The organism is Microbacterium testaceum (genome assembly GCF_003075375.1).
Classification (GTDB): Bacteria; Actinomycetota; Actinomycetes; order Actinomycetales; family Microbacteriaceae; genus Microbacterium; species Microbacterium testaceum_E.
This window is the reverse complement of record NZ_QDFT01000012.1, coordinates 1-82,580: the sequence shown is the minus strand read 5'-3', so window position 1 is coordinate 82,580 and position 82,580 is coordinate 1. Positions and strand designations below refer to the sequence as shown.

Genomic DNA, 82,580 nt, shown 5'->3' with positions numbered 1-82,580 from the left:
GGAACGGCGAGATCGGTCATGCCGTCACCAGGGCGGGGTGCCAGKTGCCGTCGAGGCGCGCCTCGGGCATCTCGCCGAGCAGGTAGCTGCGGGAGGACTCGGCATCCGCCTTCAGCCGGGCGATGTCGACGCCGACGAGCTCGCCGTCCTTCTTCACGCGGCGCCCCTGCACGAACACGTCGCGCACGAGACCCGGGTGCGCCGAGTAGACGAGGCTGCCGATGGGGTTGTTCAGCGGCGTGAGGGCGAGCGAGCGGTCGTCCAGCACGACGATGTCGGCGGCCTTGCCCACCGCGATCGACCCTGTGGTGCCCGCGAGACCCGCGGCGTGCGCACCGTCGATCGTGGCGAACTGCACGACGTCAGCGCACGTGAGGCTGATGCGCTCGAGCACCTCGCCGGTGTCGACGGACGGCGCGTTGTCGAGCGCGCGCTGCATGCCGATCGCGGTGCGCATCGTGGCGAACATGTCGCCTCCGTTCGAGCTGCACACGTCGATCGAGAAGGTCGGACGGATGCCGGCCCGCAGCAGTCGGCCGGTGGCGGGGAAGCCGTGGCCCATCTGCATCTCGACGTCCGGCGCAACCGAAGCGGTACCGCCGCTGTCGGCGATGAGCTTCAGCTCGTCGTCGCCCAGGGTGCAGCAGTGCACGTACGTGATGCGGTCGGAGAGCAGGCCGTCGGCGTGCATCTTGCGGATCGGGCCCGACTTGCCCCAGTACCCGTCGCCGGCGTGCATCGTGACGCGGAGGTCCAGGTCGGCGGCGAGCCGGAAGTCGGCGACGTTGACCTCGGGGGTGACGAACTGCGGTCCGCGCAGCGCGAGCGCCATCGTGACGAGCCCGCCCTCGGAGGAGAAGTGCTCGTCGCGCACGCGGCGGGCGTCGGCGGGGTGGACGTTGGCCGAGGGTAGGCTCCCCCACTGCTCCGCGCCGCCGCCGTGGGCGAAGACGGCGCGCATCCCGGTGTCCTTGAGGGCGGCGACGGCGGCGTCGGCGTGCTCGGGGGTCGCGAGGTTGTGCGACCAGTCGACGAGCGTCGTGATGCCGGAGTCGAGCGCCTCGAGCGCGCCGAGGTAGTTGCCGGTGTAGGTGTCCTCGGGACGGAAGTGCTTGCTGAGGCCGGTGTGCAGACCCGCGAGGTACTCCGTGAGCGACCAGTCCGACGCGAGGTTGCGGACGACCGACTGCCACGTGTGGCGGTGGGTGTCGACGAAGCCGGGGTGCACGATGCGGCCGTGGACGTCGATGACCTCGGCGTCGGCGGCATCCAGGCCCTGTCCGATGGCCTCGATCGTTCCGTCGGCCCCGATCAGGATGTCGGTGTCGGTGAGGACCTCGCCGGGACGGACGGCCGTGATGACGGTCCCTCCCCGCAGCAGCGTGCGCGTGCTCATGTGGTGGTGACTCCCTCGTCGAACCGGAGCGTCGTCGCGCCGGTGGTGTTCGTTGATTGGATGCTAGAAAGCAGCACTGAACGTGTCAAGTATTTGTTATCACTGTGTTCAGTTCGTCCAGCGCTGCTGAAACTCAGGCGCGCTCGCGGTACAGCGGAATGTCGATCGGCGGCTGCGGGATGAACTGCCCCGCGCCGCCCATGCGGTCGTACAGGTACTCGTGCGAACGCTCGAGGGTCGCGGTCGCGGCCGGGAGGTCGACGTGCGTCAGGACCCCGCCGCGCTTGACGACGCGGCCGTCCACGAAGATCGTGTCGATGCAGCCGGCGTGCGCCTGCGACACCACCGCGCCCGTCGGATCCGCGCGGTTCCAGCCGACCTGGCTGATCCCGGACATGTCCACGAGCACGATGTCGGCACGTTTGCCCACGGTCAACGAGCCGACGAGATGGTCGACGCCGGCCGCCCGCGCGCCGTTCAGCGTGGCCCACCGCAACGCGTCCTTCGTCGTCCAGGCCATCGTCTGCGGAGCCCGCATCGCGGCGTACTCGGGCTCGTCGGCGCGGTAGCGGGTGGCCTGCAGCACGAGGCGGCTGTGCGACACCATGTCGCCGCCGTTGCCCGACACGCAGTCGATGCCGAGGCTCGGCCCCGCGGTGTGCGCGGTGGCCTCGGCGATCGCCGGATAGCCCATGCCCATCTGCATCTCGGTCTCGGCGCAGACCGACACCGTGACCCCGCTGTCGTCCAGCAGATCCCACTCGTGCGGGGTGTTGAACGTGCAGTGCACGAGCAGCAGGTCGTCGGCGAGCAGCCCGTGGGCGTGCAGCACCTCGACGTCCTGGAACAGCTGCCGCACCATGACCTGATTGGCGTGGAACGTGATGCGCGCCCCGAGTTCGCGGGCGAGACGGAACTCCGCGGCCACGTCGGCGACCGGTGCGATCGCCAGCTCCTGCGGGGCAATGCCGAACCGTAGGAGCTGGTCGTCGCTGGAGAAGTACTCCTCCCGGATGCGGCGGGCGAGCACCGCCCGCGTGGCCAGAGCCGCGGGATCGGCTCCTGCCGCGGAGCCCCCGCGCGACTGGCTCCAGGTGTTGGTCGTGATGGGCGTCAGCCCGTGGGCGTAGAGCGCCCGGATGCCGGCATCCCGGAGTCCCGTCACGGCCGCGTGCGCGCCGTCCGGATCGAGGATGTTGTGGCAGTAGTCGACGATCGTCGTGATGCCCGAGTTGAGCGCGTCGAGCGCCCCGACGTAGTTGCCCGCGTACATGTCCTCGGCACGGTAGAGCGGGGCCATGTGCAGCCGGATGCCGCGCAGGTAGTCGGGGATGTTCCCGTCGGCCAGGATGCCGCGCAGCGCGGTCTGCCACGTGTGGCGGTGGGTGTCGACCATGCCCGGGATGGCGATCCTGTCGCGCCCGTCCACGATCTCTCCGTCGAAGGACGCGTCGTCCACGGCGATGTCGGGGCGGATCTCCCGGATGACCCCGTCCTCGATGAGGATGTCGGTCCGGGCGAGATCGCCCAGCTCCGGGTCGACGGTGGCCGCCGCCACGTTGCGGATGAGTGTGCGCATGGTCGCTCCCTCGCGATCCGACCGGGTCATCCTCGACCCGGCGTTGTGCTGAACTACACACGAATGTACAGTCGCTCCCAGATTTGTAAAGTCTCAGCGAACGTTTCGCGGTCAAGGAGGACCCATGTCACGAACGAGCCCCCGCATCGCCGTGCTCGGCACCGGTGCACAGGGAGCCAGCGTCGGCGCCGACCTGCTGCGCGCCGGTCTCGATGTCACCTACATCGAGCAGTGGCCGGCGCACGTCGAGGCCATGCGCGCCCGCGGCATCGAGGTACGCCTCCCCGACGAGACGCACATCACGCCCGTGCACCCGCTGCACCTGTGCGAGGTCGCGACGCTGCGCGAACCGTTCGACATCGTGTTCATCGTCGTCAAGGCGTACGACACGCGCTGGGTCGCCGAACTCATCGCGCCCCATGTCGCCGAGGACGGTCTCGTCGTCGGGCTCCAGAACGGGATGACCCAGGATGCCATCGCCGCCGCCGTGGGCGCGCACCGGACGATGGGGGCGGTGATCGAGGTGGCATCCAACATGTTCGAGCCCGGAATCGTGAACCGCCAGACCCCCGTTGCCGGATCGTGGTTCGCGGTGGGCGCGTACGACGACGCCGCCCGCGGACGAGAGCACGAGGTTCAGGCGGTCCTCTCGCACACGGGTCGCGTCGATGTCTCCCCCGACATCCGCTCGTCCAAGTGGATGAAACTCGTCGCCAACGCCGGCGAACTCGTCCCGTCCGCGATCCTCGACCTCCCCCTGGCCTCCGCCGTCGCGCTCCCCGGCGTCCACGACTTCATGATCGAGTGCGGCAAGGAGGCCGCGCGCGCCGCGCTCGCCGACGGGAGCCGCCTCGTGCCGATCTTCGGCCTCTCCGACGACGCGGTCACCGACCCCGACCGCTACGCCGCCGACCTGCTCGGCGAGGTGCTGGACAGCTTCTCCCTCCCCGACACGAACACGACCGTTCTGCAGGACTGGATGAAGGGGCGCCACGCCGAGTACGCGGAGGTCAACGGGCTCGTCGTCTCGGTACTCGCCGCGGCGGGCCAGGAAGCCCCCTACAACGCCCACACCGTGCGCCTCGCCCAGGAGATCGAGGCCGGACGGATGCCGCGCTCCGCCGCCAACGTCCACGCCCTGCTGGACGTCCCCGGACGCGGGTGAGGCCCGGCTGTGTTCAGGCGCGGCGCACAGGATGTGCGCGAATCGGCCGGTAGCGTGGTCTCGCGAGCGGCGGGGCACCCGTGATCGGGGTCACCGCCTTCGGACGAGGAGGCGCCGACATGACGGACGACATCGGCAGCAGGCTGCGCGGCGCACGGCTCGAGCGCGGCATGAGTTTGCGCAGCGTCGCGAGCGCGCTCGGCGTCTCGGCCAGTCTCATTTCGCAGGTCGAGACGGGCAAGACACAGCCCTCCGTCTCGACCCTCTACGCGATGGTGACGCACCTCGGCATCTCGATCGACGAGTTGCTCGGGGTCTCCCCCGCGTCGCCGATGAGCTCCGCGACTCCCGCGCCCGAGCCCGTTCCCGCCGACCCGACCGTGCAGCGTGCCGCGGACAACGCCGTGCTCGACATGGAGAACGGCGTGCGCTGGGAGCGTCTCGCCGCCGGCGTCGGCCCGGCCGACTCCCTGCTCGTGACGTACCAGCCGGGCGCCTCCAGCTCCGTCGAGGGCAAGATGATGCGGCACGCGGGTGTGGAGTACGCCTACCTCCTCGAGGGCGAGCTGACTCTGCGCCTCGAGTTCGACACCTTCACCCTGCGCGCCGGCGACAGCCTGCACTTCGACTCAGTGCGCCCGCACCTCTACATCAATCAGAGCGACGCGATCGCGCGCGGCATCTGGTTCGTCGTGGGCCGCCGCGAGCAGAACCAGGCGATGCCCTCAGCCGGTAACCAGTTCGGCGCACCGCGCGACTCGATCGGGTCAGCGGTCGACGTCCTCCGGGCGATGGACGACCTCTGAGCCGACCGGCGCCCCGCGGGGCGGGAGCCTCAGGAGTGGCGGGCCACGCGGCGCCGTGATGCCGTCGGGTCGATGATCGTCTTGATCTGCCGGGAACCGCCGCGCGTGAGCGGCTCCAGAGCACCCGCGGCGACCTCGTCGAGCGGCAGCACTTCGTCGGCGACGTCGGCCCAGTCCGCGCGCCCCGCGAGCAGCTCCACGGCGCGCGGCAGGTCGGCCGCGATCGCGTGCGCGACGGTCCCGACGATCGTGTATTCGCGCAGCGTCCAGGAGCCGAGCGGCACCGGGACGTCCTCCCGCTGGATGCCGACGGGGACCAGCACCGCGCCCGGCAGCGCCGCGGCGACGACCTCGTCCCACCCCGCGCGCGAACCGCTCACCTCGAAGAGCACGTCGGCCTCCCGACCGGACGCCGCGAGTTCGGCGGCGACGGACTGCTCCCCCGCGAGGAGCGTCCGCTCGGCACCGAGATCGCGGGCGAGTGCGAGCCGCGCCTCCGACCGGTCGACGGCGAGCACGCGCGCCCCGACGGACGCGGCGGCGTACGTGAGGAAGGCGCCGATCCCGCCGATGCCCAGGACGACGGCATCTTGGCCCGCCGACAGGCCGCTCCGCGCGACCGCGTGCACCGCGATGGCCATGGGCTGCGCGAGGGCGAGAGTGTCGGATGCCAGCCCCCACGCCGTGACGTCGAGCAGGGTCGCGGCGGGCACGCGGACGAACTCCGCGAGCCCGCCGTCGATCTGCAGCCCCGCCGTCCGGTAGCGCCGGCACAGGTTGGTGCGTCCGGCCCGGCACGGTTTGCACTCGCCGCAGGAGATCCCCGCGCCGCAGACGACCTGGGCGCCGAGGGGCAGGTCGACCCCGTCGCCCACCGCCTCGACGGTGCCGGTGAACTCGTGGCCGAGCACCACCGGCAGGTGCGTGAGGACCGGGCCGCGGGAGTACTCCGTGGCGTCCGATCCGCATACCCCGCATCCGCTCACCCGCACGAGCGCCTCGCCCGGACCGGGGGTGGGCACGGGGCGGCTCTCGATGCGCAGGTCGCCGGGACCGTACAGCACCGCCGCGCGCATGCGCGTCACAGCGCGACCCCGTCCGGCACGGCGAGCTGCACGGCTTGGCGCGACTCGATCATCCGCGCGAGGTGCGCGTCGTACACCGCGGCGTGGGCGGGCGAATCGAGGTACGCGGCGAGCGCCTCCTCGTCCGCGACGAGCGCCACCACGGCGTAGTCGGCGGGGCTCGGACGCAGCCGGAGGTTCACGCCGCAGCGATAGCCGCGGAGCATGGGCAGACCGGATGCCATCTCCTCGAGCGCCGCGGTCACCGCTTCCACCTCCTCCGGGCCGACCTCGGGTTTCCAGGTGAACAGTGCCACGTGCAGGATCATGCGGTCCTCTCAGTCGTGGGCGCGGGCGACGACGTGCGCGTCCCCGTCGGTGTAGCGGTACGGGTTCTCGATCTCCTCGTCGACGGGGATCTCGGGGTGCATGCCCTCGGTCCACGCCTTCTCGCCGAGCTTCGACCGCACGTACTCGACGGAGGCGGCGACCTTGTCGCGGACGGGCGCGAGCGGCAGACCGATGCGCTTGCCCTGGTACTTCACGACCTTGCCGTCGACCACGACCGTGTGCACGTCGGCCGTTCCGGCCTGGTACACGACGTGCGCGTAGGGATGCAGGATCGGCGTCATCGCGGGCGACTCGTCGTTCTTGATGAGCACGATGTCGGCGCGCTTGCCCGGCGTGAGCGATCCGATGCGGTCCTCGAGTCCGATCGAGAGCGCGCCGCCCATCGTCGCCATGTGCAGCACGTCCTCGGCCCGCAGGCGGTTCGCGACGATCGTCTCGCCGCGCGCGTGCGCTTCGAGGTGGTCGCGCGAACGGTCGGCGCTGAGGGTGGCGCGCATGGCCGAGAAGAAGTCGGCGCTCCACCACACGCTCGTGTCCATCGAGAGGGATGCCGGGATGCCGTGCTTGCGGATCGCCCAGGTCGAGGGATACCCCTGACCGGCGCTCTGCTCCGACTCCGTTGCGACCGAGACGGTCCCGCCCGTGGCAGCGATCTTCTGGTAGCTCTGCTCGTTGAGGGACGCCGAGTGGACGTACGTGATCTCGGGCGTCATGAATCCCGCGTCGTACATCTGCGTGATCGCCGTGTCGGTCGTCGCGCCCCACACGCCCGCGTGGGTCGTGACGCGCAGGCCCAGTTCACGAGCCGCCTCGAACGCGCCGCGCTCGGGGAAGTCGGACGCTCCGGGGACGTCGAACGCCAGCTGCAGGGTCAGCATGTCGTCGTGCGAGGAGAAGTTCTTCGACACGAAGTCGCGGAACTCGGGGGCGTTGGCCCACTCCCAAGGAGCCCCGAGGTAGTTGCCGTACCCGAGCACGAAGCGGCCCGGGATCTCGCGGAGCGCCTGGAGCGCGGCCTCACCGTACTCGGGAGTGCGTAGGCCGTGCGACCAGTCGAGCGTCGTCGTCACGCCGGTGTCGACGGATTCGAGCGCGCTGAGCAGGTTTCCGGCGTAGACGTCCTCGGGACGGAAGACCTCGCCCCAGTTCAGGTAGTAGAAGACGAAGTACTGGCTGAGCGCCCAGTCGCCGCCGTAGCCGCGGAGCGCGGACTGCCACATGTGGCGATGGGTGTCGACGAAGCCGGGGGTGACGATGCCCCCCGACGCGTCGATCTCGAGCGTGCCCTCGGGCACCTCGAGACGGTGGCCGACCGCGGCGATGTCACGGCCGATCACGAGGACATCGGCATCCTCCAGAACGCCCTGCTGGTCCATAGTGATGACCGTGGCGTTGCGGAAGACGAACGGGCGGTCCGACGAGAACTGCTCGGCGGCGGGTGCGGATTCTGTCATGGCTTTCTCCCCGTTGAGAATGTACGTTCCTGGTTTACACTCTCGATGAGGGCGTGGCAAGAGCCGGGTTTTTCGTTCAGCACAGTTGCATGAACGACCGCATCGACACCCTCCCGTTCGCTGACACTCCAACGAAGGAGCGACATGTCCACCCCCTCCATCGCCGTCCTGGGCGCCGGCGCGAACGGCGCCTCGATCGGCGCGGACCTCTTCGACGCGGGCCTCGATCCGGTCCTCATCGAACAGTGGCCGGCGCACGTGGAGGCGATCCGGCGCGACGGTCTGCGCGTCGAGATGCCCTCCGGCACGCGGCACGTACGACCCCGCACGATGCACCTCTGCGAGGTCGCGACCCTGCGCGAGCCGTTCGACCTCGTGCTGCTCGTGACCAAGGCCTACGACGCCCGATGGGCCGCGGCTCTCATCGAGCCATACCTCGCCCCGGACGGGGCGATCGCCGCAGTGCAGAACGGCATGACGACCCAGACCGTGGCCGACATCGTCGGCGCGGACCGCTGCGTCGGGACCGTGATCGAGATCTCCTCCACCATGACCGACCCCGGCGTCGTGCACCGTCACGTCGACCCCGAGCGCTCCTGGTTCGCGGTGGATGCCACGGCCCCGCGCGGGCGGGACGTCGCCGATGTTCTGTCGCACTCGGGGGAGGTCGCCCGGGTCGACGACATCGCCTCCGCCAAGTGGATGAAGCTCGTCAGCAACGCGTCGGTCCTGGTCCCCACCGCGGCGCTCGGCCTGCCGATGGTCGACGCGATCCGGGTCCCCGGCATGCGGGAGCTCATGCTCGACGCGGGTCGCGAGGCGCTCCGCGTCGCGGGCGAGCACCGCGTGCTCCCGATCTTCGGCCTCACACCCGAGTCGATCGCTAACTCTCCCGACGTCGTCGAAACCATGCTCGACGCGCTCTACGAGCGGTTCACGGTTCCCGGCGCGACGACGACCGTGCTGCAGGACTGGCGCAAGGGCCGCCACAGCGAGGTCGACGACATCAACGGCACCGTGGTGGCCGCGGGCCGGAGGCTCGGCATCCCGACCCCCGTCAACGAAACGATCGTCGAGGTGGGCCACGCCATCGAGCGTGGCGACCTCGAGCCCGCCCTCGCCGCGCTTCAGCGGATGCAGCGCGGCTGAGCGATCAGCCGGCGTTCCGCAGCGTCGACACCTGGTATAGGGCGACGGATGCCGCGATGCCGGCGTTGAGCGATTCGGTCGCCGTCGAGATGGGGATCGACACGACCTGGTCGCACGTCTCGGTCACCAGGCGCGAAAGACCCTTGCCCTCGGAACCGACGACGATGACGACCGGGCGGTCGGCGAGCTCGAGGGCGGGCAACGACACGTCGCCGTCGCCGTCCAGACCGAGCACGAAGACGCCCTGCTTCTTGAACTCCTTGAGCGTCGCCGTCAGATTGGCCGCGAGGGCGACGGGGATGCGAGCGGCCGCGCCGGCACTGGTCTTCCAGGCGGCGGAGTTCACGCTCGCCGAGCGACGCTGCGGGATGATGAGGCCCTGGCCGCCGAACGCGCCCGTGGAGCGGATGATCGCGCCCAGGTTGCGCGGATCGGTCACGCCGTCGAGGGCGACGAGCAGCGGGACCTCGCCGCGGTCGATGATCTGCTCGAGCAGGTCCTGCGGGTGCGCGTAGGCGTAGGGCGGCACCTTGAGCGCGACGCCCTGGTGCACGCCGTCGAAGCCGGCCATGCGATCCAGCTCGGGGCGGGTGACCTCGAGAACGGGGATGCCGCGGTTCGTGGCGATCGACAGCATCTCTTTGACGCGGTCGTCCATCTCGACGCGCTGCGCGATGTACATCGCGGTCGCGGGGATCTTGGCGCGCAAAGCCTCGAGCACGGAGTTGCGACCGGTGACGGTCTCGGTGTCGTCCGCTGCCTTGGGGCTCTTGCGGTTGGCGTTGCCACCGACCGCGCGGACTCCCGGCTTCGCCTTTCCGCCTGCCGCGGCGTACCGCTCCTGGGCGGCCTTGCGCTTTCCGGCGGGGTGCCAGGCGCGGTCCTCGGCCTTGGGCGTGGGGCCGCGACCCTCGAGCGCCTTGCGGGAGTGCCCGCCGGTGCCCTTCAGGGGGCCCTTCTTCTTGCCGGGGTTGCGTGCCCCCGGGCGTCCAGGCTTAGCCATCGATACTCCAATTGGTTCCGGCTGGAGTGTCTTCCAGCGTGATTCCCGCGGCGGCGATCGCGTCTCGGATGCGATCGGCCGCGGCCCAGTCCTTGTCGGCGCGCGCGTGCGCGCGCTGCGTGATCATCGTCTGGACGAGGGCGTCCAGCGCGGCGGTCTCGGCGCTGTTCCCGGTGTCACCCCACTGCGACGAGTGGGGGTTGATGCCCAGGACGAGCGTCATCTGCAGGACGTCCATCACGTCCTGCTTCGCCTCATCGTACTTGCCGGCGTCCAGCAGTGCATTCCCGGAGCGGATGCTCGTGTGGATCGCGGCGAGTGCGCGGGGAACGGCGAGGTCGTCGTCCATAGCCTCGACGAACTCGGTGGGCAGCCCCTCTTCCGCCTCGGTCCACCCGGGTTCGACGACGCGCTTCGCGCGATCGAGGAACGTGCGGATGCGCCCGAGAGCCGTCTCGGCCTCCGCCCACGACGCCTCGCTCAGGTCCAGCGTGGACCGGTAGTGCGCCGACGCGAGGGCGTAGCGCACCACGAGGGGGTCATGTGAATCGAGGATGTCGGACGCGAGGGTGAAATTGCCCAGCGACTTGGACATCTTCTGCCCGTCGACCGTCACGAGGCCGTTGTGCACCCAGTAGCGGGCGAACGCGTCGCCGGCGGCGGTCGATTGCGCGATCTCGTTCTCGTGGTGCGGGAAGCGCAGGTCCAGTCCCCCGCCGTGGATGTCGAACTCCGCCCCCAGGTAGCGCCGCGACATGGCCGAGCACTCGATGTGCCAGCCCGGGCGCCCTGCGCCCCACGGAGACGCCCACGTGGCCGAGTCGGGCTCGCCGGCTTTCGCACCCTTCCACAGGGCGAAGTCGCGCGGGTCGCGCTTGCCGCGCGGATCCGCGTCGGCGGCGGGCTCCGTGGCATCCAGGCTCTGCCGGGTCAGCTCGCCGTAGGCGGGCCACGAACGCACGTCGAAATACACGTCGCCCTCGGCGGCGTAGGCGTGGCCGCGAGCGATCAGCTCGGCGATCAGCTCCTGCATCTGCGTGACCGAGGCGGTCGCGCGAGGCTCGTAGGTGGGCGGGAGGATGCCGACAGCCGCGTACGCGCGCGAGAACTCGAGTTCCATGCGGTACGCCAGCGCCCACCACGGCTCGGTTTCGGTCGCGTTGGCCAGCACCTTGTCGTCGATGTCGGTGACGTTGCGCACGAACGTGACCCGCCCGTAGCGGCGGGCGAGCCAGCGCCGCAGCAGATCGAAGGCCAGGGCCGCGCGCACGTGACCGATGTGGGGTCCGGACTGCACCGTCGGGCCGCACACGTAGACGGTGACGTTCGAAGGATCGAGAGGGACGAACTCGCGCAGTGCCTGCGCTTTCGTGTCATACAGCCGAACGGTCACCTCTTCAGCCTACCGGCCGCCCCTCGGCGCGACCCGTGCCCGTAACATCGCGCGGTTAGCGTGAGGGCATGCCTCTCACCATCCACGTCGACGACCTCACCGGCGACGCCACGCGCGCCCTGGTCGCCGCGCACCTGGCCGGCATGCTCGAGAACACCCCGGCCGAGAGCGTCCACGCGCTCGACGCCGACCGTCTCGCTGCGGACGGTGTGACCGTGTGGTCCGCCTGGGTCGACGACGAGCTCGCGGGGATCGGCGCCTGCAAAGACATCGACCACGATCGCGCCGAGCTGAAATCGATGCGCGTGGTCGAGGCGCACCTCGGGCAGGGCGTCGGACGGGCCATCCTGCGGCACATCATGGAGGACGCGCGGGAGCGCGGCATCCGCAGTCTGTGGCTCGAGACGGGCAGCACCGACGACTTCCTCCCGGCGCGACGCCTCTACGTCAGCGAGGGGTTCGAGGAATGCGCGCCCTTCCCGCCGTACGCCCCGGACCCGCTGTCGACGTTCATGACGCGGGAGCTCTAGGCCGGCACGATCAGCGCCGTCGCGAAGGCGGCGACGCCCTCGGTCCGGCCGGTGAAGCCGAGACCGTCCGTCGTCGTCGCGCTCACCGACACCGGTGCTCCGCCCAGGGCGGCGGACAGGGTCCGCTCGGCCTCGACGCGACGCGCGGCGAAACGCGGACGGTTGGCCTGCACCTGCACCGAGACGTTGCCCACACGCCATCCGGCGGCTCCGAGCAACCCGAGCGTGTGGGTGAGGAAGGCCGCGGCGTGCGCCCCAGCGAACTCGGGCCGGTCGGTTCCGAAGTGCGTGCCGATGTCTCCCAGACCCGCGGCCGCCAGCAGCGCATCGACGATCGCGTGGGCGACCGCGTCTCCGTCCGAGTGCCCCGACAGCGCCGCCTCTCCCGGCCATTCCAGGCCGGCCAGCCACAGGACGCCCTCGCCCCCGAAACCATGGACGTCCGTTCCGAGGCCGACCCGCGGCGTCACGGTCGCGGGGGACGGAACGGCGGCGGGCGGTACCGCCGCAGGGGCCGGCGACGGGGCTGCGCCGACGAGGGCCCGCGCGCGCTCGAGGTCGGGGACCGTCGTGATCTTGAACGCGACGGCATCCCCCTCGACCGTGACCACGTCGTGGCCCGCCGCGGCGACGAGCGCCGCATCGTCGGTGTGGTCCGCATCGGCCGCCGCGAGCGCGGCCTCGAGGACATCGCGACGAAAACCCTGGGGGGTCTGAGCGGCGGCGAGTTCGGAGCGGTCGACCGCCGCGACGACACGGCCCCCGCCGTCGACGCGCTTGATCGTGTCGACCACCGGAACGGCCGGGATCACCGCAGCGGCACCCGCCTCGAGGGCGCCGATCACGCGATCGAACACCGCCGGCGGCGTGAGCGCCCGCGCCGCGTCGTGGACGAGCACCGTCTCGACGTCGGCCCACAGGGCGGACAGGCCCGCGGCGACGGATTCCTGACGCGTGGCTCCGCCCGCCACCACGGTGATGAGCTCAGCGCGGTCCCCGGCCGCGTCGCGTGCGTCGGTCAGCGCGTCGCCGCGCAGCGAGTCGGGGACGACGACCACGACCTGCGCCGGCGGGGCCGCGAAGACCCCGCGCAGCGCGTGATGCAGGATCGACCGCTCGTCGAGTCCGACGAAGGCCTTGGGCGCTCCCCCGTTCAGCCGCGTGCCGGAGCCGGCAGCGACGACGATGACGGCGAGGGTGGGGACGGGGCGCAGAGTCACCCGATCACGCTAGCGCGCGCGGGAACACGAAGACGCGCACCCGAGCGGGTGCGCGTCTTCGTGGGAGTCAGGACGCGAGGACCTCGTCGAGCACGACGCTCGCGCGGTCTTCGTCGGTCTTCTCGGCCAGAGCCAGCTCGGACACGAGGATCTGCCGGGCCTTGGCCAGCATGCGCTTCTCTCCCGCGGACAGGCCGCGGTCCTGATCGCGGCGCCAGAGGTCGCGCACGACCTCGCTCACCTTGATCACATCGCCCGACGCGAGCTTCTCGAGGTTCGCCTTGTAGCGGCGCGACCAGTTGGTCGGCTCCTCGGTGAAGGGTGCACGAAGCACCTCGAACACGCGGTCGAGACCCTCTTTGCCGATCACGTCACGAACGCCGACGAGGTCGACGTTGTCGGCCGGGACCTCGATGACGAGATCCCCCTGCGTGACGTTGAGCTTCAGGTATTTCTTCGTCTCGCCCTTGATGACGCGTTCTTTGACCTCGATGATCGTGGCCGCGCCATGGTGCGGGTAAACGACGGTCTCGCCAACCTCAAAAAGCATGGAGTTATGTCCTTTCGGCAACATCCAGGATACCACAGGCCCGCATGCGCTATTGTTCCGCCCGCCCTCCGCCCGGCCTCGGGCGCACGCGCGGACGCGCCACCGAGAACGGGACCGGCACCGCGAACCCCGTAGGATGGTCGGGATGCCGTCTGTCGATCTTGGAGGATCCGTGAAAACGCGCCTGATCGCGTCCGTCGCCCTGGGTGCCGCTGTTCTGCTCGGAACGACCGGCTGCAACCTCATCGCTCCGCAGGCGACCACCATCGAGTACTCCGCCTCCGACGGCGTGAACGTCCCCGAATCGGCGGGCCCCCTCGCGGTGCGCAACGCCCTCATCGTCGCAAACGGCGACGGCACGGTCGGCAACTTCGTCGCCGCGATCGTGAACAACACCACCTCGTCGCAGACCCTGCGGCTCGAGGTCGGCGAGGGCTCGTCGGCGGTGCAGTCGTCTGTCGTCGTCCCCGCCAGCACCACGCTGAGCCTGGGCGACCTGTCCGACGACGTCGAGCCGCTGCGCCTCGACGACATCGACGCGGTTCCCGGAACGACGGTGCCCGTGTACTTCCAGTCCGGAGACGGCGAGGGCGCACTCATCGAGGTGCCCGTGCTCGACGGCGGCCTCGAGTACCTCGCCCCGCTCGCGCCCACGGCGGAGCCCTCGATCACCATCAAGCCGACGCCGTCGGGAACGTCCGCGGTCACGCCGACGCCCACGGCATCCCCCTCGTCCTGAGCTGCGAACGAAGGCGCCGACGGTTCTCCGTCGGCGCCTTCGTCGTTCCCGGCGGGTCACGCCTCGAAGCGGTACCCCAATCCCCGGACGGTGACGAGCATGCTCGGTTCGCTCGGGTTCCGCTCGATGCGCGAGCGGATGCGCTTGATGTGCACGTCGAGCGTCTTGGTGTCACCGAAATAATCGGTGCCCCACACCCGGTCGATGAGCTGGCCGCGGGTGAGGACGCGCCCCGCGTTGCGCATCAGCACCTCGAGCAGCTCGAACTCCTTCAGCGGGATGTTGATCTCGCCGCCGTCGACCGCGACGGTGTGACGGTCGATGTCGAGGACGACCCGGCCCCCCGACAGCACGCGGTCGTCCAGGTCGCCCTCCTCGGGCGAGCGGCGACGCAGGACCGCGCGCATGCGCGCCAGCAGCTCGCGCGTCGAATAGGGCTTGGTGACGTAGTCGTCCGCGCCCAGCTCGAGGCCCACCACGATGTCGACCTCGGAGTCCTTGGCCGTGAGCATGATGATCGGCACCTGCGAGGTCAGCCGCAGCTGCCGGCACACCTCGGTCCCCGGCATACCGGGGAGCATCAGGTCGAGCAGGATGATGTCCGCCCCGCGTTCGCGGAACGCCGTGAGCGCGAGGGCGCCGTCCTCGGCGATCTCGACCTCGTAGCCTTCGCGGCGCAGCAGGTAGGCGAGCGGGTCTGCGAGATCGGGCTCGTCCTCGACGATCAGAACGCGGGTCATGCGGTGTCTCCCTTCACGGGTACGGGGGTCGTGACAGAGGCCTTGCGGCCCTTGCGACGCGGCTTGGGACGGACGCCCTCCAGGTCGGGCGCCTCGGTGAGCGGGAGGCGGATGGTGAACGTCGACCCGCGATCGGGCTTGGACCACAGACGCACCTCGCCGCCGTGGCGCTGCACGGCGTGCTTGACGATCGACAGACCGAGACCGGTGCCGCCGGTGCGACGCGAGCGCGCCTGGTCGGCCCGGTAGAATCGTTCGAAGACCCGGTGCTGATCGCTCTCGGGGATGCCGATACCGCGATCGGTCACGGCGATCTCGACGACGTCCTCGTCGAGCTTGACCCCGACCCCCACCTTCGATCCCTCGGGCGAGTACGCGATCGCGTTGGCGATGAGGTTGCCCACCGCTTCGGTGAGGATCTGCGGCTCGCCACGCACCCACAGCCCCTTCGTGCCGCCGCGCACGACGGTCACCTGCGCCGAGTCGGCCTGGATGACGTGCGCCTCGACGGCCGCGGTGACGACCTCGTCGATCGAGACGTCGCGGACGTCGCGCAGCTCGTCCGCGGCCTGCAGACGCGAGAGGCTCAGGATGCGGGTGACCAGGGCGCTCAGTCGCGCGACCTCGGCCTGCATGCGCGCGGCGAAATGACGCACCTGCGCCGGGTCGTCGGCCGCCGATTCGATCGCCTCGGCGAGCAGGCTGACCGCGCCGACCGGCGTCTTCAGTTCGTGGCTGGTGTTCGCGACGAAGTCGCGGCGCATCTCTTCGACGCGCTCGCGTTCGGTGATGTCGCGCAGCACCAGCAGGGTGAGCCGCCCCGAGATGGGCGTGGCCCGCACCGCGACGAGGCGGGCCTCGGCGGGCGCCGCTCCGCGGCGCAGGCGCAGGTTCTCGGCGATCCCGGCCCCGGTGTCACGGGCGACGCGGGCGACGCGCTTGAGCTCGTCGCTCGCGATCACCTCGCCCGCCTGCACGCCGAACACCTCGGCGGCGGGCGAGAGCGCCAGCACGGTCGACGACGTGTCGCACACGAAGGCGGGGTCGTCCATCGCCTCCAGCATCGCGTCCACACCCTCGGGGACGTCGACCGAGATCTCCGCCAGCGAACGGTTCCGAAGTCGCAGAGCGCCGACCACGAGGGCGACGATCGCGGCTCCGATGAGGACACCCGCCAGGAGCGCGAGCAGCGCGAGCTGCGTTTGTTCCATGGCTCCAGAGTAGAGGCGCGCATCGGACGTCACCCGCCGTTCACCCGCTCAGCGGCGGTCGCAGACGTTACTATTCACTGTCACAGCACCACTCGTTAACCTTCGCTGGGAAGAATCCCGGAGGTTGCGGGACACACATGTGCCGTGCCGCCGACGAGGAAGGTACCCGCCATGCGCGAAGTATTCCACCAGTCCCTCGAGGACGTCCAAGCCCGCCTGGTCGAGATCGCCGACCTCGTGACCGTGGCCATCGACCGGGCCACCCGCGCCTTCGGCACGAGCGACGTCGCGCTGGCCGAAGAGGTCATCGAGGCCGACGCCATCATCGACGAGAAGGCCTTCGAGCTCGACGAGCTCGCCATCGAGATCCTCGCGCGCCAGCAGCCGGTCGCGCGCGATCTACGCATCGTCGTCACGGCGCTGCGCGTGAGCGCCTCGCTCGAGCGCATGGGCGACATGGCCGAGCACATCGCCCAGCTCGCGCGCTCGCGGTTCCCCGAGCGCGCCGTCCCCAAGGGCCTCAAGACGACGTTCACCCGCATGGGCGAGCTCGACGTCGAGGTGTCGCGCAAGCTCGCCGAGCTGCTGCGCACCCAGGACCTGCGCATCGCCGAGGCGATCCGCGACGCCGACGACGACATCGACGAGCTGCACGTCAGCGTGTTCGAGAAGGTGCTCGGCGACTCGTGGAAGGGCGAGGCCACCGCGACGGTCGACGCCACGCTCGCCAGCCGCTACCACGAGCGCTTCGCCGATCACGCGGTCTCGGTCGCCAAGAAGGTCGTCTATCTCGCGACCGGCGACTGGGCCGGAGCCGACGACGAGGCCGCCCACGAGCCGAGCCCGGTCATCTGATCACGGCCGGAACAGAAGAGGGGGTGGATGCCACGGCATCCACCCCCTCGTCTGTTCGCGGCGTCAGTGCTTGTTGCCCTGCGCGGCGACCGCGGCGGCTCCGGCTGCGGCGGCCTCGGGGTCGAGGTACTCGCCCGGACCGAGCGGCTTGAGGTCGTCGTCGAGACGGTAGACGAGCGGGATGCCGGTGGGGATGTTCAGCTCGGCGATGTCGGCGTCGCTGATGCCCTCGAGGTGCTTGACCAGGCCGCGGAGCGAGTTGCCGTGGGCCGTGACGAGCACGACTTTGCCCGCCTGGAGGTCGGGCACGATGTCGCTGTGCCAGTAGGGCAGCATGCGGTCGATGACGATCGCGAGCGACTCGGTGTCGGGCACCTCGCCGTCGATGCCGGCGTAGCGCGGGTCGCCGACCTGGCTGTACTCGTCGTCGGCGGGCAGCGGCGGCGGCGGAACGTCGAACGAACGGCGCCACAGCATGAACTGCTCGTTGCCGAACTCCTCGAGCGTCTGCGCCTTGTCCTTGCCCTGCAGCGCACCGTAGTGACGCTCGTTCAGGCGCCACGAGCGCTTGACGGGGATCCACAGGCGGTCGGCCGCATCCAGCGCGATGTTCGCCGTCTGGATCGCGCGGCTGAGCACCGAGGTGTGCAGGACGTCGGGGAGCACGCCGGACTCGGCCAGCAGCTCGCCGCCGCGCTTCGCCTCGGCCTTGCCCTGGTCGGTGAGTCGCACGTCGACCCAGCCGGTGAACTGGTTGGTCTTGTTCCACTCGCTCTGCCCGTGGCGGAGGAGGATCAGCGTGTGAGGCATGTCTCCATGCTAGCGACGCCGGGCGCTCGCGCCCGAGCGCATCCTGGCATCATGTCGGAGTGACCCCCTCACCCGTCGGACGCCCCACGCGCGGCACGACCGGGGTCAACCGGCTGCGGCGCATCGACCGCTGGATCGCGCGCCACCCGGTGCTGCGGCGCACCGACGACCCCCTCGTCGTCGACCTGGGCTTCGGTGCGAGCGCCGTCACGCCCCTGGAACTGCGGGCCCGTCTGAGATCGCAGCGTCCGGATGCCGAGGTCCTGGGCCTCGAGATCGATCCCGACCGCGTCGCGCGCGCGCAGAGCCAGGCCGAGGGCATCGAGGGGGTGTCCTTCGCGCGCGGCGGTTTCGAGGTACCCCTCCCCCGGGGACGCCGCCCCGCCGTCATCCGGGCGATGAACGTCCTGCGCCAGTACGACGAGGCCGACGTCGCCGACGCGTGGGGCCGGATGTGCGCGCGACTGCAGCCCGACGGCATCCTGGTCGAAGGCACCTGCGACGAGATCGGGCGCATCGCGACGTGGGTGGAGGTCGGGGCGGATGCCGTCCCCCGCACCCTCACGGTCTCGCTGCGCCTCGCGGGTCTCGACTCCCCCGCCGTCGCGGCCGAGCGCCTGCCGAAGGCGTTGATCCACCGCAACGTCGAGGGGGAACGCGTGCACGGGTTCGTGGCATCCCTCGAAAGGGAGTGGACCCGCGCCGCGGTGGTGGCCCCCTTCGGTCCGGTGCACCGCTGGCGGACGGCGATGCTCGCCCTCGCCGCCGACGGCTGGCCGCTCGTCAGACGCGAACGCTGGCGCCTCGGCGAGGTCGGCGTCGCCTGGGCGGCGGTCGCGCCGGACTGACCCGCCGTTCAGATGCGGGGCAGCAGCGCCCGCGCCTCGGCGGTGGGCATCCCGGCGGCGACCAGCAGGTCGACGGCGAGCGGGCGCAGAGCGGCGACGAGGTTGAGTTCCCCGACGCCCCCGTCGGGCAGCAGGACCGACGGGTCGAGGCGCCGCGTGATCGCGGCGATCGTCTCGCGGGCCACCGGCTCGAGCGAGATGTCGTCGAGACCGTCGCGCACGAGCCCCGCACCCCGGGCGAGCTCGGCGAGCAGACCGGCGGGGACAGGACGAGCCTGTCCGTCGGCGCACAGGTAGGCGGCGCGCCGGGCGACCACGCGCAGGTTGCGGGTGGCGAGGTCGAGGGCCTCGCGCACGCGCTCGTGCCGCTGCAGCTCCGCGCGCTGGCGGCGCAGGAAGGGCGAGATGCGGGCGACCTCGCGGCCTGACTCCAGCGACCCGCTCCACGCGTCGACGTACGTCTGCAGCGACCTCGCGCGCTCGAGGCCGCGGTCGGCCCGGGCGCGGTCGCCCTTGCGCAGCGCGCGGACGATCGTCGAGACGGCGGCGTCAAAGGCGTCGAACAGCTCGTCCGCGTCGCGCAGCTCGGTGCGGCGGAGCGTCCGCGGGATGAGAGCCGTCACGATGAGCGCCGCGACGCCGCCCACCGCCCCGTCGACCAGCCGCAGGAACGGCGCGCCCGACACCAGCACCAGGGCGATCAAGGACTGCACCACAGCGGCCAGGGCGAACCCGGGCTGGGGCGACAGGAACCGCGCCACGATCAGCGTCACCGTCATCGCGAGTGCGATCTGCCACCACCCGGCTCCGGCGATCAGCAGCACCACTTCGGCGATCAGGATGCCGACCAGCATCCCCAGCACGGTCTCGGCGACGCGCCAGGGACGGGCGTCGCGGACCAGGCCGAGACTCGACACCGTCACCGTCGCGGCCAGAAGGGGCACGGGGTGGCCGAGCACGAAATGCGCGAAGGCGAACGCCGCGGTCGCGGCCACGACGATCTGCGCGATCGCCGGCACGGACTCGCGGACGCGATGGACGCGGCGGGCGAAAGTCGTCCGCCAGCGCGGTCGCGACACGACGACCCCGACCGAGGTCGACGACGTCTCGCCGCTCATTCCGCGGCGCGGCGGCGACCGAGTCGCGGCAGACGCGGTACCGACGCCGTGGCACCGGCATCGGCGGGGACGACGGTCTCGGCCGACGCCGCCAGTGGACCGTCCGCGGTGTCCACGATCAGCTCCAGCCCCTCGGGGGCGTTGCGCTTGACCAGGGCCAGGGCGATCGGCCCCTCTTCGTGGTGGACGGCCACCGAGGTGATCGCACCGATCACGTCGTCGCCAGCGCGCACGGCGTCGCCGCGCGCGGGGAGGACGTTGTCGCTGCCGTCCAGCTGCAGCGCGACCACGCGACGCGGCGGGTGACCCAGGTTGTGCACCTTGGCCACCGTCTCCTGCCCGCGGTAGCAGCCCTTCGACAGGTGCACGGCGGTGCGCAGCCAGTCCATCTCGTGCGGCAGCAGACGCTCGTCGGCGTCGATCGCGACCCGGGGCCGCCACGCGGCCACGCGCAGCGCCTCGACGGCGTCGAGACCCGCGAGCTGCTGCTCGCCCCGCGCGGCTTCGTCGAGCAGGTTCTCGTACTCGGCGGCATCCAGGATGACCTCGGCCCAGTCGCGATCGCGCCCCGGGTGCGGGTCGACGCGCGCGTACGCCCATCCGCCCGGTGAGACGTCGGGCCACGGGTCGACCCACACGGGGGCGACGGTGCGGCGCTTCGATACCGCGGCACGGGTGCCACCCACGACGAAGAGCTCGTCGGAACGGTCCCGTACCTCGACACGCAACCGGAAGCGCATACGCGTCAACCACGACGCGAGGGCCTCGGCGTCGGCGGCATCCACGATCAACCAGGTGACCTCGCCGTCGTCGACGACGGATGCCGCGTGCTCGACGCGGCCCTGGGGATCGAGGATGAGCAGCTCGGTCGACACGCCGGGGGCCAGGTGCGTGAGCGCCTGCGACGACAGCGAGTCCAACCAGCTGCGGCGGTCCTCGCCGGCCACCGAGATCACGCGGCGGTCGCCGAGCGGGGCGAGGGCGGTGCCGGATGCCAGGCGGCGCTGCTCCGCGACGGGCGAGCCCACGTGACGCAGGCCCCGCTCGTCGGTCACGGCGCCGGGGATGTCGGTCAGCGCGGTCATGGTCACTCCGCCCGGGCGAGACGCGCCGACGCGTGGGAGCCCAGCTCGCGCCCGAGCGCGGCGATGTCCCACGCCCAGAGCAGGTGGTTGTCGACGAGTCCGTACAGGCGGGTCGCCGCGGTGTAGGGCTTGGCCCCGGCGGTGCGCACGACGGCATCCGTCGCCAGGTCGATCCGCGGGCCCTTGACCTGACCGACGTAGAGCTCGAGCACGCCGTCGGCGTGCGCCAGGCTCACCTCGATGTCGAAACCGCCGTCGGCGTTGCGCAGCGCTTCGACGTCGTCCGCGGTCCGGATCACCGCTTCGGCGGTCGCGGGGAGCAGGGCGGGCCCGGCGTCCGCGTCCGTCACGGGACGAGCCAGACGCCAATAGCCGATCTCAGAAACGAGCGGACGACGCTCGGATCCGTCGATCAGCCAGGCGTCGGCCGAGTAGTTGAGGAAAGACCCGCCGTCGTGGCTGAAGCTCACGCGGTGCGCGAACTCACCCGAGAACGAGCGTCCGGCGGCTTCGTAGTCGATGACTCCGGTTCCCTCCCAGACGCCGACGAGCCACGAGAGGGGGACGAGGTCGGCCGGAAGGTCGGTCGGGATCTCGATCACGGGGCGCTCAGCGCTGGCCGCGGTAGAGGTTCCAGATGACCGTTCCGGACACGAAGGCGATCGCCAGCGAGGCGAGGCCGAGAAGTCCCACGAAGAACAGTTCGAGCGCGAGGAGGTCCATGCCCTCCACCTTATCCCGAGACGAGTGCGGCCAGACCGAAACCCATGGTGATCACGCCGAGCACCACCAGCGCTCCTAGCGTGCTCAACGCCATGCGCTGGATGAAGGCCTGGGAACGGCCGTACCAGAGCTGCACCGCGAACGAGATGATCACGCACCCGCCCAGCGCGACGCTCACCCACTGGGCGCGCCACCCCGCGGGGGCGAACAGGCCGATGAGCACACCCGCGACGGCCGCGAGCACCCACACGGCGACGACGCCGCCGAACGTGCGACGGGGTGCGAGGTCCGGGGTCGACATGTCTTCATCTTCGCCCACGACACCCGCTCGCGCACGCGCATCGCCGAGGAATCGGATCGGCGCGGCGCGTCACCCTAAGATGATCGGGTGCGCGGCCCGCCCGCGCTTGGAGGTCGATGTGGCTCAGCTTCTTGTTCTCAGCTCCGCCCCCGGCGGGGGTGCGGCGCTGCCCGCGCTCGAATTGCTCAGCCACCGGGTACGCCAGATCCCGGCCGAGGCGGCGCAGTTGATCAACGCGCCCAGCGCGGACGTCATCTTCATCGACGCGCGCCTGGACCTCGTCGGGGCGAAGTCGCTGTGCAAGATCATGACGACCACGGGCGTCGAGGCACCCCTCGTGCTGATCGTCACCGAGGGCGGCCTGACCGCGGTGTCCACCGACTGGGGCATCGACGACGTCGTGCTCGTCGGCGCCGGCCCCGCCGAGATCGACGCGCGCATCCGTCTGGCCATGGGACGCCGGGCCGCCGATCAGGTGTCGACCCGCATCCAGACGTCGGGCATCACGATCGACGAGTCCTCGTACTCGGCGAAAGTGCACGGCAAGCCGCTCGATCTCACCTACAAGGAGTTCCAGCTCCTGCACTTCTTCGCCACCCACCCCTCCCGCGTCTTCACGCGCGAGCAGCTGCTCAGCGAGGTGTGGGGCTACGACTACTTCGGCGGCACCCGCACGGTCGACGTCCACGTGCGGCGCCTGCGCGCCAAGCTCGGCGACCTCGAGCAGCTCATCGGCACCGTCCGCAACGTCGGCTACCGCTTCAACGTCTACGAGGACGAGGCGCCGGCTGCGGCATCCACCCCCGCCTGACGACCCGCGCACCGGCCGTTCACGCGCGTGTCACCGACCCCTGCAATGATGTGGGGATGATGGAACACGACGCGCTGGATGCCGGGCTCGGCGACGCCGACGACGACGACTTCGACGAGGCCGTCGAGGCCGAGGACGACCAGCTGCCCGACCACCGCTACCTCGATCGCGAGCTCAGCTGGCTCGCCTTCAACCAGCGGGTGCTCGAGCTGGCCGAGGATCCCGCGGTCCCCGTCCTCGAGCGCGCGAACTTCCTGGCCATCTTCGCCAGCAACCTCGACGAGTTCTTCATGGTGCGCGTCGCCGGCCTCAAGCGCCGCATCGTCACCGGGCTCGCGGTGCCCACCAACGTCGGACGAGCCCCCCTCGACGTCCTGGCCGACATCTCGGCCGAGGCGCACCGCCTGCAGCTGCGCCACGCGGCCGCCTGGACCGAGAAGGTGCGTCCCGCCCTCGCCGAGTCGGGCATCGAGGTCGTGACGTGGGACTCGCTCGACACGGCGACCGCCGAGCGGCTGACCGAGTACTTCCAGCGCAACGTGTTCCCGGTGCTGATGCCGCTGGCGGTCGATCCGGCGCACCCGTTCCCCTACATCTCGGGGCTGTCGCTCAACCTGGCGATCCGCATCCGCAACGCCCGCACCGGTCGGCAGGAGTTCGCGCGCCTCAAGGTGCCCCCGATGCTGCCCCGCTTCGTCGAGGTGCCCGGCGACGGCCCCGGCGTGCGCTACCTGCCGCTCGAGGAGCTCATCTCGAACCACCTCGGCGATCTCTTCCCGGGCATGGAGGTGCTGGACCATCACGCGTTCCGCCTCACCCGTAACGAGGACATGACGATCGAAGAGGATGAGACCGAGAACCTCATCCAGGCCCTCGAGGCCGAGCTGCTGCGCCGCCGCTTCGGCCCGCCCATCCGCCTCGAGATCACCGAGGACATGGATGACGTGACCCGGGCGCTGCTGCTGAGCGAGCTCGACATCACCGAGCAGGAGGTCTACCGCCTGCCGGGGTCGCTCGACCTGCGCGGTCTGTTCGATCTGTCGCGCATCGACCGGCCCGACCTGCACTACCCCCCGCACGTGCCCAAGACGGCGCTGGCGTTCCAGCCGCCCGAGCAGAACGGCCGCGCCGACCTGTTCGGCGCGATCCGCAAGGGCGATGTGCTGGTGCACCACCCGTACGAGTCCTTCGCGACGAGCGTGCAGGCCTTCCTCGAGCAGGCCGCCCGCGACCCGCATGTGCTCGCCATCAAGCAGACGCTGTACCGCACCTCGGGCGACAGCCCGATCGTCCAGGCGCTCATCGACGCCGCCGAGGCCGGCAAGCAGGTGCTCGCCCTCGTCGAGGTCAAGGCGCGCTTCGACGAGGCGAACAACATCGTCTGGGCGCGCAAGCTCGAGAAGGCCGGCGTGCACGTCGTCTACGGCCTGGTGGGGCTGAAGACCCACTGCAAGCTGGCCCTCGTCATCCGTGAAGAAGAGGGGCGCCTGCGCCACTACAGCCACGTGGGCACCGGCAACTACAACCCCAAGACGAGCCGCATCTACGAGGACTTCGGACTCTTCACCGTCGACGACCAGGTGGGCCGCGATCTGACGCGCCTGTTCAACGAGCTGAGCGGCTACGCGATCGAGAAGAAGTTCAAGCGCCTGCTGGTCGCCCCCCTGCACCTGCGCAAGGGGCTGCTGCGTCACATCGACAAGGAGCGTCAGAACGCCCTCGCCGGCAAGCCCTCGGGCGTGCGCATCAAGGTCAACTCCATGGTCGACGAGCAGATCATCGACGCGCTCTACCGGGCCAGCCAGGCGGGCGTCCCCGTCGAGGTGTGGGTGCGCGGGATCTGCTCGATCAAGCCGGGCGTCCCCGGGATGAGCGAGAACATCACGGTGCGTTCGATCCTCGGCCGCTACCTCGAGCACTCGCGCATCTTCACCTTCGTCAACGACGGCGACCCGCAGGTGTTCATCGGCAGCGCCGACATGATGCACCGCAACCTGGACCGCCGCGTCGAGGCGCTCGTGCGCGTGGTCGACGAGAACCAGGTGCGCGAACTCACCTCGCTGTTCGACCTCGCCATGGACGACGCCACGAGCTCGTGGCACCTCGGCTCCGAGGGCGAATGGACCCGGCACAGCGTCGCCGCCGACGGCACGGCCCTGACCGACCTGCAGGATCACACCATGGCGCTGGTGCAACGCAAGCGGCGCGCGCGGGCGGCCCGGTGACCGAGACCGCGGTCTACGCCGCCGGCGGCGTCGTGTGGCGACTCGTCGAGGGCAAGCTGCGCATCCTTCTGATCCACCGCACGAAGTACCGCGACCTGACCCTGCCCAAGGGAAAGGTCGATCCGGGCGAGACGCTCGCCGAGACGGCGGTCCGCGAGATCCGCGAAGAGACCGGCATCCGCGTCGCGCTCGGCGTCCCCGTCGGTGTGTCGCGCTACCGGATGCCGAACGGCCGCACCAAGATCGTGCACTACTGGGCGGCCGAGGCGACGGATGCCGCCGTGCGCACGTCGAGCTTCGTCCCCAACAAAGAGGTCGCCGCGATCGAGTGGGTGAGCCTGAAGAAGGCGCGCAAGCACCTCAGCTACCCCGTCGACATCGAGATCCTCGACGAGTTCTGCCGCGTCGTCGACGAGGGGGCGCTGCCGACCTTCCCCATCGTCGTGCTGCGACACGCCAAGGCGCGAGCGCGCGAGGAGTGGGAGGGGAGCGATACCGCCCGGCCGCTCACCCCCCGCGGACGGCGGCAGGCGCAGGCCATCGTGGGTCCCCTGCTGGCGTTCGGTGTGCGTCGCGTGATCTCGAGCCCCGCCGAGCGGTGCGTGCGCACCGCGACGCCGATCGCCCAGGCCATCGGCCAGAGGGTGCAGTTCTGCGAGTCGATCAGCCAGGACGCCTGGGACGAGGGCCGCGCCGACGCGCGCTCGATCATCGGTCAGCGGGTGCGGTCGCGAAAGCCCGTCATCCTGGCCAGCCACGGCCCGGTGCTGCCCGACATCCTGCACGAGCTCGCCCTGGCGACGGGGACGATGAGCGGCTCGTACCTGGGCAGCGCCTCGGCACTGGATCCCGCCGCCTTCTCGGTCGTGCACGTTCCCGTCGAGCACCCGGGTGCCGGCATCGTCGCCATCGAGACGCACGAGCCGCAGGTGTGAGCGCGCTGCCCCTCGGCATCCGCGTCCTGTGGCGCGAGGTGCCCGCGGGGGCACCGCCCCGCTCCGTCTCGCGCGCTCTGTTGAGCGACGCCCTTCCCGGGGCCCGCTTCGTCTCGCGCTGCCCCGCGTGCGGCGGCGCTCACGGCCGCGTGCGTGTCGAGGGGACGGATGCCGCCGTCTCCGTGTCGTACGCCTCGGGCTGGGCGTTCGTGGCGGTGAACGATCGCGGGGATCGGATCGGGGTGGATGCCGTACCGACCGGCGCGGGCGGGCTCGAGCGGGTGTTGGCGTCAGACGGACGCCGGCTGCCCGGCGACCCCGCGCGCCGCTGGGCGCGGGTCGAGGCGGTGCTCAAGGCCGACGGCCGCGGTCTCGTCGTCGACCCCTCGCGCGTCGAGGTGTCGCTCGACGCGGTCGGATGGCGGGCGCGGATCCGCGGCGAGGACGCCGCCGGAGACTGGCGCGGGTGGGATGTCGAGGGCCCCGCGGGGCTCGTCGTCGCCGTCGCGGCCGGAGCTGAGCGCTGACGCTCAGGACAGAGCAGGAAGCGCCTCGCGGTCGATCCACCGCGACAGCAGGTCGACGGCATCCGCTCCCCCGGCCCGGTCGACGGCCGCGCGGAAGTCGTCGGTCGTGACGAGGGCGTGCCGGTGGGCCGAGGTCCATTCGCGCAGCAGGTCGAAGAACGCGCCGTCGCCCAGCCGCCGACGCAGGGCGTGCAGGGCGAGCGCCCCGCGCTTGTAGACGCGGTCGTCGAACATGTCGTCCGGACCGGGATCGACCAGCAGCAGATCGCGCGGTTTCGCCGCGAGGCGACGATAGTGGTCGGCGGCGCAGGCGTCGACGTCATCGCCGCCGGACTCCTCGGACCACAGCCACTCGGCGTAGCAGGCGAAGCCCTCGTTGAGCCAGATGTCGCTCCAGCGCGCGATCCCGACACTGTTGCCGAACCACTGGTGCGCCAGCTCGTGCGCGACGAGCCGCTGCGCGGCGGGCACCAGGTGATTCATGCCGAACACCGCCAGCCCCTGCGCCTCGAGGGGGATCTCGAGTTCGTCGGCGGTCACGACCAGCGCGCACGCCTCTTGCGGGTAGGCGCCGAAGAGACGGTCGAACAACCGGAGCATGTCGGGAACGCTCGAGAAGGCGCGGTCGGATGCCGCGGCGAGCGCGGGCGGAGCCGTGACGGTCACGGCGGGGACGACGCCCGCGCCGCTCCCGGCCAGAGGCGTCGTGCGGTAGCGCCCCACGTGCACCGCGGCCAGGTAGGTGGCGGTCGGAACGCCCGAGGTGAAGACGGTGGTGACCCGTCCGCCGCGGCGCGTGGTGGCCCCGACCACGCCGGTCGCCGCGACGGTGTAGCCGTCGTCGACGGTGATCTCCATGCGCATGCGCGCACGGTCGTCGGGCCGGTCGTTGCAGGGGAACCACGTCGGCGCGCCGATCGGCTGGCCCGCGACGAGAGAGCCGTCGGTGAGCTCCTCCCACCCCACGGTGCCCCAGCGCGACCGCCGGGGTGCGGGGGCACCCGCGTAGGTCACCTCGACCTCGAAGCGGTCCCCGGCGGCGATCCGCGCGGCCGGCGTCACCCGCAGCACGCGCGGGCCCGCCGCGAAGCGCGCGGCGGCGCCGTCGACGCGCACCCTCGTCGTGCGCAGGCCGACGAGGTCGAGGGCGAACGAGGCGAGGTCGACGCGCGCGACGGCCACGATCGTCGCCGTCCCCTCGAGACGGTTCGTGCGCACCCGGTAGCCGAGCGCGAGGTCGTACGAGTCGACGTCGTACGAGGTGTCACCGCTCTGCGGGGCGTAGGGGTCGGCGGCGCTCACGTCGTCGACTGGTAGGCGCGGACCTTGACGGCACGCCACGGGCCGATGGGATTGCCGCTCCAGCGCGAACCGACCGGTACGGTCTCGCCGCGCATCACGAGCGACGCGGGTCCCACGGTCGCGTGCGCTCCGAGGGTGGATGCCGGCAGCACCACGCTGTGGGGGCCGAGCGTGGCGCCCGGTTCGAGCTCGACCGTGTCCATGCTCATGATTCGATCATGGAAGAGGTGCGTCTGCACGACGCAACCCCGATTGACCGTGGACGCGTCGCCGAGCGTGACGAGATCGGGCTCGGGCAGCCAGTAGCTGTCGCACCACACTCCCCGACCGATCGTCGCGCCGAGGCTGCGCAGCCACACCGCCAGGGCGGGGGTCCCGGCCGCCGCGCGGGCGAACCAGGGCGCCGCGACCATCTCGGTGAACGTGTCGGACACCTCGGTCCGCCACACGAAGCTCGACCACAGGGGCTGCTCACCCGCGCGGATCACCCCCACGATCGTCCATTTCGCGGCCGTCGACACCCCGGCGGCGACGGCGCCCGCGGCCAGCAGCACGATGCCCGACAGCAGCAGCGCCCACACCGGCCCGAGTCCCTCCCACAGCGCGGCCAGGGTCAGCAGCACGCCCAGCCCGATCCCGCACGTCACCACGACCGGGACGAAACGACCGAGCTCCCACAGCGTCCGCGCGAACCGCAGGGCGGCGGTGGGGCGGTACGTGCGCGATTCGTCGCCCTCGGCGGACTGGCGTCGCAGGCGGACGGCCGGAGAGCCCAACCACGACGAGCCCGCCTTGGCCTTGGCGGGAGCAGCCGACAGCACCGCGACCAGGCCGTCGCGCGGGACGCGGTGACCGGGGGCCGCCATCCCCGAATTGCCGAGGAAGGCGCGTTTGCCGATGCGCACCGGACCGAGTCGCAGCCACCCGGCGTGCAGTTCGTAGGACGCGACCATCGTGTCGTCGGCCAGGAAGGCCCCGTCCTCGATGCGGGCCATCGAGGGGATGAGCAGGACCGTCGAGGCCTCGACGTCGCGCCCCACCCGGGCCCCGAGCATCCGCAGCCAGACGGGAGTGAAGAGCGAGGAGTACAGCGGGAACAGAATGGTGCGTGCGGCATCCAGCAGACGCTCGATGGTCCACGCCTGCCAGGCCACCCGGCTGCGCACGGGGTGCGTCCCCTCGGCCAGGCCGATCGAGAGCACCCGCACGAGCAGGACCACGGATGCCGCGAACACCAGGCCCGTGACCGCGACCGCCGGCACGAGCCACGCGAAGGCCGCGCCCGCCGCGGCCGCCAGCGTGCCGCTTCCGCGTATCCCCTGCGCGAGCACGAGACCGCCGACGGTGAAGGACGCCAGGGGCAGGAGGGCCAGGACGACGGCCGAGGCCGCGTAGGCCCACAGCCAACGGGTGGGCGCCGCCGGACGTTCGGCCGGCCAGTCCTTGGCGGTGCCGCCCACGCGCACGGCCGGAGAACCGGCCCACGACTGGTCGGCCTTGACGCGGCCGAAGACGGCCGACCCGGGCGCGATCTCGGCGCGACGGCCGATCCGCGTGCCGGGCGCCAGGGTCGAACGGGCGCCGATGGTCGCCCCCTTGCCGATGCGCACCTCGCCGATGCGCACCAGGTCTCCGTCGATCCAGTACCCGGTCAGATCGACCTCGGGCTCGATCGACGCCCCGTCGCCGATGACGAGGAGTCCCGTGACGGGCGGAAGGGCGTGCAGGTCGACGTTGCGCCCGATGCGCGCGCCCAGCGCCCGCGCGTAGTACGACACCCAGGGCGCACCGGCCAGGCCCACGGCATCCACTTGATCCGCGATCTGCTCGGCCAGCCACAGCCGGAGGTGGACCCACCCTCCACGTGGATAGTCCCCCGCCCGTACCCCCGCGAGCAGAAGGCGAGCGGATGCCACGGCGATCGCCATGCGGCCGAACGGCGTCGCGAAGATCAGCAGCCCCACGACGAGCACGGGCCACGGCACGCCCGGCAGCACGTCGAACCCCGGCGCGAGCTGCAGGATCGCCGACGCGGTCAGCAGGTACAGCAGCCACCGAATGCCCGAGAGGATGAACAGCGGCGCCCCCACCAGCGTCTGCACCCACTGCGTCGACCGCGGCGTGGGAGCGGGCCGATGGAACGTCGACGGGGTCTCGTCGTGCAGCAGCGGACCGAGGGCCTTGGCCATCGCGCCCAGCCGAGGAACGTCGTAGATGTCGGCGACCGAGAACTCCGGCACGCGCGCGCGGATGCGCGAGACCAGCTGCGCCGCCGCCAGGGAGCCGCCTCCGAGGTCGAAGAAGTCCGCCTTGCGGTCGGTGACGGCGAGCCCCAGCACGGCCTGCCACTGCTCGGCGAGCCACGCCTCGTCCGCCGAGAAGTCGGTCGCGACGGGGGCGTCCACCCCGGGCAGGGGCCAGGGCAGCGCCGCGCGGTCGACCTTGCCCGAGGTGCGCACCGGCAGGGCGTCGACGACGCCGAGCAGCGGGATGGTCGCGGCGGGCAGCCGCTCGGCCAGCGCCGCGCGCGCGGCCGCGCGGTCGAGCTCGGCGCCGTCGTCCATGACGAGGTAGCCGACCAGCACGGGCACGCCCGCCTCGGTCGTGCGCACCGCGACGGTCGCGGCGCTCACGTGGTCGAGGTCCTGCAGGGCCGACTCGACCTCGCCGAGCTCGATGCGACGGCCGCCGACCTTGACCTGGTCGTCGGCGCGCCCCTGGAAGACCAGTCCCGCCGACTCGAAGCGCACGAGATCGCCCGAGCGGTAGGCGCGTTCCCAGCCGAGCGTCGGCATCGGCGCGTACTTCTCCGCGTCCTTCGCGGGGTCGAGGTAGCGCGCCAGGCCGACGCCGCCGATGATGAGCTCGCCTACCTCGCCCTCGGCGACCGGCCGGCCCTCGGCATCCACCACCGCCAGCGCCCACCCGTCGAGGGGAAGGCCGATGCGCACGGGCAGCGAGCCGTCGAGGGGGGCGGCGCAGGCGACCACGGTGGCCTCGGTGGGACCGTAGGTGTTCCACACCTCGCGCCCCTCGGCCACCAGACGCGCGGCGAGTTCGGGCGGACAGGCCTCTCCGCCGAAGATCAGCAGGCGCACGTTCTCGATCGAGTCCGCGGGCCACATGGCCGCGAGCGTCGGCACGGTCGAGACGACGGTGATGCCCTGGCGCAGCAGCCACGGCGCCAGATCTTCGCCCGAACGCACCAGGGAACGGGGAGCGGGGACGAGGCACGCGCCGTGTCCCCACGCCAGCCACATCTCTTCGCATGAGGCGTCGAACGCCACCGACAGCCCCGCGAGCACGCGGTCGCCCGGACCGAGCGGCTCGCGCTGCACGAAGAGGCGTCCCTCGGCCTCCACGAAGGCCGCCGCCGAGCGGTGCGACACGGCGACGCCCTTGGGAACGCCCGTCGACCCCGAGGTGAAGATGATCCACGCGTCGTCGTCGACGGTCGGCGGAGCCACCACGGGCAGCGCGTTCGTCCCGGGGTGCGGGGCGTCGCCGTCGTAGAGGCGCACGAGTCCGGCATCCGGATCCGCCGCGACGAACTCGCCGTCCCCGGCGACGATGCCCCGCACTCCCGCTTCGCCGAAGACCAGACGGGCGCGCTCGTCGGGGTCGTCGGCGTCGACCGGCACGTAGGCCGCACCCGCGGCCATCACGGCGAGGATCGACACGTACAGCTCCTTCGAGCCCGAGGGCATGCGCACCCCGACGCGGTCACCGCGTCGCACGCCCGCCTCGTGCAGCGTCGCGGCGGTGCGCCACACCCGCGCGAGCAGCTCGCGGTAGCTCAACGCCCCCGAGCCGTCGTCGATGGCGGATGCCTCGGGATGCCGTGCGGCGACGTCGGTGAGGATGTCGATCAGCGTGCGCGCGGGCGCCGCAGCGGCCAACCGGTCGAGCGGGGCCTGGGCGGCGGAGGCGGAGGTCGTCACGGCACGAAGGGTACAACTCCCAGGGAAACACCCCGGACGGGCCGCCCCGGTTCACCTTCCGTTCACCCGTGCAACGCAGACTCTTAAGAGTCGCTGTTTAGCGTTCCCGTCGAACCCTGCACCGGGTTCCGTCCCCAAACATGCGAAGGATTCACATCGTGAAGCTCTCCCGACTCGCCCAGCTGGGCACCGTGGCCGCCGTGGCCTCCCTGACCCTCGCCGGCTGCGCCGGCCCCTCGGGCTCCGGCGACGCCGCGGGTTCGTCCTCGTCGCCCTCGTCCTCCGACGTGGCGTTCACGATCGACCCCAACCTCTCGGGCACGATCACCGCGGGCGGCTCGAGCGCCCAGTCCAACGCGCAGGCCGCGTGGACCAGCGCCTACAACGCTCAGGCCAAGGGCGTCACGATCAACTACGACAAGTCGCAGGGCTCCGGCGGCGGCGTCACCAACTTCCTCAGCGGCGCGTACGACTTCGCCGGCTCGGACGCCCCCCTGAACGCCGACCAGACCACGCAGTCGGCTGCGCTGTGCACCGAGGGCGGCGTCAACATCCCCGTCTACCTCGACGGCGTCGCGATCATCTTCAACATCCCCGGCGTCACCGAGCTGAAGCTCTCGGGCGAGACGATCGCCAAGATCTTCGCGCTCCAGATCACCGACTGGTCCGACCCGGCCATCACCGCCGACAACGGCACCGCCCTGACCGCCGGTCCCATCACGACCGTCGCGCGCTCGGACGGCTCGGGCACCACGCAGAACCTCACCAACTACCTCGCCGCGACGCAGTCGTCGGTGTGGACCGCCCCCGCGGGCAAGGACTGGCCCATCGAGGGCAACGTCTCGAAGCAGAAGGGCGGCTCCGGTGTCGTCGAGGCCGTCAAGGCCGGCACCGGCACCATCGGCTACGCCGACCACTCGGCCATCGGCGACCTGAACGCCGCCGCGGTCATCCAGGACGGCACCGCCGTCGCGTACAGCCCCGAGGCCGTCACGGCGACCTTCGAGGCCGCGGCCGTCGACGCCAGCAACGGTGTCGCGGGCGACCTGTCGAAGAAGTTCGACTACTCGAAGCTGACCGCCGAGACCTACCCGATCCCGCTCGTGTCCTACGCGATCACCTGCACCACGTTCAAGGACTCCGCGCAGGCCGAGCTGACCAAGTCGTACCTCGGCTTCGTCACCAGCACCCTCGGCCAGCAGGTCGCGGCCAAGAACGCCGGCTCGGCCCCGCTGCCCGACTCGGTCCTCGAGGCCGCCGCCGAGACCCTCTCGGCCATCAAGTAAACATCTCTTCGGACTCGGCCCGACTCGCGCTTCTCGTGCGGGTCGGGCCGGGCTGATCGGAACGGTCGACCCGCGTCGAACGCTCCGCTGAGCCGACATCCTCACAGAACACCCGACCGAGGAGAACCCATGACCCGTGCCGAGCGTGAGGTCCCCCGTGACTGACACCGTCGCTGACACAGAGACCGCCCCGTCCTCACCGACCCCGCCCCGCACGACGATCGTCGGCAAGCGACGCGTCGGCGACACCGTCTTCCTCGGACTGTCGACCACGGCCGCCGTGTCGATCATGATCATCCTCGCCGGTGTGGCGATCTTCCTGATCATCCGCGGTCTGCCCGCCATCACGGGCAACTGGACCGAGGGCGACCTCGCCGGCTACCAGAACGGCTCGTGGTCCAACTTCTGGGAGTACGTCGGACCCCTGCTCTTCGGCAGCGTCTGGGCGGCCCTCATCGCGATGATCATCGGAACGCCGGTCGCCATCGGCATCGCGCTGTTCATCTCGCACTACGCCCCCCGCCGCATCGCCGGCGCGCTGGGCTACATCGTCGACCTGCTCGCCGCGGTGCCGTCGATCGTCTTCGGCCTGTGGGGCATCATCGTCATGCGCCCGCTGCTGCTGCCCGTCGGCGAGTTCCTCAACCAGTACCTGGGCTGGATCCCGCTCTTCCAGGGCCCGGTCTCGAGCACGGGGTCCACCATGCTCACCGGTGGAGTGGTGCTCGCCGTCATGATCCTGCCGATCGTCACCTCGATCACCCGCGAGATCTTCCTGCAGACCCCGCGCCTGCACGAAGAAGCCGCCCTGGCCCTCGGCGCCACGCGATGGGAGATGATCCGCCTGTCGGTCTTCCCGTACGCCCGCAGCGGCATGGTCTCGGCCACCCTGCTGGGCCTCGGCCGCGCCCTCGGCGAGACCATGGCGATCGCGCTCATTATCTCGCCCAGCCTCATCTACTCGGTGCTGCTGCTCACCGACGGCTACAACTCGCAGACGATCGCGGCGAACATCGCGCTGAACTTCCCCATCGCGACCGACCTGCAGCGCTCGGCGCTCATCGGCACCGGTCTGATGCTGTTCGTCATCTCGCTGGCGGTCAACATGTTCGCCCGCTACATCATCGGAGCCACCGGCCCCGGTGCGAAGGGCCGCAAGAAGGGCAAGCGCTCATGACCGTCACCGCTCCCTCCGCCCCCCTCGCCCTCACCAGCGGGCAGCTCCCCCGCTTCATCGAGCCGATGCTGCTCGCGGGCGTCGCGGTCGTCATCGCCGGCGTCCAGCTGCTCATGGGCGGTTTCAACCTCGCCACCTGGCTCATCCTCACGGCGATCGTCTACCTGATCGCGATCGGCGTCGGCTCTTCGATCGTCGAGAACCGCCGCAAGGCCGTCGACCGTGTCGTGCGCGGGCTCGTCACCGCGGCGTTCCTGCTCGCGGTGGCCCCGCTCATCTCGACGCTGTACACCGTGGTGTCCAAGGGCCTCGCGGTCGTGAACCTGCAGTTCATCACGCAGGTCGGCGGCACGCAGTTCGACCCGAACACCCTCGAGGTCGTCGCGACCCCCGGCGCCTGGCAGGCCGTCGCGGGCACGCTCATCATCACGGGTATCGCGGCGCTCATCTCGGTTCCCATCGGCATCCTGGCCGCCGTCTACCTGGTCGAGTACGCTCAGCCCAACAACCCGCTGCGCCGCGCGATCACGTTCCTCGTCGACGTCATGACGGGCATCCCCTCGATCGTCGCCGGTCTGTTCGCGTTCTCGCTGTTCAGCCTGGTCGTCGGACCGAAGGCGTTCAGCGGGTTCTCGGCATCCATCGCCCTGTGCGTGCTGATGATCCCGATCGTGATCCGCTCCACCGAAGAGATGCTGCGCCTGGTCCCGGCCGACCTGCGCGAGGCCTCGCTCGCCCTGGGCGTGCCCCGCTCGGCGACGATCATCAAGGTCGTGCTGCGCACGGCGGCCAGCGGCATCATCACCGGTGTGGTTCTCGCCGTGGCGCGCGTCGTCGGCGAGACCGCCCCGATCTTCATCGCGGCGAGCTTCACCGACAACTTCAACGCCAACCCGTTCGAGGGTCCGATGCAGACCCTCCCCGTCATGGCCTACACCGCGTACAGCTTCCCCGGCCAGGACATCGACGCATCTCAGGCCCAGGCCTGGGGCGCGGCGTTCCTGCTCGTCGTCCTCGTCGTCATCTTCAACCTGATCGCCCGGATCGTGGCGGCGGTGTTCGCGCCCAAGGCGCGCTGACCCCAGAAAGGCACCTCTTCGTGTCCAAGAGCATCGAGGTCCAGGACCTCAACGTCTACTACAGCGATTTCCTCGCGGTCGAGGGCGTCTCGATCGACATCGAGCCCCGGTCGGTCACCGCGTTCATCGGCCCCTCGGGCTGCGGCAAGTCCACGTTCCTGCGCACCCTGAACCGCATGCACGAGGTCATCCCCGGCGGTCACGTCAAGGGCCGCGTGCTCATCGACGGCGACGACCTGTACGGACCCGGGGTCGACCCGGTGCTCGTGCGTCGTCACGTCGGCATGGTCTTCCAGCGCCCCAACCCGTTCCCCACGATGTCGATCCGCGAGAACGTGCTGGCCGGCGCCAAGCTCAACGACAAGCGCATGTCCAAGAGCGACGGCGACGCGCTCGTCGAGAAGTCCCTGCGGGGCGCCAACCTGTGGAACGAGGTCAAGGACCGCCTCGACAAGCCCGGCGGAGGCCTCTCGGGTGGTCAGCAGCAGCGTCTGTGCATCGCCCGCGCGATCGCCGTCTCGCCCGACGTCCTGCTCATGGACGAGCCCTGCTCGGCGCTCGACCCGATCTCGACCTTCGCGATCGAGGAGCTCATCTCGGAGCTCAAGAACGAGTACACGATCGTCATCGTGACGCACAACATGCAGCAGGCCTCGCGCGTCAGCGACAAGACGGCGTTCTTCAACATCGCCGGTACCGGCAAGCCCGGCAAGCTCATCGAGTACAACGACACCTCGGCCATCTTCACGGCGCCCGCCGTGCAGGCCACCGAGGACTACGTCTCGGGCCGCTTCGGATAAGCACACACCCCGCGAAGGCCCCGCTCCGGCGGGGCCTTCGTCGTTCCCGCGTGGGCCCCGCTCAGTCGCGCGGCGAGAGCAGATAGGCGTTGAGCTCGTCCGTCAACGCCCGGTCGATGGCTTTCGCGACGCCGTCGACCGCGGCGATCGGCGCGGCCAGGCGCACGCTCGACAGCAACCACGCGGCATCCGCGTCGACGAGGGTCGCCGTCGGAACGGTCTCGTATGCGGTCTCGACACCGCGCCGCCCGAGGTACGAGAACACGCTGATCTGCGTCGTGCCGTGCAGGATGCCCGCGCTCGGCTCGGGCGTGACGAACCGGTCGCCCAGGCGCAGCAGCACCGTCGCGGTGGGCGCCTCGAGCACGAACCCGTCGCTGGAGACGAACACCGCGTCGTCGGCGCCGCGCCGGTGGGCTTCGCGGATCGCCGCCATGTTGACGGCGTACGACAGCGTCTTGGCCCCGAGCTGCAGCCAGGGAGCGCGCGCCGGGACGTCGAGCGCGTGCCCGCGGTCGAGGGTGACGACGTCGACCCCGTCCCGCCGCGAGCGGGTGTTGTCGGGGGCGGATGCCAGCGTGATCCACGCCGTGGGGATCGGCTGGCCCTCCACTCCCCTGCTGAGCAGCAGTTTCATGACGTTCTCGCCCGCTCCCGCGTGCGCGGCGACCCGGGCGATCGCGGACCGCCACTGTCCGAGATGCGGAGCCGGCAGATCGCACAACCCGGCGGAGTGCGCGAGCCGCTCGAGATGGGGACCGACCTCTTGCGGGTGACCGTCGATCACACCGAGCGACTCGAAGATCCCGTCACCGCGCTGCGCGCTGAGGTCACCGACCCGCAGCGCGGGCTCGTCCGGATCGAAGAAGCGGAACGTCTCGGCGAAGTCCTCTCGAGGATCATCGGATGCCACGGGGTCGATCAGAAGAGCACTGCGCCAAGCCATGCTGCGAGCCTATGTCGTCGACCCGACACGCCCGGGTCTTGTCAACGGGGCCGTCCGAGGGAATGTTCGCGCGGGGCCCTTGTTACACTTCTACAGCCGGGCCGCAGTAACCCCGGGCTCCATCTTCTGCCGCTATGAGCGGCCTTGCGCCGAGAGGCGTTCTGCGGTCCGGCACTTATCTTTTCCGGGCTCTTCTCACGTCAGCGCGTCGCGCCGCCAGAGGGCCGCGGATGCCGCCAGGTCTTCTGCGTAGGTGGCCAGTCGCAGCGCCCGCGTGGTCAGCGCGCTGGCGCGCTCGGACTCGGTGTTCTCATAGTCGTCCGCGAGATGCGTCGACCCCGCCGCCTGGACTCGGCAGAACGCGGCCGCACGATCCAGCGCGACGGCGAAGTCGCCCTCGAAGAGGCCGCGGAGGATCGTGTCGATCAGCTGCACGAGTTCTTCGGGGCCCGCGGGTGCGGGAGCACCCGCCACGACGGCGTCGACCGTCGCCATCTCGACGCGCCCGCGCTCGTACAGCAGAGCGGCCGTCGCGGCGTCGTCGTGGATCATCAGCTGCAGCAGGTAGAGCCGCCAGAGCGCGCCGGGCAGGGAGCGAGCGGGCGACCGCGACCAGAGTTCGGCGATGTCATCGATGCCGTGGTCGTCGGTGAACGCGACCAGTCGCTCGACGACGTCGACGCTCGGATCTGCCCGCACGCGCGACAGCAGGGCCTGGGCCGTGCTGTGAGCCACGCGCGAGACCTCCGCCGGATCCTCGGCCGAGAAGAGTCGGTCGAAGAGCTCGGCCGGACGCCGGACCGGCTTGTGGAACTCACGGGACGAATCGCTCATCGTTCCAGGCTAAACGTCGCCCCCGGCGGCCGGGCCGCAGCGAACCCGCCCCCACGAGGGGGACGGGCTCGGACGGTGGCGTCAGGCGGCGGCGTCAGGCGGTGGCGACGGCGAGCACCGGAGCGGTGCTCGGGGTCCCATCGGGCGATCCGCCCGCCGGCTCGATGGTCACGGCGATCACGTCGCCCGCGTGCATCTCGCCGTCGAGCACCGCGGTCGCGTTGCCGTCGGCATCCGGAGTGAAGGTTCCGGCGGCGATGGGGGTCTGATCGCGGACGAACCAGAGCTCGTAGGTCTTGTCGGATTCGAGCGCGGGCATGCCATCGGTGACGAGCACGCTGCGACCGGTCGACGGCGACCAGTGCGCGGTCGCGACCGTGCCGTCGGGCAGGGTCGTCGACGCGGACTGCGCGTCGGGGGCCTTCTCGATCTCTTGCAGGGCGACCACGGCGGCGGGCGGCGAGAAGAGCTGGCCGACCGTGACGGCACCGAAGCCGAGCACGAGCACGGCGGCGAAGGAGGCAGCCAGGGCGAACCAGCGACGCGCTCCCCAACTGCGGGCGCGTGCCGAGCCGGCGGGCACGGCGTCGCTCTTCGCGACGACGGGCGCGGGGCCGGCGGCGGCGAAGTCCTCTCCCTCGGCTGCTGCGGGGACGGATGCCGCGGGCTCCTGGGGCAGGTCCGAGATGCGGGCGAACAACGACGCGCGCACCGACGGGGGCGGCTCGACGGGCTCGACGGCGGCGCTGATCGCGGCGACCGCGTCAGCGGCGTCCCGGACGTGGGAGTCCCAGTGGGGATTCCCCGCCAGAGCCTCCTGGTACGCGCGTTCATCTGCCTCGGATAACGCATGCAATGCGTGTCCAACGGCGAGGTCGGCGAAATCCCTCTCGTTCACTTGTCCACCCCCATTTCCACTCTCAGACGCGACAGACCGTCGCGCATCCTGGTTTTGACCGTACCGAGCGGCGCCCCGACGAGGGAAGCGATCTCGCTTTGGCTGTACCCACCGAAGTAGGCCAGCGTGAGTGCTTCTTTCTGAGCGTCGGGAAGCGTCGCGAGTGCATCGACGACGCGCCGCCCTTCCATCTTCAGTTCGACTTTTTCGGATACGTCGTCGTAAGCGACGTCCATATCCCGGAAGCCCGCACGCACATCCCGATCCACGCTCGACTGCGATGACCGCACGCGGTCCACCGCTCGTCGGTGCGCGATCGTGAGGACCCACGATCTTCCTTGCCCTCTATTCGGAGTGAATCGCGCGGCGGATTGCCAGATCTCGAGGAACACCTCTTGCAGCACTTCTTCGCTCTGCGAGCGGTCGACGAGCACGCGGAGGATGAGGCCGAAGGCGCGGGCCGACAGGGTGTCGTACAACTCGGCGAATGCGGAACGGTCCCCCGTGGCGACGCGCTGCAGGAGCGCACCGACGTGATCGATGTTCTCTGCCCCGTCCTCAGGGAGGTCGAATCCGTCGATCACCATGGCATCCATCATTCCCTACGCCGTCCGCGCTCCCCGTGTGCGTGCGCGCGCGTCGCGCGTGAGCTAGGCGAAACCGTTGCAGACAGGCCACAGCGCACGGTCCCACGGCGTCCACAACGGCTCGTGGAAAATATTCCGGAGAATATTTACACCCGCCTGATCAGGGATTTCCACCGTACGGAAGTGGCCGCAGGGGCCCCGGGCGCAACATTTCGCAATCCGATCCCCGGGGGGTCCCGAAGACCCTGTGTAAGCCGCTCCACGGCGAACCGCCCCTCGCACCGGGGTGTCCCTGACGGGTCGCAGACGCGATCCGAACGATTTCGGAGGAATGTCATGCTCACCAACAAGAAGCCTGTCGTCGCCGGTCTCGCCCTCGTTCTGGGCTCGGCCTTCGCTCTCACCGCATGTTCGGGTGGCACCACCTCGGGCGGCACCGCCGAAGAGGCCACCACGGCCCCCTCGATGGCCGCCTCGCCCTCGATGTCGGCTTCGGCGTCGATGGACCCCGCCGCCAACCTCGTCGGCCCCGGCTGCGCCGGTTACGCCGAGCAGGTTCCCTCGGGTGCTGGTTCGGTCGCCGGTATGGCCGCTGACCCGGTCGCCGTCGCCGCGTCGAACAACCCGCTGCTCACCACGCTCACCGCGGCCGTCAGCGGCCAGCTGAACCCCAACGTGAACCTGGTCGACACGCTCAACGGCAGCGAGTTCACCGTCTTCGCGCCCGTCGACGAGGCCTTCGCCAAGATCGACTCGGCCACCATCGAGACGCTGAAGACCGACAGCGACCTGCTCACCAAGATCCTCACGTACCACGTGGTCCCCGGCCAGATCGCGCCCGACGAGATCGACGGCACGCACACCACCGTCGAGGGCCAGGACGTCACCGTCGCCGGCTCGGGTGACTCGATCACCGTCAACGAGACCAGCAACGTGATCTGCGGTGGCGTTCAGACCGCCAACGCGACCGTGTACCTCATCGACTCGGTGCTGATGCCCCCGATGTAATTCCTCGATGGCGCGAGTGATCGCGTCCTCGATCGGTCGATGATCGACCGACCCTGACGGCGAGCGTCGGACCCCAGGCGAGGGGGTCCGGCGCTCGCTTCTTCGTGCGCCCGGGGTGCGCTTCGCTCGATGCGCGTCCCCGGACGGCGCGGTCTCTTTCAGGTCCGATGCCATCGGCCTGCCCGCGCGCTCGTCGAGCATCACGCCTTCGAGGCATCCGCGCCGGATGGGCATGACCGCCCCGCCGGGGCCGGTAAGGTGGATGCCGAGGGCCTCTAGCTCAGTCGGTAGAGCATCGGACTTTTAATCCGCGGGTCGTGGGTTCGAGCCCCACGGGGCCCACCACGTATTCGCTGCGTCGCTGTCGCGCAGAACGCGAGGAACGTTCGCGCGCCGCCACCCCGTCATCGTCGCCCCGTTCAGAGCGAGCACGACGAGGACCAGCTCTTCACCGCAGGTCGGATCTCGGACCCGTGCGATGGTGAGGTGTCACCGCCACGCCCTCGGATGGACCGCGCGACAGTCCTGCCGACGCGCGGACGCGCCGCGCCGTGCGGCGGGCAGAAAGCCCCGCACGGCGCGGCCGTCGTCTAGCCGATCAGCGCACGACGGTCGCGGTCGGCGCCGATGTCCGCTGGGCGGTCGCGTAACCGGTCTTGGTCCCGGTGACCGTCACCGTGATGCGCTTGCCGACCTGCGTCGTCGAGACCTTCAGCGTCTTCGACGTGGCGCCGGCGATGTCGACCCCGTCGGCTTTCCATCGGTACGTCAGGTTCACCGGGCTCGGCGTCCACGATCCCGGCGTCGCGGTCAGAGTCGAACCCAGCTTCGCGGTGCCGCTGATGGTCGGGGTGACGGCACCCAGAGTGCCCGCGACGACGGGGTCGGTGGGCAGGGACGTCGTGACGTTCTTGCCGCTCAGCGACGCGGTGGTCACGGTGATGCGCTTGCCCACGAGGCCGCTTGGAACGGTGAGGGAAGCACTGGTCGCTCCCGAGACGACGGTGCCGTCGGCGCGCCACTGATAGGTGACCTGTTCCGCCCGCCCGGAGTCCGCCACCAGGGTCGTCCCGACCGCGGCCGTGCCCGCGATCGTGGGGACCGGAACGACGGGGGCACCGGACTGATAGACCGCGACGTTCGCGACGGACATCGTCCCACCCGACGTCTTGGGGGCGGCGGCGCTGTCGCAGCCGCAGACGCCGTTGGGCAAGCCTCCGCCGATCGCGAGGTTGAGGATGAGGAAGAAGTCGTTCGGCATGGCGGCGTTCCACGCGTCCTCACCGATCTGCGCCTCTGCGACGACATGGGTCGTCACGCCGTCGACGAAGAACTCCATCCGCTCCGCGCCCGGGGTGGTGCGGTCGATCAGCGCGGAGTAGGTGTGGAAGTCGTTCAGGCACGCCGGGCAGTCCTGCAGACCGCTCGTGATCCCGTACGGCTCGTTGCACGCACCCCCGTCAGCGAGATCGCAGTGCAGCGTCTGAATGACCTGGGGGGTGCCGTTGACCGCCTCGAGCATGTCCACCTCGCCGGTCCGGGGCCAATCGATCATGCCGTTGGCATCCCGGCCGAGCGCCCAGAACGCCCCCCAGTACCCGGTCGGGTCGGCGATGGCGGGCAGGCGGACCGAGGCCGTCATGAGCAGACGTCCCCCCGCGGGCGCGGAGAACGACTTGTCTGCCGTGATGACCCGACCGGAGGTCCACGCGCCGGACGCATCGCGGAGGGCGCGGATGTTCAGAGCCCCGGAACCGTCGAGGAAGACGTTCGCCGTGGAGTCGGTTGTGCGGTCCACCGCACCCGTGCCCCACGTTCCCACCTCGTGCTCCCACTGCGCACCGATCGGCGATCCGGCGGGGCCGTCGAACTCGTCGCGGAACAGAGTCGTCCAGCCGGCGGCATCCGCCGGGGCGGCCGCGATGGCGGCCGCCGGGGTGGCATCCCCCGTCCCCTCGGCGGCGGTCGCCACCTGCGGAAGAGAGATGACGCCCCCGACGAGGACGAGGGAAAGTGCAGCCGCGAAAGATCGCAGCGTGCGGGAGAACGGGAGGGGCATAGCGAGTCCTGTCTCTCGGGCTGAGTGCCGTCTGGTGGAGACACGCTATAGCTCAAAAGCACTGCCACATCAGCCTCAATGTGTCGTGAAGATGAACTGATAAAAGCCCCAAGGAATGCGCAAGGGCGCCTCAAGAATGAGGGGGTTGAGCGCTTGAGGTTTTTCTGAGTAGTTCTTCGCGCCGACTTCGGTATTTACCGGCGGCGGGCTACTTACATTTTTTCCCAGCAGGACCGGGAGGCGGTCCGAGCATTCATCCGGGGCTGCGGCGGGGGCCGCTACCGACACGGTCGGAAGCCCGTCGATCGGCGTACCCGCCCGGGCGCCACGGGGAGAGGAGGCGGACATGGCCGCCACCACGCATCGTCGTGACAGTGCCACCGCACCCGCACGACGTTCATCCTGGGAGGCTCTTCCCGCCGGTCGGTCGGCGCGCAGCGCCCGCGCCGGCCGTCGCGCCGGCACTGCCCCCACGCCGGTGTCGACGAGTGGCACCCGTGTCGCCGCAGCTCCCGACGTCCCGCCCGTGTCGTCGGCGGTGCAGGAGCAGAGCACCGATTCGCGGGCCGCCCGCCGCCACCGCACGACCCCCCGCATCAGCGGCCTCATCGCTGCCCTTCCCGCGCACAACGAAGAGGCGGGCATCGCCGCCGCGATCCAGGGATTGCGGAACCAGACCTGCCCGCCCGATCACATCGTCGTCATCGCCGACAACTGCACCGACCGCACCGTCGAGATCGCCCGTGCGAACGGTGCCGAGGTCTTCGAGACGACCGACAACACCCACAAGAAGGCCGGAGCGCTCAATCAGTTCCTGGCGGAGATCCTCCCTCAGCTGCGCGAAGACGATCTGGTCCTGGTGCAGGATGCCGATTCGGCTCTGGACCCCGATTTCCTTCAGATCGCGCGCAAGAACCTGAAGGGCAGCATCGGCGCCGTCGGCGGCGTGTTCCGCGGCAGCGAGGGTGGCGGCTTCGTCGGGCACCTGCAGCGCAATGAGTACGCTCGATACGCCCGCGACGTCCGGCGCCTCGGCGGTAAGTGCCTCGTGGTGACCGGCACCGCCGCGGTCCTGCAGGTCGGCCTGCTGCGACGTATCTCGCAGGCCCGCCTCGCCGGCGAGCTGCCCGCTGGGGACGGCCGCGGCGGTATCTACGACACGTCCGTCCTCACCGAGGACAACGAGCTCACCTTCGCCATCCGGCATCTCGGCTACGACGTGCTCAGCCCGGCCGGCTGCACCCTCGTGACCGAGATCATGCCGACGTGGGGCGAGCTGTGGCGTCAGCGTCTGCGCTGGAAGCGCGGCGCCGTCGAGAACTGCGTGCAGTACGGGTTCACCCGCATCACACGCCCCTACTGGGGTCGGCAGATCCTCACCATGATCGGGTGCCTGATCACCTACATCTACCTGGCCACGATCGTCTACGCCATCGCGACGAACAACCTGTCCGTCCAACCGTTCTGGATGGCCGTCACGGTGATTTTCATCGTGGAACGGATCGTGACCGTGCGGGACCGCGGCTGGCGACACATGGTGCTCGCGGGGCTGATGTACGAGCTCGTCATCGATCTGTTTCTGCAACTCGTCCACACCAAGGCATACCTGGATGCGCTGACAAATCGTCGGCGTGACTGGTGAAAGGAGAAAGAATGTACAACAACATCGCATCGTCGACGGGCGCGGGAGCGGGAGCCGGAATGCTCGCGATGACGGGCACGAATTCTCTGTGGCTCGCCCTCGCAGCATTCGCTCTGATCGCCGCAGGAACGGCTGTGATGCGGATCGTTCCGCGTCGCACGCGCGAGAGCTGAACCTCGACCCGATCGTCAGGGCCCGTCCCCGGAATCCTCCGGAGGCGGGCCCTGCCCCTTTTTCGCCCCCGTCGTCATCCGCGTCGAAGCGTGCGATCCCCCGAGCTCTCGTCGGACCCCACGGCGGAAGAAAGCCGGTCGCAGAGGACCCGCGCGACCGGCAACTCCCCCCCCTCCCCCGGTTGGCGAGGGTGTGCGGTCAGCCGCCGGCGCGACGCCCGCGACGCACCCGCTCGACGGTTTCACCCGCGGCCACACCGACGAGCAGGATCGCCGCCGCGATCGACAGCCTGAGCGCGTCGAAGAACGGCAGGACGACCGCCAGGCCGGCGAGCCCCACGAAGGCGACCAGCCCGAGGAGCTGCGCCCGCGACCACCTGTTCTCGAGCGTGCGACGGAAGAGCGCCGTGCCGCCGAGGAACAGGATGGGCGCGCCGACGACGACGATCGTCGCGGCGAGACTCCGCTGATCGGGATGCGAGAGCATCTCTTTGTCGCCCACGCTCATCAGCACGATCCCGGCGACGATCGGCAGGTGCACCCAGGTGTACGCGGCGCGGGCCAGACGGCCGGGTTCGTTCGACGCCTCGATCGCCTCGGAGCCGACGCGCTCGCCGTGATCGAAGTAGATCCACCACGCGGCCGCCGCGGCGACGAAGGCCGTCACCAGCGACGCGACCGACGATGCCGACGACTCCTTGGCGACGAAGGCGAAACCGGTGACCAGCAGACCCTCTCCGAGGGCGATGAGCACGAACAGCGCCGTCCGTTCGGCGATGTGAGGACCCGACAGGTCCCACGAGCTGACCTGTACCCTCCCCCGGCCCGGGATCGGATACCCGAGCATCGTGCCGAGCAACTCGAGAGCGAGCGCCGCAGCCCACAGGGGCAGCTGCCACTCGTGCGGCAGCACCGCGCCGACGATCCACAGGGCGCCGCCGGCGATGGTCCACGCGAGCACGAGCGTGAAATCCCGCGCGACTCCTCGGTCGTGACGAACCGTCGCCCACACGATGAAGCCCGTCCGCCCCACCTGAAGCACCACGTAGGCCACCGCGAACGCCCACGCGCGATCACCGAACGCCTCGGCGATCGAGACGCTCATCACCAGCGCGACGAGAGCGAGGACGATGACCGCCCCGCGGACGGGGAGCGTCACGGGGTCGAGCCAGTTGGTCACCCACGTGGTCGACACCCACGCCCACCACAGGGCGCACACCATGATGAGGCCCTCGAAAGCGCCGAGCGGAGTCTGGTTCTCGTACAGGTAGGCGGACAACTGGGTCAACGCGAGGACGAAGACCAGATCGAAGAACAGCTCGACGTACGTCACGCGATCCGCGCGCGAGGAGTCCGTGGGGCGCAACACGTCGCGGGTCATCCCGAATGCCATGCCCCATCCTGACACCGCGGCTGTCCGGATCGCGCAGACTCAGCCGAGCAACGCGACCCCGAATTCCGCGACCACCTCGCGCACCTCCGCCAGATAGCGCTGCGCCTGCTCGGTGAGAGGGATGGCGGTCCGTCCGATCCAGCCGATCTCGATCCGCTCGTCGACGTCGAGCGGCACCGCGACGATCTCGGGATCGAGGTCGTCGCTGATGATGCCGGTCGAGATCGTGTAGCCGTCCAGGCCGATCATCAGGTTGAAGATCGTCGCGCGATCGGACACGCGGATCTCCTGACGGCTCGACAGGGTCGAGAGGATCTCCTCGGCGAAGTAGAAGGAGTTGTTCGCGCCCTGGTCGAAGGTCAGTCGGGGCAGGTCGACGAGGTCGTCGAGCGTGGCCCGGCGGCGGGATGCCAGGGGGTTCCGGCGCGAGACGAAGATGTGCGGCTCCGCGACGAACAGCGGATGGAACGCCAGCCCCGAGTCCCGCAGCAGCTTGTCGAGCACGTTGCGGTTGAAGTCGTTGCGGAACAGGATGCCGAGCTCGCTGCGGAGGGTGCGGACGTCCTCGATGATGTCGAACGTCCGGGTCTCGCGCAGCGAGAACTCGTACTCCGCGGCATCCGTCGCCCTCACCATGCGCACGAAGGCGTCGACGACGAACGAGTAGTGCTGTGCCGAGACGCCGAGCAGGCGCCGCGAGGGCGGGCGCCCGAGATAGCGCTGTTCGAGCAGGTCGGCCTGCTCGACGACCTGGCGGGCGTAGCCGAGGAACTCCACGCCGTCGTTGGTCAGGGTCACGCCGCGCGCGGACCGCGTGAGAAGGTCGCGGCCCACGCGCGCCTCGAGGTCCTTCATCGCCGCGGACATCGTCGGCTGTGCGACGTACAGCAGGTCGGCGGCCGCCGAGATGGACCCCTCGGCGGCGACCTCGATGAAGTACTGCAGCTGCTGGAGGGTGAATCCGCTCGACCGCTTCGCCATAGGGCAAAGCTATAACACTGCATAGTGGACGGGAATTACCCGATGCCTCCGCCGTGGGAGCAGCATGGGCTCACCACCATCCGCGGGCCCACCCGGCCCCCGCACCCGATTGGCCCGTCATGGCGAACGACATCACGTTCAGCATCACCACCACCCGTTTCGACGAGGACTACGCCCCGGCCGAGTCCTCGCGCGTCACGACGAACTTCGCCAACCTGGCGCGCGGGTCGGGCCGTCAGCAGAACCTGCGCAACGCCCTGTCGATGATGAACCACCGCCTGAACGAGCTGGTGCCGGGCGACGACGACCGGTACCGCGTCGAGCTCGACATCGTCTCGGTGCACCTGCGCTTCGGGGACGGGGCGGATGACGAGGAGTTCCCCGTCATCGAGGTGCTCGACGTGAGCATCGTCGACACGAGCACCGGCGAGCGCCACCGCGGCATCGTCGGCAACAACTTCTCGTCGTACCTGCGCGACTACGACTTCAGCGTCGTCCTGCCCGCGGCCAACGCCGGCGGCGAGGGTTTCACGGTGCCAGAGGACTTCGGCATCCTGCACGGCAAGATTTTCCAGCACTTCCTCGACTCCGACGCGTACCGCGACCGCTTCGCGCAGGCGCCGGTGATCTGCATCAGCGTCTCGACGAGCCGCACCTACCGGCGCACGGGTGTCGTGCACCCGGTGCTCGGCGTCGAGTACGCGCAGGACTCCTTCTCGCTCACCGACGACTACTTCGGCCGCATGGGGCTGCAGGTGCGCTACTTCATGCCGCGCGGAAGCGTCGCACCGCTGGCGTTCTACTTCCGAGACGACCTCACCGCGGAGTACTCCGACCTGCAGCTGGCCGGCACGATCGCCACGATGGAGACGTTCCAGAAGATCTACCGTCCCGAGATCTACAACGCCGTCAGCCCCGCGGGCGAGGTCTACCGGCCGACGCTCGACGAGCCCGAGTTCGTGCGGACCGGCATCGACTACGACCGCGAGGAGCGCAGCCGACTCGCGGTCACCCAGGGCCGGTACGCCGAGGAGCACTTCGTGACGCCCCACCGTCACATCCTCGACGCGTGGGCCGCCGACTACGCCGCCCCCGTCCGATGACCCGCGAAGGAACCGCCGCCGTGACGACCCTCCTGCCCACCTCGACCGTCGGCAGCCTCCCCAAGCCCGCGTGGCTCGCCAAGCCCGAGGTGCTGTGGTCACCCTGGGAGCTCGAGGGCGACGTGCTCGTCGAGGGGAAGCACGACGCCCTGCGCGCCGCGGTACAGGAGCAGGAGCGCCGCGGTCTGGACATCATCAGCGACGGCGAGCAGACCCGTCAGCACTTCGTGACCACCTTCATCGAGAACCTCGACGGGGTCGACTTCGAGAACCGCGAGACCGTGCGCATCCGCGACCGCTACGACGCGAGCGTGCCGACCGTGGTCGGCGCCGTGAGCCGGCGCAATCCCGTCTTCGTCGAGGATGCCGCGTTCCTGCGCGCGCAGACCGACCGACCGATCAAGTGGGCCCTCCCGGGCCCGATGACGATGATCGACACCCTCGCCGACCGCTACTACGGCAGCCGCGAGAAGCTCGCGTGGGAGTTCGCGACCATCCTCAACCACGAGGCGCGCGAGCTGGAGGCGGCCGGCGTCGACATCATCCAGTTCGACGAGCCGGCGTTCAACGTCTTCTTCGACGAGCTGAAGGACTGGGGCGTCGCCGCCCTCGAGCGCGCCGCCGAGGGTTTGCGCGCCGAGACCGTCGTGCACATCTGCTACGGCTACGGCATCAAGGCCAACACCGACTGGAAGGCGACGCTCGGCTCGGAGTGGCGTCAGTACGAGGAGTCGTTCCCGCTGCTGCAGCGCTCGAGCATCGACACCATCTCGCTCGAGAGCCACCGATCGAACGTCCCGATCGACCTCGTCCAGCTGGTCCGTGGCAAGCGGGTCATGCTCGGCGCCCTCGATGTCGCCAGCGAGCGCATCGAGACGCCCGAAGAGGTCGCCGACACGCTCCGCGCCGCCCTGCAGTTCGTGGATGCCGACAAGCTCATCCCGAGTTCGAACTGCGGCATGGCGCCGCTTCCGCGTCATGTCGCGTACGACAAGGTCAGCGCGCTCACGGCCGGCGCGGCCCTGCTGCGCGAGGAGCTCGCGGGCTGATCGATCGGGCGGGCCGGAGGACTCCGCGCCCGCCCCTTCCCGTCCCCGCCGCGCTGTCGACCGGCGAGCGGATGCCGTGGCAGGGTCAGAGCGCTTCCTTCCCCGTTCCGAGGAGCACCATGCCCATCGCCGCCGATGACCCCCGCCTGATCGCCCCCTACGAGGCCGCGGCGACCCGCTACGACGACGTGCCCTTCCTGCGCGCCGGGGCCAGCGGCATCCCCCTCCCCCGCATCTCTCTGGGGCTGTGGCAGAACTTCGGTTCCGCGCGCCCGCTCGACGTGCAGCGCGAGATCCTGCGCCACGCCGTAGACCGCGGGATTGTGCACATCGACCTCGCCAACAACTACGGCCCGCCCTACGGCGCCGCCGAGACGACCTTCGGCACCGTGCTCGACAGCGACCTGCGTCGCTACCGCGACGAGCTGTTCCTCTCGACCAAGGCCGGCTACGACATGTGGCCCGGCCCCTACGGCGACGGCGGTTCGCGCAAGTACCTCGTGCGCTCGCTCGAGCAGAGCCTGACCCGCATGCGCACCGATTACGTGGACGTGTTCTACTCGCACCGCGTCGACACCGAGACGCCGATCGAAGAGACCGTCCACGCGCTCGCCGACATCGTGCGCAGCGGCAAGGCGCTGTACGCGGGGATCTCGAACTACCCCGCCGCCCTCACCCGGCGCGCGCACGAGCTGCTCGCCGCCGAGGGGGTGCGGCTGTTCGTGCACCAGCCGCGCTACTCGCTCTTCGACCGCACGCCCGAGGAGGACCTGTTCCCGACCCTGCGTGAACTCGCGGTCGGAAGCGCCGTCTTCTCTCCCCTGGCGCAGGGCCTTCTGACCGCGAAGTACCTCGACGGCACGGTACCGGCCGACTCGCGCGCCGCGGACAGCCGCTTCCTGGACTCCTCGGCCCTGACCGACGACTACCTCGAGCGCATCCGCGGCATCGACGGCGTGGCACGCGAGGCCGGCCTGTCGATCCCCCAGCTCGCCGTCGCGTGGGTGCTGCGCGACCCGGTGGTCACGACGGCGATCATCGGGGCCTCGCGCACGAGCCAGATCGACGACGCAGTGGCCGCGAGCACGACCACGCTGAGCGACGACGTCCTCTCGGCGCTCGAGCCGTTCGCGGCCGGGGTCGGCGAGCGCATCGCCTGACCCCGGTACGCAGCACACCCGCGGTGCCAGCGCAAGCGTCGAGCCATCGGGCGGTCGATCGCGTGTGATGGAAACTCGCACACGCGATCGAAGGAGGCGTCATGGGTGTCGGACGATGGATCGGAACGGGCGCGGTCGGACTCGCGGGAGCGATCCTCGCGCGCACGGCGATCGGGCGCGCGGCTGCCGCCGGGACGGTCGCCTACCGGGTCTGGAAGGACCCGAAGGTGCAGAAGATCCGCCGCAAGGTGCAGGCGAAGCTGCTCAAGCAGCGCCAGGCGCGCTGAGAAATCGTCGCCGGGCACGGGATGCGTCCCGTCCCGGCGACGACCTCACCCGGCGGTATCGGTCCCGAGCGGCAGCGGTGAGACCGGCTTGGTCACCGCGAACGCGAACGTCGTGTCGATGGACGACAGCGACGGGATCGCGCGGAGGTGCTCGCGCAGGAGCTTCTCGTACTCCTCGAAGCTCGGGGTGACGATGCGGACCAGGTAGTCCCAGTCCCCCGCGAGCAGATGCGCCTCGACGATGTGCGGGATCGCCCGCAGGCGCTGCTCGACGGCATCCACCGTCGACCCCTCGTGCGAGGCGAGTCGCAGGCGGACGAAGGCCGTGATCGTCAGGTCGACGGCCTTGGGCGAGACGACGGCGCGGTAGCCCTCGATGATGCCCGCCTGCTCGAGCTGCCGCACGCGGCGCAGGCACGGCGACGGCGACAGGCCCACGCGATCGGCGAGCTCCTGATTGGTGAGGCGTCCGTCCTGCTGCAGCTCGCGCAGGATGAGGTGATCGATGCGGTCGAGCGGCGTCATGGGGCAGATTCTGCCAATGTCGTCGCCGATACGGCAATTTTCGCAATCGCCTGCGCGCCGATCATTTCTACGCTCGGCTCGTGACCGTCTTCCCCCTGCCGCGGACCGTCGCGCCCGCTCGCGGCGCGCTCACCGGCGTCGCGGCCCTGGCGGCGGTCATCTGCCTGTGGTCGTCCTTCGCCCTGACCACCCGTGCGCTCGAGAGCACGGGAATGACCATGGCGGATGCCGCGATCGTCCGCTTCGGCGTGCCCGCGCTGCTGCTGATCCCGTGGATGCCGCGCACCCTGCGCCGCCTCCGCGGCGAGCGGCGGGGGGTCCTCGCCCTCGTCCTGCTGGCGGGTCTGCCCCACTTCCTGCTGTTCGCCGGAGGTGCGCACCTCACCTCGGCCGCGCTGACCGGGCTGCTCGTGCCGGGGACCGTCCCCCTGTTCGTCACCCTGCTGCTCCTGGCCCGCCACCGTCGGGCGCCCTCGCGCCGCCGGCTGACGGCGCTGGGCCTCATCGTGGCGGGGGTCGCCGCCAGTGCCGTCCTGACCGGCGGGCCGGGCGGACCCGGCGGGATCGCCGTGCTGCTCGCCGCGGGCTTCGTGTGGGCCGCCTACACACTGGGGCTCGCCCGCACCGGCCTGGACCCCGTCGGCGTCATCGCCATCGTCGCGCTGAGCTCCCTGATCGCCGCGCTCGTCCTCGCCGCCACCGGCGCGATGCCCTCGCACCTCTTCACGGGCGGGATCGACCCGGGCGCGTGGGGCGCCTACGCGCTCGTGCAGGGCGTGGGCACCGGACTGCTCTCGACCGCCTGCTACGTGGTCGCCGTGAAGCACCTGGGCAGCAGCATCCCCGCCGCCGCCGGAGCGCTCAGCCCCGTCCTCACGGCGCTCCTCGCGGTACCGCTGCTGGCCGAGCCGCTCACCCCCGGACTCGCGGTCGCGCTGGCACTCATCGCGACCGGTGTGGCCGCGTTCGCGCTGGCGCCCGCGGGCGCGACGCAGGCGGCGCGGAACAAAGGGATCCCGGCATCCGATCCCCCTCCCGCTCCGAACATAAGGTGAGACGGGAGCACGCGCGCGTGCCCCCAGGAGCGAGGGATGCCATGACGACCGACACCCGGGCACGGGCCACCGACACGACCACGACGCGCAAGCCGCACGCGTGGCCCTGGGCCGCGCTGGCCGGCATCGTCGCGGCCGCCGCGCTGCTCGCCGTGGCCGAACTCCTCGCCGCGCTGTTCGCGCGATCCGCGAGCCCGGTCCTGGCGGTCGGCTCGTTCATCGTCGACATCGTGCCCCGCCCGCTGAAGGAGCTGGCGATCACGCTCTTCGGCGAGTCCGACAAGATCGCCCTGCTCGTCGGTGTGGGCCTCGGTGCCGCCGTCGCCGCCGCCGTCGCCGGTGTGCTCGAGTACCGCTTCCGTTTCGTCGGGGCGGTCCTGCTGGGCATCGGCGGCATCCTCGCCACCGCCGCGATCATCACGCGCGCGGGAGCGGGCGCCCTGTCGTGGCTGCCGCCGGTGGTCGGCACCATCGCCGGCGTCGCCGTGCTGGTGCTGGCGATCGGGCGCCTGAAGCGCTGGATCGGACCCGCCCGGAACCGCGACGGCGAGACCGCCGGCACGGACCGCCGCCAGTTCCTGCTTTTCACCGGTCTGACCGCACTCGGCGCCGTCGTCGTCGGTGTCGGCGCCCGCGTGCTCAACGCCACCACCTCGTCGGTCGCCGCGGCCCGCGACGCCCTGCGCTTGCCGTCGCCCCGCCGCACCGTCACCGTCCCCGACGGCGCGAACTGGGAGATCGAGGGCCTGAGCCCGATCATCACCCCCAACAGCGACTTCTACCGCGTCGACACCGCCCTCACGGTGCCGAACGTCGACCCCACGACCTGGCGTCTGCAGATCGACGGCATGGTCGACACCCCCATCGAGCTGAGCTTCGACGACCTCGTCAACCGCGGCCTCGACGAGTACGGCGTGACCCTCACGTGCGTGTCGAACGAGGTCGGCGGCGATCTGGTCGGAAACGCCATCTGGACCGGTGTCCCCATCCGCGACATCCTGCGCATGGCGGGACCGCAGGCCGACGCCGACATGGTGCTCTCCGAGAGCGTCGACGGGTACACGGCATCCACCCCCCTCTCGGCGCTGGTCGACGACAACCTCGACGCGATCTTCGCGGTGGCTATGAACGGCGAGCCGCTCCCCTTCGAGCACGGCTTCCCCGTGCGCATGGTGGTCCCCGGCCTGTACGGCTACGTCTCGGCGACCAAGTGGGTCACCAAGCTCACCGTCACCCGCTTCGACAAGGACGAGGCCTACTGGACGCCCCGCGGCTACGCGGCGCAGGCGCCCATCAAGCTGTCGTCGCGCGTGGACACTCCCAAGATCGGCACCCCCGTCGCCGCGGGCACCGTGACCATCGCGGGCATGGCCTGGGCTCAGCCCGTCGGCGTGCAGAAGGTCGAAGTGCGCATCGACGACGGCGACTGGCAGGAGACCCAGCTGTCGAACCCCATCAACGACCAGTCGTGGGTGCAATGGCGCTTCGACTGGAACGCCGAGGCCGGCAGCCACTACATCGCCGTGCGCGCCACCGACAAGCAGGGCAACCTGCAGATCGAGCAGCAGGCGCCGATCGCGCCCGACGGCTCGAGCGGCTGGCAGCGCACCCTGGTCACCGTCTCGAGCTGACGACCGACCGCCGCCGACGACGCGCGTCCTTCTCAGGGAGGGCGCGCGTCGTCGCGTTTGCGGTGGTCGTCGCTGTCAATCGCTCGACCCGCGCGGCATCCGAGGGCATGATCGCTGTATGCCTGTCGCACGCACCACCCGCCCGAACGGTGGTCCCGAATGACCACGGTGCCCGATGAACCGACGGCCCCCACGGCCGCGCGTGCCGCTGAGGCCCCGCACCCGCTGGCCAGCATCCGCCGCTCCATCCCCCGCGACTGGGACGATCAGGTGGACCTGTTCGCGATCGTCAAACTCGACGGCGGCGGTTTCGTGCGCGGGTGGAACCACGGCGCCGAACGGATCAAGGGGTACACCGAGGACGAGATCATCGGCTCGCACTTCTCGCGGTTCTACCGCGCCGAGGCCCAGCGACGCGGACTGCCCGATCAGCTGCTCGCCGCCGCCCAGCGCGACGGGCACGTCGAGGACACCGGCTGGCGCGTCCGCCGCGACGGAACGGAGTTCTGGGCGCGCGTGACCATCTCGGCGATCCGCAACGGCGAAGGCCAGGTGCAGGGGTTCGTGAAGATCGTGCGCGACCTCACGAGCGAGAAGCAGGCCGCCGACGAGCGGGCCGCTCTGCGGCGCACCTTCGCGCACGACCTGCTGTCACCCGTCACCGCCCTGCGCGGCTACCTCGACCTGATCGGCGAGGAACTGCCCCCGGATCACCGCCTTCTGCGACTCGCCGGGGAGGCGAGCGACCACATCATCGCCATGGCGCAGGCGCTGATGAGCGACGTGGACAGCACCGCCGAGCGCGGGCGGCGACGCGCCACCCTCGATCTCATCGCGCGGGGAGCCGTCGCGGTCGTGCTGCCGGGCGACCTCGGTCGGGTGCGATTCGGACAGATGGATGCCGTCGCCATCCTTGGAGACGTCCTGGGCCTGCGTCGCGCGATCGCCAACGTGCTCGAGAACGCGGCGAAGTACTCGGACGACGTCATCGAGGTCGACGCCTTCGAGACCGACGAGGGTGCCGCCGTCCGCGTGCGCGACCACGGCCGGGGCATCCATCCCGACGACCTCGCCTCGATCACCCAGGAGGGCCACCGCGGACGCCTCGCCGACGACGGCGACGGGGGACGCGGGATAGGGCTCGCCAGCGTCCAGCAGATCGTGTCCGCGCACGGTGGCACGCTGCGCATCCGGAGCACGCTGGGCGAGGGGACGACCGTCGTGCTCTCGATCCCCCGCGCCGACGACGAGGCCGCGGGCTGAGGAGCCTCGGGCGCCTCGGCGACCGCTCAGCCGCGCCGGCGACCGCACCGCGGGCTGAGGTCGCTCGGGCGCGTCGGCGTCCGCTCGGCCGCGTGCACGGCTGAGGCGCGCGGTCAGGCCCCGGACGTGGTGAGGGTCGCGCCCGCCTGCTCGATCTCGCGTAGAGCGGCCGCGCTCGAGTCGGGGTGCACGCCCGCGATGAGGTCCGTGAGGACGCGGACGCGCCGCTGAGCCGCCACCGCGTCGAGGGTGGAGGCCCGCACGCAGTAATCCGTCGCGATCCCGACGATGTCGATGTCGAGGATGCCGTGCTCATCGAGGATCGATGCGGCCGTCTCGCCCTCGTCGGACACCCCCTCGAAGAGCGAGTAGGCCGGTCGCCCCTGCCCCTTCTTGAGGTGGTGGGTGACGCGGGAGGTGTCGAAGACGTCGTCGTACGCGGCTCCGTACGTGCCGCCGACGCAGTGCACGGGCCACGAATCGACGAAGTCGGGAGTGGCCGAGAAATGGCCGCCGTTGTCGTCGTCGCCGTGATGCCAATCGCGCGAGGCGACGATGACCGCGTACTCGTCGGCGTGATCGTCGAGGTACCGCGAGATCCGCTCGGCGACGGCGTCGCAGCCCTCGACGCCCAGGGCGCCCCGTTCGGTGAAATCGTTCTGGACGTCGACGATGAACAGCGCGCGGGTCATGCGTCGAGCCTAGACGCGAACGGTCGGTCTCATCCTCGGGCGAACAACAGCACGATCGAGATCACGAAGGCCACGGCGCCGAGCCCCAGCACGCCCGTGGCGAGAAGCGACACGAAGCGCACACCGGGCGAGGAGCGCGTCAAGCGCATCCGGTGCGCCGTACCGCGACGGTAGAAGATGTCGGCCATGTCGGCACGGCCGATCTTCTGATCGTCGTGCGCGGACAAGGGCGCCTCGTTCACTCCCCCGTCGTCGTCGAACCAGCGCACCACGCGGCCACCCTCGACGTCCTCGACCACCGCGCGCGCCGGCATCCACGTGCCGTCGGCCAACAGCAGGACGACGGCCACGAGCGCGAGCAGGGAGCCTCCGCCGAGTCCCACCCACGTGAAGATCTCGATGAGGGCATCGAGAGCGTTCGACACGGGGAGCTCCAGCGGGTAGCGGGCGGATGACGGGCCGTCGCGCGAGGGCGGGCCGGGGCGGCACCAGCTTACCGGGGTCGATGGGAGGGCCCGGGAACGGCGACGGGGGTGGGGTGGGAGGGCGCCATCCAGGATCGCGGGTGCGATGCGTCGGGCGGGTTCGCCCCGGGGCGGGCGGGGAAACCAAAAAGGCCCCCACCCGGTGGAAGCGGGTGAGGGCCTTCGGAGCCGCCTAAGGGAATCGAACCCTTGACCTATTCATTACGAGTGAATCGCTCTGCCGTCTGAGCTAAGGCGGCATGTGCGCGCTGTCGCGTGCACGATCATCGATCTTACATGCTCCAGAGCACTTCGCGGAACGCGATCAGTAATCGCCGCTCGCGGTGCGGTCGGCGAGGATGTCGCGACTCGACGAGAGACCGAGGCGCGTGGCGCCGGCGGCGATCATCTGCTCGGCCGCTTCGCGCGTGCGCACCCCGCCCGAGGCCTTGACCTCGGCGCGGTCGCCGACGGTCTGCTTCATCAGCTCGACGGCGTGCACCGATGCTCCACCGGCCGGGTGGAAGCCCGTGGAGGTCTTGACGAAGTCGGCGCCGGCGGTCACGGCCGCCTGACACACGGCGACGATCGCCTCGTCGCTGAGGGCCGCCGACTCGATGATGACCTTGAGCACGGTCGGGGCCGGAGCCGCCGCGCGCACGGCGCGGATCTCGGCCTCGACGAGGGCGTAATCCCCCGCGATGGCCGCACCGATGTCGATGACCATGTCGATCTCGTCGGCCCCCTGCGCCACCGACAGCGCCGCTTCGGCGGCCTTGACGTCGGCGTGGTGCTTGCCGCTGGGGAAGCCGCACACGACGGCGAGCTTGAGGCCCGCGGGTACCTCGACCGGCAGGAACGACGGCGAGATGCACACGCTGTAGGTACCGAGCTCGGCACCCTCGGCGATGAGGCGCTCGACGTCGGCACGGGTGGCCTCGGGCTTGAGCAGCGTGTGGTCGATGTAGGTCGCCAGGTCGGCGATGGGCGCGGTCATAGGGATCTCCTCGGGTCTGACGGAACAAGCCTAGGCGCGAGCGACGTCACTCGCAGCGCAGGCCCTCGGCGGGCACCGTGCCGTCGACGAGATAGTCGTCCACGGCGGCGTTCACGCAGTCGTTGCCCTTGTTGTAGGCGAGGTGCCCCTCGCCGACGTACGTGACGAGCACGCCCTGCGACAGCTGACCGGCGAGCGCCTGCGCCTCGGTGTACGGCGTGGCCGGATCGCCCGTCGTACCGAGCACGACGATCGGCGGAGAACCGGGGGCCGTGATCGGCGCCCGCGTGCCGGTGGGCGGAGCCGGCCACGCCGCACAGGCGTCGGGACCGAGCCAGTAGGGGGCGACGACGGGCGCCTTCTGCGACAGCTCCTGCTCGACGGCCGGATCGTCCTGGTCGCCCTCGTCGGGGTAGTCGACGCAGTTGTAGGCACGCAGGGCCTGCAGGGTGTTGTCCTGGTACTGCCCGTCGACGCGACCGTTGTAGAAGTCCGCGAGCTGGAAGGCGACCGAGGCGTCGCCGTTGAGCACGTCGGCGAGTGCCACGCGCAGATACGGCCAGCTCTGATCGCTGTAGAGCGCCGCCACGATCGCCGTGACGAGGGAGTCCGCGCCCAGGCGTCTTCCGTCGGGGCCTGTGAGCGGTCGGGCGTCGACGCGCGCGAGCAGCGACGACAGGTCGGCCATCGCATCGTCGACGGAGCCGCTGAACGGGCACTCGGACGTCGACAGGCAAGCGCCCATGAAGGCGCGCAGAGCGTTCTCGAACCCGACCGCCTGGGCGATCCCGCTCTCGGTGCCCGGAAGACTCGGGTCGATGCCGCCGTCGAGCACCATTCGTCCGACGCGCTCCGGGAACAACCCGGCATAGGTCGTGCCCAGGAACGATCCGTAGGAGAAGCCGAGGTAGTTCAGTTTCGGATCCCCCAGCACCGCACGGAGCAGATCCATGTCGCGCGCCGCATTCTCGGTGGAGATGTAGGGGAGGATGCCGTCGCTCCCCGCCGCGCAGGCCGCGGCGAAGTCGGCCTGGCGCTGCTCGAGGGCGGCGTTGCGCTCATCGCTCCCCCGGGTGCCCGGGGGGATGTCGTAGAGGAAGGCGTCCATGCCCGCCGCGTCGTAGCAGGTGACGGGTGCGGACTGCCCGACTCCGCGCGGGTCGAACCCGATCACGTCGTAGGAACGCGTGAGGTTCTCGTCGGCGACGAGCGAGAGGGAGTCGCGCACGGTGTCGACCCCGCTGACACCGGGTCCGCCGGGGTTGGTCAGCAACGACCCGAGCGGTTCCCCCGAGGTCGCCCGGTGGCGGATGACGGCCAGCTGCAGCTCGCCCGCCGAGGGATCGGCGTAGTCGCGCGGTGCCGTGACGGTGGTGCAGTCGAAACCCGCCGCGCCGCAATCGCTCCAGGTGAGCGTCTGGCCGTAGTAGGGCAGCAGGCTCGGGTCGATGCCCTCGGTCTGAGGTGCGGGCGATCGCGTCGTGTCGGGGGCCATCGGGGGGATCTGCGCGTACAGGCACCCGGACAGCGTCACGGCCAGGCCCGCGAGAGCCGCGACGGCGGCGGCGAGGCGGCGACGGGCGGTCACGGGGCGGATCCGTTGGCGACGGTGATCATGAGGCTCTCCAGCGCCAGCAGCGGTGCGGCGTTCTGCTCGAGGTTCTTCCGGGTGACCGAGATGCGGTCCAGCACCCCGAGGGTTCGGGCGGGGGTCCACTCCCCCGCGAGGGCGCGCAGCGCGTCGAGCCGCTCGCTGTTGACGAGGTCGGCCTCGCGTCCGTACTGGAGCATGACGACGTCGCGGAACAGCGACTGCAGATCGGTGAGCACGCGATCGATGCCGTCGCGCAGGCTCCGCGTGGCACGGCGCTTCTGATCGTCCTCGAGGGCGTTGACCTGCCCGCGGACGGAGGGCGGGACGGCCGCGCCCTCGGCGACACCGAGCATGCGCAGCAGCGCACGTCTCTCTTCGTCGTCGCGGGTGGCGGTGAGCGCCTTCGCGTCGTCGGTGGCGAGACGCACGATGCGTCCGGCGACGTCGACGGCGTCGCCGATGCCGCGCACCGCGAGGACCGCCGCGAGCGTCTCGGCCCGGCGGGCTCGCGCGTCGTCGTCGGTGGCGAGCCGCTGAGCCATGCCGATGTGCCGCTGCGCGTGACGGGCGGATTCCTCGGCTACGTCGGGGGTGACGCCGGTGCGCTCGACGATCAGCGCGGCCACGTCGGCGACCGAGGGCTCGCGCAACCGGAGCACGCGCACGCGCGAGCGGATCGTGGGGAGCAGGTCGGCGTCGCTGGGGGCGCAGAGCACCCACACCGTCTTCTCGGGGGGTTCTTCGAGCGCCTTGAGCAGGACGTTCGAGGTGCGCTCGGCCATGCGATCGGCGTCTTCGACGACGATCACACGGTGACGACCGAGCGAGGGGGCGAACGATGCGCGTTCGACCAGACGACGCGCCTCGTCGATGCGGATGACCACCTGCTCGGTGCGCAGGGCCGTGAGATCGGGATGGGTGCGCGCGAGGACCTGCTGCTGGGCCCGCTCGTCGCCCGGGTCGGCGATGAGGGCCGCCGCGAAGGCGTACGCGAGGGTCGAGCGACCCGAGCCGGGCGGGCCGGTGATGAGCCACGCATGGGCGAGGGCCGCCGGGTCGGACGCCGCCGCGCGCAGGGTGGCGACCGCGTCGTCCTGCCCCCACACCGCGTCCCACGGGAAGGGCGCCGCACCGACGGACGTGCTGATCGGGGCGTGCGCGACGGACATGGCATCCAGCCTAATCGCGGGGTCCGACACGACCGCGGGCGTCGGCTGTGGATGCCCCGAGGGTGCGGCGTCAGCGGCGGTGGCGACGTCAGCTCAAGCGGGCCACGACCGCCGCCTGCACGCGCTGCGCGAGCGACTCGGGCGGCTGCGTCGCGTCGAGGACGAGGAAGCGATCGGGCTCGGCCGCGGCGAGATCGAGGAACGCGGAGCGCACGCGCGCGTGGAACTCGCCCTTCTCGGCCTCGAGGCGGTCGAAGGGCTTGTCGTCGGCATCCAATCGCTGTCGAGCGGCGGCGGGATCGAGGTCGAGCAGCACGGTCAGGTCGGGCAGCAGCCCGTCGGTGGCCCACAGCGACAGCGCACGCACGTCGTGCGCGTCGAGCACACGGCCCGCGCCCTGATACGCGACCGAGGAGTCGAGGTAGCGGTCCTGGATGACGATGTCGCCCCGCGCGATCGCGGGACGAACGACGGTCTCGACGTGGTGGGCGCGGTCGGCCGCATACAGCAGCGCCTCGGCGCGCGGATCGATGTGACCGCGGTGGTGCAGGACGATGTCGCGGATGCGCACGCCCACGTCGGTACCGCCGGGTTCGCGCGTGCGGACCACGGAGCCGCCGCGGGCGCCGATCCACTGCTCCAGCAGCGCGGCCTGCGTCGTCTTGCCCGCCCCGTCGCCGCCCTCGAAGGTGACGAACAGGCCGGGCCCCCCGGCCGCCGCCGCGCGCGGAGCATGCAGCGGCCGGGTGCCGTCCTCGGTCACGACGACGACGCCGGCGCCTTGCGCGTGGTCGGGGCTTTGGCCGCCGTGGTCTTGGCGGCGGTCGTCTTCGCGGCGGTCGGCTTCGCGGCGGTCGTCTTCGCGGCCGTGCTCCGTGTCGTGGTCGCCTTGGTCGCCGTCGCCTTCGCGGCCGTCGACTTGACCGCGGTGGTCTTGGCCGCGGTCGTCTTGGCCGCCGTCGTCTTCGCCGCGGTGGTCTTGGCTGTCGTCGTCTTTCGGGCGGTCGTCGCCTTCTTGGGGGCCGGGCCCTTGGCCCGCTTGTCGGCGATCAGTTCGACGGCCCGCTCGAAGGTGATCTCGAGCGCGTTCTCGCCGCGCGGGACGGTCGCGTTCGTCTCGCCGTCGGTGACGTACGGGCCGAATCGGCCGTCCTTGAGCCGGATCGGCTTTCCGCTGACGGGATCCGCCTCGAACTCCTTCAACGCGCTGGAAGCACGGCGAGCGCCGTACTTGGGCTCGGCGTACCTCGCGATCGCCTCATCGAGCGTGATGTCGAAGATCTGCTGCTCGTTGTCGAGGGAGCGGGAGTCCGTGCCCTTCTTGAGGTACGGGCCGAAGCGGCCGTTCTGCGCGGTGATCTCGGCACCCGTCTCGGGATCGGCTCCGACGACGCGCGGCAGCGAGAGCAGCTGCAGGGCGGTACCGAGGTCGATCGTGTCGACCGACATCGAGCGGAACAGCGACGCCGTCCGGGGCTTGGGTGCGGCCTCTTTCTTGGTGGTGCGCTTCTTGGGCTGCTCGACGACCTCGCCGGTGGCCTGATCGACCTCGTCGGGCTCTTCGGGATCCACCTCTTGCACGTACGGACCGAAACGCCCGTCCTTCACGACGACGAGCTTGCCGTTCTCGGGGTTCTCACCGAGCACGCGGTCGCCCGCCACGGGAGCATCGATGAGCTCCTGCGCCTTCTCGGGCGTGAGCTCGTCGGGAGCGAGGTCTTCGGGGATGTTCACGATGCGCGGCTTGGCGTCGGCCTCGGCCGCGGGATCGGTGACCTCGAGGTACGGGCCGTACTTGCCGAAGCGCAGCGTGGCGGTGTCGGTGATGCGCGTCGAGTTGAGCTCTCGCGCGTCGATCTCGCCGAGGTTGTCGACGATGTGACGCAGACCGATCTGCTTGTCGGAGCCGAAGTAGAACTCCTTCAGCCATTCGGTGCGACGCTGCTCGCCGCGGGCGATCGCGTCGAGGTCGTCTTCGAGGGCCGCCGTGAAGTCGTAGTCGACGAGGTCGGCGAAGTGCTCTTCGAGCAGGCGCACCACGCTGAACGCGAGCCAGCTGGGAACGAGAGCCTGGCCGCGCTTGGTGACGTAGCCGCGATCGAGGATCACGCCGATGATGCTGGCGAAGGTCGAGGGACGACCGATGCCCTTCTCTTCGAGGGCCTTGACCAGGCTCGCCTCGGTGTAGCGGGGCTTGGGCGAGGTGCTGTGCCCCTTGGGCTCGACGTCGCTGATCGCGAGTTCGTCGCCCACCGACACGGCCGGGAGCGACTGGTCGGCGTCGGTGTCGCGGTCGTTGCGCTTCTCGTCGGCGCCTTCTTCGTACGCCTCGAGGAAGCCCTTGAAGGTGTAGACGGTTCCGGATGCCGTGAACTCGGCGACTTTGTCGGCCGCGTCGACGGTGAGCGTCACCGTCGTGGTCTCGTACTTGGCATCCGCCATCTGGCTGGCGACCGTGCGCTTCCAGATCAGGTCGTACAGCTTCTGCTCGTCGCGGTCGAGCGAGGAGGCGAGCGACGACGGCGTACGGAAGGTCTCGCCCGAGGGACGGATGGCCTCGTGCGCCTCTTGCGCGTTCTTGGACTTGCTCTTGTAGACGCGCGGGTTGGCCGGCACGGCCTTGTCGCCGTACAGAGCGACGGCCTGAGCCCGGGCGGCCGAGATGGCCTGGCCCGACAGCGCGACCGAGTCGGTACGCATGTAGGTGATGAAGCCCTTCTCGTAGAGCCGCTGCGCGACGCCCATGGCGTGCTTGGCGCTCATCGAGAGCTTGCGACCCGCTTCCTGCTGCATGGTCGAGGTGGTGAAGGGGGCGCGCGGGCTGCGGGTTCCGGGCTTGGCCTCGACCTTGGCGACGGTCGCGCGAGCGGCGGCCGTGATGGCGTCGGCCAGCGAGCGGGCGGCGGTCTCGTCGAGGACGACGACGGCCTTCTTGAGCTGACCGTTGTCGTCGTAGTCGCCGCCGCGGGCGATCGGGGCGCCGTCGAGGCGGTTCAGGCGCGTGGTGAACGACGAACCCGCCTGCGAGGCGAGCGCCTCGACGTCCCAGTAGGAGGCGGAGACGAACGCCATGCGCTCGCGCTCGCGCTCGACCACCATGCGGGTCGCGGCCGACTGCACGCGGCCGGCGCTGAGCGCCGTGCCCTCGCGACCGGAACCGACCTTGCGCCACAGCACGGGCGAGACGTCCCAGCCGTAGAGGCGGTCGAGGACGCGACGCGTCTCTTGGGCGTCGACGAGCGAGACGTCGAGCTCGCGGGTGTGCTCGGCGGCCTCTTTGATGGCGTCCTTGGTGATCTCGTGGAAGATCATGCGACGCACGGGGACCTTGGGCTTGAGGACCTCGAGCAGGTGCCACGCGATGGCCTCGCCCTCGCGGTCACCATCAGTGGCGAGCAGGACTTCGTCGGCGCCCTTGAGAGCCCGCTTGAGCTCGGCCACCGTCTTGGTCTTGCGGTCGTTGACGACGTAGAAGGGGTCGAAGTCGTTCTCGACATCGATGGAGTACTTGCCGTACGCCGCCTTCTTGTCGGCGGGGATCTCTTTCTTCGATGCGAGGTCGCGGATGTGACCGACCGAACTGAGCACCTCGTAGTCGTCGCCGAGGTATCCCTGGATCGACTTCATCTTCGTCGGGGACTCGACGATGACGAGTTTCTTGCCGTTTGCCACTGGGGTCCTTTCGTCGATGCACACCATACACACGCCTCCCTGTCCGGGTTCCGGGAGGTCTCACGGGCTCGAAGCATCGGGGGGTCCGGCCCGCGAATGCGCATCGAATGAAATCCCACCGTACGCCCCGGCGACGCCGATGGTGGCGACGAGGCCGTCGAGTTCGCACGAGGCGAGGCGCGCCCCGCCCGCCTCGGCGACGAGCCGGGCCTCGGCGCAGGGGCTGCCCGCGACGGCGCCGCTCGCCGCGTCGGCCGCCGCGAGCGCCGCCGCGTCGGCGGTTCCGGCCAGTCGCTGCGCCGCGACCGCGGCGCCGCCGACCAGGGCCAGAGAGGCGCTCGCGACCACCACGACGGCGACGATCCCGGTCGTGGCCACGGCTCCGGGCATCAGCGTCCCCCGTCGAGGGCGCACGCGCGGGCCGACAACGGAGGCAGCGGCAGCGCGCCCCGTGCGGACGCGGTCGCGGTGACGCAGACCAGTCCGTCACGGCGGTCGACGGCGGCCGTGCCACCCGCCTCGGCGACGGCGGCGAGCGCGTCGGGATCATCGCGTCCGAGCAGTCGCGCGGACTCGTTCGCGGCGTGCTGCAGCCGGACGTTCGTCGCCGCGGCGCCGACCGCCCCGATACCGAGCGCGAGCACGACGATCACGGCCGGCAGGGCGACGGCGAACTCGGCGGTCACGGCGCCCCGTTCGTCGAACACGCGGTTCATTGCACGGTCAGGGCGCGGCGGACGAGGTCGGTGAGGATGCCGCGCACCTCATCGCTGCGCATGATCATCACGAGCAGCCCCGCGAACGCGACCGCCGCCATCGTGGCGATCGCGTATTCGGCGGTGGCGGCGCCGCGTTCGTCGAGGAAAAGCGCGTGAGCCCGGGGGGAGTCGAGCGTCGGCAGGGCGGACGGGGCGGTGGCGGGACGGCGGAACGGGTTCATGGGGACTCCTCGGTGGAAAGGGTGGACGGGTCAGGGCAGGGGGCTCGCGCGCAGCAGGCCGAGCATCATCGGCACCACGGCGAGCAGCAGGAAGGCGGGCAGGGTGCAGACGCCGAGCGGCAGCAGCAGGCGGGTCGACAGACGCGCCGCCGCGGTGCGACCGGCGGTGCGGGCTCGATGCCGGGCGATCCACGCGTCGCCGCGCAGCAGCTCGGCGGCGGGCACCCCCGCACGCACCGCCAGGGCGATGGTGCGATCGACGTCGGTGTCGTCGGCGATGCCGGGACCGCTGCGCTCGTCCACGAGGAGGCGGGCGCGGTCGACCGAGACCCCCGACGACAGCGCCACCGCCCACAGTTCCGCTCGGAGCCCGGGAGTCGACACCCGTCGCCGCGCCGCCGTCGACAGCCGGCCGGTCCACACCCGCGCCGCGACCGACAGCGCGAGCCCCCCGACGAGGCACACGGCACCGGAGGGCTCGGTCACGAACGTGCGCAGGGGGTCGACGCCCATCGTCATCCCCATCGGCACCCCCAGCACCGGCAGCCACCCGAGCAGTCGCGCCGTGGCCACCGGTTCGGCCAGGGCCACGTCGATGTCGGCGCCCACCTCGGCGGCCTCACGCAGGCTCGCCGCCACCGTGCGCAGGGTGTCGGCGAGCGGCGCTCCGGTCTCGACGGCCACGGTCCAGATCGCGGCGACATCCCTCCAGGCCGCGCCCGCCGCGCGGAGCGGGACGCCGACGTCCCCTCCGCGTCCGGCCGCCTCCGCCGCCGCGCGCAGGGTCTCGTCCCCCGTCTCGGCGAGGTGGGCCCAGGCCGTCGGCGCCGACGCCCCGGCCGAGAGCAGCACGGCCAGACGCAGGACCGTCTCGAGGGGGTCCGCTTCCACCCGTCGGCGCGTCACGACCACTCCCGGGGCTCGATCCGCAGGCGGCCGTCCTGGACCACAGGACGCCCCCATCCCGCGACCCGTCGACGGCCGTGGACGCGCTCCACGTGCACGATCGCGTCGATGGCGGATGCGCTCTGCCGGGCCATGGTCGCCGGGTCCATGCCCGCCAGGGCGCCCAGCGCCTCGAGTCGGGAGGCGACGTCGACCAGGCTCCGCGCGTGCAGCGTGCCGGCTCCTCCGTCGTGGCCGGTGTTGAGCGCGGCGAGCAGCTCGCGCACCTCGGGGCCGCGGCATTCGCCCACGACGAGGCGGTCGGGGCGCATGCGCAGCGCCTCGCGCACGAGCCGGGCGAGACCGACGCCACCGGCGCCCTCGAGGTTGGGCTGACGGGCCTCCAGAGCGACGTGGTGCGGGTGGCGCGGCCGGAGCTCGCACACCTCTTCTATGGTGACGATCCGTTCGTCGGCGGGTACCGCCGACAGCAGCGCCGTCAGCAGGGTCGTCTTGCCGGCCCCGGTGGCCCCCGAGACGAGCACGTTCTCGCGGCGCTCGACGAGCGACTCGAGTCGCCGACGCGCCGATGCCGACAGCATGCCCGAACGCTCGAGCGCCGCGAGGTCGAGAGCATGGCGTCGCGGGATGCGCACCGAGATACTCGTGCCGCGCACGGCGACGGGCGCGAGCACGGCGTGCACCCGGACGCCGTGGTCGAGACGGACGTCGACGCAGGGAGAGGCGTCGTCGAGGTGGCGCCCGCCGAGCGCGATGAGCCGCACGGCGAGGCGACGCACCTCTGCTTCGTCGGCGCTCCACGACGGCACGCGTTCGAGCCCCGCTCCGCGATCCACGAAGAGGCCGTCCTCGCCGTTGACCAGCAGGTCGGTGATGCGCGGGTCGTCCAGGAACGGGCGCAGGAAGGTCAGCGCGGCGTCGTCGTCGCCGGTGGGCGACGCGCTCGCGGCGGGGAGTCGCGGAGGGAGCGGGGAGGACATGCCCCGACGCTAGAGACGACCGGGCAGACCGCGCGGGTCTCACGGCCGCTTCCGGGGAGAGAAGCCCCGTGGACGCGGCTGGGGAGGAAGAGGCGAGCCGGTGGTCCACCCCGCAAAAAAAGAAGGGGCGGCATCCCTACAGTGGGGGGCGAGGGATGCCGCCACGCGCCGGAGAAAAATTGGGGGGCTCTCTCCGGCGCGAATGCCGAAAGCGATGTTCGGGCGAAGAACAGACTACGCGCGGGGAGCGACCGAACCCAACTCATCGAACATATTCATCGCGATATATCACCTGTTTCCCACCCGGCGGATGCCAACTATCGGAGGTGGCCCCTGTCGGAGGCGGTCGCTAGCGTGACCGAGTGGAGACGCCGTGCACCGTCGCGGGCGTCCAGGAACGCGAAGGAGCGCCGCGATGAGCAGCCAGATCGACCACCTCCTCACCGAGACCCGCCGGTTCGCCCCGTCGGCCGCTTTCGCCGGCAACGCCGTCGCCGATCGCAGCCTGTATGAGCGCGCGGCCGCCGACCGCGAGGGCTTCTGGGCCGACCAGGCCCGGGAACTGCACTGGCACACGCCGTTCACCACGGTGCTGGACTGGTCCAACCCGCCCTTCGCCGAGTGGTTCGCGGACGGCGAGCTGAACGTCGCCTACAACTGCCTCGACCGCCACGTCGAGGCCGGCAACGGCGATCGCATCGCCCTGCGGTGGGAGGGCGAGCCGGGCGACCAGCGCAACGTCACCTACGCCGAGCTGACCGACGAGGTCAAGCGCCTCGCCAACGTGCTGACCGACCTCGGCGTCGAGAAGGGCGACCGCGTCGCCCTGTACCTGCCCATGATCCCCGAGGCGATCGCCTCGATGCTCGCGGTCGCGCGCATCGGCGCGGTGCACTCGGTCGTGTTCGGCGGCTTCTCGGCCGACAGCCTGCGCGCCCGCATCGACGATGCCGGGGCCAAGGTCGTCATCACCGCCGACGGCGGGTGGCGCAAGGGCAAGGTGTCGCCGCTGAAGCCCGCGGTCGACCAGGCCCTCGCGGACCGCAACGGCTCCGGCATCCAGGAGACCGTCGAACACGTCCTCGTCGTCAAGCGCGGCGAGAACGACGTCGAGTGGACCGACGACCGCGACATCTGGTGGCACGACGTCGTGCCGCAGGCCTCGGCGGATCACGAGGCGCAGGCGTTCCCCGCCGAGACGCCGCTGTTCATCCTGTACACCTCGGGCACGACCGGAAAGCCCAAGGGCATCCTGCACACCTCGGGCGGTTACCTGACGCAGGCGGCGTTCACCAACCGCGTCGTGCACGACGTGCACCCCGAGACCGACGTCTACTGGTGCACCGCCGACATCGGCTGGATCACCGGTCACTCGTACGTGACCTACGGCCCGCTCGCCAACGGTGCGACGCAGCTGCTCTACGAGGGGACCCCCGACACCCCGCACCCCGGCCGCTGGTGGGAGCTCATCCAGAACCACGGCGTGACCGTCTTCTACACGGCCCCCACCGCGATCCGCTCGTTCATGAAGATCGGTCGCGACGTGCCGCAGAGCTTCGACCTGTCGTCGCTGCGCCTGCTCGGCTCGGTGGGCGAGCCCATCAACCCCGAGGCTTGGGTCTGGTACCGCGAGATCATCGGCGCGGACGAGACCCCGATCGTCGACACGTGGTGGCAGACCGAGACCGGGGCGATCATGATCTCGGCCCTGCCGGGCGTCACCGAGACCAAGCCCGGCTCGGCCCAGGTGCCCGTGCCCGGGATCTCGATCGCCGTCGTCGACGACAGCGGCGAGCCGGTCGGCAACGGTTCCGGCGGGCTGCTGGTGGTGACCGAACCGTGGCCGAGCATGCTGCGCGGCATCTGGGGCGACCCGGACCGCTACCGCGAGACCTACTGGGAGAAGTTCGCCGACAAGGGCTACTACTTCGCCGGTGACGGCGCCCGCCTCGACGACGACGGCGACGTCTGGCTGCTGGGCCGCGTCGACGACGTGATGAACGTCTCGGGCCACCGCCTGTCGACGGCCGAGATCGAGTCGGCCCTGGTCGGTCACGAGGGCGTCGCCGAGGCCGCCGTCGTGGGCGCGTCCGACGAGACGACCGGCCAGGCGGTCGTGGCCTTCGTGATCATCAAGAGCCGCTACCTGAAGCAGAACCCCGTCGAGGGCCTGGGCGACGAGCTGCGCCGGTGGGTGGGCGAGCAGATCGGTCCGATCGCGCGTCCCCGCGACGTCTACATCGTCGGCGAGCTGCCCAAGACCCGCTCGGGCAAGATCATGCGCCGGCTCCTGCGCGACGTCGCCGAGGGCCGCGAGGTCGGCGACACCACGACCCTCGCCGACACGGCCGTGATGAGCGTCATCAGCGCCCAGGTGAAGTGAGGACGGCGAGGGATGCCGAGACTCCCGGCATCCCTCCCCTCCCCCGTCTTCGTCGCGGGAGCGGGGGTCAGACCCCGATGCGCCCGCGGCGGAGGGTCGAGCGCGCCTCGAGACGCGCGATGAGGACCGCCCCGCCGGCGCGGACGGCCGGGAAGACACCGGCGACCCAGATGACGGATGCCACGACGTCGCCCGCGTAGTGCACGCCGATGACGACGACCGACACCGACATCGCGGCCACGAGCAGCACGCCGCCCGCGACGGCGACGAGGCGCCACCGGGTGGCCCACAGCACGACGACCAGGGCGAGGGCGAAGGATGCCGTGAACGCGACGTGGCCGCTCGGGAACGACGCGTCGGTCACCGATCCGATCACGGGGTCGACCGCGTGGGCGAGCCCCGGACGCGGGCGGTCGACGATCAGCTTGGCCGCCTCGGCGGAGCCCCACGTCACCGCCACCGTGCCGAGGAACAGCAGCGCGGTCCGCCATCGACGGGTCCCGAGGCCCACGCAGACGGTCGCGACGAGCATGATGCCCGCGGCCGGCAGCGGTTTGAGCGCCCGGTAGAAGCCCTCGGCGATCGGGGCGATGCCCGAACCGTGCAGGTGGTGCACCGCTCGCGACAGAGCGAGATCGATGGGCACGGCGCGCAGGACGAAGCCCAGGACGATGAGGGCGACGACGGTGGCGAGAGCGGTCGCGACCGCCGCCCGCAGGCGGGTCGGCGGGGCCGACAGCGGGTCGGTCCGGATCGCGGGCGCCGCCGCCTCTGAGGTGGTCATGCAGGCATGATCCTCCCGCGCACTTCTGAATCAGCCGAACGCCGCCGTGCCCACCGACCCGCCTCCGCAGCGTCACGGGCAGGAAACGTGACGGACACCGGCGCTCGCTAGCGTGTGCTCAGCACATCCACGGGGCGGGGGCGGGGATCGGATGAGCAGGATGACAGGGCACCTCATCGCGAGGGCACGACCGGCGGGCGCATGGCGCCCGTGGCTGCTCGGCGCGCTCGCGACGGTCTTCGTGCTCGGCGGCACCGCGGCCGCGATCCGCGCGATCGACGAGCCGAGCCTGGCCATCGCCGCGCTCATCCCCGCGCTGACCGTGTTCGCCATCGCGCTGTTCACCGTGCCGGTGCACTGGTTGCCCCCGCTCGCGATGGTCATCCTCGCGCTGTTCCCCACGCGACTCATCCCCGCCGAAGGACCCTTCAACGCCGTGCCGCCCCTGGCGATGATCATGGGCGTCTGGGTGGTCCGACGCCTGCTCGCACCCGGGGGGCGCGGAGCCCTCCCCCTCGAGAAGCGCTCGGCGCTCGCGGCGCGGTACGCGGTGTACGCCACGGGCCTGCTCTTCGCCGTGTGGCTGGTCTGCTCGACCGCGCTCAACGGCTGGGACGAGACGTCCATCGGCTGGTCGGCGGCTTTCGTCATCAGCGTGCTCGTGCCTCTGCTGGTCGTCGACGCGCGTCGCGAAGCGCACCTTCTGCGCGAGACGCTCCTCGTGGTCGGCGCCCTGTCGGGCCTGTACATCCTGGGTGAATCGATCCTGCGCTTCTCGCCGCTGTACGGCACCGCGTCGGGGGATCTCGTCTTCTCGGTCTACCGCGCGCGCGGGGCCTTCTCGCACCCGCTGTTCGCGGCCGCGTTCCTCACCGTCCCGGCCCTGCTCGGCCTGGGCACCTGGCTCACGCAGGGTCGCCGCTGGCCGCTGGTGGCCGGGCTGATCGCCGCCGCCGGCGTCATGGGGACGGTGTCGCGCGGCCCGCTCGCCGCCGTCGCCGTCGCGGTGGGGCTCGGCATCCTGATCAGTCCCTTCTTCATCGGATGGGCGCACGCGAAGAGGTGGATGCAGCTGGTGGTCGTCGCGGCCGTCGGCGGCGTGGGCGCCCTGAACTTCGGGCCGCTCGTCGAGCGGGCGGACTCGATCGAGTCGCGCATCTCGGCCGACGTGCGCGACCGCGCCGTCGACGTCGCCTTCCGCGCCTCCGACCTGTCGGGATGGATCGGCACCGGGCCGGGGACCTCGGGCGAGACGAGTCGACTGTTCGACACCATCATCATCGAGAACAGCATGCTGCAGCTGCTGATCAGCGTCGGCATCCCGGGACTGCTCTTCTTCCTCGCCTTCGCCGCGGCCCTGGCCTGGCGCGCCACGATCACCGGCAACCTCGGCGCCCTGCTCGCCCTCGTCGCCTACCTCGTGGCCATCACCGGCTTCAACACCCTCGACGCGGTGCGCAGCATGCACGTCATCATCGGCGTCCTGGCCCTGCTCGCCGTGCACGGGGGCGAGCGCGCCGCGGTGCCGTTCGCCCCGGCCGCCGCACGCACCGATCTGCGGGAACGGATCCCGGCGTGAGCGCGCCGCCGCGGAGCCTCGGGCGCACCGCCTCGCGCGGCGCCGCGACGACGATGGGCGCGCAGGGCGTCCGCATCATCGTGCAGGTCACCGGCATCGTGCTGCTGGCCCGCCTGCTCTCGCCCAGCGACTACGGCGTGACGGCGATGGTGCTGGCGATCGTGGGCGTCGGCGAGATCGTGCGGGACTTCGGCTTGTCCAGCGCCGCGATCCAGGCGAAGACCCTCTCGCACGGACAGCGCTCGACGCTGTTCTGGATCAATGTGGGCATCGGGGCGCTGCTGAGCATCGCGTGCGCCGCCCTGGCGGTGCCGATCTCGGCGCTGTACGCCGACCCGCGACTGGTGGCCGTGGCGATCGCCCTGGCACCCACCTTCCTGCTGAACGGCTTCTCGACGCAGTTCCGGGCGCACCTCAACCGCGACTTCCGGTTCGTGTCGCTGTCGTCCGTCGAGATCGGCGCGCAGATCACCGGCCTCGGCGTCGCGCTGGTGCTGGCCACCTGGGGGTGGGGGTACTGGGCGCTCGTGGTCCAGCAGGTCCTGCCGGTGCTGCTGATGGCGTTCGCGCTGCCCATGGTGGCGGGCTGGTGGCCGGGGCTGCCCTCGCGCACCGAGTCCGTCCGCGGGCTGGTGTCGTTCGGCGGGCACCTGGTGGCATCCCAGGTCCTCGTCTACGCCAGTCGCAACATCGACTCCGTCATGATCGGCCGCCTGTTCGGACCGGCCTCGCTCGGTTTCTACAACCGCGCCTTCCAGCTGATGGTGCTGCCGCTCAACCAGATCAACGCGCCCGCGTCGCGCGTCGCCCTGCCGACCCTCTCGCGGCTGCAGAACGATCCCGAGCGGTACGCGCGCTTCCTCGCGGTCGGTCAGATCGTGCTGCTGAACATCGTCGCCGGGGTGCTGGCGTTCAGCGTCGCCCAGGCGCCCGCCCTCGTCGCCGTGGCGCTGGGCCCGCGATGGGAACCGACCGTGCACCTGTTTCAGATCCTCGCGATCGCCGGGTTCTTCCAGGCGGCGGCCTACGCGACGTACTGGGTGTCGCTCTCGCTGGGGCTGACCAAGCGCTTCTTCTGGTACACGATCGCGACGCGGCCCGTGGTGATCGGCCTGATCGTCGCCGGAGCCCTGTGGGGCGTCGAGGGCGTCGCGTGGGCGTACACGATCGGCAACGTGCTGGTCTGGCCCATCGGCATCGTGTGGATGACGCGCGGCACCTTCTTGCGCGGCGCTCCCCTGTTCTGGGCGGGTGCGCGCACCGTCGCCGTCTACGGCATCGCCGCCGGGCTCTCGGCCGCGGTCACGGCGCTCTGGCCCGGCCTCGACGACATCGCCGATCTGGTGGTCGGGGCGGTCGTCCTCGTCGCCGCCCTGGCCCTGACCACGGTCGTGCTGCCGGCCTATCGCCGCGACGTCCGCACGATCCTCGCGCTGCGCCAGCACCTGCGCCGGGCGCGGGGCACCCGCAACGCCGGAGAGGACACCCCGTGAAACTCGGATCGATCAGGCGGCGCCTGCGCCGCCTGCCCCGTCAGGTGCTGGACCGCAGCGGGCTGCCGACCCGGCGTTTCGCCGCGCTGCTGCGTTCGTCGGCGGGCCGACCCGGCGAGCGCTGTCACGTGCTCATCGCCCCGCCGGGCGCCGGGAACATCGGCGACCAGGCGATGGTGGAAGCCTTCGTCGCCGCGGCCGACCGCCCCGTGACGATCGTCACCCGCAACGACGACGATCTGGTGCTGCCCCCCGACCTCGTCGGGCGGGCCCGCATCGTCGCCCTCCCCCACCTCCTCTACGGCGACGACCACGGCCACCGCGGCGACGTGCGCGCCCTGGGCGCACTCCTCGGCGAGGCGGCGACGGTGTCGATCATCGGCGCCGACATCATGGACGGCGTGTACTCGCTGCGCCCCTCGGTGCGCCGGTCGACGATCGCCGCGGTCGCGGCCGAGAGGGGCTTCGACACCTCGATCATCGGGTTCAGCTGGAACGGGGCCGCCCCGCGACCCGCCCGCGACGCCCTGCGTCGCGCGGGGACCGCCGGGGCCCGCCTGCTGCTGCGCGACCCCGCCTCGGCGGCGCGGGTGCGCGACCTCGGCATCCCCGGTGTCGTCGAGACCGCCGACATCGTGTTCACCGACGACCGTCGCGCCGACCGCCTCCCCGCCGCGCTCGAGGGCCTCGAACCCCCGTACGCGCTCGTCAACGCCAGCGGGCTGATCGCGCGCACGGTCGACCAGGGCGTGGAATACCGCCCGGTCCTCGCCGAGCTGCGGGCGCGCGGCATCCACGTCGTCCTTCTTCCGCACGTGCTGCGGCGCACCGCGGACGACCTGGCCGCCTGCCGGGGCGTCCTCGACGCGGTGCGGCGCGACGGGTGGGAGGACGGGGTGACGCTGGTGGAGACGATGCTCGGGCCGAGCCAGATCCGCCGTCTCGCCGCGTCGGCGTCGGTCGTGGTGACCGGGCGGATGCACCTGGCGGTGATGTCGCTGGCGCAGGGGGTGCCGGCGGTCACACTCGCCTCGCAGGGCAAGGTCGAGGGGCTCATGCGCCTGTTCGACTGGCCCGAACTGTGCGTGTCACCGCGCGCGGGCATGGGGACCGGCATCCGCGATGTCGTGGTCTCGGCACTCGACGCCCACGACGCCGTCGATCGCGTGCGTCGCGGAGCGGACCGGGCGCGCGCACTCGCGCGCGCGAACACCGAACGCATCGGCGCGGGGGGCCGCGAGGATGCCGAGCGTTCGGATCGATTCTGGGGGGAACGGAATGGAACACACTCGACGGGCTAGCCTGTGGCTGCGCGACGACGTCGGCCGACGCGACTGGATGGACGTGGTCAAAGGCGTGGCGATCATCATGATCGTCGCGTACCACGTCTCGCTCTTCTTGAACTCGCTGGGGATGGATGCCGCGGGCGTCGGCCGCGCGAGGATCGTGCTCGACCTGTTCCCGATGCCGGCGTTCTTCCTCATATCGGGGTTGTTCCAGACCCGCATCCAGAGCTGGTCCTTCGCCGACCTGTGGAGGCGACGACTGCGGCAGTACCTCTACCTGTACGCGGTGTGGTCGCTGCTGCGGTTCGCGTTCTACCTGGTGGTGCCGAACGTGCGCGCGGACGGCGCGGGCACCGCGGCATCCGATCCGCTGGCGCTGCTGGGGATCCTGGTCTGGCCGATCAGCTCGTACTGGTTCATCTACGCGCTGTTCGTCTTCACGCTGGTGCTGTGGGCGAGTCGGGTGCTGCCGGCGTGGGTCCTGGTCGCGGCGGCGCTGATCGCGTCAACGCTGATGTCGGCGGGGCTCATCGACACCGAGAACGTGGGGTGGAATCGCATGATCGAGTACTTCGTGTTCTTCGTCCTGGGGGCGACGTTCCAGCGGCGCATCCACGCCGCGGTCGAGCGCACGACCCCGCTGGTCATCGTGGGGAGCGTCGTGGCGTTCGCCGGGTTCGCGGCGTTCGCGACCTTCGTGCCCCGGGTCGCCGGCATCCCGGGGGTCGCCTTCATCGGTCAGGTGCTGGTGGTCGCCGCCGGCTTCACCCTCGCCACGCGGCTCGCCCGGGTGCGTCCGCTGGGGTGGCTGTCGTACATCGGGGTGCGCTCGCTCAACGTGTACCTGGTGCACATCTTCGTGATCGCTCTGCTGGCGATCGGCCTGTCGCACATCGCCGGGTGGCTCGACACCCTGCCCGGACGGGGTCTGCTCGTGATCGGCGCGATGACCGCGATCGTGACGGCCCTGTCCATCGTGATCACCCGCTATCTCACCCGGGTGTCGTGGTTGTTCGTCTATCCCTTCGGCCGTTCCGCGGGAGCGAGAACCACCCGCGCCAACGCCCGGGAGTCGCGATGAGCGCCCCGCGGCTGCGGTGGCCCGACACCGCGCGCGGGGGCGCCATGATCCTCGTTGTGCTGGCCCACGCGCTGCAGCTGATGGGGGCCTACGGCTGGGACCTCGGCTGGCTCGCCACCGCCAACACCTTCCTCACCGCGATCCGGATGCCGTTGTTCTTCGTCATCTCGGGCATGCTCGCCGCGAGCGTCGTGCAGCGCCCCTGGGGCGAGGTGTGGTCGCGCCGCCTGTGGCTGCTGGTGTACGTCTACGTGCTGTGGTCGGCGGTCCGCGCGATCTGGTTCAGCTTCGTGCCCTGGCCGCTGGGCGACGTGCCGCCGTGGCTGGCGTTCCTGCTGCTGCCGGTGTGGCCGACGACGGGGCTGTGGTTCCTGTTCGCCCTGATCGCCTACGTCGTGATCGCCCGGGCCACCCGCGCGTGGCCGACGTGGGCGGTGCTGGTTCCCTCGGCCGCCGTGTCGGTGGCGGCCGCGTACGACGTCGTGCCCACGGGCGGCAATCCGATCTGGCGCTCGATCGCGCTGTACCTGTTCTTCTTCGTGCTCGGGGTGCGCGCGACCACGCGGTGGAAGGCGCTGGCCGCCCGCACCCGCCCCTGGTGGATCGTCCCGGCCCTGGTGATCGTGCCGGTCTCGTTCGCCCTGTTCACGGTCGTGCCCTCGGCCGCCGCGGGCGTGGCCCGGGTCGTGCTCTCGGTGGTGTGCGTCGCGGCGTGCGTGGTCGTGGCCTCGGTGCTGGCGCGCTCGCGCGTGCTGTCAGCGCCGTTCGTCGCCGTGGGGCGCCGGACGCTCCCGGTGTACGTCCTTCACACGCTGCTCTTGGCCGCCGTGGTTCCGCTGATCCCCGTGGGGGCCGCTCCCGCGACGCTGATCGCGGCGGTGCTGTGCCTCGGGGCCGTGGCGGTGTGCCTGACCGTCGCGGTGCTGTTCGGTTCGGTCCCCGGCGTGTTCTCGCCGCCGAAGCGGTCGCCGAGAGGGGCGAGCCAGATGGACTCCACACGCGGGTAGACGGTCTCGGCCGCGAAGGTCTCGCGGAAGGACTCGTGGCCGCGCGCCGCCCGGCGTTCGCGGTCGGCCTCGTCGCCCAGCGCGGCGGTGAGGGCGGCGGCCAGCGCGTCCACGTCGCCCGGAGCGACCAGGTGCCCGCGCCCGCCGTCGAGGACGTCCGGGATGCCGCCGACCTCGGTCGAGACGACGCACACCCGACGAGCCAGCGCCTCGAGGATGAACATGGGCATGGCCTCGTCGCGAGAGGGCAGGACCGCGACGGCCGCGTTCTCGAGCAGCCCGAGCAGCTCGTCGTGCGAGACAGCGTCCAGGAAGACGGCCCCCGGCAGGGCGCGGTCGACGACGTCGGGCTCGCGGAGGGGTCCGGCCAGCAGCAGCGTCCAGTCGGGGAACAACAGGTGCACCCGGCGCCACGCGGCGTCGAGCACGTCGACGCCCTTGCGTCGCGACACCACTCCGCCGAACACGACGACGCGGTCGCGGGTCGTCGCGGGCCCCGACGGGACCGCGTTGGGGACGATGCTCACCCGCTCGTCCCCCACGGTGCGCGCGGCGATCGCCCGCGCGGACTCCGAGAGGGCGATCACGTGGGCGCAGGCGGACAGGACGTCGCGCACGCGTCGGGGGTGGCGCTCCTCGTAGACCTCGAACTCGCTGCCGTGCAGGTGGGCGATCACCGGGACGCCGAGCCGGGCGGCCAGTCGGGCCAGGTGACCCTCGCGCAGGAACGATCCCCGCTCCGACAGGTGCGCCACGACGACGGCCGGCTCCCCCGAGCGCGCGATCCGGCGCACTCGGCGCCGCGCGGCGAGGAACAGGCGCATCGCCGTCAGATGGTCGCCGGGGTTGCCGCGCGAAGCGATCACGTCGACGCGGCACCGCTCGAACGGCCACGCGAGATACGCATTGACCACCTGCGTCATGCCCCCGGGGTGGTCCCCGTCGCGTCCCAGGTGGTGAACGGTCGGCAGGTCGACCCCGGGACGGACGGCCGGCGATGAGCCCTCGCGGCGCAGCAGCGCGGCGAGCTCGGCGCGGACGACGTCGAGGCGCGCGCGGGCTCCGCTCAGCGCCGTCAGCGCCTCGTCGCGGCGCCCGGACAGGGCGACCAGGCGGTCGCGGAGGGTGTCGGCATCCATCCCCGTGGTGTTGACGGCGATGTCGCGCAGACCGATCGTGTCGAAATGACGCGAGATCTTGTCGGCGTCGTCGAGCTGCAGACCGATCGGCATCGCGCCCTCGGTGTAGGCGGCGATGATGACGTGCAGGCGGTCGCTCGCGGCGACGGCGGTGCGGCGGTAGACGGCCCGCAACCGCTCCTCCTGCGCGGCGTGGGCCCCCAGCGCGGGCCAGCCGACGACCTCCGCGTCGAGGTCGCGCGCCAGGCGACGCGACCGCTCGTCGTCGACGCTCACCTGCGTGACGACGACCAGGCGGAGCCCGAGCTGCGCGGCCGCGCCGCGGACCGCGGCGATCCACGCGGGCTGCGGGTACGGCCGCGGGGCGACCTCGGTGTCGTCGCGCAGAGAGACGACGAACAGATCCCGGATGCCGGATCCCTCGGCCCGGGCGCTCTCGAGGCCCTGCGCGTCGAGACCCTCGGAGAAGCCCAGGTCGGGCATGGCCGGTCCGAACCCGAGGTAGGCCGCGGTGCGGTCGTCCCGCCACCGCGTGTAGGAGCTCAGGGCGTTCGAGGGCCACATCAACGCGCGCGGCAGGGGCGCGAAATTGCGGGCGCCGGCACCGACGCGCGCGACCCGGCCCCCGCGCGCGCGCACGAGGGCCGCGGCGGGGAGCATCGCGAGGTGCTCCTTCATGCCGATGAGCGTCAGCTGCAGCTCTCCGGGCTTGTAGAGGCTGTCGGCCTCGCCGCGCGCGGCGTAGCCGACGAGCGCGCGGTACCAGGCGACGAACGAGCGGTAGACGACGTCCTCCGGCTGCAGCCCCAGCCCCTCGTCGTACCCCTCGGGCGAGTGCCCGACGTAGACGTGCAGACGACCGCTCTCGCGGGCCCAGTCCAGCAGCGGACGTCGCAGCAGGACGTCGCCGACGTTCTCGTACTGGCCCCGTCCGACGGCGAAGATCTCGCGGCGCGCGAGGTGCTCGACGGGCGGGAGGGGCGTGGTGTTCGGGGCGCTCATGCGGCTCGCTCACTCGAGAGGGTCAGGTCGTCGATGGTCGTCAGCGCCGCGGCGCGCTCGCAGATCTCGCGGGTCACGGCGGGTCCCGGCACCGCCGTGGCGATGCCGAGGGAGTTCACCAGGGCGGCGATCTGGTCCTGATGGTCGTCGACGTGCTCTCCGCGTGCGGCGTTGCGGATGGCCAGGACCGGGTGCACCCCCAGCGCGAGCATCTCGAGCAGGGAACCCACGCCCGCGTGCGAGACGACCACGTCGGCCGAGGCCGCGATACGGGTGAAGTCCTCGGGGGCGAGATAGTCGTGGACCGCGCCGGGCAGGTCCTCGCGCGTCGTCTCGCCCAGCTGCCAGACGGTGTGCTCGTCGGCGAGTCCGGTCGCCAGCACCGCGTCGACGACCGAGTCGAATCGGTACCCGCGGATGGTGCCCAGGGTGACGAAGAGCCGGTGCCGGCGAGCCGGGCGCACGCGCGCCGCCGACCGGTACGTGCTCAGCACGCTGTCGCACAGCTTCCACCGGGTGTTCGCCCACCCGGGCGCCTGCGTCCGCAGGTGGACGCTCGGCACGTTCTGCAGCAGCCGGCCCGTCATCGAGGGACCGTCGACGCGGGCGACGCTCTCGATGTAGGTGGCCGGGATGCCGGCACTCGCGGCCAGGGGCAGGGCGGCGGTCGCGATGGCCGCACCGGTGCTGATGGCCGCGTCGAAGCGCTCGGTGTGGAAGATGCGCATCAGCGGAGCCGCCGCGGCGAGAGTGCCCTTGAGATCGCGCGGACCGACGTAGGGCAGCATGACGCATCGACGCCCCTCGAGCATCTGCCGACTCTGCGGGGTATCGAAGGTGATCCACAGAGAATCCGGATGCCGCCCGAAAAGCGATTCCAATCGGATCAATTCGGCGAAATGCCCGCCGGTCGAACAGATGAATGCGGTCTTACCGCCGGCTCCCCACACGGTCGTAGACATGACGCAAGCGATTCCCCCCTGTATGCGGGCGCACAGGCCCCCGGACGGTCGCCACGTGCATTCCCCCGAAACGGGACGACCGGGATTCTTGAGCCGGGGTGCGGAACCTTTTGTGCGGTCCTGCGCCCCGGGCGTGGCGAAACTGTAGCGCGGCGGACGGCCGCAATGAGGGGTCGTCGTCGAATCGGCGACGGATCGTCATAGGGAGTTCACATTCCCCGCTATTTGCGGTTTCACAATGGAAATGCGAGAGCGCGAGAACGTGATGCCGCGCCGGGCATGCCGAGGGGAATGCAAACAATGCCGAGAGAACGCGAACGGCCCGTCAGCCGCCGCACCGTCCTGACCGGTGGAGCGTGGGGGGCCGGCGCCGTCGCGCTCGGGCTCTTCGCCGCCCGCTCCGCGACCGCGGCGGGCTCGGGACCGACACCCACGCTCCCCGGCGAGTACCTCCGCACGGCGAACGAGGTGACGCCCGGCGGCGCCCTCTTCGACAACATCTGCGTGACCATCAGCAAGGATCCCGCGCGCCTGTACGTGCCGCAGAGCATCAAGCCCGGTGACGGCCGCCCCGTGCCGGTGGTGTGGTACTACCACGGCTCGGGCGGCGATCACAACGCGTTGGACGGCAGCTTCCGCGCCTCGGCGATGTGGGCGGTCGAGCGCGGTGCGATCGCGATCTGCCAGAAGGCGGGCGGCACGCTGTATTCGGCGCCGCGCGCCGTCGAGCTGCAGAACGCCGCCCTCACCTGGATGACACGGCAGTTCCTCGTCTCGTCGACCGTCCTGCGCGCCACCTCGGGCGGCGGAGTGCTGGCCGCCGAGACCTACGGTCGCCGCCTGCTGCCGAACATCACGGGCATGTATGACGTCAACGCCGCCTACGACCTGCGCGCGATGTACGACGACGGAGGCCGCGGACGCATCTCGGTGCAGGCGGTCTTCGGCGACGACCTCGCCGCGATCGACGCCGCCAACCCGACGCGGTTCGCCCTCGACGCGTGGCGCGGTACGAAGGTGCGCGTGGTCGTGTCGACCCCCGACGACAGCGACACCACCGTTCCCCCGCGCCGCCACGGCCTCGCGCTGATCGATCGGATCACCCCGGTCGCGGCCGAGGCGTCGGTACGCACGCACACCATGGGGCACAACACCCCCGGGTTCGCCACCGGGGACTTCACGGCGTCGATGACGCGCTGGGGGTCGCTGCTCGTGCCCCCGGCGCCGACCGCGACGCCCACGGCGACGGCCACGCCCACAGCCACGCCGACGCCGACGCCCACAGCCACACCCACGGCGAGCCCCACCCCCACCCCGACCCCGACCCCCGACACGGCGGCGCCGACCGTCGCGATCATCTCGCCCACCTCGGGCACCTCGGTGTCGGGGGTCGTCACGATCCGCGTCTCGGCCACCGACCAGGTCGGCGTCACCGGCGTCACCGTCTGGGCGGGCACCAACCGCCTCGCGGTGGCGACGCAGGTCACGGCCACCGAGTGGCGCGCGGCCTACGACACCCGCAACGTCCGCAACGCCACCTACCCGATCACGGCCAAGGCCACCGACGCCGCGGGCAACACCGCGACCTCGACGGCCGTCAGCCTGACGATCGCCAACTGAGGGCGGCGGGGCTCACCTCGGCGAGAGGTGGGCCTCGATCACCCGCGCCTGCGACAGCGCCGTGTCGATCCCCGTGGGCGACGGCATCCCGGGTTCGCTCGACACGTACGCCAGCAGGGTGCCGACCGTGCGGGCGCTCGTCGCGCCGAAGTAGGCGACGTCGAGGCCGTAGTCGTCGGCCAGGTCGTAGAACCGGTCGAACAGGGCGTTCCAGCGCTCGCCGTCGGCTGCCGTGGTGGCGCCCCCCTCACCGCCCGAGGGCCATCCCACCTCGCCGACCGCGCACCGCACCTGCCACTGTGCGCACCAGTCGCCGAAGGTGCGCAGGCGGTCGAGCACGCGGTCGGGGTCCTCGATGTCGGCGTACGCCGGCCCCGACGCGTCGGCGTAGAAGTGCTCCGAGTAGATCACCCGTCCCGTCGGGTCGACGATCCACGGCCCGTCGGGGGCGATCGCGGCCAGCCGACCGCGCTCGTCGCTGAGGATCCCCTCGACCCACACCGGCTGGGTCGCGCCGGTGGAGCGGATGGCATCCACCCCCACCTGCGCGTAGTGCTTGTACACGTCGATGCCCACCGACCACCGCGGCTCGTTGAACACGTCGTAGGCGGCCACCCCGGGTTCGTCCCGCAGCCGCCCCGCGAGAGCCGTCCAGACCGTCGTGACGTGGTCCTCGGTGATGCCGTCGCCGCACCGCACGCTGCCCGGGATCTCGGGCCCCGCTCCCCACGGATAGGTGCAGCCGTTGTGCAGGTCGACGACGGTGCGGATGCCATGGCCCCACGCCGTCCGCACCTCGGCGACGATGGCATCCAGGTACGCCGTGTCGATCGGCTGCGCGAGTCCGTCGAGGGCGGATCCCCCGGCGGGGATGACCTGCAGGCGCTGCCACGGCACGGCCAGACGCACGATGTCGACCCCGCGAGACGCGAGGAAGGCGTAGCTCGCGTCGGGTTCGTTCGCGACCCCCGGATCGGCCCCCGCACCGCCGAGCACGTGACCGTAGAGGTTGACGCCGCGCAGGTACGGGGCGCCGTCGAGGTAGGCGTCGAAGGCGTCGGCGGGTACCGGCACGACGTCGGGACGCGGCCCGGGGGCGCACCCGGCGAGCACCACCCCGGCGGTCAGGACGACGCCGATCAGCGCGCGAGGAGCGCGCCGCGTCATACCGGAACGGCCCGTCCCGCGTCGGCGTGCGCCACGGCCAGATCGACCGCCCGCAGCAGCAGACGAGCACTGGATGCCGGCGCGAACCGCGCGAGCCAGTCGTCGACCCCGGCCACCTCCAGGTGCGAGGCCGCGACGATCGCGTCGGCCAGCGCGACCGCATCCCCCGCGACGGCGAGTTCACCGGTGACGCCGGGGACGATGGCATCCGCCACCCCGAGCGCGGTCGACACCGCCACCGCGGGCACCCCGCGCGCGGCGGCGCGGACGAGCTCGGCACCGAAACCGGCGCTGGTGGCGCCGAGCACCACGACCGCGCTCGGCCCCCACGCCCCGTCGTCGGCGCGTATCGCGAGGCCGTGCGACACCGCGGCGCGGCGCACCGTCTCGGACAGCGCGCCGCCGGGGCGCACGACGAGCTCGACCGCGATCCCGCGTCGGTCGAGCTCGCCGGCCGCCGCGACGACGCGCAGCGGATCGTTCGCGGCGGAGAGATCCCCCGCCACGACGACGGTCAGGCCGCGCGCCGTGCCGGCCGCGCGCGCCGCGCGGACACCCTCGACCGACACGACGTCGGCCACGGGCGGCGGGACGATCAGACTGCGGCTGGCCGGGACCCCGCACCCGGCGTTGATCTCGGCGGCGAGCGCGTGCGACGAGGCGATCACGACGTCGGCCGAGCGGTAGCGGCGGCGCGCCTGGAGCGCACCGATGCGGACGGCGGGGACGCGGCTGCGTCGACGTGCGACGAGCGACGCGTGCTCGCTCGCCACGACCGCCGGCGGCCGGGTGGTCAGCTCGCGCGCCGCCAGCGCCGCGAGCGCGGCCGCGGTCCCGGCTCCCACCACCGCGCGGGGTGCCACGGCGTCCAGCCGCGCGGTGGTGGGAGCCGGGAC

General features: G+C 71.1%; 74 protein-coding genes, 2 tRNA genes and 1 pseudogene. 33 read left to right on the top strand and 44 right to left on the bottom strand.

All coding sequences use genetic code 11. The annotated features are described in order from the left end of the window. Window positions 1–16: 16 nt before the first annotated feature. Window positions 17–1,396: an amidohydrolase family protein gene (locus DC432_RS07025; RefSeq protein ID WP_116537254.1), complete on the bottom strand. Its 1,380-nt coding sequence runs from the start codon at window positions 1,394–1,396 to the stop codon at window positions 17–19. 133 nt (window positions 1,397–1,529) lie between these two features. Continuing rightward, entirely contained in the window at window positions 1,530–2,975 is a 1,446-nt protein-coding gene (locus tag DC432_RS07020; RefSeq protein WP_116537259.1) for an amidohydrolase family protein, read from the bottom strand. Between the two features lie 124 nt (window positions 2,976–3,099). Between DC432_RS07020 and DC432_RS07015 the strand changes: the two genes are divergently transcribed. Next, window positions 3,100–4,140, top strand: a complete 1,041-nt coding sequence (locus DC432_RS07015) for a ketopantoate reductase family protein (protein WP_116537253.1) — start codon at window positions 3,100–3,102, stop codon at window positions 4,138–4,140. A gap of 119 nt (window positions 4,141–4,259) precedes the next feature. Continuing rightward, window positions 4,260–4,946: a helix-turn-helix domain-containing protein gene (locus tag DC432_RS07010; RefSeq protein WP_116537252.1), complete on the top strand. Its 687-nt coding sequence runs from the start codon at window positions 4,260–4,262 to the stop codon at window positions 4,944–4,946. A gap of 29 nt (window positions 4,947–4,975) precedes the next feature. Here the strand turns inward: DC432_RS07010 and DC432_RS07005 are convergent, their stop codons facing one another. From DC432_RS07005 to DC432_RS06995, 3 genes are read right to left on the bottom strand one after another with little or no spacing between them, the layout of a single operon-like run. Further along, a complete protein-coding gene (locus DC432_RS07005) occupies window positions 4,976–6,022 on the bottom strand; it encodes a zinc-dependent alcohol dehydrogenase (protein WP_243393062.1) in 1,047 nt (348 codons plus the stop codon). Window positions 6,023–6,027: 5 nt separating this feature from the next. Next, the gene (locus DC432_RS07000; RefSeq protein ID WP_116537250.1) at window positions 6,028–6,339 is read right to left on the bottom strand and encodes a Dabb family protein; all 312 of its coding nucleotides are present in this window, start codon (window positions 6,337–6,339) and stop codon (window positions 6,028–6,030) included. A 9-nt stretch (window positions 6,340–6,348) separates the two neighbouring features. After that, window positions 6,349–7,815 (bottom strand): amidohydrolase family protein, encoded by a 1,467-nt coding sequence (locus DC432_RS06995; RefSeq protein ID WP_116537249.1) that lies wholly within the window; start codon window positions 7,813–7,815, stop codon window positions 6,349–6,351. A gap of 144 nt (window positions 7,816–7,959) precedes the next feature. Here DC432_RS06995 and DC432_RS06990 point away from each other — a divergent pair, with 144 nt between their 5' ends. Next, window positions 7,960–8,964 carry a ketopantoate reductase family protein gene (locus DC432_RS06990; protein WP_116537248.1) on the top strand — a complete coding sequence of 335 codons (1,005 nt, stop codon included), beginning with the start codon at window positions 7,960–7,962 and terminating at the stop codon, window positions 8,962–8,964. A 4-nt stretch (window positions 8,965–8,968) separates the two neighbouring features. On the opposite strand, the gene rlmB is transcribed toward DC432_RS06990, so the two are convergent. Continuing rightward, complete coding sequence (gene rlmB, locus DC432_RS06985; protein ID WP_116537247.1) at window positions 8,969–9,967, bottom strand: 23S rRNA (guanosine(2251)-2'-O)-methyltransferase RlmB; 999 nt, start codon at window positions 9,965–9,967, stop codon at window positions 8,969–8,971. Then, window positions 9,960–11,360 (bottom strand): cysteine--tRNA ligase, encoded by a 1,401-nt coding sequence (cysS, locus tag DC432_RS06980; RefSeq protein WP_116537246.1) that lies wholly within the window; start codon window positions 11,358–11,360, stop codon window positions 9,960–9,962. Before cysS ends, rlmB begins: the two co-directional genes overlap by 8 nt. 68 nt (window positions 11,361–11,428) lie before the next feature. Between cysS and DC432_RS06975 the strand changes: the two genes are divergently transcribed. Further along, the gene (locus DC432_RS06975; RefSeq protein WP_116537245.1) at window positions 11,429–11,890 is read left to right on the top strand and encodes a GNAT family N-acetyltransferase; all 462 of its coding nucleotides are present in this window, start codon (window positions 11,429–11,431) and stop codon (window positions 11,888–11,890) included. Here the strand turns inward: DC432_RS06975 and ispD are convergent. Next, entirely contained in the window at window positions 11,887–13,110 is a 1,224-nt protein-coding gene (gene ispD / locus DC432_RS06970) for a 2-C-methyl-D-erythritol 4-phosphate cytidylyltransferase (protein ID WP_116537244.1), read from the bottom strand. The two genes, DC432_RS06975 and ispD, sit on opposite strands and share 4 nt — an antisense overlap. A 67-nt stretch (window positions 13,111–13,177) precedes the next feature. Next, window positions 13,178–13,660 carry a CarD family transcriptional regulator gene (locus DC432_RS06965; RefSeq protein WP_056229249.1) on the bottom strand — a complete coding sequence of 161 codons (483 nt, stop codon included), beginning with the start codon at window positions 13,658–13,660 and terminating at the stop codon, window positions 13,178–13,180. A 145-nt stretch (window positions 13,661–13,805) separates the two neighbouring features. Between DC432_RS06965 and DC432_RS06960 the strand changes: the two genes are divergently transcribed. Beyond that, window positions 13,806–14,399 (top strand): DNA modification methylase, encoded by a 594-nt coding sequence (locus DC432_RS06960; protein ID WP_243393061.1) that lies wholly within the window; start codon window positions 13,806–13,808, stop codon window positions 14,397–14,399. 56 nt (window positions 14,400–14,455) lie between these two features. On the opposite strand, the gene DC432_RS06955 is transcribed toward DC432_RS06960, so the two are convergent. Continuing rightward, window positions 14,456–15,139, bottom strand: a complete 684-nt coding sequence (locus DC432_RS06955; protein ID WP_116537242.1) for a response regulator transcription factor — start codon at window positions 15,137–15,139, stop codon at window positions 14,456–14,458. Beyond that, complete coding sequence (locus DC432_RS06950) at window positions 15,136–16,350, bottom strand: sensor histidine kinase (RefSeq protein WP_116537241.1); 1,215 nt, start codon at window positions 16,348–16,350, stop codon at window positions 15,136–15,138. Before DC432_RS06950 ends, DC432_RS06955 begins: the two co-directional genes overlap by 4 nt. Window positions 16,351–16,521: 171 nt before the next feature. Here DC432_RS06950 and phoU point away from each other — a divergent pair, with 171 nt between their 5' ends. Next, entirely contained in the window at window positions 16,522–17,205 is a 684-nt protein-coding gene (phoU, locus tag DC432_RS06945) for a phosphate signaling complex protein PhoU (protein ID WP_116537240.1), read from the top strand. A 63-nt stretch (window positions 17,206–17,268) separates the two neighbouring features. Here the strand turns inward: phoU and DC432_RS06940 are convergent, their stop codons facing one another. Further along, window positions 17,269–18,015 (bottom strand): phosphoglyceromutase, encoded by a 747-nt coding sequence (locus tag DC432_RS06940; protein ID WP_116537239.1) that lies wholly within the window; start codon window positions 18,013–18,015, stop codon window positions 17,269–17,271. Window positions 18,016–18,074: 59 nt separating this feature from the next. Here DC432_RS06940 and DC432_RS06935 point away from each other — a divergent pair, with 59 nt between their 5' ends. After that, window positions 18,075–18,863, top strand: a complete 789-nt coding sequence (locus tag DC432_RS06935; protein ID WP_116537238.1) for a class I SAM-dependent methyltransferase — start codon at window positions 18,075–18,077, stop codon at window positions 18,861–18,863. 8 nt (window positions 18,864–18,871) lie between these two features. Here the strand turns inward: DC432_RS06935 and DC432_RS06930 are convergent, their stop codons facing one another. The 4 genes from DC432_RS06930 to DC432_RS06915 form a co-directional block, all read right to left on the bottom strand. Beyond that, complete coding sequence (locus DC432_RS06930; RefSeq protein WP_207770773.1) at window positions 18,872–19,981, bottom strand: FUSC family protein; 1,110 nt, start codon at window positions 19,979–19,981, stop codon at window positions 18,872–18,874. Continuing rightward, complete coding sequence (locus tag DC432_RS06925) at window positions 19,978–21,066, bottom strand: YgfZ/GcvT domain-containing protein (protein ID WP_116537237.1); 1,089 nt, start codon at window positions 21,064–21,066, stop codon at window positions 19,978–19,980. Before DC432_RS06925 ends, DC432_RS06930 begins: the two co-directional genes overlap by 4 nt. A gap of 2 nt (window positions 21,067–21,068) precedes the next feature. After that, complete coding sequence (locus DC432_RS06920) at window positions 21,069–21,668, bottom strand: FABP family protein (protein WP_116537236.1); 600 nt, start codon at window positions 21,666–21,668, stop codon at window positions 21,069–21,071. A gap of 131 nt (window positions 21,669–21,799) precedes the next feature. Next, window positions 21,800–22,090 (bottom strand): hypothetical protein, encoded by a 291-nt coding sequence (locus DC432_RS06915; protein ID WP_108319325.1) that lies wholly within the window; start codon window positions 22,088–22,090, stop codon window positions 21,800–21,802. A 118-nt stretch (window positions 22,091–22,208) separates the two neighbouring features. Between DC432_RS06915 and DC432_RS06910 the strand changes: the two genes are divergently transcribed. Genes DC432_RS06910 through DC432_RS06895 form a run of 4 tightly spaced genes read left to right on the top strand, consistent with a single transcriptional unit; the run spans window position 22,209 to window position 26,588 of the window. Continuing rightward, complete coding sequence (locus DC432_RS06910; protein WP_108319323.1) at window positions 22,209–22,901, top strand: winged helix-turn-helix domain-containing protein; 693 nt, start codon at window positions 22,209–22,211, stop codon at window positions 22,899–22,901. Window positions 22,902–22,957: 56 nt separating this feature from the next. Then, window positions 22,958–25,126, top strand: a complete 2,169-nt coding sequence (locus DC432_RS06905) for an RNA degradosome polyphosphate kinase (RefSeq protein WP_116537235.1) — start codon at window positions 22,958–22,960, stop codon at window positions 25,124–25,126. Further along, window positions 25,123–26,061: an NUDIX hydrolase gene (locus DC432_RS06900; RefSeq protein ID WP_116537234.1), complete on the top strand. Its 939-nt coding sequence runs from the start codon at window positions 25,123–25,125 to the stop codon at window positions 26,059–26,061. The genes DC432_RS06905 and DC432_RS06900 overlap by 4 nt, the downstream gene beginning before the upstream one ends. Continuing rightward, complete coding sequence (locus tag DC432_RS06895; protein WP_116537233.1) at window positions 26,058–26,588, top strand: 4'-phosphopantetheinyl transferase superfamily protein; 531 nt, start codon at window positions 26,058–26,060, stop codon at window positions 26,586–26,588. Before DC432_RS06900 ends, DC432_RS06895 begins: the two co-directional genes overlap by 4 nt. A gap of 3 nt (window positions 26,589–26,591) precedes the next feature. Here the strand turns inward: DC432_RS06895 and DC432_RS06890 are convergent, their stop codons facing one another. Together DC432_RS06890 and DC432_RS06885 are read right to left on the bottom strand one after the other, a co-directional pair. After that, a complete protein-coding gene (locus DC432_RS06890; RefSeq protein ID WP_116537232.1) occupies window positions 26,592–27,890 on the bottom strand; it encodes a M1 family metallopeptidase in 1,299 nt (432 codons plus the stop codon). Then, window positions 27,887–31,831 (bottom strand): Pls/PosA family non-ribosomal peptide synthetase, encoded by a 3,945-nt coding sequence (locus tag DC432_RS06885; RefSeq protein ID WP_116537231.1) that lies wholly within the window; start codon window positions 31,829–31,831, stop codon window positions 27,887–27,889. Before DC432_RS06885 ends, DC432_RS06890 begins: the two co-directional genes overlap by 4 nt. 158 nt (window positions 31,832–31,989) lie before the next feature. Between DC432_RS06885 and DC432_RS06880 the strand changes: the two genes are divergently transcribed. The 4 genes from DC432_RS06880 (at window position 31,990) to pstB (ending at window position 36,173) form a co-directional block, all read left to right on the top strand. Then, window positions 31,990–33,117, top strand: coding sequence for a PstS family phosphate ABC transporter substrate-binding protein (locus tag DC432_RS06880; protein WP_116537230.1), 1,128 nt, complete (start codon window positions 31,990–31,992; stop codon window positions 33,115–33,117). Window positions 33,118–33,274: 157 nt separating this feature from the next. Beyond that, window positions 33,275–34,294, top strand: a complete 1,020-nt coding sequence (pstC, locus tag DC432_RS06875) for a phosphate ABC transporter permease subunit PstC (RefSeq protein ID WP_108319059.1) — start codon at window positions 33,275–33,277, stop codon at window positions 34,292–34,294. After that, window positions 34,291–35,373: a phosphate ABC transporter permease PstA gene (pstA, locus tag DC432_RS06870; protein WP_108319057.1), complete on the top strand. Its 1,083-nt coding sequence runs from the start codon at window positions 34,291–34,293 to the stop codon at window positions 35,371–35,373. Before pstC ends, pstA begins: the two co-directional genes overlap by 4 nt. 20 nt (window positions 35,374–35,393) lie before the next feature. After that, on the top strand, window positions 35,394–36,173 hold the full coding sequence (gene pstB / locus DC432_RS06865; RefSeq protein WP_108319055.1) for a phosphate ABC transporter ATP-binding protein PstB: 780 nt from the start codon (window positions 35,394–35,396) through the stop codon (window positions 36,171–36,173). Between the two features lie 61 nt (window positions 36,174–36,234). On the opposite strand, the gene DC432_RS06860 is transcribed toward pstB, so the two are convergent. From DC432_RS06860 to sigK, 4 genes are all read right to left on the bottom strand, one after another. Beyond that, a complete protein-coding gene (locus DC432_RS06860; RefSeq protein ID WP_116537229.1) occupies window positions 36,235–37,119 on the bottom strand; it encodes an aminotransferase class IV in 885 nt (294 codons plus the stop codon). Between the two features lie 195 nt (window positions 37,120–37,314). Beyond that, the gene (locus tag DC432_RS06855; RefSeq protein WP_108319051.1) at window positions 37,315–37,953 is read right to left on the bottom strand and encodes a DNA-directed RNA polymerase subunit beta; all 639 of its coding nucleotides are present in this window, start codon (window positions 37,951–37,953) and stop codon (window positions 37,315–37,317) included. 94 nt (window positions 37,954–38,047) lie between these two features. After that, window positions 38,048–38,809, bottom strand: coding sequence for an anti-sigma factor (locus DC432_RS06850; RefSeq protein ID WP_243393060.1), 762 nt, complete (start codon window positions 38,807–38,809; stop codon window positions 38,048–38,050). Window positions 38,810–38,847: 38 nt separating this feature from the next. Continuing rightward, a complete protein-coding gene (gene sigK, locus DC432_RS06845) occupies window positions 38,848–39,438 on the bottom strand; it encodes an ECF RNA polymerase sigma factor SigK (protein WP_108319047.1) in 591 nt (196 codons plus the stop codon). 336 nt (window positions 39,439–39,774) lie between these two features. Between sigK and DC432_RS06840 the strand changes: the two genes are divergently transcribed. Both DC432_RS06840 and DC432_RS06835 read left to right on the top strand, forming a co-directional pair. Next, window positions 39,775–40,446: a fasciclin domain-containing protein gene (locus DC432_RS06840; protein WP_116537227.1), complete on the top strand. Its 672-nt coding sequence runs from the start codon at window positions 39,775–39,777 to the stop codon at window positions 40,444–40,446. 269 nt (window positions 40,447–40,715) lie between these two features. Further along, a tRNA-Lys gene (locus DC432_RS06835) sits at window positions 40,716–40,791 on the top strand. A 253-nt stretch (window positions 40,792–41,044) separates the two neighbouring features. Here the strand turns inward: DC432_RS06835 and DC432_RS06830 are convergent. Continuing rightward, window positions 41,045–42,505 (bottom strand): family 16 glycosylhydrolase, encoded by a 1,461-nt coding sequence (locus DC432_RS06830; protein WP_116537226.1) that lies wholly within the window; start codon window positions 42,503–42,505, stop codon window positions 41,045–41,047. A gap of 346 nt (window positions 42,506–42,851) precedes the next feature. Between DC432_RS06830 and DC432_RS06825 the strand changes: the two genes are divergently transcribed. Both DC432_RS06825 and DC432_RS16365 read left to right on the top strand, forming a co-directional pair. Beyond that, a complete protein-coding gene (locus tag DC432_RS06825; protein WP_116537225.1) occupies window positions 42,852–44,147 on the top strand; it encodes a glycosyltransferase family 2 protein in 1,296 nt (431 codons plus the stop codon). 11 nt (window positions 44,148–44,158) lie between these two features. Further along, entirely contained in the window at window positions 44,159–44,320 is a 162-nt protein-coding gene (locus DC432_RS16365; RefSeq protein WP_165801211.1) for a hypothetical protein, read from the top strand. A gap of 199 nt (window positions 44,321–44,519) precedes the next feature. On the opposite strand, the gene DC432_RS06820 is transcribed toward DC432_RS16365, so the two are convergent. Together DC432_RS06820 and DC432_RS06815 are read right to left on the bottom strand one after the other, a co-directional pair. Beyond that, the gene (locus DC432_RS06820) at window positions 44,520–45,713 is read right to left on the bottom strand and encodes a low temperature requirement protein A (protein WP_116537224.1); all 1,194 of its coding nucleotides are present in this window, start codon (window positions 45,711–45,713) and stop codon (window positions 44,520–44,522) included. Window positions 45,714–45,752: 39 nt separating this feature from the next. Beyond that, window positions 45,753–46,694, bottom strand: coding sequence for a LysR family transcriptional regulator (locus DC432_RS06815; protein WP_116537223.1), 942 nt, complete (start codon window positions 46,692–46,694; stop codon window positions 45,753–45,755). A 119-nt stretch (window positions 46,695–46,813) separates the two neighbouring features. Here DC432_RS06815 and DC432_RS06810 point away from each other — a divergent pair, with 119 nt between their 5' ends. From DC432_RS06810 to DC432_RS06795, 4 genes are all read left to right on the top strand, one after another. Beyond that, window positions 46,814–47,797, top strand: coding sequence for a putative oxygenase MesX (locus DC432_RS06810; protein WP_116537222.1), 984 nt, complete (start codon window positions 46,814–46,816; stop codon window positions 47,795–47,797). 20 nt (window positions 47,798–47,817) lie between these two features. Next, window positions 47,818–48,846 (top strand): methionine synthase, encoded by a 1,029-nt coding sequence (locus tag DC432_RS06805; RefSeq protein WP_116537257.1) that lies wholly within the window; start codon window positions 47,818–47,820, stop codon window positions 48,844–48,846. A gap of 119 nt (window positions 48,847–48,965) precedes the next feature. Further along, a complete protein-coding gene (locus DC432_RS06800) occupies window positions 48,966–50,006 on the top strand; it encodes an aldo/keto reductase (RefSeq protein ID WP_108320191.1) in 1,041 nt (346 codons plus the stop codon). Window positions 50,007–50,107: 101 nt separating this feature from the next. Then, complete coding sequence (locus tag DC432_RS06795; protein ID WP_108320189.1) at window positions 50,108–50,293, top strand: hypothetical protein; 186 nt, start codon at window positions 50,108–50,110, stop codon at window positions 50,291–50,293. A gap of 45 nt (window positions 50,294–50,338) precedes the next feature. Here DC432_RS06795 and DC432_RS06790 read toward each other — a convergent pair whose 3' ends face one another. Then, entirely contained in the window at window positions 50,339–50,818 is a 480-nt protein-coding gene (locus tag DC432_RS06790) for an Lrp/AsnC family transcriptional regulator (RefSeq protein ID WP_116537221.1), read from the bottom strand. Window positions 50,819–50,898: 80 nt separating this feature from the next. Between DC432_RS06790 and DC432_RS06785 the strand changes: the two genes are divergently transcribed. The 3 genes from DC432_RS06785 to DC432_RS06775 all read left to right on the top strand — a co-directional run bounded on the left by DC432_RS06785 (window position 50,899) and on the right by DC432_RS06775 (window position 54,767). Next, window positions 50,899–51,873 carry a DMT family transporter gene (locus DC432_RS06785; protein ID WP_116537220.1) on the top strand — a complete coding sequence of 325 codons (975 nt, stop codon included), beginning with the start codon at window positions 50,899–50,901 and terminating at the stop codon, window positions 51,871–51,873. Window positions 51,874–51,914: 41 nt separating this feature from the next. After that, window positions 51,915–53,504 carry a molybdopterin-dependent oxidoreductase gene (locus tag DC432_RS06780; protein WP_116537219.1) on the top strand — a complete coding sequence of 530 codons (1,590 nt, stop codon included), beginning with the start codon at window positions 51,915–51,917 and terminating at the stop codon, window positions 53,502–53,504. A 159-nt stretch (window positions 53,505–53,663) separates the two neighbouring features. Beyond that, window positions 53,664–54,767: an ATP-binding protein gene (locus DC432_RS06775; RefSeq protein WP_116537218.1), complete on the top strand. Its 1,104-nt coding sequence runs from the start codon at window positions 53,664–53,666 to the stop codon at window positions 54,765–54,767. Window positions 54,768–54,880: 113 nt separating this feature from the next. Here the strand turns inward: DC432_RS06775 and DC432_RS06770 are convergent, their stop codons facing one another. From DC432_RS06770 to DC432_RS06710, 13 genes are all read right to left on the bottom strand, one after another. Continuing rightward, the gene (locus tag DC432_RS06770) at window positions 54,881–55,459 is read right to left on the bottom strand and encodes an isochorismatase family protein (protein ID WP_116537217.1); all 579 of its coding nucleotides are present in this window, start codon (window positions 55,457–55,459) and stop codon (window positions 54,881–54,883) included. Between the two features lie 29 nt (window positions 55,460–55,488). Continuing rightward, on the bottom strand, window positions 55,489–55,884 hold the full coding sequence (locus DC432_RS06765; RefSeq protein ID WP_116537216.1) for a hypothetical protein: 396 nt from the start codon (window positions 55,882–55,884) through the stop codon (window positions 55,489–55,491). Window positions 55,885–56,110: 226 nt separating this feature from the next. Next, a tRNA-Thr gene (locus DC432_RS06760) sits at window positions 56,111–56,183 on the bottom strand. A 65-nt stretch (window positions 56,184–56,248) separates the two neighbouring features. Then, a complete protein-coding gene (gene deoC, locus DC432_RS06755) occupies window positions 56,249–56,920 on the bottom strand; it encodes a deoxyribose-phosphate aldolase (RefSeq protein WP_116537215.1) in 672 nt (223 codons plus the stop codon). A 46-nt stretch (window positions 56,921–56,966) separates the two neighbouring features. Beyond that, a complete protein-coding gene (locus DC432_RS06750; RefSeq protein WP_243393059.1) occupies window positions 56,967–58,508 on the bottom strand; it encodes an alpha/beta hydrolase in 1,542 nt (513 codons plus the stop codon). Continuing rightward, window positions 58,505–59,683 (bottom strand): DNA polymerase III subunit delta', encoded by a 1,179-nt coding sequence (locus tag DC432_RS06745; RefSeq protein WP_165801210.1) that lies wholly within the window; start codon window positions 59,681–59,683, stop codon window positions 58,505–58,507. Before DC432_RS06745 ends, DC432_RS06750 begins: the two co-directional genes overlap by 4 nt. An 88-nt stretch (window positions 59,684–59,771) precedes the next feature. After that, window positions 59,772–60,446, bottom strand: coding sequence for a dTMP kinase (gene tmk, locus DC432_RS06740; RefSeq protein ID WP_116537214.1), 675 nt, complete (start codon window positions 60,444–60,446; stop codon window positions 59,772–59,774). Then, on the bottom strand, window positions 60,443–63,355 hold the full coding sequence (gene topA / locus DC432_RS06735; protein WP_116537213.1) for a type I DNA topoisomerase: 2,913 nt from the start codon (window positions 63,353–63,355) through the stop codon (window positions 60,443–60,445). The genes tmk and topA overlap by 4 nt, the downstream gene beginning before the upstream one ends. A gap of 60 nt (window positions 63,356–63,415) precedes the next feature. Beyond that, the gene (locus DC432_RS06730) at window positions 63,416–63,745 is read right to left on the bottom strand and encodes an Rv3654c family TadE-like protein (RefSeq protein WP_116537212.1); all 330 of its coding nucleotides are present in this window, start codon (window positions 63,743–63,745) and stop codon (window positions 63,416–63,418) included. Continuing rightward, window positions 63,745–64,062 carry a TadE family type IV pilus minor pilin gene (locus DC432_RS06725; protein WP_243393058.1) on the bottom strand — a complete coding sequence of 106 codons (318 nt, stop codon included), beginning with the start codon at window positions 64,060–64,062 and terminating at the stop codon, window positions 63,745–63,747. Before DC432_RS06725 ends, DC432_RS06730 begins: the two co-directional genes overlap by 1 nt. A 5-nt stretch (window positions 64,063–64,067) precedes the next feature. Continuing rightward, on the bottom strand, window positions 64,068–64,295 hold the full coding sequence (locus DC432_RS06720; RefSeq protein ID WP_243393057.1) for a DUF4244 domain-containing protein: 228 nt from the start codon (window positions 64,293–64,295) through the stop codon (window positions 64,068–64,070). 30 nt (window positions 64,296–64,325) lie between these two features. Continuing rightward, the gene (locus tag DC432_RS06715) at window positions 64,326–65,186 is read right to left on the bottom strand and encodes a type II secretion system F family protein (protein ID WP_243393056.1); all 861 of its coding nucleotides are present in this window, start codon (window positions 65,184–65,186) and stop codon (window positions 64,326–64,328) included. 11 nt (window positions 65,187–65,197) lie between these two features. Continuing rightward, the gene (locus tag DC432_RS06710; RefSeq protein ID WP_116537209.1) at window positions 65,198–66,181 is read right to left on the bottom strand and encodes a TadA family conjugal transfer-associated ATPase; all 984 of its coding nucleotides are present in this window, start codon (window positions 66,179–66,181) and stop codon (window positions 65,198–65,200) included. A 415-nt stretch (window positions 66,182–66,596) separates the two neighbouring features. Here DC432_RS06710 and acs point away from each other — a divergent pair, with 415 nt between their 5' ends. Beyond that, window positions 66,597–68,564 (top strand): acetate--CoA ligase, encoded by a 1,968-nt coding sequence (gene acs / locus DC432_RS06705; protein ID WP_116537208.1) that lies wholly within the window; start codon window positions 66,597–66,599, stop codon window positions 68,562–68,564. Window positions 68,565–68,631: 67 nt separating this feature from the next. Here the strand turns inward: acs and DC432_RS06700 are convergent, their stop codons facing one another. Beyond that, window positions 68,632–69,348 carry a phosphatase PAP2 family protein gene (locus tag DC432_RS06700; RefSeq protein ID WP_116537207.1) on the bottom strand — a complete coding sequence of 239 codons (717 nt, stop codon included), beginning with the start codon at window positions 69,346–69,348 and terminating at the stop codon, window positions 68,632–68,634. Window positions 69,349–69,508: 160 nt separating this feature from the next. Between DC432_RS06700 and DC432_RS16610 the strand changes: the two genes are divergently transcribed. Genes DC432_RS16610 through DC432_RS16760 form a run of 5 tightly spaced genes read left to right on the top strand, consistent with a single transcriptional unit; the run spans window position 69,509 to window position 75,794 of the window. Beyond that, a complete protein-coding gene (locus DC432_RS16610) occupies window positions 69,509–70,927 on the top strand; it encodes a hypothetical protein (protein ID WP_207770772.1) in 1,419 nt (472 codons plus the stop codon). Then, entirely contained in the window at window positions 70,924–72,420 is a 1,497-nt protein-coding gene (locus DC432_RS06695; RefSeq protein ID WP_207770771.1) for a lipopolysaccharide biosynthesis protein, read from the top strand. The genes DC432_RS16610 and DC432_RS06695 overlap by 4 nt, the downstream gene beginning before the upstream one ends. Then, window positions 72,417–73,721 carry a polysaccharide pyruvyl transferase family protein gene (locus tag DC432_RS06690; protein WP_116537205.1) on the top strand — a complete coding sequence of 435 codons (1,305 nt, stop codon included), beginning with the start codon at window positions 72,417–72,419 and terminating at the stop codon, window positions 73,719–73,721. The genes DC432_RS06695 and DC432_RS06690 overlap by 4 nt, the downstream gene beginning before the upstream one ends. Next, complete coding sequence (locus DC432_RS06685) at window positions 73,699–74,787, top strand: acyltransferase family protein (RefSeq protein ID WP_165801209.1); 1,089 nt, start codon at window positions 73,699–73,701, stop codon at window positions 74,785–74,787. The genes DC432_RS06690 and DC432_RS06685 overlap by 23 nt, the downstream gene beginning before the upstream one ends. Further along, on the top strand, window positions 74,784–75,794 hold the full coding sequence (locus DC432_RS16760; RefSeq protein WP_116537203.1) for an acyltransferase family protein: 1,011 nt from the start codon (window positions 74,784–74,786) through the stop codon (window positions 75,792–75,794). Before DC432_RS06685 ends, DC432_RS16760 begins: the two co-directional genes overlap by 4 nt. Before the next feature lie 53 nt (window positions 75,795–75,847). Here the strand turns inward: DC432_RS16760 and DC432_RS16755 are convergent. Both DC432_RS16755 and DC432_RS06670 read right to left on the bottom strand, forming a co-directional pair. Continuing rightward, a pseudogene (locus DC432_RS16755) lies at window positions 75,848–76,717 on the bottom strand (glycosyltransferase family 4 protein); the annotation flags it as partial. A 1,214-nt stretch (window positions 76,718–77,931) separates the two neighbouring features. Further along, window positions 77,932–78,747 (bottom strand): glycosyltransferase, encoded by an 816-nt coding sequence (locus DC432_RS06670; RefSeq protein ID WP_133177898.1) that lies wholly within the window; start codon window positions 78,745–78,747, stop codon window positions 77,932–77,934. A 450-nt stretch (window positions 78,748–79,197) separates the two neighbouring features. Here DC432_RS06670 and DC432_RS16165 point away from each other — a divergent pair, with 450 nt between their 5' ends. Next, window positions 79,198–80,517, top strand: coding sequence for an Ig-like domain-containing protein (locus tag DC432_RS16165; RefSeq protein ID WP_133177897.1), 1,320 nt, complete (start codon window positions 79,198–79,200; stop codon window positions 80,515–80,517). A gap of 12 nt (window positions 80,518–80,529) precedes the next feature. Here DC432_RS16165 and DC432_RS06655 read toward each other — a convergent pair whose 3' ends face one another. Both DC432_RS06655 and DC432_RS06650 read right to left on the bottom strand, forming a co-directional pair. Beyond that, window positions 80,530–81,684 (bottom strand): glycoside hydrolase family 5 protein, encoded by a 1,155-nt coding sequence (locus DC432_RS06655; RefSeq protein ID WP_116537198.1) that lies wholly within the window; start codon window positions 81,682–81,684, stop codon window positions 80,530–80,532. Next, window positions 81,681–82,580 (bottom strand): glycosyltransferase (locus DC432_RS06650; RefSeq protein ID WP_116537197.1); only part of this gene is annotated, 900 nt, incomplete at its 5' end. The genes DC432_RS06650 and DC432_RS06655, both read right to left, overlap by 4 nt.

Bases quoted from the DNA above. Each gene is read 5' to 3' on its own strand.
- DC432_RS07020 (WP_116537259.1), bottom strand. From the start codon at position 2,975: ATGCGCACACTCATCCGCAACGTGGCGGCGGCCACCGTCGACCCGGAG.
- DC432_RS07015 (WP_116537253.1), top strand. From the start codon at position 3,100: ATGTCACGAACGAGCCCCCGCATCGCCGTGCTCGGCACCGGTGCACAG.
- DC432_RS07010 (WP_116537252.1), top strand. From the start codon at position 4,260: ATGACGGACGACATCGGCAGCAGGCTGCGCGGCGCACGGCTCGAGCGC.
- DC432_RS07005 (WP_243393062.1), bottom strand. From the start codon at position 6,022: ATGCGCGCGGCGGTGCTGTACGGTCCCGGCGACCTGCGCATCGAGAGC.
- DC432_RS07000 (WP_116537250.1), bottom strand. From the start codon at position 6,339: ATGATCCTGCACGTGGCACTGTTCACCTGGAAACCCGAGGTCGGCCCG.
- DC432_RS06995 (WP_116537249.1), bottom strand. From the start codon at position 7,815: ATGACAGAATCCGCACCCGCCGCCGAGCAGTTCTCGTCGGACCGCCCG.
- DC432_RS06990 (WP_116537248.1), top strand. From the start codon at position 7,960: ATGTCCACCCCCTCCATCGCCGTCCTGGGCGCCGGCGCGAACGGCGCC.
- rlmB (WP_116537247.1), bottom strand. From the start codon at position 9,967: ATGGCTAAGCCTGGACGCCCGGGGGCACGCAACCCCGGCAAGAAGAAG.
- DC432_RS06975 (WP_116537245.1), top strand. From the start codon at position 11,429: ATGCCTCTCACCATCCACGTCGACGACCTCACCGGCGACGCCACGCGC.
- DC432_RS06965 (WP_056229249.1), bottom strand. From the start codon at position 13,660: ATGCTTTTTGAGGTTGGCGAGACCGTCGTTTACCCGCACCATGGCGCG.
- DC432_RS06960 (WP_243393061.1), top strand. From the start codon at position 13,806: ATGCCGTCTGTCGATCTTGGAGGATCCGTGAAAACGCGCCTGATCGCG.
- DC432_RS06955 (WP_116537242.1), bottom strand. From the start codon at position 15,139: ATGACCCGCGTTCTGATCGTCGAGGACGAGCCCGATCTCGCAGACCCG.
- DC432_RS06950 (WP_116537241.1), bottom strand. From the start codon at position 16,350: ATGGAACAAACGCAGCTCGCGCTGCTCGCGCTCCTGGCGGGTGTCCTC.
- phoU (WP_116537240.1), top strand. From the start codon at position 16,522: ATGCGCGAAGTATTCCACCAGTCCCTCGAGGACGTCCAAGCCCGCCTG.
- DC432_RS06940 (WP_116537239.1), bottom strand. From the start codon at position 18,015: ATGCCTCACACGCTGATCCTCCTCCGCCACGGGCAGAGCGAGTGGAAC.
- DC432_RS06930 (WP_207770773.1), bottom strand. From the start codon at position 19,981: ATGAGCGGCGAGACGTCGTCGACCTCGGTCGGGGTCGTCGTGTCGCGA.
- DC432_RS06925 (WP_116537237.1), bottom strand. From the start codon at position 21,066: ATGACCGCGCTGACCGACATCCCCGGCGCCGTGACCGACGAGCGGGGC.
- DC432_RS06915 (WP_108319325.1), bottom strand. From the start codon at position 22,090: ATGTCGACCCCGGACCTCGCACCCCGTCGCACGTTCGGCGGCGTCGTC.
- DC432_RS06905 (WP_116537235.1), top strand. From the start codon at position 22,958: ATGATGGAACACGACGCGCTGGATGCCGGGCTCGGCGACGCCGACGAC.
- pstA (WP_108319057.1), top strand. From the start codon at position 34,291: ATGACCGTCACCGCTCCCTCCGCCCCCCTCGCCCTCACCAGCGGGCAG.
- DC432_RS06860 (WP_116537229.1), bottom strand. From the start codon at position 37,119: ATGGCTTGGCGCAGTGCTCTTCTGATCGACCCCGTGGCATCCGATGAT.
- DC432_RS06855 (WP_108319051.1), bottom strand. From the start codon at position 37,953: ATGAGCGATTCGTCCCGTGAGTTCCACAAGCCGGTCCGGCGTCCGGCC.
- sigK (WP_108319047.1), bottom strand. From the start codon at position 39,438: ATGGTGATCGACGGATTCGACCTCCCTGAGGACGGGGCAGAGAACATC.
- DC432_RS06840 (WP_116537227.1), top strand. From the start codon at position 39,775: ATGCTCACCAACAAGAAGCCTGTCGTCGCCGGTCTCGCCCTCGTTCTG.
- DC432_RS06830 (WP_116537226.1), bottom strand. From the start codon at position 42,505: ATGCCCCTCCCGTTCTCCCGCACGCTGCGATCTTTCGCGGCTGCACTT.
- DC432_RS06825 (WP_116537225.1), top strand. From the start codon at position 42,852: ATGGCCGCCACCACGCATCGTCGTGACAGTGCCACCGCACCCGCACGA.
- DC432_RS16365 (WP_165801211.1), top strand. From the start codon at position 44,159: ATGTACAACAACATCGCATCGTCGACGGGCGCGGGAGCGGGAGCCGGA.
- DC432_RS06820 (WP_116537224.1), bottom strand. From the start codon at position 45,713: ATGGCATTCGGGATGACCCGCGACGTGTTGCGCCCCACGGACTCCTCG.
- DC432_RS06815 (WP_116537223.1), bottom strand. From the start codon at position 46,694: ATGGCGAAGCGGTCGAGCGGATTCACCCTCCAGCAGCTGCAGTACTTC.
- DC432_RS06810 (WP_116537222.1), top strand. From the start codon at position 46,814: ATGGCGAACGACATCACGTTCAGCATCACCACCACCCGTTTCGACGAG.
- DC432_RS06800 (WP_108320191.1), top strand. From the start codon at position 48,966: ATGCCCATCGCCGCCGATGACCCCCGCCTGATCGCCCCCTACGAGGCC.
- DC432_RS06795 (WP_108320189.1), top strand. From the start codon at position 50,108: ATGGGTGTCGGACGATGGATCGGAACGGGCGCGGTCGGACTCGCGGGA.
- DC432_RS06790 (WP_116537221.1), bottom strand. From the start codon at position 50,818: ATGACGCCGCTCGACCGCATCGATCACCTCATCCTGCGCGAGCTGCAG.
- DC432_RS06780 (WP_116537219.1), top strand. From the start codon at position 51,915: ATGACGACCGACACCCGGGCACGGGCCACCGACACGACCACGACGCGC.
- DC432_RS06775 (WP_116537218.1), top strand. From the start codon at position 53,664: ATGACCACGGTGCCCGATGAACCGACGGCCCCCACGGCCGCGCGTGCC.
- DC432_RS06770 (WP_116537217.1), bottom strand. From the start codon at position 55,459: ATGACCCGCGCGCTGTTCATCGTCGACGTCCAGAACGATTTCACCGAA.
- deoC (WP_116537215.1), bottom strand. From the start codon at position 56,920: ATGACCGCGCCCATCGCCGACCTGGCGACCTACATCGACCACACGCTG.
- DC432_RS06745 (WP_165801210.1), bottom strand. From the start codon at position 59,683: ATGTCCGTCGCGCACGCCCCGATCAGCACGTCCGTCGGTGCGGCGCCC.
- DC432_RS06730 (WP_116537212.1), bottom strand. From the start codon at position 63,745: ATGCCCGGAGCCGTGGCCACGACCGGGATCGTCGCCGTCGTGGTGGTC.
- DC432_RS06720 (WP_243393057.1), bottom strand. From the start codon at position 64,295: ATGAACCCGTTCCGCCGTCCCGCCACCGCCCCGTCCGCCCTGCCGACG.
- DC432_RS06710 (WP_116537209.1), bottom strand. From the start codon at position 66,181: ATGTCCTCCCCGCTCCCTCCGCGACTCCCCGCCGCGAGCGCGTCGCCC.
- acs (WP_116537208.1), top strand. From the start codon at position 66,597: ATGAGCAGCCAGATCGACCACCTCCTCACCGAGACCCGCCGGTTCGCC.
- DC432_RS06700 (WP_116537207.1), bottom strand. From the start codon at position 69,348: ATGACCACCTCAGAGGCGGCGGCGCCCGCGATCCGGACCGACCCGCTG.
- DC432_RS16610 (WP_207770772.1), top strand. From the start codon at position 69,509: ATGACAGGGCACCTCATCGCGAGGGCACGACCGGCGGGCGCATGGCGC.
- DC432_RS06685 (WP_165801209.1), top strand. From the start codon at position 73,699: ATGGAACACACTCGACGGGCTAGCCTGTGGCTGCGCGACGACGTCGGC.
- DC432_RS16760 (WP_116537203.1), top strand. From the start codon at position 74,784: ATGAGCGCCCCGCGGCTGCGGTGGCCCGACACCGCGCGCGGGGGCGCC.
- DC432_RS06670 (WP_133177898.1), bottom strand. From the start codon at position 78,747: ATGCTCGAGGGGCGTCGATGCGTCATGCTGCCCTACGTCGGTCCGCGC.
- DC432_RS16165 (WP_133177897.1), top strand. From the start codon at position 79,198: ATGCCGAGAGAACGCGAACGGCCCGTCAGCCGCCGCACCGTCCTGACC.
- DC432_RS06655 (WP_116537198.1), bottom strand. From the start codon at position 81,684: ATGACGCGGCGCGCTCCTCGCGCGCTGATCGGCGTCGTCCTGACCGCC.